Raw genomic sequence first — 115,343 nt, forward strand, 5'->3', positions numbered from 1 at the left:
GTAATAGTATCTTTGCTCGACAAGAGTTCTTTCGCCATTCTAACCGAGTTAACCACACGGGCAGACAGCTTGTTTTCCTGTACAATAAGTAGACGCTCTAATTGCTTTGCGTCTTTAGTAATAGACATAGTCTGGGCAATGTCTAAACCGTAATCATCAGAGAAAAAACGCGTTAATGCGGGTATGTTATCAACTGCACACATGTCAGAATAGTAGGTTGGCGGCACAGGCAAACCGTTTATTGTTTTTAGTCCCATGCCCATTTCTGGCGCTACAGCCTTTAATAACAGGCTTTTATCACAGTCCATTCCGCCAAGGCGTCTTCCTGTCACCGACAAAACATCCTCAGCTCTGTTTAGCTGGTTAGTTCTATCAGGTGAAAGATTAATACAACATACGTCAGTGGTGCCCCCACCTATATCCACAATTAATGCTGTAGTATCCCGCGATAAGGTTTGCTCTATTTTGTAAGCGGCAGCGATAGGCTCATCGAGAAAGCCGACTTGAGCGAAGCCTGCCAAAGACGCGGCTTCTGTCATAATTTGTATAGCTTGCCGATTGCCTGCCTCACCACGCGTACCATGAAACTTAACCGGCCTACCTATAATTGCTGAGGTTACGGTCGTATTAAGTTGCATTTCGGCACACTGTTTAAAATAGGCGAGTTGGTTAGCAATAATACCTTTAAAAGCTTTTTTCTGATCTTCGTCTAATGATGCGCCTAGAAAATTTTTAGGTGAATAGATAAGCCTGCCTTTATCTGGCATTTTAAGAAAACGTTTGAATCCTTCTTCCCCAAAAGCGAACTTTCCACTTTCAACTAACCGTAGCAGAGGTATCTCATCTAATGACATAGCATGCATAAGTTGCTGTATTGCTTTGCGTTGCAACGCCGGTTTATTATGATATTCGCCACGAAGGTCGTCTATACGACCGCTATACACCGACTGCTCTTTGGGATCTTTTGCCGAATAGTAGCCTTGTTTAGCGCGCTCAATTTGCTCATTAATAACGCGCTTCAATTGGGATACTTTTACTTCAACCATTTCGTCCGGGGGCGGAGGTAGCTCGTCCTCAAAATATATAAATACGGATGAGCGGATTTTACTACCATTCTTCACCAATGGATCTAGCTTTATATGCCTATGGGTAGCACCGTCAAAGTACACTACTTCGGAGTTAGATGTACCGTAATCAATCCCAATTGCCGTCATAATCAATGTTTAATCAGAAGTTTGACGGGGATTGTAAATGAAAATTAGCCGGGGGTCACATTACGCTTTAGATACATTTTTTAGATATACCTATAGCGCATTTTCACTCTACGACTAAGATAAGAAGCCGCTTACTCGCTTCTTTTTCCACCTTCCACTTCAATGCTTGTAACCCTAAACCTTCACAAATTCAAAATGCAGCTTTGCGTAGTGCAATAGTGATGCTTATTTTTGAACGAAACTGTGTTTCTATTCCGCTAGTCATTTTAAACCAATAGCCTTCGTTAATCCCCACTCGCGAAAGTATAGGTTCACAATTAGCAGGAATAACCCCCTCGGCTTTTTGTGTTAACCTTCGTCCCGTATAGTCAACTAGTTGCATGTAGTGCTCCAATGCGAAGGGAAGCCCTTTTTCCGCCTTTGAATTTGTCGACCCTATGAAAGGAAGAAGACTGCGTGGTTGCGCGTTCGCTTTCGCAGCTTTAACTCGTCGTTTAATGCTCGTATATGCCGATTTTTCAGGGGTCTTTGCCTTTCCTGCCCTTATAGGGTTCAAGTCCACATATGCCATACACGCTAGTAGCGATGCTTCATCGAGTAAGGCTTGTGATTTAAAGCGTCCTTCCCAAAAGCGCCCGGTACATTCATCCTCTTTGTTGGCTAATCTTGCAATATACTCATTTAGCAAGCGCATAAACCAACTTATATCGTACAACCTTTTCCTGTATACCGACACGCTTGACAATACGCTTTGCAACTGAATTTGAGAAAGCTTAGATCTCGATTTACTGTTCATGTATTGGCGGGTTAGTTCTGTACCTTTATGCAGCATATGCCAGCGCCGCAGTACATCATCCGTACTGAGCGAAAGCGCTTTTCGCTTATCTACATAAAGCACCAGGTGGGTATGATTGCTCATAACAGCATAAGCGCAAACGTCTATCGCAAATACGCTTGCAAGCTTCAGTAGACGGTTCTCTACCCAATGCCTACGGTGCTCATAGCTTTTACCGCTGTAGTGGTCTCTACCGCAAAGGAATGCACGCCTAACACAACGGGATACACAATGATAATAAGACGTTGCATCAAGACAAATAAGTGTTTTTCTGGGCTGTGGCATAGGACGGACACATAAAAAATGAATAACACTTACTATGGGTGAAAGGAAAAGCTAATGGTACTGCCCCTTAGGATAGAAATTGCAAAGTGAGTGTCTTGGCGAAACGTTCTGCTAAGCGGGTGTCCTAAGTGGGTGTCTAGTAAAGACTCGGTAAAGACTCGGGTACTATTGGGTTAGTGAATGGGTGTCTATAAAAAGTGGGTGGCTGAAAACAACCTATCGCCATGCTAAAGTGAAGGAAACTTCATATAACCCTAAGTATTTTATGACAGCTTCTACCCCTCTGGTTACTTCTTTTGATGTACGTTTTTGTGAAACTGATGCCTTGCAGCATGTCAGCAATACCGCGTTAGTCGCTTGGTTTGAAGCCGCTCGAGAGCCAATATTTAGAATGTTCACCCCAACTTTAGATTTACAAAACTGGCCGCTTATTTTAGCCAGTTATAAAGTAGATTTTCTCGCGCAAATTTTTTATGGCTATCCGGTAACGGTAAAAACGTTTATTAGTCGTCTTGGGAATAGCGCCTTTGATGTATACCAAGAGCTATGGCAGCAAGATAAACTTTGCTCTACAGGTGTTACAACGATGGTTCACTTCGACTATCAAACCCAACGCTCCGCGCCTATACCAAAAATGGTAAAAGAAGAGTTACAACGCCATTTTAAAGCCGTAACTGATAAGTAGGTGAAAAACGCGTGAGTGATTTAATAGAAGTTATAGATGATGTATTGCCGCCAGAGTTATGCTCTGAACTTATGGCGCGTTTTGATAGGAGCCCTAACCTTACTCAAGGTCGAACCGGGGGCGGGGTTGATTTAGATAAAAAACGCAGCACCGATGTATCGATTAGCCAAAACGCAGAGTTTGCTGACCTTTTCAAGCAGGTAATGCAACTCACTGGGCAGCAACTTGTTGCCTATATTGAAAAGTACTACTTTGCTCTAGTTGGCCCAATGGGTCTAACAGTGCGCCACCCTAAAACCGGAGACCCGGTAAAGTTAACTGGGGAAAACTTCGATGAAGTCGGCAAACCTAACTTAGCAAATTTAGTTAACTACCTATATCGGGTGGGCGATATTAATGCACAACGCTACACAGCTAGGAATGGGGGTTATCCTTATTGGCATTCAGAAGTATTTCCTCAAATGCCCCATAATGACGCTTTGCACCGTGTATTACTGTTTATGTACTATCTAAACGACGTGGAAGAAGGTGGAGAAACAGAGTTTTATTATCAAAACAGAGCGGTAAAACCTAAAGCCGGCCGAATGGTTATCGCTCCTGCATATTTTACGCATACGCATCGTGGCGCTATCCCTAAAAGTAATGACAAATATATCTTAACCTCATGGTTACTCTACAACCGTGCTGAGAAAATATACGCTAAGTAGAAGCGTTAAAACGCTTCTACAGCTTGGCCACTTAACCGATAGCCTACCGAGGCAATATCGCCACTCCAACCCTCTGTTGACAATACACCGGTAACCCAAATTGCATCGTAAATATTATCAATCGCAATGCCCTCTTCAAATTTCACATACACGATTTGATTTGAAGGCGGAGGGGGTACATGTATACATGCGCCAAAATATGGCACTAGTAAAAATTCTGTAGTTAATTCATCTGTCCCTTCTAACGGCACAACAAAGCCTGGTATCTTTACTCGCTTATTATTATAAGTGTCTACCACAGGTGCATCGGGCTGCAACTGACTCATTTCCCCATTATGCTGAACTGCAGGGGGCGCCATTTCGTTAAAGCCTTCAGGAACCAAGTCTTCCCAGTATACTTCCACGGGTTCTTCGGCAGATTTAGCTGCCATTGGCAACACCATCAAAATTAGGCTTATCAACGCCCATACGGTATTCATTTGTTTGCGCATAATTCTCTCTTACCAATAAAAAAGGGCTGGTAACTACCAGCCCTTTCTATCATTAATTTGAAGCTGCGTGAATTATTCTGCTTCGAAACGCTTAACGCTTGAGACAATTTCAGCTTTTGCCGCTTCTGCGTCAGCCCATCCGTCAATCTTAACCCATTTGCCTGGCTCAAGATCTTTATAATGCTCGAAGAAATGTTCAATTTGCTTCAATAGTAATGGAGGTACATCAGAGATTTCTTTCACATCGCGGTAAATTGTAGAAAGTTTGTCTACAGGTACAGCAAGAACTTTTGCATCTTTTCCTGATTCGTCAGTCATATTAAGTACGCCCACAGGACGACACTTGATAACCGAGCCCGCCAATAATGGGAAGGGTGTCATCACTAACACGTCAACTGGATCGCCGTCTTCAGATAGAGTGTCATTAACGTAACCGTAGTTAGTTGGGTAATGCATGCAAGTTGCCATGAAACGGTCGACATATAACGCGCCAGTTTCTTTGTCTACTTCGTATTTCACCGGGTCAGCGTGGGCTGGAATTTCGATGATTACATTTACTTCGTCTGGCAAATTTTTGCCGGCAGGAACAGCACCTAAGCTCATTCTATAGTCCTTACAATGATATGTTGGAAATTTTGCCCATAAGTATACGGCGACCGCAGCAAAATAAAAATGTTTTACGACGCTCGTCGTATCAATCTATTGTATTTTGCTGCTATTTTTATCTATTCACTCTTTTCGGCATAACTCAGGCAAGCTTCAACTTCGCCTTTTGAACCAATGATACAAGGTACACGTTGATGAATTTCTTCTGGCATCACCTCTAATATACGCCCTGTGCCTGTCTCGGCCTTACCCCCCGCTTGCTCCATTAGAAACGCCATAGGGTTCGCTTCATACAACAAACGTAGCTTACCTGGTTTTGACGGATCACGATTATCATACGGGTACATAAATATGCCCCCTCTACATAACAATCGATGAATATCTCCTACCATGGCAGCCACCCAACGCATATTATAGTTCTTTTTGCGAGGGCCTTCTTTACCTGCTAATAAATCAGCGATATACGCCTGCATGGCGGGCTCCCAATGACGCTGATTTGAGGCATTGATAGAATACTCAGTAGTGTCTTCTGGTACCTGAATATTCGGGTGAGTCAGTAAGAATCCACCATGGGTTTTGTCCAAGGTGTATATGTGTGTACCACGACCGGTGGATAACGCTAGCATGGTTGAAGGCCCGTAAAGAACATAACCTGCGGCCACAATTTGAGTACCTGGTTGCAAAAATGCTGAAGGATCATCAGGCTCCATCCATTGAGGGGCATGAGTAATGGAGAAAATAGTACCTATCAGGCTGTTTATTTCCGTATTGGATGAACCATCCAACGGGTCGAAACTGACAAGATATTTGCCCTCCGGGTTGCACGGCACCACGTCATCTTCCTCTTCAGAGGAAATTGCCTTCACGTAACCAGATTCTCTTAACGTGTCTTTTAAGATATGGTTTGAAATAACATCAAGTTTTTTTTGAGTTTCTCCCTGTACGTTTTCAGACAAGGTTGACCCCAAAACACCTGCCAGTGCTCCCTGACTTACGCGGAAAGAGATTTCTTTACAACCCGCGAGTAATGTACGTATGAGCAATATAAGCTCAAGCGGCGCCCCGTCTTGCTGCAATTGGGAGTTTAAACGTTTCATCTTTGTTAGCCTTTTTTGAGATATGTAGGGTATGACAACATAAGGCGCACAGTTTTCCTTACTGGCTGTTTCTTACCTTGCCAACAAGCATTAAAAAATAACACCTGTAAGTTGATTGTAACCGTGAATGCCGCGAAGGGAAACATTGAAGAATAATCCAACAAACAACCCATACCAGTTCCGCACAGCTTGAGCCCGTAAAGCAACTAACTCACTGAAATTTGGTTATTCAACCTAGCCCTGGTTCTGATAAAGTACACGCCTAATAGAACGTTTATATGAGAAGGCGCCATGCACGTACACATTCTTGGAATTTGCGGCAGTTTTATGGGCGGCATTGCTGCTATTGCTAAGTCACTGGGTCATAAAGTCACAGGGGCAGATGCCAATGTCTATCCGCCAATGAGCACGCAATTAGAAGCGCTGGGCATTGAATTAACTGAAGGCTGGGATGAGACGCAATTTGAGCCCGCCCCAGATATGGTTATTGTGGGTAATGCCATGTCTCGGGGAAACCCAGCGGTAGAATTTGTATTGAATCGCAATTTACCCTATACCAGCGGACCACAGTGGCTACTTGATAACTTACTAAAAGACCGATGGGTTATTGGTGCGAGCGGTACGCATGGAAAAACGACCACCAGCAGCATGATTGCCTGGATATTAGAATATGCCGGGCTGAACCCCGGGTACCTTATTGGTGGTGTACCGGAAAATTTTGGTGTCTCTGCCCGCGTCGGCGAAGGCCCATTTTTCGTTATTGAGGCCGACGAATATGATAGTGCTTTCTTTGATAAACGTTCCAAATTTGTTCATTACCGCCCGAAAACACTGGTAATTAATAACTTAGAGTTTGATCACGCTGATATTTTTGCTGATTTAGCGGCCATCCAAACGCAATTCCACCATCTCGTTCGTATGGTGCCACAGCGCGGCTTAATTTTAACGCCCGATAACCAGACAGCCATAGAAACTACGTTAGAAAAAGGCTGCTGGTCGCAGCGACAGTCTTTAGGTAAAGAATGGGACGCAGCGCTTATCAATGGGGACGGGAGTGAGTTCCACGTTATTCACAATAGTCACAACGCAGGTACCGTTCGCTGGACACTCATGGGGCAGCACAATGTAGATAACGCACTTATGGCCATTGCTGCTGCCCATCACGCGGGCGTGACACTCACCGATGCCATAGCAGCACTAAGTTCTTTTAAAAATGTAAAACGGCGAATGGAAATTAGAGGCGTTGTTAACGGTATAACGGTTTATGATGACTTCGCCCACCATCCAACAGCTATTGCTACTACCCTTGATGGCCTTCGTAAAAAAGTAGGGAGAAAACGTATTATTGCGGTGTTAGAGCCACGTTCAAATACGATGAAGATGGGTGTCCATAAAGATACTTTAGTAGCCTCGTGGCAACAAGCTGACGAAGTATTGGTTTATGAACCAGAGGGCTTAGAGTGGTCTTTAGCTTCCCGAGCTAAAGAAAGTGAGACACCCACACAATGTTTTAATAACGTCGACGCAATCGTTCAACAGCTATCTCACGTAGCAGCGTCGGGCGATCATATACTTATCATGAGTAATGGTGGCTTTGACGGTATTCATCAACGCGTACTCAATATGCTTAACGAGGTTGCACCATGAAACACGAAAAACAAGTTACACTTGCTATAACTGGCGCATCCGGTGCCCCTTATGCGTTAACCCTACTTAATTCTCTAGTGAAGGCAGATTATCAGGTATATGTATTAATCTCCTCAGCAGCAAAAGTTGTTTTTGCAACAGAAGAGAACCTTAAAATACCTAGCCGCCCTGAAGACGCAGCAGCATTTTTCACTGAAAAGTGCGCAGGCAAGCCTGGCCAAATTAGCGTTTTTGGCAAAGAAGAATGGTTTTCACCCGTGGCATCAGGCTCTGCAGCCCCGGCTAAAATGGTGGTTTGCCCCTGCTCTACTGGCACTTTATCCTCTATCGCGGTTGGCGCTAGTGATAACTTAATAGAACGCGCCGCCGACGTAGTACTAAAAGAGCGCGGGCAACTTATATTAGTACCGCGTGAAATGCCACTGTCATCTATTCATCTTGAAAACATGCTTAAACTGTCTCAAATGGGTGCCACAATTATGCCCGCGGCTCCCGGGTTTTATCACAACCCAACAACCATTGATGACCTCGTGGATTTTGTTGTTGCCCGCATTTTAGACCACTTAGGTATTGCGCAATCATTGGTGGCTCGATGGGGATATCAAACCGCCAAACATTTAGAGGAAGAAAAATGCCGACGTTGATGAACAAGATTATTACCTTTGCACTTGGTGCCATTATCGCCATAGCACCGAGTTTTCCAGCTTTTGGATGGGGACAAACTGGCCATAGAGTTACTGGTGCAATCGCGCAACAATTCTTAAGCCCCTTAGCGCAAGCGGCATTAATGGAGTTGCTTCCCAACAGTTCGTTAGCAGAGGCTTCTACGTATGCTGATGAAATGCGTACACAAGAGAGTGAATTTTGGCAAAAAACAGCTACACCTTGGCACTTTGTGACCATTCCAATGGGTAACCATTACAGTGAAGTAGGCGCTCCTTCAGAAGGTGATGCGATCACCGCGCTCAAAAAATTTACAGAAACACTTCAAAGCCCTTCAGCGAGTATCGAAGATAAGCGTCTCGCCTTACGTTTTGTGGTGCATATTATAGGCGACCTTCATCAACCTTTACATGCGGGCAATGGCACGGATCGTGGTGGCAACGGCCTTAAAGTACGCTTTTTTTGGCAGGATTCGAACCTACACCGTGTATGGGACTCACAAATGATCGATCAACGTAAGCTTTCTTACACAGAATGGACACAGTGGCTAACCCGCAGTATTACACCTAAAGATATTCGGGATTGGGCAAACACAGACCCCTTAGTGTGGGTTGAAGAAAGTACTCAAATACGTGACAAGATTTACCCAGAAAACGCCAACAATATGGCATACAAATATTTAGATACAAACCTTCCAATTGCCACTACTCGCCTTCAGATGGCGGGGATTCGAATGGCCATGTATTTAAACGAAGTGTTTGATCAGGAAAAGTAATTACTAACGGTTATCTATACCGTAAAAGCAATAAAAAAGAAGGCGTTATGCCTTCTTTTTTTGTTCTATAACTGGCTTCAAAAAGTTCTTAATCCAAATCCAGTGGCTCAGGGGAGAGAATAACGCCAGTACTATCTGCATATAAATGATCTTCAGGCAAGAATGTTACTCCGCCAAAGTTAACAGGTACATCGACATCGCCGATACTCTCACTTTCAGCATTTACCGGGATAGCCGCAACAGCCAAAACACCTATGTCCATATCAGCCAAAGAGTCTACTTCACGTACACTGCCGTAGCACACAATACCTTCCCAATCATTTTCTATCGCAATTTGGACAGATGAAGCATCTATAAGCGCACGCCGGGTAGAACCACCGCCGTCAATCAACAGCACTTTTCCAGAGCCGGGTTGAGCTAATACTCGGTCAATTAACCCTCGATCTTCAAAGCACTTCACGGTCGTTATTTCACCACCGAAAGAATATCGCCCACCATAACTTGCGAATATTGGGTCTACCACATCAACGCTATCTGCAAATAAATCGCATAATTCGGAAGTATTGTAATCCATTGCTCTGCCTTACTTTAAATGAGGGAAGGAAATAATCCACTATGGTTAGCATAGCATTTATTTGTGCGCTGAAAATGGCTGATTTAGATAGCACGAAAGAAACATTCCTCATGTCACCGCTAACTGCTGTATAAAGCACAAAACTCGAAGTTTTCCGCGTAATGTGTATAAAAATTGCTTCGTTCAACACAACAGTGAGCTTTTATAGTTGTATCGCCGCTCTCAGTTCACCGTCGATATTATCACTAGTGTTTATTCTCGTGCTAGTAAAACGGCAATGGGAGTCGGACGAATTAACACTAATTTGAACGTGCGCAATAATGAGTTGCTCTTACTGGACGTTTTAGGTTGAACATTCGTAGTAAAACCATGGGTGTCTGGTTTTTTCTTTTCGCTTAACGGTAATATAGTGGCTGTCCATGTTTATGGTTGTGGGTGTCTATAGCAGCTGTTCGCCAAATAATGTGGGTGTCTTCGAACATCCAAAGTAAGGTACACGATGGGGGCATGTCATAAAGGTTTCTTTTTTCTGTCACTGATTGGTCACAGTACCTTTCTAGCCTGTGCATTAAATCATCACAATGGGGACTAGGGCGGGTGAATTTAAAATCCTTGAACAAGTACGATACAACGCTTTTTTATCGTCTCTACCGTCTTACTGTAAAAAGAGACTGTCGTAGCATTATATGGCTGTCTAAAACCGGTGACGGCTACTTATATTTTGTCATTGGAATGTTGCTATGGGCTTTTGAACCAGAGCACGGTGAGCTCTTTTTGTACACGGCATTAATGGCTTACGCTTTGGAGCTTCCCGTTTATGTGTTGCTTAAAAAGATGTTCAAGCGCCCTCGCCCATGTGATTTTCTATTAAATTTAACCGCACATGTCACTCCCTCCGATAAGTTTTCATTGCCCTCGGGGCATACTGCTGCTGCATGGTTAATGGCAAGTATTATTGCTCACTATTATCCTTCCTTTGCTATCATCGCCTACAGTTGGGCGGCGCTTATAGGGCTCTCTCGAATTCTACTAGGTGTACACTATCCATCAGATGTTCTTGCAGGCGGCGCACTAGGCATAACGATAGCCTCATTGAGTTTAGCAATATTGGGATAATATGAGAATTTTATATGGTGTACAGGGCACGGGCAACGGGCATATTGCGCGTGCAAGAATTATGGCCGCCGCATTAGCGAATCGCCCTGATATTGATGTTGATTTTGTATTTACTGGCAGGCCCCCTGAAAAGTACTTCGATATGGAAGTGTTCGGTGATTATCGCACCCTCACTGGCTTAAGCTTTGTCACCCAAAATGGCCAAGTCGATCGTTGGACTACGTTGCGCAACGCGAACATAAAACAGCTTTTGCACGATATCAAAAAACTAGACACCCACAGTTATGATTTATTGATAAACGATTTCGAGCCCGTCACGGCGTGGGCTGCGAAGCAGCAACACACCCCTTCTATTTCAATTAGCCATCAAGCGGCCTTCGCCTACAAGGTACCGAAAACGGGTGATGGTATAGCAGACAAACTATTGATGAAGGGCTTTGCCCCCACCCAATACCAACTCGGGGTACACTGGTACCACTTTAATCAGCCTATAATTCCTCCCTTTATTGCAGATAAACCAGCTTTTGCTCCTAGTGCTGACAATATTCTGGTGTACTTACCTTTTGAAGATATAAGTGAAATTCACCAAATGCTAGAGCCCATTAGCGATCAAAACTTTCTATGCTTTCATCCTGCGATTCAACAGTCGGCAAAGCAGGGAAACATTCACTGGCACCCCACTTCAAAACATCATTTTCAGCGTGCTTTGCAGCAGTGTAAAGGGGTTATCGCAAACGGCGGTTTTGAACTTTCTAGTGAAGCATTGCAACTAGGGAAAAAACTACTGATTAAACCCTTACACGGGCAGTTCGAGCAACTTTCAAATGTTTTAACCCTCAATAAACTCAACCTATGTCACACGCTTTTTCAATTGGATACCGGCGTCACAGAAGAATGGCTCGATGCCCCTGATAATGAAGCGATAAGTTTTCCCGATGACCCTAGTGTATTGATAGATTGGTTAAAAAAAGGCAATTGGCAAGATACCAACGATTTGTGCAATACCTTGTGGAAGAATGTACATTACGGTGAGAAAACCCAAGAACACTTATTGTCTCTTGCATTTTAATACCGCAATGCGATGATAGCGGCATTTGTTCTAGCTTTCGCGGGATTCTTCGTGCTTAAAAAGTGTGTTGTACTATCAGTTATCGCCATAGCATTAACTGGCTGTGGTTACAAAGGAGCGCTCTATATTCCAGATGCGCCCAGTAAAAATACACCTCTTGATACGTCGGATGAGGCTGCGCTCAAAAACAAAACCCAAGCGCCCCCCGCCACATTAGGAGATGTTAACTAGTGGATTTTTTTGCTTATAAAGAAGGCCAATTGTTCGCCGAAGATGTTTCAGTAACCTCTCTGGCGCAACAACACGGTACGCCTCTGTACGTATACTCACGTGCCACCCTAGAAAGGCACTGGCACGCATTCAACGATGCAATAGGCGAACACCCCCACCTTATTTGCTACGCAGTTAAAGCCAATTCGAACTTAGGGGTACTGAGTGCCCTGGCGAAATTAGGCTCGGGTTTTGACATCGTATCTGGCGGTGAACTTGCTCGCGTTATCGAAGCTGGCGGCGATGCCAGCAAAGTCGTTTTCTCCGGGGTCGGTAAAAAATCTGATGAGATTCGGTATGCGTTACAACAAGGCATTATGTGCTTCAATGTTGAATCAGAACCAGAGCTACACCGAATTAATGCCGTAGCAGAAAGTCTAGGAACACAAGCACCTATTTCATTACGTATTAACCCCGACGTTGATGCGAAGACGCACCCCTACATTTCTACCGGTTTAAAAGCGAACAAATTTGGCATAGCCCGAGAACGCGCTATACAAACCTACGAATTGGCCGCCTCGCTTTCGCACTTAAAGGTAGTGGGCATGGATTGTCATATCGGGTCGCAATTAACTGAAATAGGCCCTTTTGTTGATGCGCTTGAGCGTTTGCTGCTACTTATTGATGAACTTGCTGAGCGCGGCATTGTAATAGAGCATCTGGACGTAGGTGGCGGCCTTGGCGTTACTTACGACGATGAAGAACCTCCTCACCCGAAAGCCTATGCCGCCGCGATGGCAGAAAAGATGGACGGGCGAAGTAACCTTAAACTCATTCTAGAACCAGGACGGGCTATTGCTGCGAATGCAGGAATCATGGTTACAGAGGTAGAATTCATTAAGCAAGGTGAAGAAAAAAGTTTTGCTATTGTTGATGCCGCAATGAATGATTTGCTACGTCCGGCTCTTTATTCTGCTTGGCAAAATATTATCCCTGTAATACAAGGCTCAGGTGCCACACCTCATACCTATGATGTAGTGGGCCCTGTCTGCGAAACAGGCGATTTTATAGGAAAAGATAGAGAGTTAGCTATTTGTGCAGGAGACTTTCTCGCGGTAAGAAGCGCGGGCGCATATGGATTTACTATGGCGTCAAACTACAATAGTCGCTGCCGTCCAGCGGAAATAATGGTAGATGGCGACGAAGCAATTGTTGTTCGAGAACGAGAAATTCAAAAAGATCTCTGGAAAGGTGAGCACAAACTTACGTAAACTAGGGAAAACTCAATATAAAGATGCGCAGTTAATGCAGGTTCAATTCTCAAAAATGCACGGTCTGGGGAATGACTTCATGGTGATCGACAACGTCACCCAGAACGTTTTTTTCTCAAAAGAAAAAATTCAGCAGTTGGCCAACCGCAATTTCGGTATTGGTTTCGACCAATTACTGATGGTGGAGCCGCCTTATGACCCAGAGCAGGACTTTCATTATCGCATCTTTAATGCTGATGGTTCAGAAGTAGAGCAATGCGGTAACGGTGCGCGTTGTTTTGCGCGCTTTGTAAAACAAAAAGGCTTAATCAACCGCAATAAAATTGTAGTGAGTACCAAAGCGGGAAAAATGGTGCTGTATCTTGAAAAGGATGGCCAAGTTACCGTCAATATGGGGAAGCCTGAATTTACCCCATCTGACATTCCTTTGAAGGCTAATAAACAAGAAAACACCTATATCTTAAGAGTGGATGACCAAACGCTTTTCGTCGGTTCGGTGTCTATGGGCAACCCCCATTGTGTTATTGAAGTTGACGATGTAGATACCGCCGCGGTGTTGGAAATAGGCCCTCAAGTAGAGCGTCACGAGCGTTTTCCTGAGGGAGTGAACGTAGGTTTTATGCAAATAATTAACGACTCGCATATTCGCCTTCGCGTATTTGAACGAGGATCTGGTGAAACCTTAGCATGTGGTAGCGGCGCTTGCGCAGCGGTTGCAATCGGTCAAATACAAGGTAAATTAAGCAAGGATGTTCGGGTAGATTTACCCGGTGGCAGTTTAAGGATCCGCTGGCCAGGCCCTGATAGCGTACTAAAAATGACAGGGCCTGCTGAGCATGTCTACGATGGACAAATAAACTTATGAGCGAAACTTCAGGGCAATCAAGCGCTTCTGCTGTAGTAGAAGTATTTTCTGGCGATAGTAACCTGTCGCCTGCGGATGTGTATGCGTATTTGGTTAAGCACCCTGAATTTTTTGCGCAGCACCCCGAACTCGCCGATAAAATCAAAGTACCCCATGAGCAAAAGGGAAGCGTATCTTTGGTTGAAATTCAAAGCGAACAACTACGAAAAAAGGTACGCCAACTAAATTTCAAACTTTCGCAACTGGTTAGTGTTGCTAAACAGAATGAGAAAATATATCGCGTTTATACCGATCTTAATGTGCAATTGCTCAGGTGCAAAAGCGTAGCGGAAGTACAATTTACCCTTGAAGATGTACTGCAAGAACGCTTGCAATTAGCTTCCGCGGTAATAAAAAGCTTTAAAGGTCCTCACGCTATCCCCGAGTTACAGCGCCGCCTATTTACCGAGAAACGCTTTAAAAATAGTTCTTTCTTCTTTGGCCGCTTGTCGCAACACGAACGACAGCTTTTATTTGCAGAAAATGATGCAGAGTCGGTAGCCCTTATTCTTCTTGGCGATAAGCAAGATCTTGGCATATTAGGGATCAGTAGTAGCGATGCCACACACTTTACGCCAGACATGGACACCTTATTGTTAATGCAGCTACAACAAGTACTCAATATTATTCTTCCAGAGATGATGGGGTACTAGTTGCTGTGGCAACAACGCCTGAATTAAGCGGTTCCTGCCAGTTTTGGTTAGATAAATACCTGCTACACTTACAAGTTGAGCGAGGCCTTTCTCAACATACACTTTCAAACTATCGTCGCCAATTAATTGATATTGCGCAGACATTAGGGCTAGATGAATGGTCTGGCATCACCCCCTCTGACGTAAAGCGCGTTATGGCAGCAGCCAAAATGGCAGGGCATAAGCCTCGTAGCATCGCGTTACGGTTGTCAGCTTTACGTACTTTCTGCCTATACCTAATTGAACAAAAACAGCTTTTCAGTAATCCTGTGGAAGGAATTTCGGCACCTAAACAAGGCAAGCCGCTCCCTAAGCAATTAAGTGTAGATGAGATGCAGCAATTGCTTAACGGTGAATCTGATGAAGGCATTGTGTGTAGAGATGCCGCTATGTTTGAATTACTGTATGGTTGCGGACTGCGCTTAAATGAGCTTACCAGTTTAAACTTAAGTGACTACCAAAGAGACGGCACCTTACGAGTAATGGGGAAAGGAAGCAAACAGCGCCAATTACCCATAGGACGACACGCACAGAAAGCCCTTAACGCATGGCTAAAAGTGAGGCCCGCCTATGCGGATCCCTATGAGACAGCCATCTTCGTAAGCAAACGAAAAACCCGTATTTCTAATCGGCAAGTGGCTAATCGATTGAACCAAATGGCTGAGCAACAAAGCCTCGACCGAAAAGTTAGCCCTCATAAGCTGCGCCATTCCTTCGCAACGCACGTATTAGAGTCTAGTGGTGATTTACGCGCTGTACAGGAGTTGCTTGGGCACGCCAACTTATCAACCACCCAGGTATATACCCACTTAGACTTTCAGCATCTCGCTAAGGTGTACGATGCAGCGCACCCGCGAGCACACAAAAAATAAAAAGGCCCCGATCACCCATGCAGTTTTTTCGCCCTCTATCTACTGTAAAAGCTATCACGTTCGATTTAGATGACACCCTTTACAATAATGAACCTATTATCCAGCAAGCTGAAGAAGCACTACGACTTCATATCGGCAAACATCACCCACGTGCCGCCACCCTAAACGCTAAACAGTGGAAGCGGCTGAAAGTTGACAGTATTGCCAATAACCCCCTACTCGCATCGGACATGGGTAAATTACGGCTTACCGTGCTTCGCATGGCATTATCTGAAGACTTTGGATTATCGGTTAGCGACAACGAACCACACGCTGAACTTGATGCTGCAGTAAAGCGATGTTTTGATTGCTTTTACGACGCTAGGAGCAATTTCACTCTTGCAGATGAGGTGCATAATACACTGGCGACGTTAGCGCAATGTATGCCCTTAGTCGCTATTACAAACGGCAACGTTAATGCAAAAAAAGTGGGGATAGACAAATATTTTAAACATATTTACCACGCAAGTGTTAAGCGACGCATGAAACCTGCACGGGATATGTTTGACGAAGCGTCTCATGCGCTTAACCTCCCCCCTCAACATATTTTGCACGTTGGCGACAATCTTCAAAAAGATGTTTACGCCGCCATTAACGCAGGTTTTCAGTCTGCGTGGTTTGCCTGTAATCGTCCGATGCAGTTGCATAAAGAGCCCGTCTCAGTGCTTCCCCATATCGTGTTAGACAACCTAGCTGAACTTTCCGTTTTTGCTCGCTAACGCTACGCATTACTTTTTTGTCTATTAGACAGCCACATACTCGCACTGCAAGGGAAACCTTTTAGACACCCATAACCTTTTAGACACCCATCATTATATTTGTAAATTATGGGTGTCTATGTCGAGTGAAATACACTGGACACCCACATTTGCATGTTTATTTCGTGGGTGTCTATACCAAAAAAGGTGGGTGTCCTAGTTAGCTCTATTTCGTGGGTGTCTATATCAAAAAGGTGGGTGTCCTAGTTAGCTGCCTAGTTAGCTCTTGTCCGCTTCTTTGGTTTAGCCGTTATCTTCCAATACGTTTTGGCGCATTGACTCGCATGGGTTTTTGCATACGGGGCGACCTACTACTTTGGCAGGTACGCCTACTACCGTCACGTGGGCAGGTACATCATCAAGTACCACGCTACCCGCGCCCACTTTAGAACCTTCACCAATTTCAATATTGCCTAAAATTTTTGCCCCTGCACCTACTAACACCCCTTGTCGGATTTTAGGATGACGGTCGCCCGACTCGTTGCCCGTACCACCAAGGGTTACGCTCTGTAATATAGAGACATTATCTTCGATAATTGCGGTTTCCCCCACAACAATACCCGTGGCATGGTCAAACATAACGCCTTTGCCGATGCGCGCTGCGGGATGGATGTCTACACCAAAACTTGCCGAGTTTCTACTTTGTAAAAATAGCGCTAGCTGATGACGGCCGTGTAACCACAGATAGTGCGCCATACGGTGTACTTGCACCGCGTGAAAGCCCTTAAAATGCAGTAAAGGAGTAAGATAGTCATTCACCGCAGCATCGCGTGCTTTAATAGCAAGAATATCTGCTATAGCCGCCTCGCTGATACCTGGCTCTAATAAGTAGGCTTCATCGAAAACCTCACGAATAGCCAGGGCAGGCATCACATCATCGGCCATCTTATTGGATAATACAAAGCTTAACGATGACTCAAAGTTATGATGTGCTAATACACTAGCGTGCACATAACTAGATAGCAAAGGCTCGCTATCTGCCACTTTTTGGGCTTCTTGTTTTAACGACGACCAAAAATCATTGGGCGTAGAAAATGCGGTCATGGGCTATTCCTATGAGAGGTGATGAGCAAGATGCAGCCGGTTGAAGTAACTACACGTTGAATAGTGCAAATATTACCTTAACTGCCGACGTATCAACAGCGAGGCAGCACCCGCTAAGCCTATTATTCACTCAATTCAACCAATATCTTGGTTATATCTTATTCTATACCTTGCTATATCAGCGCCCACGTTAGCAATACACATGAAATATTAGGAGTACACGGGCCCCCTCGCTTACACTGTAAAACTGGACTGTATAAATTAACAGTCAGCTGGCATAATACCGCGGTTATAAATTTGCAACGAATTAGGTAAATCACACTATGGATGTATCCAGACTGCTTGACGAACTCAACGACAAACAACGTGAAGCGGTAGCGGCACCTTTGTCCAATGCCTTGGTTTTAGCCGGGGCTGGAAGCGGTAAAACCCGTGTTCTAGTGCATCGTATTGCCTGGTTAATGGAAGTGGAGAACATAGCTCCCTTCTCTATTTTGGCGGTAACTTTTACCAATAAGGCTGCCCGTGAAATGCGAGGCCGTATTGAGTCATTAATGGGCCGCAATTTACATAGCATGTGGATTGGTACTTTTCACGGTTTAGCTCACCGCCTATTGCGGGCTCACCACGCAGAAGCTGGTTTACCTGAAAACTTTCAAATTCTCGACTCTGATGACCAGTATCGGCTTATCAAGCGCATTCTAAAAGCAATGAATTTGGACGAGAAGCATTGGCCGCCTCGCCAAGCTCAGTGGTATATCAATGGCAATAAAGATGAGGGCTTGCGTCCTCAGCATATTGAAACCCACGGCGACCATATTCAGCAGAAAATGCGGGAAATCTATGCTGCCTATCAGGATGCATGTGACCGCTCTGGCCTTGTAGATTTTGCGGAGCTACTATTACGCGCCCATGAGCTATGGGCCAAAAATCCCGACGTGTTAGCGCATTACCAACGTCGCTTCCGGGCAGTTTTAGTCGATGAGTTTCAGGACACCAACAACATACAATACGCTTGGCTACGCATGTTATGCAGCGGCGACAACAATAACATAATGATCGTTGGCGATGATGATCAGTCTATTTATGGTTGGCGGGGCGCTAACGTCGACAATATCCAGCATTTTCTGAAAGATTTTGATAGCCCTAACACCGTACGTTTGGAACAAAATTACCGCTCTACGGGCAATATATTAAAAGCGGCTAATACAGTTATCGATAATAATACCGGCCGTTTAGGCAAAGAGTTATGGACTGACGGTAGCCAAGGCGAACTTATTTCCGTCTATGCCGGCTTTAATGAACTTGATGAAGCACGTTTTATTGTATCGAAAATAAAAGACTGGTTGCATCAGGGTAACGCACTAAAAGATGCAGCTATTTTGTACCGAAATAACGCCCAATCTCGGGTACTTGAAGAGGCGTTGCTACACCAAGGTATCGCCTATCGCATTTATGGCGGCTTACGCTTCTTCGAACGCCAAGAAATCAAAGACGCGCTTGGTTATTTGCGGATGATAAACCATCCTAACGATGACGCTGCTTTTGAACGTGTAGTGAATACTCCTAGCAGAGGAATTGGTGAAAAAACGTTATCACAAGTACGCGAGGCAGCACGTGCTCACAACTGCTCTATGTGGCAGGCTACCCAATATTTAATTAACGAAAAAGCGCTGAAAGGGCGTGCACTAAATGCCATGCAAAGTTTTGTTCTACTTATTAGCGAATTAGAACAAGCCACCACAGAGATACCGTTAGAAGAACAAGCCGACCTCGCCATTCGCCAATCTGGCTTATATGCCATGTATAAGGCTGAACGCGGGGAAAAAGCCCAAGCGCGACTGGAAAACTTAGAGGAGTTAGTAACTGCCTGTAAGCAATTTATCGTACCTGATGAAGCGGAAGAAATGACGCCACTTTCTGCCTTTCTCGCTCACGCCTCTCTGGAAGCAGGTGAACAACAAGCCGATAAAGACCAAGATGCAGTGCAAATGATGACTATTCATACAGCCAAAGGGCTAGAGTTCCCGCTGGTCTTTATGGCTGGAGTAGAAGAAGGCATGTTCCCAAGTCAGATGACCAATGACGAGCCAGGTAGAATGGAGGAGGAACGTCGTCTATGCTATGTAGGTATGACGCGGGCAATGCAAAAACTCTATATTAGCTATGCAGAAAGCCGTCGACTTTATGGGCAAGATAAATACCATACGGCATCGCGTTTTATAAAAGAAATACCCGCCGACTGTGTGGAAGAAGTGCGATTAAAATCAACTATTTCGCGCCCAGTTCATAACCGCTTTAGTCAAGCTACGTCGCACGCGTCGTTTGAAGAGACCGGCTTTCAACTTGGCCAACGTGTTACTCACAGAAAATTTGGCGAAGGCATAGTTCTGAACTACGAAGGCAGTGGCGAACACGCACGGGTTCAGGTTAATTTTGATGAGTTCGGCACCAAGTGGCTTGTACTCGCTTACGCTAAATTGGAGCCGGCGTAACCATCTGGCAAGGTAGCCCGCTACCAAGTAGGCGTTTATGCAACAAAATGTATTGGTTATCGAAAATAACGAGGCCAACCTAGATATTGTCTCTAAGCTTGTTCACAAGGCAGGCTTAACGCCTGTGAGGGCTAGTTCGCTTACCGCTGCGCGGGTGCTATTTGCCCAAATGGTACCTGAGAGCTTCTTATGTGCTGTGGTGGCCTATGCGCTCCCCGACGCTACTCACGGTGAGGCCATCGACTTCACCGTGAATGCCTATATCCCTACTATTGTGACTACTGAAAATCTGGAAACTGCTACCCGAGATAAGGTTTTAGCGAAAAATGTGGTGGATTACATTCCAAAAGAAAACGCGCAGATTTATGACTACCTCAACCGCTTAATCGTCCGCTTGGAAAGAAACAAAACCATTGGAGTGGTGGTGGTTAGCAATAACCGTAGATATCGACGACATATGTCGTCACTATTAAATCGCCACAATTTTGTGGTGTATGATTGTTTATCCGCCCATGCGGCCATGGCCGTGCTAGCTCAGCATATTCATGTGCGCTTAGTTATTACAGATAACGCATTGCCTGATATGTCTGGCACCCAATTTGTATCCCATTTGCGCAAAGCCTTCACCAAAGAGCAATTAGCTATTATGGGGATAGCGGACGACCAAGGCATGTTGATGTCTGCCCACTTTATCAAAAGCGGTGCAAACGATTTCCTGCGTCTACCTATCTATCATGAAGAGTTTTTATGCAAGGTGATGCAGAATATTGAATATATCGAGAACGTAGATGCTATACGCCGCGCCGCGAATACCGATTATTTAACCGGCTTGCCTAATCGGCGACACTTTTTCTATACCGTCACTGTCGCCCATCAGCAATTACCTGAAACCCAGGCATTAGCTATTGTCGATTTAGATCATTTTAAGCAAATTAATGATACCTATGGCCATGAAGCCGGCGACATGGTGCTAAAAACGGTAGGCAATTTGTTAGAAAAAAGCTTCGAACACGATGTTCTTTCTCGTTTTGGTGGCGAAGAGTTTTGTGTGTACTTACCCAACCACACGCATCAACAGGCCAAACAAAAACTAGAAACGTTTCGCTTAGCACTTGCCGTTACCCCTATAGCGATAGGCGAGGCTATTATCTATGCTTCCTGTAGTATTGGCGTCAGTGTCATTGCTACCCAGAACATTGAAGTATTATTACGGGCAGCCGACCAGCAACTATACCTTGCCAAAACACGGGGAAGAAACCAACTTTGTTGTGACGCCACTGCTGTCTTAGCCTAACTGCAGGCTAAGACGATAAGGCCGTACGGGCGCGTTTTTGTTGTCTATATGCCACCAGCGAGTCGGCGCTAAATACCAACAGGGCTAACCACACAAAACCAAATGTAACCAAACGTGCTTCCTCTAAGGGCTCGTTGTAAAGGTATACCGCCAATATAAACATTAGCGTTGGCCCTATGTATTGAAAAAAACCAAGTGTGGAGTACATGATGCGTCGAGCCGCTGCGGTAAAGCACAACAGTGGCGCAGTGGTAATAACACCCGCAGCAAATATCAATAAATTGAGGGACAAAGGATTATTTGTTAATTGGCTATATTCAGAACCAAACAACACCCAATACCCCAGTGCTAGGGGCGACAGCATTAAAGTTTCAATGAACAACCCTGGTAGCGAGTCAACGGCCACCCGCTTTCTTAATAGCCCATACACACTGAAACTTGCAGCCAGCACCAGCGCTATCCACGGTACATGACCGTAGGAAAAAATTAAAACCGTAACGCCGACAAGCGCTAAAATAACGGCGAGTTTCTGATAGCGGCGAAGCCGTTCACCCAGAAAGAGACGGCCTAAAAACACATTAATTAACGGGTTGATGTAATACCCTAAACTGGCATCAAGAATATGGTTGTTATTAATAGCCCATATAAAAAGCAACCAGTTTGCCCCAAGCAAAAGCCCTGCAACGAACAAAATTTTCATAACCTTACGGTTGCGCAACGCGGCTGTCACTTTAGGCCATTGCTTTAGTCCGGCGATAAACACCACTAGCAGTAGCACCGACCAAATCACTCGATGCATTAAAATTTCCGCGGCTGGAATTATCGTTAACTGCTTGAAGTAAAGAGGGGCAACCCCCCACATGGAATAAGCGGCAATGGCGCATAAAACACCAACCTTGGCGTCTGCGCGTTGACGTTCAGAGTGCGACAACAAATTCTCCTATCTAACCGCAAAGGCTAGCAATCAAGGTGATGGCCTAGGCGTACATGCGCCCCAGGCCACTGTTTTAGAGTAAAAATAAAGTACCAAGACCTAAGAAGGCCACAAAACCCACTATATCGGTTACCGTGGTAAGTATTACCGAGCCTGACAAGGCGGGGTCTATTTTAAGTTTGTCCAAAATTACTGGAACAAATACCCCAGCCAGTGCTGCCGCCACAATATTAAATAGAATGGCTAAACATATCACTATCCCAAGCATTACATCGGTAAACCAAAAATAAGCCACAACGCCAATTACCAGCGCCCAAATTACGCCGTTTACACCGCCTACTTTCAATTCTTTTAACATTAATGCCCGCATATTGGCCGGGGTTACTTGCCCTAACGCTAACCCTCTTACAATTAGCGTTAGCGTTTGACTCCCTGCAATACCGCCCATACTCGCCACCACCGGCATCAGTACTGCCAGCGCCACTACCTGCTGTAAGGTGGCCTCGAACAAACCAATAAACCATGACGCTAAAAATGCGGTGAGTAAGTTAATGCCCAACCATAATGCGCGATTGCGAGCACTTTTTGCTACAGGCGAAAATAAATCTTCATCTTCATCCATACCGGCAGATGCCATCACTTGGCGTTCATAAAACTCGTTAATAAGCTCGCTAGCAGAGGTTATATCTAACCGTCCTATGAGTTTACCCGCTTCATCAGTTACCGGCAGAGCAGAGAACCCCGAACGCTGTACTTGCAATGATGCGCCAGATACATCTTCTGTACCTAACAAGGGGGTAACGGCCTCTTCAGTTAACTCAAACAAAGAGGCATGTTCATGCGCAACGAACAGGCGGGTAACTTTCACTAACCCTGAAAACTGACCTGACCGATTCACTAAATAGATACTGTCGCAATGCTGGGGCACTTCTCTGCGCAGTAAACGCAAACCTTCCCTAACTTTGGCATTTGCCGGTAAAACCAATAATTCGTGGTTAATCCAGTGCCCCACTTGCGAATCAGGAAACTGCGTTGCATCTCGAAAGTACTTTCGCTCTTGGCTATCAAGGGCTTGGTACGCTAAGTCCACCAACTTATTGGGTAACGAGTCGAGTAGTTCGAGTAAATCTTCAGCATCGATATCGGCGAAGATAGACGCCCATTCGTTGTGGGGTGTCGCATCGATAAGAATTTCACGAGGATCGCTACGCATCTCTACCAGAACGGCAAGTTTACGTTCTCGAGGCATACCCTCCCATACCACTAGGCGCCGCTCTACCGGCAAAGATTCTAATAACGATGCAATATAAACCGTATCTTGTTGGCTAAGGGCCATTAATATGGTGGCTGGATCATCGCCTGTGCTATCGTTAACAAACTCTTCAATTAAATCTGGCAAGGGTTCTGCCACCGTACACCTCCACTGAATGCTAAGCTACTATCCCAACATATAAGTTCCCGTTCCAAATGCAATATGATCGCCTAGCTCGTTGTGTAACTCCATTCGGCACACCGTTAACTTACTGCCTTTGCGAATAACTGCCGCTGTAGCAACAAAAAGAGTTCCTCTACCTGGCCTAAGGTAGTCTACGCGCATATCTACGGTTCCCATGGTAGCCAGTTTTTGTTGCAAATTAGCGAGCTCATCGCAAGGCGTAAGCCTTATGGTTTCGATAATGGCGGTTATACCACCGATTGTATCTAGCATAGTGGCAGTTACCCCACCATGAAGTATCTTTTGCAGCGGGTTACCCGTTAGCGATTGTTGCCATGGCACGTGTAACTCGATATCGTGTTGCTTACGAAGAAACTGTAAACCTAACAATTGGTTAAACGGCATTGTATCACGGAACAAACTGATCACATGCTCAATCAATTGCTCCCTTAACGGATTATTCTCAAGGGTATTTGTACTCATCATTCGTCCTTTTTGTTTTTATTTCATCTTCAAAGACGTTACGTGAGAAAACTGAGAAGTCATGTTTTAAATAATTATACCTATTAATATTTAATCTGAATTTTAGTCCAGTTTTTACGTTTCACCCGTGAAGAACGACACAAAACAGCGTAAAATCCCCGCCCATGACAACTGTAATAGCTCCAACTACGCAAGACACTGCCTTGCCGGCCGCCATATCACCTGAAACCGTACTGAAAAATGTATTTGGTTATGATGCGTTTCGTGATGGTCAAAAAGACGTAATTCACCATGTCTGCAATGGCAATGACGCACTTGTGCTACTTCCCACAGGTGGAGGTAAGTCGTTGTGCTACCAAATTCCCGCCCTAGTTAGGCAAGGAACAGCTATTGTGGTGTCGCCCCTTATTTCCTTGATGCAAGACCAAGTAGAACAAGTGAAAGCGCTGGGGGTAAAAGCAGCATATCTAAATTCAACCTTAGATCCGGCGTTGCAAGCGCAAATAGCCGACCAGCTTATCCAAGGTAAGCTCGATCTGTTATATGTTTCTCCTGAGCGCCTGCGCCAATATGGATTTCAACAAACCTTAAAATTAGCAACCGTGGCTTTGTTTGCCATTGATGAAGCCCACTGCGTTTCCCATTGGGGCCATGATTTTAGGCAAGACTACCGTGCTCTTGGTCAAATTAAAGCAAATTTTCCTGACATTCCCGTGGTAGGGCTAACTGCTACCGCTGATATTGCTACCCAAAGTGACATCTTAGCTCAACTGCAGCTCAACAATCCTTTAGTGTATAAGGGAAGTTTTGACAGACCCAATATTCGTTACCGTGTGTTATCTAAGTACAAGGCTTTCGAGCAAGTGGTGAGTTATGTAAAGCAACAAGAAGGCAGCGGCATTATTTACTGCAACAGCCGCGCAAAGGTGGATGACCTACATGCTAAATTGTTCCGCCAGGGGTTTCGGTGTGCCGCGTATCACGCAGGCTTAGACGCCGACGAGCGTGAGTTAGTACAGCGCCAATTTCTTACCGATAAAATTGATATTGTGGTAGCCACAGTGGCGTTTGGCATGGGCATTAATAAGTCGAACGTGCGCTATGTAGTACACCATGATGTACCGCGCAGCGTAGAAAGTTACTATCAGGAAACTGGCCGGGCTGGTCGAGATGGCCTCGACGCTGAAGCCTTATTGTTATTTGATGAAAAAGACGCAGCAAGAGTTAAACAATGGATAAGCCAAGGAGAGCAATCTGAGCGCAATGACATAGAGCTTCAAAAGTTTGCCGCGATGGAAGCTTTTTCAGAAGCACAAACCTGCCGTCGTCAGGTGTTACTAAATTATTTTTCTCAGTTTAGCGATAGCGCCTGTGGCAATTGCGACATCTGCTTAGATCCCCCCACCATGATTGATGGCACCGTATTAAGTCAGAAGGTACTTTCTTGTGTACTGCGACTGTCCCAACAAGCGGCTACACAATATGTAATTGACGTTTTACGGGGTAAACAACTGCGACGCTTGCAAGAAGCCGGGCACCATCAATTATCCACCTATGGCATAGGCAAGGATAAGTCAGACAGCTACTGGCACAATATTATCAACCAACTTATTCACAAAGGGCTCATTCGCGTAGATATTACCGCCAACGCAGCGCTGAGACTAACCGAAGCGGCCCGCCCTGTGCTAAAAGGTGAAGTTGCCATTCAATTGGCAGTGCCACGACTTGAATTTAAACCGGACAAAAAAGCTAAACAAGCGCCGACCAATTACGATCGTACGCTGTTCATGCGCCTTAAACACTTACGTAAAGTACTCGCAGAAGAAAACGAAGTGCCTCCCTACGTCGTATTCAGCGATGCGACCTTGGTAGATATGGCCGCTAAGCTGCCCACCAGCCGCGAAACGCTGCTCTCGGTAAGCGGTGTGGGACAAACCAAACTAGCTCGCTATGGCGAGGCCTTTATGCAACTTATCGACGACTACATAAACCGAGAAGCTTAACCTCGCAAGGGCAATATAAGGGCTAAGCGTAAGCGTACTCTCCGCCTTTTTCCAATGCCCGTTGATAAGCAGGGCGTGCGTGAACCCGCTTTACATACCCTTGAATAGCACTAAAATCTCGGGCGCGGCCACTGGCCACCAACGACTCTAATGGAAAAATCATCTGGATGTCAGCCCCCGTAGGCGCCTCGCCTGCAAACCAGGTATTGCGTGATAAGTAAGATTCTACATAACGTAAACTCTGCGCTAAATTTGGCCCATAATAGGCATTCAATATGCCGTCGATAAGTTTGTTAGTAATGGGTTTAATAAAAAACGGCTTCGAGCCCTTTTCTCGCGCTTTTTCCAACACCAAGTTGGCCACCAGCGGTGGCATTAGCGAGCCTTCTGCAAAATGCAGCCAGAACCAATATTGCTGACGGTCTTCACCGGCGGTGGGCATAACAAAATGCTCTTTAGCATGAGTATGAACTAAATACTCCACTATAGCGCCAGATTCAGCAATCGCCCCGTCAGGCGTAGATAACACAGGAGAACGTCCTAATGGGTGTACCCCACGCAGAGAATCTGGTGCTAAATTAGTCTTACTATCTCGTTGATAATGTTCTATTTCATAATCCACACCTAGCTCTTCTAGCAGCCATAAAATTCGCTGAGACCGTGAATTATTTAAATGATGTAGTGTTAACATACCTCTCCTTAGACGCTTTCCTGTTAGAATAATTGTGTTTAGCTCGATTACTATATACATATATTATAAGTAGGTAGATTACTACCTTTGGCACGCGAAGTAGCCCGTGAAACGGCAACACCCCTATTCTTATCGCATCAGCCATCTTCTACAACGGTATCACTATTATGCAGCAGTTAACCGCAACGTTACTTTTAACTCATTCTGTCGTTTCTGAAAACGCAATCCAGTTTGTCCTTCCCCTCCCTTCTACCCCTTTAAAAACACAACAGTGGGTAGACGCTTTTTGTCAGCAGTTTAATTTTACTCAAGCCGAAGCGGACTGGGGCGCTGACCGTTTTCAGGTCGCATTGGCCACCTCTACCCCCATCACAGATACTGGCGCTGAGCTTCATTGTTTACTGTGTGTAGAATGGTTGTGTGAAGCAATATGGCTTGAACCCATTGGTACAAATCAAGACCCCCACCGCCTTTTCGCGTATTTACATGCACAAAAGTGAGTAAGGCGTGAACATTTGTTTCTACAATGACGCAAAGTTCAGCTAGTATAGCCTTATGCAATTGATTTCATCAGGTCATTCAAAGGCGTCTATGCCATTAATAAAAAAGGGATTTATTCTCTTATCAGCCGCCCTGCTAGTGTTTCTATGGGTAGTACCCGTTGCTGTGTCTACCGCTGCAACTAACCAACTACGTATCGATGAAAGTTTTGATATCGCCACTATCAACGAGGTAAGCAACCAATTTATCACCCCTCTATCCGCCTCGTACTTTGATGTTTTGCAGCCTAACGGCGCCCTAAGTAACGATGATACGCTCACTGAGCAGAACAGCCGCTTTTGGCTTTCTACCGAGTTGGTAAACACGGGCTTTAGTACTGTGCCATTGGTGCTAAATATCGACCGCTTAAACCTTGATGACTTGCACATTTACTTACTGGATGACAACGAGCGAATAATTAAATCCTATCGGTATCAAGCAGGCAAAGGTGATTACTCACTACAAAAACTCCTCCCTAGTATTCGCCTTAGCTTTTCTTTAGCTGCGCAAGAACGCTCTAGACTGCTGATAGGCATTAGAGATGAAGGTTTACAAGAATTCCCCATTGCCTTGTGGCACAAACAAAAGATAGTGCAATACGATCAAAATATGCAGGTATTAATAGGGGTGGTAATAGGCATACTGGGTGTATTAGCTGGCTACTTTTTACTGTCATACTTGTTTCAGCGTACCCCCTCTCGTTTTTGGTTGGCCATGAATAACGGCGTGCTCATTGCGTTGTTCTTTATAGCTCAGGGAGGTTTAGCATGGTGGCCTTCACTTACCAACGCCAGTGAAGACGTGTTTACCCTGCTACTGGGTATTACATTCTTAATATTGGCTAAGGTGACCCACAATCTCTTTTCACGTATCCCACTTATCTTACGCATAGTCACCTTTGGCTTGCCTGTGGTTATGATGACGTGGGCATTATTGAGTAATGACTACCAGGCTTCACTTATTGTCATGGCGGGTGCTGCACTCATCGGTATTTATCACGTGCTTTTAGCGCTAATTTATAACGATAAGCGTACACCCGGGTTAAGCCGCATATTCACCATCGCATGGGTCTTCTTCTTTGTACTATACGCAATACTTCTGGATACCTTGCTTGGAAGCCTTTTGTATACCACCCCTGTGGTAACAATTATTTTAATCATATTGTGTGCCGGTTTACTTTGCTTAGGCTTCAGTGTTGAACTGAAAGAGCGTAGCTTTAATATTCAAAAACTGCTTGAGCGGGAAGCAACAATTACCAACTTGAATCGCTTTTATGACCTGTTCAGAAACTCGGCAGAGGGGTTATATACCTCTACGCTGGACGGCGAACTGAAAACCGTAAACCCCGCTATGTGCGCGTTGTTTGGTTATGAGGATGAATCTCACATGCTTAGCGCCATAGCGAATACCCGTGAATTTTATGCAAACAAAGAAGATCGCGATCTAATGGTGGGTGAGTTACTCGCCGATGGCATTATTATGGGGCGTGAATTTCAGGGGCTTAAAGCGGATGGTAGCGAGTTTTGGTTTTCCATATCCTGCCAAGTACGCAACGCACAAGATGGCAAATTTTTGTATGGCTCTATTATTGATGTCACAGAGAAAAAGCATTCCGATCTAAGCTTGCAATATATGGTAAGTCACGACGCGCTGACAGGGGTGTTTAATCGTCGGCATTTTGAAAGTATGCTTAAGAACAAATTGGCCAATGAGGATATACAAAGTATTACCCTACTCTATCTCGATTTAGATAGGTTTAAAGTGGTAAACGATACCTGTGGTCATAAGGCCGGGGATGCTTTGATAAAAGAAGTCGCCCTGCTACTTAGCGACGCGCTTCCTGATAACGCCATGATTGCCCGTTTAGGCGGGGACGAATTCGGCGTAGTCATCGACAATGAAGCCCCTGAAGGCACACACTCTATTGCCGAAACGCTGTTAGATGCGGTGCACGATTACCACTTTATGTGGGATAAACGTATTTTCAATTTAGGTGTGAGTATAGGGTTAGTAGAATGTGATAACCGCACTACGCCTTCAGAACAGTATTTGAGTATGGCTGATGCGGCTTGCTATTTCGCCAAAGAGCAAGGGCGAAATCAGATTCACCAGTACAATAAAGATGATAAGAGCATTCAGCGCTATCAAAAAGAACTCGACTGGGTAACGGAAATAAACCAAGCCCATACCGAGGAGCGCTTTTTATTATATTACCAACCCCTGCGCCCGCTTAGCTCACCTAATGACGGTTACTACTATGAAGTACTCCTACGCCTAAAAAACCCCGATGGGAATATTATTAAACCTACTGCGTTTTTACCTACAGCCGAACGCTTTGAAATGAATGTAAAAATTGATAAGTGGGTACTAACTAACACCTTTAAGTGGTTGCAGGAGAACCCTGAACATTTGGCAAACTTAAAGCGTTGCAGTATTAATTTAAATTGCCACTCACTTACCGATCGAGACTTTAAACTCTTTGTGTTAAACGCCTTCGACCGCTATGAAATTCCTTATCATAAAATATGTTTTGAAGTCATTGAGTCGGTGGCCATTATAAAAATGGAAGATACTGTTGGCTTTATGCAAACCTTTAATGAACTAGGCTGCTCCTTCGCCCTCGATGATTTTGGCAGTGGCTTTTCCTCTTACAGTTACCTAAAACACCTGCCAGTAGACATTGTAAAAATAGACGGCGCATTCATTAAAGATATGCTCACCGACCCCGTAGATGCGGCTATGGTCGCGTCTATTAAAGATGTAGCAAAAGCGATGGGTATGCAGACTGTGGCCGAATTTGTCGAATCAGACGCTACCATGGCGCAGTTAGGTAAAATAGGTATCGACTATGCCCAAGGCTTTGGGGTTGCGCATCCTACACCACTTAATGAATTCAAGCCGTTATAAGAGAATGTACATTATGTGCAAGGTAACGCTACCCATTTAAATTGATATAATGTAACATTCCCCGTCAATTTATTGGGGCAATTATCTAATCTCAGGTCTTGTAAAAGGCCATGTTCAGCCCCATTTCAACGCTTATGAACATGGGTGTAGAAGTAACATGAGCAGCAAACAGCCTAAATACGAATTTGTCAGTTCCGCAAAATTACCTACCCGAGTGGGTGACTTTCGGATTCATGGTTTTGTCGAAGCCAGCGGCCAAGAGCACGTTGCGCTATCTTATGGCGAGTGGAAAGAGAACGATGTTGTCCCTATTCGTATCCATTCTGAATGCCTTACCGGCGATGCGCTGTTTAGCACCCGATGCGATTGCGGCTTTCAGTTAGAAAAAGCCATGCAAAATATTGTAGACCATGGCTGTGGTGTACTTTTGTATCTACGCCAAGAAGGCCGTGGTATTGGCCTCCTTAACAAGATACGCGCTTATAACCTGCAAGATAGTGGTATGGATACTGTAGAAGCGAACGAACATCTTGGCTTTGATGCGGATTTACGTAGCTACGATATTTGTAAAGTTATGCTTGATACGCTTAATGTGCAACGGGTTGAATTGATGACTAATAACCCTAAAAAGCTGGCTGCGCTTACTGCACTAGGTATTGATGTGGTGGCTCGTAAGCCTATTGATCACGGTATAACCAAAGACAATAAAGGCTACATAAAAACCAAAACAGAGAAACTTGGCCACGTTTTCGACCCTCACGCATTTAAGTAATTATCCCCCTTTTTTGCCAGTAGTTTCCCTCCAAACTGAGTAAGCTTATTCAGTTTGGTTCAGCTTAGGTTAAGACCCAAAGGGCTATAAATAGTACATACTTTATGTCATTGCCTGTTCTGTTTAATTAAAAACGATCAGCGTAGTGTAGGGAGAATGTATGAAAAACATAGCCTTAACCATAGCCCTTACATTTGCTACCAGCGCAGCAATAGTGCCGCAAATGGTATTAGCATCCTCTACCGCAAATACTAGCGTGAGTAATGCCCAATACACGGATGCTGAGCTGGACAGTTTGCTTGCCCCCATTGCACTGTACCCAGACACATTATTAACCCACATACTTATTGCCTCTACCTACCCGCTAGATGTTATTGCGGCAGATCGCTGGCGTCAAAGTAACACCCATTTAAGTGCCAAGCAGGTTGAGCATGTTATTGCCCCTATCGATTGGGACCCAAGCGTTAAAGCGCTTGTTCCTTTTACCGATATTCTCAATACCATGGCGCAGGATATTGAGTGGATGGAGCAACTCGGCGATAACATGTTAGTGAATGAGGAACGGGTGTTAGCGCGAGTCCAAGATTTACGCGGGCATGCAATGAATGCCGGAAACCTAACCACCAACGAATACCTCAGTGTGGAGCGCGAAAAAGAAATTATTTACATTGCTCCGCGCCATAGAGAAACCGTGTATGTGCCTTACTATAACCCCACCATAGTGTATGGTACTTGGCACCATAGTATTGCACCACGACATTGGCATCATGGTGTAAGCTTCCATCAACGGGGAGGTTTCTACTGGTCACCCCAAGTGCATATTTCTGCTCTGTTTTATTTTGGTGGTATCCATTGGCACAATCGTTATGTGGTTACCCATCGTCAGCCTGTGAAAACTTACTATCGTGGCGCGCCTGCCAAACGGGTATATAGCAAAGGCTATCAGCGCTGGCAGCACAATGTACAGCACAGACGCGCACGCTACTCGCCCCGCATTGTGCACAGCACGCCCAAAAGCTTTCAACATAAGCGGGTTGTCCACACTAAGCCACGTGCGTCGGCTACGCGCCATGTGCACGTAAATGGCAAAAAGGCACCTAAACTAGCGCGCAAAGTAGCTTATCGCGGCGAACCTTCGGGGAAAAAACATGCCCGTGTAGAACGCGCCTTGAAAAGTCGTCCTGTGGCCCGTGAACATAGACCAAACACAAATGTGCGTCCATCAAAAGCCTCTGTAAACAAACGTGTAGTAGGTACGCACCCAGTAAAGCCTCAGCCTTTAAGAACAGCTAAAGCTCAAGATACAAAGCGTCAGTATACGCAAAAGCCGAGAACGCCGTCTCAGGGAGCCCATCGTAGCGCGAAAACACCGCGTGTTGAAACGCCTAAATCGCATTCGTTCGGTAATCGAAACGGGCGGTCTAAACCACAGCGCTACACAACAGGGGGCGAGCGGAGGGTGAAAACTCAGGTTAAATCACAACGTGTCCAACGCCATGGCAACCGCGGGCAGCTAAGCCATAAAGGATAAATCAATACCTATTAAGGTTAGCGCTGTTGTTGATGGAACGACAACATAGCGTCTACAAACCGAGGCGCGGATGCGGGGTCTAAATTGAAATACAGTGAGGGCTCAATAAGCTCTAATTCCATTATAGCCCAGTGGTTTTCTATGCGTATTAGGTCCACCCGGGCATAAAGCGCCTGCGTAGGCATCATAGATACGGCGTGTTGTGCGCTTTGCAGCATGTCTATTGTAGGGTCGATGGTGTATAGCTTGCCCCCGTGCTCTTCTTGTACCCTGAAATCACCCGTTTCAGGCACTTTTAAAATGCCATGGCTATATTTACCGCCAAAATAAAATAGCGAATACTCACCTTCTTCTATCACACTTGGAATAAAAGGCTGGATCATATGCTCGCGTTGCGCGAAACAACGGGATAGTTGGGGCAAATAGTCAAAAATGGCGTCTCGCTCAACCTTGAATGTATCATCTGCGTTTGCACTTAACACAGGCTTTATGATCAGGGTATCAGTTGCAAATTTATCATATTGCGCAGTAAATACCGCTTCATCAAACTTCGCCTGCCACTGGGTAGGTACAATGTTGATACCTTGGTTGGCAAGATCCCGTAGGTAGTACTTCTCTATGTTCCATTTAATCAGAGATAGAGGGTTCAGTAAGCACGTGTCGCTGGCCTCAATCTGCTCTAGAGTACGCATAAAGGCCTCGGGATATTGCTGATAGTCCCATGTGCTGCGCACGATGATATAGTCAAAATCATCCCAGGAGCAAGCGGGCGTGCGCCACGAAATTGTTTCTACCTGCCAGCCTTGTTGTTCAAAATGCGGGATCAGCAGTTCATCGTAAACAAAGAATTCTTCTAAATTATCGGTAGATAAAAACGCGACGTTTGGCACGGTACTGCTCCTTTCATGGCACTCTCTGGTAACTCACGCATTCTCTGCGTAGTATGGTAAATAGCTTTTTAAATCAGGTGTTCATTATATGCAAGCTGCGTCTCACTCTTCTGCACTTTTATGGAGTTATCAGCTAAATCACGACGGCCATCACCACGAAATTGATGCCGCGCATTTGTCTGATGCACTTAAGCAATCATCCGCGGGAGGTAATACACTATGGGTGCACGTTCAATCAGATGCCGAAGATGCAACACGCCTATTGCATAGCCTCAATTTAGATTCGCGGGTAATCGATAGCCTGTTAGCTTTGGAAACCCGCCCCCGAGCTATGTCACTTGCCGATGGCTCATTAATCTATTTGCGAGGCATTAATAAAAATCCTGGCGCCGATCCTGAGGATATGGTGTCGTTACGTATGTGGTTTAACAACTCACTTATTATTACCGCACGGCGAAAAAACCGCAGATTAACGGCAATCACGCATGTTAAGGAACAAATAGACGCAAAGCTTCCTATTAGCCACCCCGCCAATATGGTACTTAACATTATTAGCAGTGTAGCTAGCACTATTGTAGATACGGTTGATGATATGGACGATAAACTCGTTAACTTCGAAACTAACGAACAACTCACCAAGCAGGACAGGCAATCATTGGCCACTCTACGGCGCCAAGCTGCTGCCATGCGCCGCTATCTCGCACCGCAGCGCGATGCGCTTGAAGCTTTATTGAGGTTGCCTAATGTTCTTTCAACCCAGCAAAGTTTCGACTTACGGGAGCAAATAGACCGTATGGCCCGCTATGTTGAAGATATGGATTTGCTGCGCGAACGGGCTATTGTACTGCAAGATGAGTTGCGAAACCGTATTGCAGAACAACAAGGGATGCGCATGTATGTATTATCTTTAGTTACTGCAATCTTCCTCCCCCTATCCTTTCTTACCGGTGTATTTGGTATGAATGTTGGGGGGCTGCCCGGCACAGAATCCGTTTATGGGTTTACCTATGTGGTAAGTATCATGGCGGTGCTTGCACTTGTTATGTTGGTCGCCATGCTATGGAAACGCTGGCTTTAATTCAATCGGCTGTTTCACGCATCCTCGTGTTGTTAACTACTAACTTAGTGATTTTAAAATATTTTCGTGACTTTTATACGAAAGTTTGGTCGTTTTCCTGTCCTTTAACGTATATCATCCGTTGAACAGAAATTATGTTAAATTTATTTACATTTGATGAACTCCGCGGAGACGAGTATGCAGTATTCTTGGGTGGAGGAAGGACAGAAAATCTTCCGAATAGTTATTGTTATCCAATGGCTAGTTGCTTTGGTCATTGGGTTAGTAACAGGAGAGCTCCTTCCAGCGTTTCTTTTCGGTATTCCTATCATTGCTGTCCCATTATGGCTCAGTCTTCAGCAGCCTCATAGCGCCATTAGTCGCCATGCACTGGCCATAGGTACTCAATTATTTACCGCATTGCATATTCATCAAACGCTCGGGTTAATCGAAGTTCACTTTGAAATTTTTGTACTGCTGGCATTTTTGTCTTATTTTCGCGATTGGAAAGTGATTGCCTCTGGCGTTTTAATTGTGGCTATCCACCATATAGGCTTCTTTATAATGCAACTACAAGGCATGCCCGTATTCGTATTTGAAGAAGGCCATGTGTCTTTTAATATGCTACTTATGCACGCTGGGTTTGCGCTAACCGAAGGGGCAGTATTGATGTACATGGCCAAGCAAGCTCACCAAGAAGGCGTGGGCGCAGCAAAATTAAGCCTAACCATTAGCAATATGCAAAAACGCAGCGGTCAGCTTGATTTATCAGAGCCTATCGATACCAGTAACCCAGTCACCCGGCCATTCGCCGAGTTAATCGCGCAAGTTAGAGAGTTAGTAGCCTTGTCATCAACATTAACCCAAGATGTAGTGATGGGGTGTGCCAAAATGGAAACCGCCGCGCACAATATGATTGAAGTAAGTAAAAATACCGACCATGAACTGTCAAAAGTGTCAGCATCCACCGAAGAAATAGCACAAACCATGCAAATATCTGCTGAGCAAACCACCCTTGCCAACGATAAGGCTAACGCCGCACAAACATCTTCGCACACCACCCGCGAGTCTATTTCAAGCACCAGTAACGCCATTAATTCGCTGCGTACTACCCTTAATAACGCCGCTAAAATTAACGCGGCCTTAAATGAACAATGTAGCCACATTTCTGATGCGATGCGGGCCATCACCGGGGTTGCAGACCAAACCAACTTACTCGCCCTTAACGCAGCGATAGAATCAGCGCGGGCAGGCGAGCACGGGCGTGGGTTTGCCGTTGTTGCCGATGAAGTACGCTCTTTAGCTATTCGTTCAAAAGAAAGTGCTGATCAAATTACTGATATTACCGAACAACTTGTTAGCCAAACCTCTGAATCGGTCAATCAAATGCAAACCTGTATAACGCTGGTTGATGAAGCCGTATTGTCGTCCGATTCTGCCACGCAAGCCATGACAAGTATAATGCAGCATATTCAAAGTGCTAATGACAGCATGACTGAAGTGGCCTCTTCTGCTATTGAGCAAGAATCGGCGTCAGCAGCAATTGCTGAAAGCACCAATAGGTTGAACGAATTCACCACCCAAGAACTTATTACCGCCGAGTCGTTAGCGCAAGAAGTGCGTACCTTGTCACAGACGTCAGAAAAAATGCGAAATGCCATTTCCCGTTTTACGTTATGAGTGCAGGGGTAAAATGGGGTTTATTGATAGGCTGGGCGGCTATCTTATTGTTCACAATGTTAGCCTACAGCCAACGTCAGTTGTCGCCGTTCGACCCACAAGGCATATTATTACATGCCTCCACCGACCCAATGTTTGACGAGACTGTTGTGCAAGCGCTAAAACGCCAGGGGGTTACCGCTGCATCTATTGTGCATATAAATACCGAAGATGCCTGCTACTGCGATACATTAGCTCAACCCCACCAAACCCAACTGCTTGCCAAACTCAGCACAGTAGACTACCGCGCCGTTACGTTAAATTTAAACAAGGTGCCGTCACTTGAAAAGCTTATACCTTCTATTCCTGCGCTTATTGTCATCGATAAGGACTATCAGCTTCGTTACCTTGGCCCTTATGCAAACGGCTATGGCTGCGTTACCGGCGACACCTTAGTAGAGGCGATAAGCCAATATGCAACAAAGGGCATCTACCCGGGCGCGGTTATTAATACAGAGGCTAAGGGCTGTTTTTGTGATGCCTAGCTGGCATTAAATATGTAACCTTCCCCCGTATCTACTTACTATCGTCGTATTGTGTGAAAGGGCTACTCACCTGCCGCAATATTGTGCGAAAAATGTACATGGAGGAAGGTATGAGTAAAGAAGCCATACTGTATCGCATGGCCACCAACGAACATCTATGTCCGTTTGGCCTTAAATCAAAAGATTTATTAATGCGCGAAGGCTACAAAGTTGACGACAGAACATTAACTAGTCGTACAGAAACCGATGAATTTAAGGAAAAGCATCAGGTAGATACGACGCCTCAGGCTTTTATCGACGGAAAACGTATAGGCGGTTACGATGACTTGCGTGCGTTTTTCAATAAAAAACCCGAACAAGAAATTGGCTCTCGCTACACCCCGGTTATTGCCATATTCTCTCTAGCCGCCTTAGTTACCTTAGCAGTCTTATTAAGAGGAGTAATGCCCGCAGCGTTTGAACCCACCATAATGATGTTTATTGGTGTGGCTATGGTGCTATTGGCCCTGCAGAAGTTGCAAGACATAGTGGCGTTTTCAAAACAGTTTATTACCTATGATTTACTGGCAATGAGAAAGGCCCGTTATGGCTATGTGTACCCATTTGCCGAAGCGTACGCAGGACTGGCGATGATTGCGGCGTTACCAGCCATAATTTACGCACCCGTGGCGATTTTTATTGGCGCCATAGGGGCAGTGTCGGTAATTAAGGCAGTATATGTTGATAAGCGAGAATTAAAATGTGCCTGTGTAGGGGGAAATAGCGATGTACCTTTAGGGTTTATTTCACTTACTGAAAACATCGGCATGCTAGGCGCGGGTTTATACATGTTATTACGATAAAACCGCGCACGAATATGTGCTGCTTTTTCCTTAGGCGCAGCGCTATTGCTGGCCACCATTCGAATTTTCAGGTGGCGGGGTCGTGGGGCTGGCTAAGCCCTTTAGGTGTGCCACTACGCTGCGCCCTAACGCACTATTGTCATAGCCTCCTTCTAACAGACTTACAATACGGCCTTCACAGCACATATCCGCAACATTCCTAAGCTTCTTACTTAGCCAATAATAATCGTCTTCGGTTAAGCGCAAATGCGCCATAGGATCTTCTGCGTGGCCGTCAAAACCCGCTGACAAAAATATCAGTTGCGGCTTAAAATTTATTAGCGCATCGAACCAATGTGCCACCTTAGTTCTAAAAACATCGCCGGTAGCTCCCGCCTCAATAGGCACAGATAGGATATTGCTGGCTAATACTGGCGAACCGCTATGGGGATAAAAAGGATGCTGGAAACTTGAGCACATCATAATGCGCTGATCCCCCGCTATGATATGTTCTGTTCCATTACCATGGTGCACATCAAAATCAACAATAGCTACGCGTTGTAATTGGTAATTTTGTAACGCATAGCGCGCAGCAATAGCGATATTGTTAAAGATACAAAAGCCCATTGCACTGTCGTAGGTAGCATGGTGTCCGGGCGGACGCGTTAAACAAAAGCCCTGTCTGTCAGTTCCTTGCATTACCCAATCTACCGCATTACACCCCGCACCTGCCGACTCGAGGGCGGCGGTTAAACTCCCCTTTACTAACCCGGTATCATCAGCCAGCCATACCAAAGGGTTATCGTCACTTAGGGTGTTCGCTTGGTCAAATACCTGCTTTATATAATGCGGGGCATGGGCCAAACTTAAATATGCGTCAGCAATAGGCGTGGCATCGGCGTGCTCACACACCATCTCTACGCCGGAGGCAAGCAGTTGATCATCGATGGCGAATAGCCGGTTCGGTGACTCTGGATGTTCAGGCCCTAAATCATGTTTCATGCTATGTTTAGTGCGGTATATACGTATGGTCATGACAAACTTGCCACATCAAGAACTAATTCCACATCGCTTGGGTCACCGGTGAATCTACGCTTAAATTTGGCCTGTTCAAATATGGTAATCATGGGCTTATTTTCTCCCCGTACATAGGCCATCATCTTATCAATGCCCCTTGCCTTTGCTATTTCGATGAGTTGTTGTAACAACCGACTTGCCATGCCTTTGCCTTGCTGTGTTTCTCTGGTAACAAAGGCTACTTCACAGGTATTGCTATTTTGATCGTAATAAAACCGCCCTATGGCTTGTAAGGTAATGCGCGAGCCATCTTGCTTTACTATGCATAAAGCTACATCTGAAGACTGATCGACACTCACCAAATTACACGACTTTTCTCGCGACATCTGTTTGGGGTCGTAGTTGTACCTAAGCCTCAGGGTTTCTTTAGTATGTGAGTAGAAAAACTCCTGCAATCGGCGCTCATCAGCAGGATTAAGAGGGCGCATATAAAACGTTTCGCCCTGTATGTTTAACCGTTTAAGCTGAATGGCCCCCCATTCTGCAATGTCTGTAGGGTATTTTTCTTGATAGTGCGGCACCCAGTAATGTTTGCGTACTTCTTCGAGAAGTTGCGCTCTAAACTTAGGGTGGGCCACCCGAATAAGCTCAAGGGCGCGCTCGCGTATACTTTTGCCTTTTAACGAGGCTATCCCATATTCTGTAACCACGTATTGCACATTCCCTCGTGAGGTTACTACCCCAGCCCCTTCTGATATACGCGGGGTAATACGAGAGATGGTTTCGTCTTTGGCGGTAGACGGCAGGGCTATTATTGGCTTTCCCCCTTTACTTATAGAGGCTCCCGTAACGAAGTCTACCTGCCCACCAATACCGCTGTAAAAATCGTAACCGAGTGAGTCGGCCACAACCTGCCCGGTTAGGTCTACCTCAAGGGCGCTGTTAATCGCAATCATATTGTCGTTTTTAGCGATATTAGTGGGCTTATTTACATAGCTGCTAGGGTAAAATTCAATGTGCGGATTGTTATCAATAAGGTCGTACAACTTACGTGATCCAATAGCGAAACTGGTTACCACTTTTCCTGGGTGAAAAGTTTTCTTTTTGTTGGTTACCGCGCCTGAAGCCAACAAATCAATCACACTGTCTGTGAGCATTTCGCTGTGAATACCTAGGTCTTTGTGATTACGTAAATACTTTAAGGTAGCGCTGGGTATTTTACCTATCCCAAACTGAAGTGTTGCGCCGTCATCCACCAGCATGGAAACATACTGCCCAATCCGCTCAGCCACCGAGTCTATGGGCGGCGGGCTTACTTCCACTAATGGCTCTTTTGCTTCAATACAGGCGGTAATTTCACTAATGTGGATATAGGAATGCCCTGCTGTACGTGGAACATCTGGGTTAATTTGCGCCACCACTTGTTTACACTGGCGCACCGCTGACATAGAAATATCTACCGCTGCACCTAAAGAACAATAACCAAATTCGTCAGGCGGGCTAACATTCACCAATGCGGCATCAAGGGCTAAAGTACCATCGCTAAATAAGCTGGAAATTTCAGATAAGAAAACCGGGGTATAGTCGGCCCTCCCCTCATCTACAGCGCGGCGAATAGCATCCCCGCCTATAAAAAACGTATTTGCCTTAAACAGCCTTTTATATTCTTCTTTTGCCCAACGGGTATCACCTAACGCTAACATATGAACAAGTTCAATATCACTGAACCCTTCACTATGATCGATAAGGTGTTGCACCAACGCATAGGGCACCGATGCTGTTCCACCAACAAACACACGAGAACCCGATTTTATGAGCTTCTTCCAATCGGGTGCTGGGGGGAGTTGAATTGCCATCACGCTAACCTGCCGCCTGTGTAACCATAGTTCCATGATGCCATATTTTTAGCCCTATGCTTATGGCAAAACACAGGTTTGTCATAAGCGATTAGTCGTAGGAAGGGCAACCCCTTTTATCTACGCTGTGTGTATGTCCGCAAGCAAACATGAAACGCGCTAAATATCGAAGGCTTTTAGCCAATTACGAAAGAAGGGAGAAATATTAGGCATACTATTAGGCAAACTATGGGTATCGTGCACCAGCAGTAAATTAGCGTAAGACGACTTAGCGTATTTAATTGCATTGTCCACAGGCACTACATCATCCTGCCAGCCGTGAACAATATTTACCGCACCTTGGTAGCGGTAATCTTGTACTTCATAGTGGGGCATGAATAACGCAGGGGCCAGTAAGAAAACCCCTGCTACATTGGTGCGTTCGGCGGCCACCAAAGACACGTAACCGCCCATACTGGAACCGACTAAAATAACGGTTCCTGTTTGTTGTGAAACTATATCAACCAGTCGCTCGACCCTGTCTTCTTGAGAGGGAAGATCTTGATAATCAATGCTGTGCACAGTAAAACCAAGATTTTCCGTAACTTTAGCCATGGTAGTAATTTTACTTCCCCAAGGGCCACTCTCTTTTCCATGAGAAAAAATGACAGTAGTCATTCAAGACGCTCCTATTGTGTAGTTATTACTTCTGTTTATGAAAAAGCCTTTCTACCATAACGTAAAACATAGGCACAAAGAAGATAGCTAAGAAGGTTGCTGCTATCATTCCGCCCATTACCGCAATACCAATGGCGTTTTGACTGGCGGCACCCGCGCCGCTTGCTAAGGCGAGGGGTGTAACACCTAAAATAAACGCCATAGATGTCATTAATATTGGGCGGAAACGCTGAGCTGCAGCATTAGATACCGCAACCATTAAATCTTCCCCATTCTCGTATTGTTCTTTAGCGAATTCAACGATTAATATCGCATTCTTCGCCGCAAGACCTACGGTAGTAAGAAATGCTACCTGCAAATAAACATCATTTGGCAGAGCGAAGATAAACGCCGCAGTAACCGAACCGAGTATACCTAAGGGCACAACCAGCATAACCGCAAAGGGCACCGACCAGCTTTCATATAAAGCAGCAAGACACAAAAATACCACCAATATGGAAATAGCATACAGCATCGGTGCTTGAGAGCCCGATTGCTGTTCTTCAAAAGAAAGCCCCGACCACTCTATGGCATAGCCTGGCGGCAATTGTTCCACTAGCTTTTCCATTTCAGCCATTGCTTCACCGGAAGAGATACCTTCGGCTGCGCTACCTTGAATATTAACCGAGGAGACACCGTTAAAACGTTCTAGCTTAGGTGAGCCATACACCCACTCTGTGGTAGCAAAGGTATTGAATGCCACCATTTCGCCATCGGTGTTTCGCACATACCATTTTTCTAAATCCTCCGGTGTCATACGATGGGAAAGATCGCCCTGCATGTACACTCGTTTTATTCGGCCTTTATCGATAAAGTCGTTTACATAGCTTGAACCCCACGCTATTTGCAGCGCGCTGTTTATATCGCTTAGGCTTAACCCTAATGCGGAGGCCTTTTCACTATCGATATTAATTTTAAACTGAGGTACATCGCTAAGGCCGTTGGGGCGCACACCGGCTAATTTCGGGTTTTGTGCAGCCATGCCAAGCAACTGATTACGCGCATTCATCAGGGCTTCATGGCCATTGCCACCACGATCGACCAATTGCATATCAAAGCCAGTGGCGTTACCTAATTCCATAATAGGAGGAGGCACTATGGGAAAGGCAGAGGCATCTTCTATCTGGCTGAACGCACCAAAAGCACGGTTAACTACCGCAAACGCCGAACTGTCCTCATCACGCTCACTCCAGTCGTTTAAGTTTAGAAAAGCCATACCCGCGTTTTGTGCTTGACCTGCAAAACTAAACCCAACCACAGCAAACATACCATTCACCGCTTCTTGTTCTTGATCTAAGAAATAGTCTTCTACCTTTTTAATAGACTCAAGAGTACGCCCTGCGGTAGCACCTGGTGGTGTACTTACCAGCACCATCATTCGCCCCTGATCTTCATCTGGCAAGAAGGCCCCTGGTAACTGGCTGAAAATAAGCGCCATTCCGCCTACCAATAAGCCATATACCATAAAGTAACGCTTGGCCCGTTTAGCCATATGAGTAGTAGTGCGTTGATAACGATCGCGCCCCTTGTTAAAGGTACGGTTAAACCAACCAAAGAAACCTTTGTTTTTATCGTGATCAGGATCGTGCTGCTTTAACAACGTGGCGCACAAAGAAGGCGACAGTACAATTGCCACCAAGACGGAAAAGGCCATGGCCGATACGATAGTTACGGAGAACTGGCGGTATATAGCACCGGCAGAACCGCTGAAAAATGCCATTGGAATAAATACAGTGGATAGTACAGCGGCTATGCCCACCAAGGCACCGGTAATCTGGCTCATCGACTTTTTAGTAGCTTCTGCGGGCGGTAAGCCCTCTTCTTCCATAATGCGCTCAACGTTTTCTACCACTACGATAGCGTCATCCACCAATAAGCCTATGGCCAAAACCATCGCAAACATGGTTAATACGTTGATACTAAAGCCAAAGGCTAATAATACCGAGAAGGTGCCAAGTAATACTACAGGGACTGCAATAGTAGGAATGAGTGTCGCGCGCCAGTTTTGAAGAAACAGCAACATCACTAAGAAAACCAAGACAACAGCTTCTATCAGCGTATGCACCACAGACTCAATAGATAGCTCGATAAACGGTGAGGCATCAACGGGATACACTACTTTTACGCTATCTGGTAAGTTCGCGCGTAATTCTTCAACCCGCGCCTTCACCGCTTCAATCGTGTCCAGGGCATTCGCACCAGAGGCTAAGCTGATGGCCATACCCGATGCAGGGTTTCTGTCGTAACGCACGATAACATCGTAGCTTTGTGCACCTAATTCAACCCGAGCCACGTCGCGTACCCGTACCTGGGAACCATCGGTATTTACGCGTAAAACGATATTTTCAAAGTCGTTTACTGTTTGGAGGCGGCTTTGCGCTTGAATGGTGGCGTTTATCTGCTGGTTTTCAATGGCCGGGAGGCCACCTAATTGCCCTGCAGACACATCGGTGTTTTGTACCTTCACCGCCGCCTGAACATCAACTGGGGTGAGGTTATAACTGTATAGTTTGTCTGGGTCGAGCCAAATACGCATTGAGCGCTGTGCACCAAACACCCGTACATCGCCCACACCGTTAACCCGAGAGATAGGGTCGCGAAACTGCGAAACCAGTAAATCACTTAAATCGTACTGGGTCATAGAATCGTCTTCAGAGTAGAAACCTACCGCTAACGCAAAGGAACTGTTTGACTTAGATACGGTAACCCCTTGTTGTTGCACCTCAGTAGGCAACAAAGGTAATGCCCCTTGTACCTTATTTTGCGTTTGAACTTGCGCAATATCAGGGTCGGTACCCGGCTCAAACGTTAGGCTGATAGATAAACTACTGTTTGAGCTACTTGCTGAAAAGTAGCGTAAATTATCAATACCAGAAAGGCTTTGTTCAATAACCTGAGTAACCGAGTTTTCAACGGTTTCTGCTGACGCACCTGGATAAGAGGCACTAATGGTAACCGTAGGAGGGGCTACTTTAGGGTATTGTTCTATAGGTAACGAAGTGATGGCCAATACACCGGCCATCATGGTAATAATTGCAAGTACCCACGCAAAGACGGGTCTGTCGATAAAAAAGCGAGCCATAGTGTTTAATTCCTTGCTTGCTTAGCGTGAGCCACGTGATGAAGGTTGCCATTCGCTAGCATTCACTTTGCTACCTGGCTTCACTTTCTGATATCCAGTTACGATAATGCGATCGCCTTCGCTTACGCCTTGGGTAACCACATACTGATCTTCATAGGTAGTACTCACCGTTAATCGGCGAGCTTCTACTTCATCGTTGTTATTAACAACATACACACTTAGTGAACCATCAGACTGACGCATCGTTGCTCGCTGGGGTACTAATAGCGCGTTTTCTTTACCGGTGATCACATGCCCTTTTACAAATAAACCTGGCATTAACAAACCTTCAGGGTTTGGCATTTCGGCACGCAGGGTTACTGAGCCTGTACCTTCATCTACCGTTACTTCTGAAAACTTTACGCTCCCCGTGTGCGGGTATTTTTTACCCGTACTTTCGTTAAGAACGAGCTCTACTGGCATCGCGCCTTGTTCACGCATTTGCTGGCGTAACGTAAGAATGGCTTTGCCCGACTCCTGCATATCGATGAACACTGGGTCTAGCTGGGTAATAGTAGCGAGCTGTTGCGTTTGATTGGTCGTAACCAGGGTTCCCTCGGTGACGTAAGAACGACTAATTTGCCCACTGATAGGCGCATACACCTTGGTGTAATCTACATTAACTTTGGCTAGCGCTACCGACGCTTCGGCGACACTAATAGCCGCTTGCGCTTGCTCTTTTTGTGCTACTACATCATCAAGTTCTTGACGACTAATGGCGTTTTGCTTAATTAAGTCATCATAGCGACGCGCTTTCGCCTCTAGCGTTTTTAAATTTGCCTTAGCACTTTTTACATCGGCAATGGCGCTATTGAGCTGGGCGCGATAGCGTGCCTCGTCAATTTGGTAAAGTTGATCCCCCTTCTTTACCTGCGCTCCCTCTTCAAATAAACGCTCGGTAATTACGCCATCTACCTGAGGACGTACTTGAGATTGGCGCGAAGGCGTAACCCTGCCTGGAAGCACCATTTCATGGGTAACAGGTTGTTTTTTCAAGGTCAGTACAGAGACTGATGGGGCTGGTCTAGCTTGCTGGGCAGTTGCGCCTTGCTGTGGCTCCTGTGAACAGCCGATAACGCTAACAAGCGTGGCCATAGCAACAATAGTGTGTAGTACGCGACTCATATATTTTCTCAATCTCAATAGCCATTCATTGCAGGAAAACGCGTTCATTTACCTGCCGTTAAAAGTGAACCGTAAAATGTCAGGCTTGCTTTTGCTGTGCCTGAATTGTCAGCATTCCAACAGAACATTGTAGAACGCCATTGTTACTAAACGGGGAGTGATAGTATTAGTAGTAGCCGACTATTGTGCATAGTTGCGGCGCAGATTAATAGTTATGATAGTTAAACCTTACAATCTTATCGTTCAATTACCAGTTATGAGTACCAAATACCTTTGTTTTTAGATCGTTAACCTAGCAATAATTATTGCCCAGCCAACCACCGATACGCTTGAATAACTGCTTGCGCCCTCTCCACACTACCGCCTTTGTCTGGGTGCGCTTTGGCCAATGCTTTTCGGTAATACCGCTTGAGGGTTTCAGGCGCTAAATGTTGATGGCTGCCCCCCTCATTATCAGCTAACTCGACTATTCCTAAAACACGATAGGCGTGGTGGCGCTGTTTTTCACTTAATGGGGGTTGCTGGTTTACCGACATCCGCGACCAAAAATCGTCTAATAAAGCGTTTACGTCCGCCTTCTGGGTGGTTTCAAAGTTCTGCCAATCGAGGTAATAACGCGCCAATGGGTCGGGGCTTGTTATTTCACACGTAGCGCTGGGCGTATGCGCCCAAGAACGGGAAGATGAGGGTATACAAGGGCGCAGAATAATGTTCGTAGTATGAATGTCTAACTCGCCCACGGCTTGTTGGCGCCACTTACCTTGCAAGGTATATAGCGCATGAAACAAGACAAAATGCGTTTTGAACAATACTAATGGATCGCTTAGGGCATGACTGTCGAAGACTTCATAAGGGGGGTGTTTTAACACCTGAATTAGCGCAAATTCGCTTATGCCTTCACGAAAAGTAGGCTGCATAACACTTAAGCTATCAATTAGCAGCGACACACTATTTTCGTATTGTTTTTCCATAGATCTCTTCTTACGGCTTAGTGCTTATTCGTAGCGCGTTACGGCGTCGTATCACATGTTTCAATTTCTTCAAACCGCGGCCCACTGAGAGCCTACACTAACAAACGATATAATTTTTGTAGAACAAATGAACTAATTACTATCATTCGCTGTTAAAGTAACCTAATAAAAAAGTGACAATAATAACGAGGAGTTCTTTTGAAAGCACTTATTGCCCTTACCAGTATCGTCGGTTTCTTAATGGTGACGCTACCTGGCCCCTTATATAAATATACAGACGTAGGCCTTAGTACTGCATTTACATCACTTCGTTTCGGCGTGTATGTGGGTGGTGCAGCACTCATTCTTATTATTTTACAAATACTATTAAAACGTAAAAGCGTTAACTGGGGCAGCACTCTCGTTTGCGCGGTACTTGCAATTATCGCCATCGCTATGCCGGTAAGCATGATGAGTAAAGCTGGCGCAGTTCCCCCTATTCATGACATTACTACCCATGTTACTAACCCGCCAGAATTTGTTGCCATTGCGCCGCTACGTGAAAACGCGCCTAACCCTGTAACATACGAAGGCGGCGATATCACAAAACAGCAGCTAGAAGCTTACCCTGATATTAAAACGCAGACACTGCCGCAATCGGTAGACACGGTATACGCAGCTGCCGAAAAAGCCATCGACAGCCTTGGTTGGGAACGGGTTACTGATAAAGCCCTACCTAATACTCTTGAGGCCACTGATACTACCCTGTGGTTTGGCTTTAAAGACGATGTGGTCATTAGGTTAACAGCGCAAGGGGACAATACCCTGGTTGATGTACGCAGCAAATCGCGGGTAGGCAAAAGTGATTTGGGTAAAAATGCTGAACGCATTCGTCGCTTTTTAACTGAATTACGCAAACAGCTTGAGAATACGTAATTGGCTGCATAGTAGTAGGCTATAAAACACAGGCCCCGTTATGTATGGCGGGGCCTATATCTATTATATGCTGAAGCTTTTTATGATTAGTTATAAACTGGCTAACTGAATACTCACCAACCCTAACACAGCCGCATTGGCACGATTAAACCAACGCCAGAACAAAGGGCGTTGCATGTGTTTGGCAAACCGCGCCGTTAGTGTACTTACGCCCACAAACCACAACACCGACGAAGTGATGGCCCCTGCCACAAACCACCACTTATCTTGTTGCCACTGACTGGCTAAATTGCCCATAAGCAGTAAGGTGTCTAAATAGAAATGCGGGTTCAGCCATGTTACGGCTAATGCAATAAACAACGCCTTTTTAAACGACTGAGCCTTTTGCGCTGTGGCTAATACGATAGTGTCATCCGCCATAGACGCTTTTATCTTGTTTATGGCTATCCACAGCAGAAAAGCTACGCCGGCCCATTTAGTTATAGAGATTAAGGTGGGGTATTGCTGCATTAATAAACCAAATCCCATGGCACCCAAACTAATAGAAATGGCATCGCTAAGAATAAACAACAACACAAACAACCCCGCCCACTGACGTTTCAGCGATTGCTCAATTAAAAATGTATTCTGTGCGCCTACTGCAATAATAAGGGTGCCCCCCATTACTAGCCCACTGGTTGCTGCCGCGATCATGCTTGTTGCCCCTATCAATTATCTAAGCTTGTTAAGTAGTGAGATAATTTTATACACTCAAGATGACTTAATTAAATTAATGATATTTGTTTTACATTAATTTAATTAATACTTATAACACCGCTTTCACTAATAAAGACAAAGAGAGAGTAAAATGCTTGATTACGATGCTCTGCGCTGTTTAAGCGAAGTACTACGCTACGGAGGGTTTGAGCGTGGCGCACAAGCGCTTAGCCTTACCCAATCGGCGGTATCGCAAAAAATAAAACGTCTAGAGCATCGAGTGGGCGGACCGGTATTGGTGCGAACAAAGCCACTTAATCCAACACCGTTAGGACGGGAGTTATTAACCCACTTTCAAAAAGTAAGCGTACTTGAAGAGGCGCTGAATATTCAAAGTGGGCTACAGGCAAGTGCTTCACCCATTAGTGTGGCAGTTAATAATGATGTGCTGGCCACGTGGTTTTCTCAAGTATTAGCCGAGTTTAGCCAAACCCGTAGTAATCCCATTCATGTTTATAACGCCGATCAAACCCAAACCCGCGACAAACTGCAAAAAGGCCAGGTTATGGCCTGCATTAGTCAAACGGGTACACCTATAACCGGCGGGCAATCCGTCCGCTTAGGTGTAATGAACTATCAACTCTATGCCTCTCCAATATTCATCGAACGCTACTTAAAAGAAAAGCAAACCCCTCAAAGCATTATGAACAGCCCAGGCCTTCTGTACGACGAATACGATGTGACCTTATTGGGGGATTATCAAAGAGAATGCTTTAATTTACCGCCGTTTTTTGCCAATTGCCATTGGTACCCCTCTTCTCATGGCTTTGTAAAAATGGCTATAGATGGCGTAGCCTGGGCGCTTCTGCCCTCTCTACAGGTAATAAATGAAGTGAAAAACGGCGAACTAGTCTCACTCTTTCCAGACAAATGTTTAGGAGTACCTTTGTTTTGGCATTGGACCAGCTTAGACTCAGGCGCGCTTACAGATTTAACACTCGCCGTAAAACGAGTAGCGAAAGCACAATTACAATAGACCTATTTTGCAATACACACACGCATAATCCATCACATGACATACACCCTATGAAACGAGTAATACAAAAATACATGTAACCATCGAGCCATTTAATTTACTACCAAACGTCTAATTCAAGCGACCACTAGCGCTAGTGACTTTATTCAACATGCGTTAACCTTGCCGCCAAAATGAATCATCAAACGCGATTTTCGCTGTTTTGCTGGTATATAAGCACGAAAACGTAACGAATTTAAATCGCAGGTAGCGAGTGTAGCCGCGTATACATCTCCCCGTTTATCGTTACGTTGAAGACCCTCTTTTTATTCATGGATATGTATGTTTGCTCAAGCTTTACTCCCTTCTCGTATAGTGGTTTCCGCTTTCTTTTTTTGTCCACCCTTATTTGCCCTAGATGATGTACCTGAGGATGTAGAGCGCATCCGAATTAAAGGTGATGTACATGCGCAGGCAGGAGAATTTGTATCCGCATCGCAAGGGTGGGTATCTGGTGACACGTTAGTAGAGCGCCCTATGTTACGTACCGGCGAAATGCTGGAGTTTATTCCTGGTATGATGGTGACGCAGCACAGTGGTTCGGGTAAAGCTAACCAGTATTTTTTACGTGGCTTTAATCTCGATCACGGTACCGACTTTGCCGTAAGTGTTGATGGCATGCCAATTAACATGCGTAGCCATGGACATGGTCAAGGATACTCAGATTTGAACTTTGTGATCCCCGAACTAGTCGACAACTTAAGCTACTTTAAAGGGACCTACTACGCCAATATAGGTGATTTCTCTAGCGCCGGCGGTGCGTATTTTAATTTAAAAGATACACTCGACAATCAGCAGCTTTTTATTACCGCAGGGGAAGATAACTATCGTCGTGCAGTAAGTTTAAATAGCGCCCAAATTGGCCAAGCCACCGCCATTACAGCCATGGAGTATCAAACATATGATGGCCCATGGACCGACGTTAGCGAAGATGTCGAAAAGAAAAACGCAAATTTGCGGGTTGTAACACCGCTCTTTGATGGCGAACTAAGTGTTACCGCGATGGCGTACGATAATGCGTGGAATGGCGCTGATCAGGTCCCAGCTCGGGCGGTTGCTGATGGGCTTATTGACCGGTTAGGCGCTATTGACGACGAAGTGGGCGGCGCATCCTCACGCTATAGTGTATCTGCAAACTATCAAAGCGATACATTCAACGCCAAAATGTACGCTATTGATACCGACTTATCCCTGTTTTCAAATTTCACCTACTTTCTCGATAGTCCAGACAATGGTGATCAATTTGAACAAACCGATGACCGCACTATTTATGGAGGCGAGTTATACACTACGTTCGGGTTGGCAGTTAATGATGCGAGTACTATCACTGTTGGCGGCCAATGGCGATTTGATGACATTGATAATGTAGGACTATACCGTACCACGCATCTTATAAGAAACAACGTGATTCGAGAGGATACAATTCAAAGTCGTTCTTACGCTAGTTTTATCCAAGCCAATATTGCTATTAACGACGACCTAACCTTATCTTTAGGCGGGCGTTACGATTACCTCGATGTAAATGTAACAAGCAACTTAGCCCCAAACAGTGGAAGCAAAAATGATGGCTTATCTACCTTAAAAGCGGCAGTTAAATATACTCTTAACGATACAATTACCGCCTTCGCCAATATTGGTGAAGGGTTTCACTCCAACGATGCACGTGGCGCTACCATAACGCAAGACACAGTAACAGGAGAGGCTATTGAGCCTGCGCCTTTGCTGGTCAAATCTTTAGGCTACGAGACGGGCTTAAATTGGACCGACAACCAAACTTACAATGTTTCAGCAGCATTATGGCAGCTTGAGTTAGACAGCGAGCTGGTATATGTGGGTGATGCGGGTTTCACTGAAGCCAGTCGTCCTTCAAAACGATTCGGTGTTGAGCTAAGTGCGTATTATTGGATTAACCACCACTTCACTACTGACATTGAAGCTGCATGGACCAAAGCGCGCTTTAGTGATTCATTGTCAGGAGAAGGCGAACATATTGATGGCACCGTACCTGTTGTAGTAAGCGCAGGGGGCGTCTGGTATCAGCAAAGCAATCAGCAAGGCCTAAGTTACACCTTACGTGCTCGTTATCTTAGTTCTCGCACAGTAGATAGCTTCGATAAAATATCGCCGCCTTCATCCTTTTTGCTAAACACGCAGCTTGCCTACACAAAGGAAAGCTGGACACTAGGCTTAGAGGTGTTGAATTTACTTAATAGCGACGCTCACGACATCGACTATTATTATGCATCTCGGCTAACAGGGGAACCTGAAGAAGGTGTAGAAAACTTACATTATCATCCTGTTGAACCCCGAACAGTAAGGCTCTCTTTGGTATTCAGCTATTAAGCATAAAAGACACATCAGGCCGCAAATGTATCATTGCGGCCTGCTGCTTTATTAAAGCAGCAAAAAATTCCTACCTCAATCAGCTCTTTAGTTACCCCATCAATGGGCCTTCCTACGCCCTATAAATGATTATAATTTGCATCGATTGATTCCTTATGTCATCAATTGCCCTCTCGCGATTTTTGTAAACCCCCTGTAAACACCAAAAACAAAGGGTTACAAAAAATTAACACTGTGGCCTGCTTGTTGCATTAGTAGCATTTGTAACATTTACCTAGCAACGAAGAACATAGTGACTCAGGGCGAAGCGAAAGAATATGCAAATAGCTTACTTTAAATCAGCGAAAAAATTGATTACTGGCAATGGTGCTATCAAAACTCTCACAGACGAGCTAGTTCGTCTTGGTATAAAGAATCCGGCGGTAATTACAGATAAAGGGGTAACCCAATCGGGGGGGCTCACAATTGTTACCGATCATTTGACTCCTGGCAGTTTCGTTATTTGTGATGACATTCCCCCTGAACCTGAAGTGTCTGTCATCGAAAGCTGTGTTGACAAACTGCGCGGCAAAAACGTTGACGGCGTTATTGCCGTCGGGGGAGGAAGTGCCATTGATAGCGCTAAGGCAATCGCTGTATCTATGGGGCTTAAGGGAAGCATCTCATCCCTGTTTGGGGAAGATAAAGTGTTGGCACGGGACATTCCTCTTATCGCAATCCCCACCACCGCAGGAACCGGCTCTGAAGTGACCAATATCGCCATCCTTAGTGATCCAGAAGATCAACTTAAAAAAGGTATTGTAAGTGAATACCTGCTACCCGATGTTGCCATAGTAGCTGCAGAGATGACGGTTAGCTGCCCCGCGAATGTAACTGCTGCCAGCGGCGTGGATGCTTTGGTTCATGCATTGGAAGCCTATTTATCTGTGAATGCAAGCGCGATAACAGATGCACTTGCAATAAAGGCAATCTCGTTAATTTATCCCGCGCTACCTAAAGCTTATGCTGATGGCAGTGACTTAAAGGCCCGTGAAGCAATGGCCACAGGCAGTTTGCTTGCCGGGCTTGCCTTCGGAAACGCGGGCGTTGGCGCAGTGCATGCTCTCGCCTACCCCTTAGGAGGGCGTTTTCACCTTTCCCATGGAATGAGTAATGCCGTCATGTTACCCCATGTAATGAAAGTAAACGCTCAAGCGTGCCAGGCGCGTTTTGTGGATATTGCGAAAGCAATAGGGCTGGAAGTGCACAATAGGTCTGCCCAACAAATAACTGCGTCGGTATTAAACGCCATTGAGCAAATCTGCCGAGACGTTGAGATACCCGCCACGTTGCGTCATTTCGATATACCAGAGGAAGCTATTCCTACGCTAGCAATAGAAGCCAGTAAAGTGACGCGTTTGCTTCGAAATAACCCGCGAAAATTATCTGTCGAAGATATAGAAGGGATTTACCGCAGCGCCTTTTAACGCCAACGCCAACTACAACTAATAACGAGAATAACTATGAGTAGCACCCCTTCAAGTCGTACGGAGTCATCGCCTTATTACGCGCTCGGGCCCTTTAAGATTCGACTGCCTTTTAAGCATTACCGCATTGAATGGCCAGACTATTTTCAGGGGCTGCTAATGTGCGCGGTAGATTTAGCTGCCATTCCGCTAATGACTGAACTATTAGGCATGCCGTTTGAGGCCGCTATTGCCATTGTAATGCTAAACGGCTTGTTATACCTCGTTCATCACCTTCTCGGCGACCCGGTTATCCCTGGCTGGATCACGCCAGCCATTCCATTGCTTATTGCTTATGTCGAGGCATTTAACCCTGGTGTAGACCGTATTCACGCGCTGATAGCCTTTCAGATGACCTTGGGCCTATTAGTGATGATACTGGGGCGAACGGGTATGGCCACTAAGGTTGTTCACATGATTCCAAATGCCATCAAGTCGGGCATTATCATTGGCGCCGGTATAGCCGCTATTGCTGTGGTATTCAAAGAAGGCGGGCGTTTCGATACTTATCCCATTACTATTTCAATTGCTGTGGGTGTCGCGTTCTACCTTATATTTTCCCGTCACTTTACCCAACTTCGCGACCACAACAAAATTTGGGCTATCGTGGGTAAATTAGGTGTGTTCCCCATCATTGTTTTAGCCGTCATTGTCGCGCCTTTAGTGGGCGAAACCCAGCTTCCTAATATCGAGTGGGGCATTACCCAGCCCGATTTCATATTGATGTGGACGCAATACACAGTATTTGGCGTAGGTTTCCCTCCCCCAATGATGTTTTTAACGGTACTTCCTACCGTATTAGCGGCCTATATAGTGGTGTTCGGCGATGTGCTTCAAACTAAGGCCATTCTTGAAGAAGCTGATGAAATCCGACAAGACGAGGACATCGATTACGACGCCAATCGTTCACATTTAATTTTCGGTGGGCGCAACCTATTTATGAGCATTTTCGGACCAGATGTCACCATGTGTGGGCCGCTTTGGGCCGCCATGCAAGTGGTGGTTGTAGAGCGTTATAAACAAGGAACCATGGCGATGAAAAGTATTTTTGGTGGCTCTGGGTCGTTTCGCTGGGGAACCAATACCGGCTTGCTACTGCTTCCTATCGTTAGCTTGGTTCAACCCATACTTGGTGTTGCATTAGCACTTACTCTTCTTATACAAGGCTTCGTTAGTGTGAGAATTGGTGTAATGGAGTCTCGTTCTCAACGCGATTTAGGCATCGCCGGCGTTATCGCAGCTATTTTAACGATTAAGGGCGCCGCCTGGGCTTTTGCTATAGGCGTGGCACTTACCGCGCTTATTTATGGCAAAGACTTCTTTAAAGGCGAAGTCGACAATACGTTCAACAAACATTCTGGCCTGTGAGGTTAACACTATGACTGTCGATTTAGACACACTTCAGCCTGTACTTGATGCGCTTCAGGATGGGGTATTTATTACTAACGGTGAAGGTATGGCTATCACCATAAATCATGCCTATGAACGTATTACTGGGTTGCAACGACATAAAATAGTGGGGCGCCATGTAAGCGAACTGGTAAAGCACAATGTGATTTCAAAATCAGTGAGCTTAGAAGTGATAAGAGAGCGCCAGCCAGTGACGTTGGTTCAAACCATTATGGGAGATCGCAAAATACTGGTTAGTGGGAATCCTATGTTCGATTCGCATGGTCACATTAAACAAGTTGTGCTGAACGTACGAGACGTAACTGAACTGCTTAAAGCTAAACATGCTGAAGAACAGCTAGAACAAATCTTGAGTAAGTTTGAAGAATATAACAATGCACTGCCTAACAAAAGCACGCATCCGGGTTTGTTAGTGGGTGAAAAGACCAAGGATTGTTATGCATTGGCGCGCAGAGTAGCGCCTACAAAAGTAAAAATACTAATACAGGGTGAAACCGGTACCGGAAAAACCCAATTGGCGCAGTATATTCACCAGGAAAGCGACAGGTCTGCTAACCCCTTTATGGCACTAAATTGCGCAGCAATGCCTGAGGGCCTAATAGAGGCCGAGCTTTTTGGCTATGTGCCTGGGGCCTTCACCGGCGCATCAAACAAAGGTAAAGCTGGCCTATTAGAAGTAGCAAATGGTGGAACACTGTTTCTCGACGAGATTGGCGATCTTCCCCTATCGCTACAAGCAAAATTGTTGAAAGTAATTGAAGACAATAAATACTTACCTATAGGCGGGACCAAACTGAAGTCGACCAATGTACGCATTATCACTGCTACTCATCACGACCTTACCTCGGCCATTGCACAAGGAAAGTTTAGAGAAGATCTTTATTATAGAATCAGTGTTTTGCCGCTTAAGTTACTTCCTCTTCGACAGCGACAAGAAGAAATACTTCCCTTATTCGAACATTTCCTCACGCAATTTTGCGAGCAATATCATTGCGTTAGAACCCTTTCCAGTGAAGCCAGAGAACTCATTATGCAGCATTCCTGGCCTGGCAATATTCGTGAACTGAAAAACACAGCAGAACGGTTGGTCGTTTCCACTACCGAAAACGAAATTGAAGTAAAAGATTTGCCGGAAAACCTTCGTTATATCAATACACCTACTTCGGAGGTATTTGGAGGGTCGTTGAAAGACCAAGTTAAAGCGTTGGAGTCCAGACTTATCGAAAGCGCACTACACCAGTACGGCACTACCCGTGCAGCAGCGCAAGCACTAGGAATTAATCAGTCGACGCTTGTGAAAAAACGTCAAACATTACGCAACGAAAATAAGGTGTATTCGTGACTTTAAAATCTATTTCAATATTTAGGGACAAGTGCCTTCTCAATGGAAAGTGGCAAGCGGGCGAAATCACTATGGCGGTAGACAACCCGTCCACCGGCGAAATTATTGCACGGGTTCCCTCTATGGGAGCAGAAGAGACAAATAAGGCTATTGAGCATGCTGCCCAAGCTTTTACCTCTTGGCGTAAAACGTCACCAAGCGAAAGAGCATACATACTGCGTCAATGGTATCAGCTGATTCTAAATGCTAAGGCGTCGTTGGCACACATTATGTCATGCGAGCAAGGCAAGCCCCTAACAGAAGCGAGTGCTGAAATTGAATATGCGGCAAGCTATGTACTGTGGTTTGCAGAAGAAGCCATGCGTGTTCAAGGTGAAGTATTAAGTAGCGCCAATAATCAACAGCGCCTCATAGTGACTCGCGCACCGGTAGGTGTATGTGCCGCCATTACTCCGTGGAACTTTCCCGCCGCCATGATTACCCGCAAAGTGGCGCCAGCTTTAGCTAGTGGTTGCACAATGGTTGTAAAACCGGCCCAGCAAACACCGCTTACCGCACTGGCGCTAGGAGAGCTCGCAAATCAGGCTGGAATACCGCCGGGTGTCTTGCAAATAATTACCGGCGAGGCTACAGCAATTGGCGGTGCAATGACCGCTAATTCAATAGTTAAAAAACTCAGCTTTACCGGCTCAACAAAGATTGGCTCGTTACTTATGCGCCAATGCGCTAACGATGTAAAAAAACTTTCACTAGAGCTTGGTGGCAATGCGCCCTTTATTGTTTTTGATAAAGGCGATGTAGCACATGCGGTAGCAGAGTTAATGAAAGCAAAGTTTCGAAATGCAGGCCAAACTTGTATTTCGCCAAACCGAGTATATGTGCAAAAAACGGTAAAAGAACCCTTTACCCGAGCGCTCGTTGACGCCGTTTCAAAATTAAAACTGGGCGATGGACTAGACCCCAAAACCACTATTGGCCCTTTGATTGACGAGGCTGCGGTGCAAAAAGTAGAGGCGCATATTGCCAACGCTCAAACGTTAGGTGCTCGGGTGCTGTGCGGCGGAAAACGCCTGGAAAGCCAGCGCAATTGGTTTGAGCCTACTATTTTAGATGGCGTTGCTACCAATGCCCAGTGCATCGAAGAAGAAACGTTTGGCCCCCTCGTTCCGCTAGTGATATTCGATACCGAAGAAGAGGTAATTGCTCTGGCAAACAACACGCCCTTCGGCCTAGCCGCTTATCTATTTTCTGATGATATCCATCAAGTAGAGCGTGTAGTGAATGAAATAGAAAGCGGCATGATTGGTATTAACACCGGTGTAATCTCAGCCGCTAATGCGCCCTTTGGCGGTGTAAAGGCCAGTGGCCTTGGTCGCGAAGGGGCACACATTGGCATAGAAGAATACCTAGAAATGAAATATCAGTGTTATGGGCATAAAGCCTAAACACGGGTGTGAAGGACGTGCCTGTAAGGGTCGCCACTTTGGCCTTAACAGGAAATAAATAATAATAGGAGAACGTTATGTTAAACATGAAGAAAACCTGCCTAACTCTAGGCAGTATTGCGACAATTATGGGGTTAGCTTTGGCAGGAACCGCAACTGCCTATGCGGCAACTCAACAAAGTCCCATACAAACGCTGCAACAAGATATGCCTAAAAACTGGGGAAAGTGGGGACAGGACGATGAAATTGGCGCCCTGAATTACCTTGATAGCAAGCAGGTTATGCGCGGGTTAGCTGCGGTGCAAAAAGGTGAAAAATTCATGCTACAACTTCCCATGGTTCATGGTGTTGGCCCAGTATTCCCAGGTCGAGTGCCGGTAATGCATTTTATGTCACAAGATGAAGGACTTTATTCCTCCAACAAATCAGCGCCCTTAGACGGTGGTATGAAATACTCTGATGATGCGGTTTTCATGTACTTACAAGGCACAACCCACGTAGATGCGCTTGGCCATGCCTGGTATGGCAACGAGGTTTACAATGGTAAATCGTCAGATACTACGGTACATGGCCATAGCTATGTAAGTATCGACAAGTTAGGTGAACAGGGCATAGTAGGCCGCGGTATTCTATTAGATATTGGCCGTTTAAAAGGCGACACTAATCACCGCTTAGCGCCTAATGCATGTGTAACTCTTGATGATATTAAGTCTGCACAGAAAGCCCAAAACGTGAATGTCGAGAAACGAGATATATTGGTTATTCGCACGGGGTCGATGGGCCGCTTCTACGACGAAAAAGATGCCAAGAACTGGTCGGCACTTACCGAACCTGGCCTGTGTTATAGCAAAGAGCTTGTAAGATGGATTGCCGATATGGAAATTCCTGTGATTGCCGCAGATAACCTCGCAATAGAAAAGTCCTTTCAAACCATCAACGGTCAAGACTATGTAATTCCCCTACACGGCGCGTTAATCCGTGATCTTGGCGTGGTACTAACCGAACTTTATTGGCTGGATGATCTTGCCAAAGCTAGCGCGGATGATGGCCAATATACCTTTTTCTTTTCGGCAACCCCGATGAAAATGGAAGGTGGCACTGGCTCCCCCGTTAACCCTCTGGTAATCCGCTAACTCCTTTACCTCCACAGCTTTCCTTGTTCGTTATAGAGCCATCGTAAGATGGCTTGACGGGAAAGCTGCGCCCGAAATATGAATAATTCTAATAATTAGGACACCACATGAATACCCATATACATTATTTGAAAGCTATATCAATGGCCGCAGCTACATTGACATGCCTTAGCGCTCACAGTGCAGAAATAAGCCACGAAGGTTGGCAATATACATTCAATGGATTTGTGAATACCCACGTGGTTTATGCCCAGTGTGATGATAGTACTTCAGAGGTAGCCGGCAACGCATTACTGTGTCGAGGCGAAAATGCTTCATCGGTTTCTAACGGCTATAGCCCCGCCAGCTTTAGTTTTGGTGCCAAAACTGAAAAACAAGGGTGGCTATATTCAGCCGTACTCGCCATCGAACCAGGCAATACGGACAATACCGCATTTAACGGCAGCGGCGATAATAAAGCCTATCGGGCATTCTTCACCGTAGGCCACGAAAAGTACGGTACCTTAAAAGCAGGTCGAGACTATGGTGTTTACGGTATAGATATTGTGCTTGAAGATATGTCGCTTGCTGGTACTGGCGCACCTGCCAGTATTACATCGCCTTTGAATACCAGCTTGGGCGGAGCAGGATATGGTTATATCTTTACCGACAGGTTATCTCAAATCACCTACTCTGGTAAATTCTCCTCGGGTTTGAGCGGCGCCTTGGGTATTTACCAACCCCTTGACTTAATTTCTTTTGGGGGTAACGGCTACACGGGTGATACGGGTTCCACCCGCCCAGGTATTCATGGCAAATTACGTTTCGACCATACAAGGGGGTATATCTCGACCACCTTTATTAGCCAAGATGTAGACACTGCCGCAAACGATTATACTGCCAGCGCAATAGATATAACCGGCGCATTGGATATTGGTAAAACCCATCTCGTTGCCTCTGGGTTTAGCGCTAAAGGCATGGGGTACTATGGGCTACTTATTGATGCGGCTGATGAACAAGGCTTACCCCGTGATAGCAATGGATGGTTTCTCCAAGCTACACACCTATTTGGCGACACCAAGGTAGGCGTTAACTACGGCCAATCCAAGGTAGATTTAACCGCTACCGACAGTGGTATCCAATTGAAGTCTCAGTCTAAGGTAACCTTAGGCGTTTACCACCCTGTGTTAGCGCTATTTACCGTTGCACTTGAGGTATCTGATATTGATGCCGAAAATCATCAAGGTGACGACATTGGTAATCAAGCTATCAGTTTGGGGGTTATGACCAGTTTTTAAGCGCTAAAAGTAATCTTTTTTCTATCGACAGCGAAGGAAAAAGAATGGGTTTACAGGTTACCACTTACAAAAAATACAACGGCCTATGCTAGCAATACAGCAGGCCGTTTCTCCTGCTAACCCGGTTAGCAATATTTTCTGGGTCACACAAATAGCTTATAGGTAAGTTTATTTTTTTAACGTAAGGGCATGTTCAATAGCGTGGGCATATTGGGCCTTTTCAAAAACGATAGAGGGAAAGTCGTTATATTTCCAAGCTTCTCGGTATGGGTTTTCCCAATTCATCCAGCATATATAATTATCAACTTCTACAATTTCGCCGGTAACAAACCAACATTCTGGCTCGCCGCAGTCACACCCTAATGGAACAAAACCCCCCTTTTGTTTAGCTATCTTATTTCGCAAATTATTAAAGGTGAGCAACGAAGTGTACGCCCCGTTTATCTTAACCGTATAGCGCGATTCGAATTCAGCGAATATATCTTCTAATGGCACCTCATCGATAAGTATAGCGAGTGAACCTGGGTAGGGTGAGCGCAACTCAGGTACCAAACGTAGTGTGTTAACCACAATGTATTCCTTTTCATCATTGTCTATGTCGAGCACGAATGTGTGCGAAACATCTGACAACACACAAAAAATAGGCTAAAACTTAAACAACTAAAATAAAAACTTATCGCGTCAGCGAACGGACTCGTAATGTCTTCTCAACATACAGAAACCCCTACTTACGATACTTTTATTAGCCACGCATCGCAAGATAACGGTGAAGCGCTAAAAATATGTGCATTCTTAGAGCAGCAAGGCCTGCGATGCTGGGTTGCCCCACGGGACGTAGATTTCAGTAATCATTATCCTGATGAAATTGTTAAAGGGGTAAGAAATTCAAAGAGTCTCATCTTACTTCTTTCTGAACATACAGAAGATGCCCAGTTCGTGGCGATGGAAGTAGAGCGGGCGATTCATTACCGGCGCCGAATTTTTACTATTCGACTAGAAGAAGTGGGTGTTCCCCCAAGCTTAGAACTATTTTTAGGCTTGCCCCATTGGATAGACCAGTGGGCACCGGATTACCAACATCGCCTTGAATCTATCCCTGCCATACTCGCCGGTATTTCTTCTGAGTCATTTAAAATAAAGCCCCCTAGCTTTCAACAAAAAGCGGTTCACTTTGCGAAGAAGAACAGTGTGGGGTTAATTTCCGTTGCCATTCTTTTATTTTTCGCCGTATTGCTCGTTACCCCCTGGGTTGGGTCTAACCCCGATACGCCTGATATCGTTGAGTCTATAGATGAGTTCAGTGATGAAGTATTTTCCGCAACTGCGTCTCAATCTTCGGTAAGTAGGCCTATTAAAGTTACTCTTGATGGGTATTCAAGGGCGCTTTCAGGCGGCAGTATATTGAGCCCATCGCTAATAAATAAGCAGTATGAAATTACCTTTGATTTTGACAACGGTCAAAAAGAAACCATTATAGCGGGGCTTACAAATGCCTCGGTTAACGTAGATGAAACCCTGCCCATAGCAACCCGCGTTGCCATAACGATGCGAGATTTACACGAAGATAGTACCAGCGAGGAAATGACCTTTCCTTTGCCCGAGCTCGCCTTGCTGGTAAAAAAGAAAAAGAGCGAAACCGTGGCAACATTAAAAGGCTCGCTTAATAACCCTGGAAGTTTACGGTGCGAGCTTACGCTAGAACAAATGTACGCATTTCCAATATGCAGAATAGGCAATGCGATTAAAAGCGTGCCGTTTGCACAACTACAAACCGTTATAGATAAAGTGGTTTTTAGCGATAGTAGCGGGCAAATGACAAATATTGTTTCTTTAAATCCGCTGAAAACCCAAGGTGATATCGTGGCTAAGGTGCACGATCAAACCCTTTATATGTTTGTTCCTAAAACCGCTGAGCGTCTCGCCTTTCAATACTACTTTACTGATAAAACGGAAAGTCAGGTTATGGAACAAAGCAATAATGCCGATTCGAAAGCACGCAAACTAGCCAGCTCTTCTGCCGATGCACCCGCCCTTTATATAACCTCAATGCTCAACACTATGTACATGGGGTTAGCGCCTATTATAAATGGCGACATTGCTACGGTGCATTGGCGTATTTTCAATGGCATTGAAAACGCCATGACATCAAACAAGCAGTTTCTCTACGCAAAAGGTATTCCTGTAAATGAACTTAATAAAACCGAAGAAATAAGCGTAACCTATCGTAATAAAAGCGGTGAAGAGCAGACATACACTTATACGCTGGACCTTGCCAATGCCGCCCAACAACAAAACTTGGCGCAGCAAAAAAAGCAGCCAAAACGCCTTATTGAATGTAGTACCCACGGGTGTAGCTTTAGTTGGCTGTCTGCTTCACAGCAAGAGATTGATCTTATCGACGATATCTTTGTTGGCCTTGATGCCTCCGCAATGGTTTCAATTAGCCAAGACGATACGTCTGTACTTATTAGTGAGATGGAAAAGCGCAGACCCCCCTTGCTAAATGAAGAACGCGAAAAGAACGGCAACAAACCTCATAGTAACTTATCGTTCGGAACGCCGGTAAATGTAGGCGGGCCTACGTTACTGGAGCGTTTAGAGCGCCAATCCAGTATTAGTGTTAATAAACAATGGAAGGTGCGAGCCAATACCCGCACTTCCCCTATTTTGGGCTACTCGTGGCCTGTTAGCCCTTTATTCATTCAGCTTGCATGGATAGACGGCACCAAAACCAAACCCATGATGTATGAGGTATCACAAGCACAATGACGAACAAAGTAGCATTGCTTATTGGTGTTACCGGACACCGTGATGCGGTTTTACCTTGCGCTAATGCTAAAAAGGATACTGCAGAAAAAGCGCCCACCGAAGGCAAAGAGAGCACCCGTTTGCTGCTCGATGCATTAAAAGGCGCCTTACAAGGTTGGCGAAAGCTAGTAGGCAAGGAAACCCCGATATGGCTGCTTACGGGTATGGCAGCAGGCCCCGACTTGCTTGCGATACAAGCTGTCGAATCGCTAATGGAGAGCGAAGATGATTGGAACACCGACAATACTGACGTAATTCCAGTCATGCCTATGCCGCGTACCCACTTCATTAAAGATTTTGCCGACGGCGACGAGCACAGTAGGGTGAGCTTTGAATATTACTACAATAAGTACCAAGAGAATGTTATCGACGTAATACCGGCCATGTCGAAAGAAGACCTAGCCTTTGCTTATCAAGACACCCAATACGGAAGGCTTCGTAACCAACTTTACCTTAATCAAGGGGCATTTCTCAGCCGCTACTCTAATGTTTTAATTGCGCTTTGGGACGGCAAAGACAGTAATAGCGTGGGAGGAACAGCAGATGTAGTAAAGATGAAACTTGGCCTGTCTCGTCCTGACTATAACGCGGTACATCCTAGCCTACAAATGGTCAGTCGGTTTGATGGCCAAAACGGTGGCTTGGTGCAGCAAATACCGGTTAAGCGCAAAAGCTCGGGAAAAGGAGAAGATATTACCCGTACATTGCGGACGATTGATCAGGCGCCCTTTTCAAACATGGCTTCGCTTTATGTATGTCGTGATTGCGAGCAATCTCAGCATTCAGTGCTAACACATTCTCTAACCAAGGAAATGACAACCTTAATAGAGCAATTAAACGCCTTTAACTTAGCTACGCCGCCTGCGTCCACCGATCATTCGGAAGACCACAGCTTTGCCAGTGGCTTAGGTAAAATAAGCGGCGTATTCTTGCAAGCAGATAACGAAGCGCTACGTATTCAAAAAACCTACCGCCGCTTACTTATTCTATTTATGCTATTTGCCATTGTGGCTTTTACTGCTTACGAGTTAGTCGCCACCGTGCTAAACACCCTTACCGGCGTGGGCGTGCTCACGCTCTTACTGTCTTCAGTTGCAGCAACCTTTATGTTAATTAAATGGTCGCGCAAAGCGCAACACAAGCGGCTTTATCAATTAAATAGAATGGTGGCCGAGTCGTTACGGCTGCGTTGTTACCTTAACCTTGCTGGCGTCCCACCCTCTGTAAAGCCCATGATGCCGCGCCGCTATAGACCGCTATTTCCTATTGTCTCTCAAGCGGTAAAATTAGGCGAGTTGGTGCTATGGCAAAACAAAGTAACGCTGAATATAGCGCGGGCGAAGGACGAATGGATATCGGAGCAAATTAAATACCTAAACAATAAACTAGGTACCGACGCCGGCAATATACAAAAGGGCTTAGCCTGGTTACACGCCCACCCTAAGCTTGCACTAGCAACTTTTAATAAATGGTCGCTAGCCTTCTTTGTTGTGGCCTTTGCTATCGGTTTAGCTACCTTAGCGACACAAACATGGCTTTTGTGGCCGCATATTAGCGATATTAACGGGGGGCTGATTAACCCCGAGATGGCTAAGCATTGGTTATTAAACGGCTGCGAAGCCACCAATAACGCCTCTGCCACCCCTTCTAATTTTGCGTTAGTGTGGTGGTGCAATACAGATATGTACGTGATGTTTATTATTCAGTTGTTAGTTATGTTCGGCGGCGTAATTGCGCTGTGGGTAGAGCTGGCAAATTATCGCGCTTCAACCGCCGGGTTTGAAGGCATGAAATTTTTGTATGAAAAAGCGCAAGCACTATTAAATGAGCCAATATCAAAAGAAGAGCTTCAGTCATTACTTAACGAGCTAGCAAGAGAAGCCATGCAAGAGCATGTAGAGTGGAATTTATCAGAAGAAGAAAGCGATATTGCGAGGCGTTAAACCACCTGCCCCGCTGCCCAGCCACTGCTCCACGCCCACTGGAAATTAAAGCCGCCTAGCCATCCGGTAACGTCTACTACTTCGCCAATAAAATATAAGCCTTCCACATTTTTGGCCATCATGGTTTTTGACGACAATGCGTTGGTATCTACGCCGCCTAGGGTAACTTCTGCGGTTCTATACCCTTCGGTACCGTTAGGTTTTACCTGCCAACATTCCAGTGTATTCGCTATGCTGTCGCACTCACTATGAGACAGCTGCTTCACTGGCACATTGCGCCATTGGTTAAGTTCGATAAAGGTTTGAACCATACGCTTGGGAAACACTTTTGTTAAGCAGGTGGCAAGCAACGCATCTGGCGTTTCTTTTCGTGCCTGTGCCAGTAATTCCCTAGCATCCTGATTGGGCATAGTATTAATACTTAGCGTATCACCCGCTTCCCAATAACTGGAAATCTGCAACATAGCAGGGCCACTTAAGCCGCGGTGGGTAAACAACATCGCTTCTTTAAACGTAGTGTGGTTACATTCTGCATATACATCTACAGCTATGCCGCTTAATTCTGCTAACGATTGCTTTTCTTTTTCATGCAAAGTGAATGGCACCAATGCGGCCCGAGTAGGTAATACCTTTAAACCAAACTGCTCTGCCACTTTATAACCAAACGGTGAAGCGCCGAGCTTTGGCATACTTAATCCGCCCGTGGCGATAACTAACGACTCACATTCGTACTCGCCCATAGACGTCGATAATACGTAGCCTTCAGATCCCTTTTCGATATGAATGATTTCACAGCGTGTGGTAAGCGTTACGCCTGCTTTATCACATTCTTTTAAAAGCAAATTGACAATGTCCTTAGCGCTATCATCACAAAACAGTTGGCCAAGGGTTTTCTCGTGATAGGCAATGCCATGCTCGGCTACTAAGCCAATAAAGTCCCATTGGGTATAACGACTTAATGCCGATTTACAAAAATGCGGGTTTTCCGATAAGAAGTTTTCCGGCCCAGCATACATATTGGTGAAGTTACAGCGCCCGCCACCGGACATTAAAATTTTGCGGCCAACTTTTTTAGCATGATCGAGAACCTCTACGCTTCGGCCTCTCGCGCCCGCTTGGGCGGCGCAAAAAAGACCTGCTGCGCCGGCACCAATAACAATTACATCACGCTTTTTCACTAACCTTTCACCTTTGTTTGCCACCCGTATTTAAACCCTTAAACACTGGCGCATTGTATGTGCCGTTTATGGGGCGGAATTATACGTTAATAGCGCCGGTGCTCAACGCCGCCTTTGCTATTCGCGCAAATTTAACCTGGTATTGGCCGAAATTAGCTACTTTTTACTACTTTTTGCTAGTACTTATTTTACCAATATTGGCCTATAACTGTTGCTAGTAATAAATCGCGGCGTTTTGTAAGCAGTAATACACTAGCCAATAATAGTAATAATGTACGAGGACCTTACCCCATGGAAGACTTTTTAGCGTCGCTAGATATCGACCAATACTTGCCTGCTGCTTTAGCGTGGGCCACTAATATATTGCTAGCTCTAGGCATTCTTATAGTAGGCCTTTGGGTGGCCGGTAAGGTATATAAAGGCGTTGTGGCTATAGCGAGTCGTCATCCACAACTAGACGACACCCTGTTTAAATTTTTTGGCAGTGTAGCGCGCTATACCATATTGGCGTTTGTTGCTATCGCCATACTTAATCGCTTTGGTATTCAAACCGCGTCTATTATTGCGCTTTTAGGTGCGGCTGGGTTAGCGGTAGGTTTAGCCTTACAAGGGACGCTTTCAAATCTGGCCGCAGGCGTAATGCTGCTGATATTTCGCCCCTATAAGGTAAACGACTTTGTGGATGCTGCGGGCAAGTTTGGCCAAGTTACCGAAGTTGACCTTTTTACCACTATTCTAAAAACCTTTGATAACCAGCAAATCATTATTCCTAATAGCCAGATTTGGGGCGAACAAATTGTGAATCATTCACACTATGAAATTCGTGGTGTCGACATGACATTTGGTATTGCTTACAACGAAAATATTGATGCTGCCCGCGGGGTTATTGATAAAGTACTAGCCGAGCACCCGCACATTCTCAACGATCCGGCCCCTTTCGTTGAAGTATCTACCCTTAACGATAGCTCGGTGGATTTTATTGTCCGTCCTTTTTGCCATGGTGAGCACTACTTCGATATTTTATATTCGGTGCCCGAACAGATTAAAAAGGCGTTAGATGACGCGAATATTGAGATCCCGTTCCCGCATCGCAAGGTTATCGTTGTAAACGAAAGCGCCTAGTTTTCGCGGTACAGGCAAATAAAAACAGGCGGCCCTATGGCCGCCTGTTCTTGTTTGTACTTTCTACACTGTCATTTACCGTGTAACGCCTATCACAAGGCTAATCTTCCCGGGGGTACACCGCTAATGGATGTGTGGTAATAAGTTGCATATGCGCTCGCGCGCCTGGCTTCATCGCGTTTTCATGGCTTACCCGCACTTTAAGCTGGCTACCATTATCCAACGTTACCGCATACAGGCGGCTTTCGCCTTCATATCGAACCCAGTCTACGGTGCAATTAGGCTCAGGGTGCTTTGCATTCAAACTAAGATCATCCGGGCGAACCAATAAATCAACATCGCCGCAGGCATTGTTTAATGGGGTGCCTGGAACATTACCAATATCGGTCACCACGGTATGCTGAGGGTTTGCCGCGCTGCTATCGAAGGTTGCTCTAAGAAAGCTGGCTTCCCCCATAAAACGCGCTACAAAGCGGCTTGCTGGCGTTGAATAACAGGCTTCTGGGGTATCAAGCTGCTCAAGCTTACCTTTATTTAAAATACCCACACGATCGCCCACACTCAGGGCTTCTTCTTGGTCGTGGGTTACCCAAATAGCGGGTACACCGGCTTTTTTAAGCGCGTCGCGAATTTCCCATCTAAGGCTATCTTTTAACGCCGCATCTAAGTTTGAAAGAGGCTCATCTAGTAACACAAATGCAGGCTCATGAGCCAAGGTTCTAGCCAACGCAACACGTTGCTTTTGGCCTCCTGATAACCGTGCTGGCTTGGCATCACGAAAATTACCTAACCCTAATAATTCTAACCAGTGGTCAGCCAACGAGGTGTCTTTTAATCGAAAGCTCACATTTTGCTGTACGGTGAGATGAGGAAATAACGCAAAATCTTGGAATACCATACCCACGTTGCGCTTTTCAGGAGGAACATGCTTATTTGCCGTTGCGTACCAATTTCCTAAGGTGATCTTCCCTTCTGACAAAGGAATTAGCCCAGCTAAGGCTTGTAAAATTGTGGTTTTACCACAGCCTGTTGGCCCTACTAGCATAAGGATTTCATCGTGCCCTAGTTCAAGGTTTAACTTGTCGACAACGCGGGTAGCCCCATAATTCACTGACAAATTACTTACACTTAGCATTATGAACGATCATCCTCGGTAACGGTAAATTGGGCTTTGCGTTCACCCGATAGCATTAGAATTAAGCCAACACCCGATAGTAAAACTAAAAGCAAACCTGGCACAGCGGCACGGCCAAAGTAACCGGCTTCATACACTCGCCACATGTACGTGGCTAAGGTTTCAAACCCGGTAGGCCCTAGCATTAATGTGGCTGGCAGTTCACGCATAGCCTCAAGAAATACCAGCGCAGCACCTGCAATCATACCACGAAGTGTTAGCGGCAATGTAATTCGAATGAAGGCTTCCTGCGGGCTGGCACCAAGAACCCGAGCGGCTTTAACTAAGCCTGAATCAATGTTTTCAGCGGTACTGCGCACACTGCCTACGGCTAAGGGAATAAAACGAAGTACGTAGGCCATCACCAGTAAGCTTAAGGTTTGGTATAACACGGGAAGCTGTAACCCTACATACACCAAAGCGGTCCCCATCACTATGCCGGGCACGCCAAACCCAAAATAGGTTATACGTTCCATCAATCGCCCAGCTTTACCGGCAATAGCGGCATGGGCAACCGGAATGGCTAATAACACCGCCACAATGGCGGCCAAAAATGAGGCATGGGCCGAATTCCACGCATAGCTGAATTCAAAGCCCCCAGTGCCTTCGCGTATCAGCCATAAGGTAAAAACAGCAAGGGGTAATACAATCGCCATAAGTACCACAGGAAGTGTGGCCAATAACATAAGGTTCGACTGCCAGCGTGCTGGAAACAGGGTTAAATGGCGCCCTGGGCGCTCTGTGGCACCGCTAATACGGCTTTCAATAAATAGAATGAGCCCAACAATTACCATTAGTTGTAGGCTCAACATGGCTGCCTGACTTAACCCGAAGGCGTTATATTCAACAAAAATAACCCGGGTAAAGGTATCAAACCCCATAATGGCAGGTGTGCCAAAATCAGACAACGCATACAAAGCGGCCAATAACGCGCCCGCTGCAATACTGTTTACTACCCGCGGCAACACCACGCGCCAAAGGCTGGCAGCAAGAGAAACGCCTAGGGTACGCGCCGCGTTCACTAAGCTAGCATCAAGGCTTAGTAAGCTTGAACGTGTTGTCATCATAACAAAAGGGTAAGTGTATAAGCTCATTACCAATGCCGAGCCCCACAGGCCGCTGATAGGCGGCGTGGTTATACCAAGTACATTTTCAATTTCGCCACCCCGACCAAACGAGAAGTACATGGCAAATGCTCCAATATAACTCGGTAATGCCAGTGGAGCTGCTAATACAATTAGCCAGAAACGTTTAAAGGGAATATGTACATAGGCAGTAAATAGCGCCATAGGCACGCCAATAAGTACCGAACCTATAATGGTAAGCACCATTAACGCAACGGTATTACCTAATACACGCAGGTTATGGGTATCAAAGAGCTGTGCACTATCTTGCGCTAAAGAAAACAAAACGCCGACGGGCAGTAAAGCCATCAGCGCAATAAGAAGTGCCAGTGGATACGACTTTGGCCAATTTGTCACAGTACGCCAACATCCCTCATTAAATTAAGAGTCGGACGTAAGTCGGCCAATTTACGTAAGTCTAGCTTAGGCGGCGACAAGGTAGATAAGTCTGCAAGGCCTTGCGGCTGCGCTACATCGTTTACCAGGGGAATTTCATAGGCTTCGCGGGCTAAATAACTTTGCACTTCGTGGGTAAGCAAGTAACGAATAAAGTTAACCGGCAAATCGCCTTCGCTAAGCGCTACAATACCAGACGCATTTACTAAACATCCTGCATCGTTATTGGTGTAAGCGAGTGCGACATTTGCATCTGGCTTGCCAGATTTTAATCGCAGGGTGTAATAGTGATTAGCAAAACCAATATCCACTTCACCGCGCTCTACTCCCATAACCACACCCAGCTCTCCGGCATATTTTTTGGCATTTCGATTAATACCTTTTAACCAGCTTCGGGTAGCTTTTTCGCCTTCCAATATACGCATGGCGGTAACAAATGACTGAAATGAGGAATAGGCTGGTGCCCACCCTATTTTTAGGTCGCTGTCAGCCAAGGCCATCACGTTATCAGGGATTTGCGCTGGATTAACGCGCTCGGTATTGTACGGTAACGTACGTACCCGCCCAGTAACCGGTGACCAACGTTCATACTGAAAACCCGGCTTCAATTGAGCGGTTAGCTCTACAGGCAGCGGTTTAGCTGCCCCCGAATCTGTCACCATACCAATAGAGCCAGTATCAACAGCCCAAAATAGATCGGCCCGTTTCACTCCGGCTTTGGTTTCAGCCACAATGGTGTTTGCCAGCGCGGCAGAGCCACCACGCCTAATTTGTAGGTTTAACTTTGGGTTACGCTTTTTAATTGCATCGAGAACATTTTCATACAGACCGCCTTCACCGCGCCCCAGATAAAGGGTGAGATCGCCTTCTAATTTAGGCAACGATTCCACCGAAACACTGGCGGCTTGGGTAAGCGCATGAGCAAACCCAAACGGTAAACTACCTAGCGCGCCTGCGGCCGCTAAGCCCTGTAAAAATAATCTTCGTTGCATAAAGGTTCCTTAAAATACGTCTTTACGACCTTTTTCTGCTTCAACGAGCAGCGTACGCGCCTTATCAAGCTTTGCCTGCATGGCTTCTACTACGTTACGCACACTGTCTACTCCCGCATCTTTTTCGATGGCTTGAGGTAGGGTTACGTTAAAGTCTTTTTCAAGATCTTCAACCAACTGCGCGTCTTTGGCGATTAAATCACCCTCTACACCTTCAAAACGCTGTAGGTAAGTGTCATGAACAAGTGTGGTAGCCACTTCATGAAGCTGCTCTGCATATTTTGCGACAACCCGATCTAAACGGGTTTTAATATCGTCGATAACAGCAGGGCCTGTGGTGGGTTCAACTTCGGTAGTCTGTACCTTCGCCAGCATGCCTTTCTTTTGATACTGGGACGCAAGTTTAACTGCGCCAAGTGCTTGCCACAAGGCATGATTTAGTTTGCGTTGCTCATCACGCACATCACTTACTGGCTTGCCATTGTCTATAGCGGTTTTTACGCCATAAATGCCCTGCCAAATAGACGCATAAATAGGCACATACTGAGTTTCAATGGCCGAGTGGAAGTCTACTTCTTCCCAGTACTCAATCATTACATCGGTACTTAGGCTCTTATCTTTTGCTTCATAGGCGTTAACCACCGAACCGAACTTTTCTTCCAACCAATGCACTTCTTCTGTGTACTCGCTAATATGTGCCTGCAAATTATTTACATGGTCGCCAATAGCCCCATTTGCTAATGCATTGCCCGAGGCTAGTGCAAGGGTCATGGTTGAAGCTAGTACTAAAGCACTCATTCGTTTAAGCGTTGTGGTCATAAGACTTCCTAATGCGTTATTTGTTACGCAAATGATACTTATTATCATTAATCAAGTAAAGGCAACTCGGCGTAAGATTACGTGTATTTAAAGTACGCTGTACGTGACATTTTGTTCAGTTGAGCCCCCAAGCGGCGGTATGAATGTGCATAAAAAAAGGCCTAGTGCTATACACAAGGCCCTTCTATTAATCCCATTGCTATTCACGTTATTCGGTCAATTTACGCGCTAGAGGTAGTACAACGTTTGGTAGTTGTACATATTGCTTCTCGTAATTATTGACTGTTGTAAATATCGGGCAAGAGGCTTTAAAGACTGTCTAACATGCTTTGCGCATCGCTCACTTCAAACCTGCCTGGGTCTTCCACGTTCAGTTTTTCAACGTTGCCGTCGTCTACCAACATAGAGTAGCGTAACGAGCGAAGGCCACCGAAGTTGCTGGTGTTCATATCAAGGCCAATTTGCTTGGTAAAGTGTCCATTTCCATCAGCTAACATAATTATTTCGTCAGCGTTATTTACCTTACCCCAGGCGTCCATAACGAAAGCGTCATTTACCGAAAGGCAAATAATGCTGTCGATGCCTTTTGCTTTTATTTTATCTGCCAGCGCCACATAGCCTGGCAAATGGGCTTGTGAGCAGGTGGGCGTAAACGCTCCAGGGACTGCAAACAGGACCACACGCTTATCCGCAAATAGTTCATTCGTACCTGGGTTGGTCATTTCGCCGTTTACTAATAGGCCGAAGTCTACCTCGGGCAAGGTGCTACCAACTTGTATCATGCTGTTCTCCTAGCGTTTTTGACTTAAATACACATCAAATCTATGTTTTTTACTTTCTATTGCCATCGATGGTGCTTGGTCTGCTAACACAGGGGCGCTATTAGGTCGCTTTACCACTACTCTATGTGTGGCCAGTGCTAGTGCAGGTGCTAACAATGCATCTGCATCGGGGTCGTGCCCCAACAGTTGCTGAAATAGTCGCATTTCTTTTTTCACCAAGGCTGACTTTTTCTTATGCGGGAACATAGGATCTAAGTAAATAGCGTTCACATCCCCGTGCTTCCAGTATTGCATCACCTCAGCACTATTTCCATGTTGCAATGACATTCGTTGTGCAAGCGCTTCAAAGCGTAGGGCTAAACGGCGAATACCGTCTTCTAGCAATGCCGCCACCACTGGCGAACGCTCAACCATAGTTACGTGACAGCCTTGACTCACTAACACGAAGGCATCACGGCCTAGCCCCGGCGTTGCGTCAAGTACATGCCAATGCTCATGGCCTTTAAGCCCGATGGCTTTAACTATCGGTTCTTTTCTGCCGCCACCATGTTGCTTGCGATACAAACTGGCCGGTGAAGCAAAGTCTACCTCCACTGGCCGCGTTTTAGGCTCGCTGGCATCAGCTAACGCCAATACTTGCGCGTTTACACTAAGATAAAACCCCTCGCTTGGAACCTCGTGTAACGCTTTTAATACAAAACCCCATTTCTCGCATATTGTTTGCGCAAGTTGCATATCTTGCGCATAAGAAGGGTGCTCTGGTGAGCTCGTTACTAATAAAGGTGTTGAACTATGCATGCCCATATTGCTCCTTATGCCCAATCCAACGATTAATAATTGCTTGTGCGTGGGAGGGGTATTTTTCCCATAAGGTATAGGCAATTTCCTGTACTTGAGGTATTAGCGCCGCGTCTCGTACTAAATCGGCAATTTTTAGCTCTGCCATGCCGGTTTGGCGGGTACCCATAAACTCGCCCGGTCCGCGAATTTCTAAATCCCGCTGGGCAATATAAAATCCATCGTTGGACTCTCTTAAAACGCTTAAACGCTGGGTTGCGGTTTTAGATAAAGGGCTTTGATACATAAGTACACACTGGCTTTCCACCGCTCCCCGGCCCACACGGCCTCGCAGTTGATGAAGTTGCGCAAGCCCCAAACGCTCTGGGTTTTCTATAATCATAATACTGGCGTTTGGCACGTCTACCCCTACTTCAATTACCGTGGTAGCAACCAGTAAATCTAACTTACCCTCTTTAAAATCGGCCATCACTTGTGCTTTTTCTACCGGTTTTAATCGCCCATGCACTAAACCAACGTGTAAATCGGGCAGCGCGGTACGTAAGGTTACAGCGGCATCTTCCGCGGCCTGACACTCCAATACTTCAGATTCATCAATAAGGGTGCAAACCCAATAGGCTTGCCGGCCATTGTCTTTACACGCTTGACGTACACGCTCAATTACATCGGCGCGGCGGGTGTCTGGTAGCACCACGGTTTGTACTGGTGTTCTCCCAGGCGGTAACTCATCAATTACCGAGGTATCTAAATCGGCGTAGGCAGTCATCGCTAAGGTTCTGGGAATAGGAGTAGCGGTCATAATCAATTGATGGGGATAGCGGCCTTGTTGCTCGCCCTTATCACGCAGGGCTAAGCGCTGGTGTACACCAAACCTATGCTGCTCATCCACTATGACAAGCGCGAGCTGTTGATAATTAACACTTTCCTGAAAAATAGCATGGGTGCCCACGAGCATTTGAATATCGCCAGCTTCTAACCGCGCCATTACTTCGTTGCGCGCTTTTCCTTTTAGCTTGCCAGCCAACCAGCCTACTTCTATGCCAAGCGGCTCTAACCAGCCCCTAAAGTTGTTGGCATGTTGCTCTGCCAGTAATTCAGTGGGTGCCATTAGCGCTACCTGATAGCCTTCACCTATTGCCGATAACGCCGCTAGAGCAGCAACTAAGGTTTTTCCCGACCCTACATCACCTTGTACTAGGCGCATCATTGGCCGTGGGCGCTGCATATCTTGTTGAATATCGGCCACTACCCGCTGCTGCGCACCCGTTGGCGAAAACGGCAACTGCGCGAGCATCTTATCTATTAGCCCTTGATTAACCTTAATGGCGATGCCGGGTTGTGCATCGGAGAGTTTGCGTACTTTAAGTACGCTTAAATGGTGAGCCAACAACTCTTCTAAAATAAGACGATACTGCGCTGGGTGCAGCCCTTCTTCCATCTCGTGTACATCAACATCAGGCGGTGGACGATGCACTAAATGAAGTGCTTGGTTTAAGCTTATTTGCTCATCGTACATATGTTCGGGTAGCAAGTCGGCAAGCGCACCTTTATCTAAAAGAGCAAGAGCTTGGTCGGTAAGGTTACGTAACGTAAGCTGTTTTACCCCTTCGGTAGTAGGATACACTGGGGTGAGCGACTCTTCAGCAGGGGGAGCGTCTTCATCTACCAATTTGAACTCAGGATGCATCATTTCAATGCCCCACTTACCGCTGCGTACTTCGCCAAAACACCGTACGGTATTACCCGGCGACATCATGGTGCGCTGCACGGCGCCAAAGTGAAAAAAGCGTAAGGTAATTGTGCCTGTGCCATCGCTTAATTTTACCACCAGCATACGTTTTTTTCCGTATTGTATGTCGGCGCTTTTTACTTCGCCCTGCACACTAACATGGGTAAAAGGGCGACACTCAGCCACCGCATAAACACGGGTTCTGTCTTCATAGCGTAAAGGCAGATGAAACAGAATATCCTGCAGGGTAAACAAGCCAATTTTATTTAGCTTTTCTGCCACTTTTGCGCCCACTCCCTTAAGAGCGGTAATTGGCGTGGTAGCCAGTGTTTGCATTTGGCCCGGCATCCTTAAATCAAAGGTCTGATTTTGTTGAAGTAGTTGTTATTAACCATGGCAGTGTAATGGATTGTGGCAGGCTTGGCGAGTACGGTTTACGGCCAGTATGCAAGGCCATAAACCGTAAGTGTATCTTTGCTATACAATAGCGCGCGTTAGTCACTATCTACCGATAACGCAGCGGCTTCTAAGGGGGTAATTTGCATGGCTTGCCACCAGCTATCATCGGCAATAATTTCGCCATTTTCAGCTAACGGTGGATACGCAATGCCTTTGCGTTGGCATAGTTTAAACAGCCTTGGATAGCCATTTTCAAAAGAAAGAGCTTGGCATTCCTGTTCAGGTAAGTGCTGCTTGTCGTACATACCCGCAATAGTGCGCTGACGTTGGGCTTCGTAAAGCACCAGTGCTGCGGCTACTGACACATTGAGTGACTGCACCATGCCCATCATGGGAATAACAATATCCTGATCGGCCAACGCTTTGGCTTTATCAGTCGCACCGTACTTTTCTTGCCCAAACAAAATGGCAGTGGGCTTGGTGTAGTCTACGTCACGAAAGTCGATGGCGCTTGGCGACAAGTGGGTTACTAGCACTTGCATGCCCTGCCCCTTTAGCGTGGCCATAGCATCATCAATGGTGTCGTGATTAGTTTGCCGTACCCAATTTTGGCTGCCCATGGCAGTTCCGCGGCGAAACTGGTATTTTTCCTCCCAAACCGTATGCACCCGATGAATACCTACGGCATCACAAGTACGTACTACGGCGGAAACATTATGGGGTTTGTGGACGTTCTCTAGGCAAACCGTAAGGTCGGTTTGCCGTCTTGCCAACACATTACGAATACGTTGGTAGCGCTCCGGCGACATGAATAACTTACTCCGGAAGTTCCATTACACCATCAATTTCAATTTGCGCACCCTTAGGTAGCGCAGACACTTGTACTGCTGCGCGTGCAGGGTACGGCTGGGTAAAGTAACGGCTCATTATTTCATTTACCGTGGCAAAGTGGCTTAAATCGATAAGGAAGATATTCACTTTAACCAAGTCGTTGGTTTTTCCGCCTGCGGCTTCGCACACAGCTTTAAGGTTTTCAAAAACCTGCACCGCTTGCTCAGAAAAGTCTTCAGATACCATTTCCATGGTATCGGGCACCAATGGAATTTGGCCTGATAAATACACGGTTGTACCGGCTTTTACTGCTTGACTATAAGTACCAATGGCAGCAGGTGCCTGTGTGGTCTGAATGATAGACTTAGACATAATGTATCCTAAAATAAATGAGTTTAGTGTCGAGACTGACTGTGACGAGACACTTTTTGAACTTCTGGCATAGTACGTATTTTCTTCATCACTCGCGCTAAATGCACGCGATTGTGCGTGGTCAACTCTAGGTCGATAAAGTAAATATTACTTTCCTTCTCTTCGGTTTGTAGCCCAATGATATTGGAGTCACATCCCGCGATGGTATTAGTTAGGGTGGCAAGCGTGCCTTGGTGATTGATGAGCTCAATACGCAGCGACGCTTTAAATTCACCTTGTGGCTCTTCATCCCAACGCATGGGCAATACACGTTGCGGCTCTTCTCTGGAGAGCTTGCGAATATTGTTACAACCTGTTTGGTGAATGGTCATGCCTCGGCCTGGGCTAAGCACTGCTACTATTTCATCGTCAGGAATAGGATGACAACAACGGGCGTAATGAACCAATAAACCTTCGGTTCCCCGAATAGCTACATTACCTTTCTTATCGGGTAAGTCGGTGGATTCACCCAACAAACGGCGCGCTACGATAGCGCTTAATTCGTTGCCTAAACCTATATCAATAAGCAAAGAATCAAAGTCTTTGTGCTTCGTTTCGGCCACTACCCGCGCTATATCTTCGCTTGGAATATCATCCAGTTTAACCGCACCTAATGCGTGGCGTAGTAAACGGTTACCCATGTTCACAGCTTCTTGCGAATGCTGTTTTCGCAAGTATTGACGAATGCGGGTACGGGCGCGGGCACTTACTACAAAGTTAAGCCAGTTGGCGTTAGGCTTAGCTCTTGGCGACGTGATAATTTCAACGGTTTGACCGTTTTGTAGCGGCTTACTTAAGCTATAGTTGCGACGCTCAACACGTACCCCTACACAAGTATTCCCAACATCAGAATGCACCGCGTAGGCAAAATCTACCGCGGTAGCGCCCATAGGCAACTCAATAATACGCCCATCGGGGGTAAACACATAGATTTCATCTGGAAACAAATCAGTTTTCACCGATTCAATAAATTCAAATGAAGAACTGGCCGACTGTTGTAGCTCAAGCAACGACTGCATCCACTTGCGCGCTCGCAATTGAGCGGTAGTACCACTGTCTCCTGGCTCTTTATAAAGCCAGTGTGCTGCCACGCCTTTGTCCGCCATCTGATCCATTTCTTGGGTACGAATTTGAATTTCTACCGGAATACCATGGGGGCCAATTAATGACGTATGCAACGATTGATAGCCATTGGTTCGAGGAATAGCGATGTAATCTTTAAAGCGGTTTTCAATGGGCTTATACAAGCCATGCATCGCGCCAAGCGATCGGTAGCAGTTATCTACGCTATCAACCACAATACGAAACGCATAAATGTCCATAACTTCGTTGAACATTAGCTCTTTGTTTTTCATTTTGCGGTAAATGGAATATAAGTGCTTTTCGCGCCCTAGCACATTAGAGGATATTTGATATGCCCCTAAACGGGTTTCCAATTCGTCGCGTATGTTTTCGATAATCTCTTTACGATTACCGCGAGCCTGACGTACCGCCGATTTCAGCGCCCGGTGACGCATGGGGTACATAGCCTGAAAGCCTAAGTCTTCAAGCTCATTTTTAATATCGTGAATACCCAAACGGTGGGCAATAGGCGAATAGATTTCAAGGGTTTCTAAGGCAATACGGCGGCGCTTATCGGGGCGCAACGAGCCGAGGGTACGCATATTGTGGGTGCGATCAGCTAATTTGATCAAAATAACCCGAATATCCTGTACCATCGCCATCATCATTTTGCGAAAGTTTTCGGCTTGCGCTTCTTGCTTGCTACTAAACGCAATTTTTTCCAGCTTACTAACACCCTCAACTAACTCGGCAACGGTATTACCAAAAGCATCAGCGAGGTCTTCTTGGCTGTAATGGGTATCTTCAATAACATCATGTAACAACGCTGCCATAAGCGTTTCATGGTCAAGGTGCATATCAGCCAGAATACCGGCAACAGCCACAGGATGTGTAATGTATGGGTCGCCACTTGAACGCATTTGCCCATCGTGGGCTTCTTGCGCCAATACAAAGGCGTCTTGCACTAGCTGAACGCGATCAGCTGGCAAATACTCTGCTACCTTCTGTTTTAAGCCTTCAAACAAATACACGACTTAATGCAACCCCTGAAAATCAATACACTGTTAAGAATACGTAGAATACACCCACAAGCCAATACTCAAAAAGCAAAACGCCAGCGCTTTTTTCAAAGCACTGGCGCCTAGTATCAGCTAATTAGCCCAATATGGGAATTACTGATCAGAAAGAATGTTTGCAACAGACGCGAATTCAGCGTGCTCAGCTTGTTCTTGATCGCGAATTTGATCTTGTTCTAACGTGCTTGCTGTTACTAGGCCTTCTTCGATTTCACGAAGGGCAGTTACCGTTGGCTTGTCGTTTTGCACGTCAACCATGGGATCTTTACCTTCGGTGGCAATTTGACGCGCACGACGGGCAGCTACCAAAACCAAATCAAAGCGGTTACCAATTTTATCTACGGCATCTTCTACGGTTACGCGAGCCATGTATTTCTCCGAAAATTAGGTTGAACAAGTAATTCAAAAAACGGCCGCGTAGTATACACATTTGTGGGCCGCGATCCTAGCGCTTTTGTGCGTTTTTAGCGCAACAATTGTTTACGCTATTATTAGCAGGTGCGATCAAGGTTATTGATAGCATTCTATTGTACAGATTATGCCATACCAAGCAATTCATCTAATAGCTTTGGATAACGCATTTGCTGCTTTCCCGTACGCAAACGCTGCGCTTTTACTACCGCTTCTAGATCGTGCAGCGCAGTAGTGAAATGATCGTTAACGATCACATAGTCGAATTCATTAAAATGCGACATTTCATCTACCGCTTGTTTCATTCTACCGGCAATAACGGCTTCGCTGTCTTGACCACGATGATTCAACCGTTGCTCTAACACATCAATAGAAGGCGGCAGAATAAAAATACCGCATGTATCAGGCATAAGTTTTTTAACCTGGCGAGCGCCTTGCCAATCAATATCTAAGAAAACATCAATGCCCCGGTGCAAGGTGTTCTCAATAGTCACCCGTGACGTCCCGTAATAATTACCAAATACTTCTGCCCATTCGAAGAATACCCCTTGTTCAATGAGCGACTCAAATTGCTTACGACTCACAAAGTGATAATGTTCGCCATCTACCTCGCCCGGACGTGGATCTCGTGTGGTATGTGACACCGAGACCTGCATAGGATGACCGGTGTCACCGCTATACTTTTCCATTAGCGCTTTGATTAAACTTGATTTTCCTGCACCCGATGGCGCAGCTAATATGAATAGATTACCGAGTAGTGAAGACATGGCTATATTAAATTAAAGTCAAAAGATGGTGATTTCAGACAGCAATGATAGCATATTGGTACATGAAGCCGTAGTGGCAAAAAGTAGGTATTCTAGGTGTAAGGATTAGCGCGGCCCCTTGGTTAATTTAGTTAGGTAAAGTTAGGCGTTGCTGGTTAATACTGCCCTTGATAGCAGAAAAGATAATACCCATCGATATTTTCGCAAAGCAGGGAGCCTTTGCCGATAGCAACATAACCTAATATAGGAAGATATTCATGACTCAGCAACTTCTGCCATACGTAGAAAGCAACCCTTCATCTACGCCAGATGCCTGTGTTATCTGGTTACACGGGTTAGGCGACTCGGGGCATGGTTTTGCGCCCATTGTGCCTGAACTTAAGCTACCTGATAGTATGGCGGTGAAATTTATTTTCCCTCATGCCCCAGAGCGTCCTGTAACCATTAACGGCGGTATGCGTATGCGCTCTTGGTACGATATTAAAAGCCTCGACTTTAACAGTCGCGCCGACTTAGACGGCGTACAAACCTCGGCCTATCAGGTAGAAAGCCTTATTAATGCCCAGATAGACAGCGGTATTCCAGCCGAACGTATCGTATTAGCAGGTTTCTCACAAGGCGGCGTGGTAGCGCTGCACTTGCTTCCCCGGTTTGCGAAAAAGCTGGCGGGGGTGATGGCACTTTCAACCTATATGTGTGAGCCTACTCTGCTTAATAGTGAAGCCACTGATACAAACAAAGACACGCCTATTTTTATGGCCCATGGTGACCAAGACGAAGTGGTACCTATTTTTATGGGCAATGCGGCTTATCAAACCATGCACAGCAATGGTTTTAATGCCACATGGCAAACCTACCCTATGCAACACAATGTTTGCGTGCAAGAGTTAAACGACATCTCAGCGTGGTTACAAAAGGTGCTCGGCTAGTACCATTTAGATATACTGTGTTTTCACAACGTTTAAACTTAAGAATGAATACGCCACGGTAACCGCACGCTTCATTCTTATTATCGCTAGGACCATCATGATACAAGCAGATATTTCCAGAACCATTCGAATAGCTACCCGTAAAAGTGCCTTAGCGCTATGGCAGGCTGAATACGTAAAAGCCAAACTGCTTGAGCACCACCCTACGCTTGCCGTAGAGCTTGTGCCTATGAGTACCCAAGGAGATAGAATTCTTGATACTCCCTTAGCAAAAATTGGTGGTAAAGGGCTATTTATCAAAGAATTGGAAGTGGCCATGCTGGAGGGTCGCGCCGATATCGCGGTGCATTCAATGAAAGATGTGCCGGTAGCCTTCCCTGAAGGTTTTGGCCTTCACGCCATATGCGTACGTGAAAACCCTTTCGATGCGTTTGTATCTAATAACTATGACAGTCTTGACGCGTTACCCGAAGGTGCGGTGGTAGGTACTTCGAGTTTGCGTCGTCAGTGTCAAATTAAAAAGCATCGTCCAGATTTGGTCATTACCGACCTACGGGGTAATGTAAATACACGTTTAGCCAAATTAGATGCGGGTAATTACGATGCGATTATTCTTGCCTCTGCAGGCCTTATTCGTTTAGGTATGGAAGAGCGAATTCGCATGCCACTGCCGCCTGAAGTATCACTACCTGCGGTAGGACAAGGTGCCGTGGGTATTGAATGTCGTAACGATGACAGCGAACTTATTGCCCTGTTACAGGCACTAAACCATGACGATACTAAGACGCGAGTAACCGCAGAGCGTGCCATGAATGAACGTCTTGAAGGAGGGTGTCAGGTGCCCATTGGCAGTTTTGCTACCCTTGATGGCGACGCCCTTACCCTAACCGGCATGGTAGGGAAAACCGATGGTTCTACCTTGCTGTTCGCCTCAGCTACAGGGCCTGCTGACACCGCTGCCAGCATAGGCGTAGAGGTGGCAGAGTCGCTGCTTGCCCAAGGCGCAGGGGAAATTTTACAAGCATTGCATCAAGACGCTGAATAACGACGAGCGCGAAGATGTTTCTACTTACTCGCCCGTTACCTAAACTCAATACCAGCACGCAGGCGTTTTTAGACGCCGGTATTAATGTAACGGGTGTGGCTACCTCTGATATTCACTATCATGAACATGCCTGTGAGCAAGTGATTGAACGACTTCTTTCGCGGCCTGTAGACGCTATTATCGTTACCAGTGTTTACGCTGTGCCTGCTTGTATAAAAAGCTTAAAAACCACGAACAAAGCCCCCACAGTTTTTGCGGTAGGAACGACTACCGCTGCCTTGCTAAACGAAGCCTTTCCTTCGCTAAGGGTTCTTACGCCTTCGCAACATACGTCCGAAGGTATACTAGCCATGCACCAAGTTAATGAGGCAAACTGTAAAGAAGTCGTTATTATTAAAGGGGAAGGTGGTAGAAACACGTTGCAGTATACTTTAGAGAAAAACGGTAAAACCGTTACCCCTTTTTGTGTGTATAAACGCAAACAGCTTGCCACCCCAGTCTATACAAAAAACTGGAAATTAGAAGATGTTAGCGGCATTATCGCTACAAGTGAGAATATGGCTATGCAGTTAATAGCAAGCCATTCGACACATATATTAACGTTACCATGGGTAACGGTGAGTGAACGCATAGCACGCACGCTAAAAAACTATAATGTAGCAAATGTCGCTGTGTGTGAACGCGCCACCGATCAAGCGCTTATCGCATGGGTAAAGGACAACTGGGAGTATTAAATGGCCGACCATAATGACAAGGATCCCTTAGAGGGTGAAGTAATTAGCGTGGAACCGGAGTCACAATCGACCTCGGCAGAGGAACCCTCGCACTCTCAGACTAAACCCAAAGAGGCCAAAAAGTCGAAAGGTAAAGGAACTGGCCTACTGTGGTTTGTGGTAATTGTTCTATTTTTACTGATTATTGGCGTAATAGGTGCGGGTTACTGGTATTACACGCAACAGCAATCCAATAGTGAAGCCTTCGTCTCGCAGCAACAGCAAACCACCAGCACCATCGAATCGTTAAGTAATGAACGCAGCGAACTAAACGCCGAGCTTAGCCGTCTTGCCAGCACAAATAAGCAACTTGAAAGCACCATTAAGCAGCTAGATACCGCTTATGAAGAGCTACAACAGAAAAATACAGCCCTTGCCCAGCAATCACAAGCCACGGTAGAGCAGTTAAATAACATGAAGGGGCGTCGCCCAGCCGACTGGCTTATTGCTGAAGCCGACTATTTAGTGCGTATGGCGGGGCGTAAATTGTGGTTAGAACAAGACGTTCGTACTGCAATTTTACTATTAGTAAACGCCGATAAGCGTTTACAGTCATTGGCCGACCCGTCGGTGGTTCCGGTACGCGCATCGTTGGCAGAAGATATTCAAACCCTTCAACAACTAAACCCTGTTTCCCCCACCTCTGTTGCGCTGGCAATAACGGGTATGTTGGCACAAATAGATAAATTACCTCTTAACACCTTTGAAAAGCCGATAGATACCGATGTAAAGAGTACTGAATTATCAGAGTCGCCCGATGATTGGAAAGAGAACCTTAGCAAGGTATGGAATTCTATTGTTGACGGATTTTTATCCGTAAAAACCATTGAAGGGCCGATTGAACCGGTAATGTCATTAGAAGCGCAATTTTTAGCCAAAGAACAACTACGTTTACAGCTTATGCACGCGCAGTCGGCAGCTCTACAAGGTGAAAAAGGGTTTTACGAGCAAACGCTTAAGTATGCAATTGAGCTTTTAGGCAATAATTTTGATAGTGAATCTGCGCCGGTGAAGGGCTTTACCCAAGCACTGGAAAACTTACTTGAAACCGATATCTCACGCCCTATTCCAAGCGAGCTTACGTCGCAAAAGCCACTAGAAAGGTTGCTTGATACGCGGGTTAAACAAGCATTCGGACAGGGAGCAAGCGCATTATGAAATGGTTAGTCATTGCCCTTGCGGTACTGGCCGCGTCTATTATTGCGCTAGTGGTGGGCCCCATGATTATGGGCGACACGGGTTATGTACTAATTTCTTTGGGCAGTACAGCCATTGAAATGAGCATAATTAGTTTTGCCATTATTGTTATTTGCGCCCTGGTAGCTTGGTACATTATCTCCCATTTTGTGCTCTGGGCTATTAGCCTGCTAACCGGCTCTCACCGCTGGTTTGGTGCATTAGGCGAACGCCGACGTAAACGGGCCTTTTACCAAGGTTTACAGGCGTTAGCAGCCGGCGATTTAGATACAGCGAAAAAACAATTAAGCCACACAACCAAAGGCGACTTTGATGGGGTGAATTACTTAGCTAGCGCGCAAATTGCCACGCACAAAGGCGATGTGCAAAAAGCCCATTATTTTCTTTTGCAGGCCGCTGATTATGACAACGCAAAGGTAGCAGCTACAATAATGATGGCGCGCAACGAGGCGGCCCAAGGTAATAACGAAGCGGCGCTTGAAACCCTAAACGGTTTGTCTGAAGAGGACGCCCGTCACCCTCAGGTTATCAAATTAAAAGCAGCGCTATTGGCAGAACTAGGTCAATGGAACAGCTTAGAACAAAACCTAAGCAGCTGGCGTAAATCTCTATCGAAGAAAAACTACACCCTTTGGTCTCAGCGCATTGCTAAAGGTAAGTTTGCAGAAATTGCCAGTAAACAAGGCGCAGCCGAACTTAAAAATTATTGGGAAAACTTGCCCCGTAAAATGCGCCACGACGATGCGTACCGAGGTGCCTATGTTCAGCAATTGCTAGAACAAGGCATGCATACCGATGCGCAAGGGGCATTAGTAGAGTGGCAAAAACGGGGGCCTAACCCTGTACTCTTCCCCTTGTTTAAACAGCTTAATTTGGCCAATGCCGCAGCGAGTATTCAACTACTGGAAAGCTGGATTAAACAAGATAACGAGAACCCAGAACTGTATTCAACCTTAGGCCATGTAGCTCACCATAGTGGTGACGATGTATTGGCGGAAAAGGCGTTACTTAAAGCCACTAAACTAAGCGCGAATAAAGAAGATTTAATGTTACTTGCTACCATTAGCGAACGTAAACACGACACCACTGCCGCGCTGCAGTACTTTAAAGAAGGTCAGCAAGCTACCCACTAACTCGCTCTAAATCGCGATTTACAGGCCTTGTAATCTTCATAAAGAAAGCGCTATAGTAATTAACAGTTACTTGTCGGAGTGCTTCACTGGATACCCAGTAAGCTGAGACCACGAAAGTGGGATCCGTTGAACCTGATCAGGCTAATACCTGCGAAGGGAACAAGAAAATATGTTGTGCTCTTTACCCAAATTTACACCTATTGGTATATTTCTATAGCGTGTATCTTTTGAGTAAGTCCTTCGTTGCACCTCATATTCTTCATCACTCCTGACAAGCATTTTAATAAACGCCAACATATAAAGGCCAAAATGCTATGTCGACACGACGCCAACAACGCGAGCAAGCGCAACAATTTATCAATCAACTTTCTGGAGAAGCGTTCCCTAACGCCACTCGTCACTACGAAATCGGTAGCCGCGATGACATAAAGGTAGCCATGCGCCTTATTCATCAACACGATAGTTTAGTAGGAGGAAGTGAAGAAAACCCGCTGTTTGAACCTAACCCGCCAATCCCTGTTTATGATACGTCAGGCCCCTATGGCGACCCTGAGCAAACTATTGATGTTCATAAAGGTCTTGCACCTTTACGCAATGCGTGGATAAACCAGCGCAACGATACCCAAGAACTGCCTGGGGTAACTTCTACCTTTGCCCAAGCACGTGAAAACGATATTTTCACTGAAGACTTTCGTTTTGTTCGCGCCGCAAAACCTAAAAAAGCAAAAGCAGGAAAAACGGTAACCCAGCTACATTATGCCCGCCAGGGTATTGTTACCCCTGAAATGGAATATATAGCCATTCGCGAAAATATGGGCCGCCAGTTGGTACAAGATGAGGTACTTACGCAACAGCATAATGGCCAACATTTTGGGGCTAACCTTCCTTCCACCATTACCCCAGAATTTGTGCGCCAAGAAGTGGCGGCTGGCCGCGCTATTATCCCCTGCAACATTAACCACCCTGAGCTTGAACCTATGATTATTGGGCGGAATTTTCTGGTGAAAATAAACGCCAATATTGGTAATTCAGCGGTTACCTCATCGATTGAGGAAGAAGTAGAAAAGCTTGTATGGTCCACGCGTTGGGGCGCAGACACTATTATGGATCTGTCTACCGGCCGTAATATTCACGAAACCCGAGAGTGGTTGCTGCGCAATAGCCCAGTGCCGTTAGGCACGGTGCCTATTTACCAAGCGTTGGAGAAGGTAAACGGCGTGGCCGAAGCGCTAACGTGGGAGATATTTAAAGACACCCTCATTGAGCAAGCAGAACAAGGGGTCGATTACTTCACCATACACGCGGGCGTTTTGCTGGAATATGTCCCACTGACAGCTAATCGTGTTACCGGTATTGTGTCGCGGGGTGGGTCTATTATGGCCAAATGGTGCTTAAGTCACCACCAGCAAAGCTTCCTGTATCAGCACTTTGGTGAAATTTGCGAAATTTGTGCGCAGTACGATGTATCTTTATCGTTAGGTGATGGCCTTCGACCGGGCAGCGTAGCAGATGCTAACGACGAAGCGCAATTTGCCGAACTGCGTACACTTGGCGAGCTTACCAAAATTGCTTGGAAATACGATGTTCAGGTAATGATTGAAGGCCCAGGCCATGTGCCAATGCATATGATAAAGGCCAATATGGAAGAGCAGCTCACTCACTGTCATGAAGCGCCTTTTTATACCTTAGGCCCATTAACCACCGATATAGCACCTGGATATGATCATTTTACTTCGGGAATTGGCGCAGCCATGATTGGCTGGTACGGCTGTGCCATGCTTTGCTATGTCACACCTAAAGAACATTTGGGCTTACCCAATAAAGAAGACGTCAAGCAAGGCTTAATTACCTATAAAATTGCCGCCCATGCCGCTGATTTAGCAAAAGGTCACCCGGGCGCGCAAATACGCGACAATGCTATGTCTAAAGCGCGCTTTGAATTTAGATGGGAAGACCAATTTAACCTTGCATTAGACCCCCATACGGCCAGAGCCTATCATGATGAAACGCTGCCGCAGGCGTCTGGCAAAGTAGCCCACTTCTGCTCTATGTGCGGGCCTAAGTTTTGTTCCATGAAAATATCTCAGGAAGTACGAGACGTAGCAAGGCAAACACAATTGCAGCAACAGGCTGAAGGCATGCAAGATATGGCAAAGGCCTTTAATCAAACCGGCGCAGAGCTTTATCACAGCGCAGACCGTAAAGTAGAGCTGCCATGACACAACAGAGAGTTTGGTGTATTGGTGGGCTAGACACCAGCGGAGGCGCGGGCATTACCCGCGACCTTATTACCCTTGCCGATCTTGGTGTACACGGCTGCGCAATAAGCACTCAGGTGGCGGCGCAAACAAGTTCCGCCTTATTGTGCACGCAGCCTACATCGGCAAGTAACCTTAATGAACAATGGCAAGCCCTAGCCAGTGAAGATATGCCCGGGGCTATCAAGATTGGCGCCATAGCCAATGATGAACAAGCCTTGGTGCTCTGCGCCCGCCTGCAGACCCTGCCTAAACCCAAGCCTTTTGTAGTGTGGGACCCAGTATTAACAACCTCAAGCGGTGGTACGCTTAGTGTTTTAAGCAGTAATAGTATTCGCGCACTACTGGCACATGTGGACCTTATTACCCCTAATACTGATGAGCTAGGCGTGCTTACTGGCCTAACAGTTGACAGTGAGGAGGTTTTTTCGCTTGCGCTGGAGGCGCTGCTTTCACTTGGTGCTAAGGCTATCTTTGCCAAAGGTGGACACGCAAAATGGCAGCATGAAGCGACTGACACCTATATTAGTGCAGATACCCGTATTACCTTTAGCCAACCGCGCGATTTGGCGGGGGCATTACGCGGCACCGGCTGCATGCTTGCCAGCGCACTATGTGCGTTTTGGGTTAAAGACTATGCTATTGCCGATGCGCTAACCCTTGCGAATGCGTATTTAAAACAAGTAAGGGCGGCAGCGTTTGCAACCGCCCTAGCTGCATCTAATAAAAAGCAACATTCAGCCCAGTCGCGGCACTGTGGTTCACGCAAAATTGCGATGGCTCCAGCAGTAGGCTTTCCTAGCGTCCCTTCTGATTTTCCTTCGGTATGCTTTGGCGAGAACGACCCAGTATCTCTTCGCAAGGCCGTATCGCCTTGCGATGTCCTGCCTCGTTGCGATGTCCTGTCTCGTTGCGCCCCCGCCCCCTTCCCTGCTTTATATGCGCCCGGGCACCCCCGTAGCGACCTTGGCATCTACCCTGTGGTAGAGGATGCTGCATGGTTAACTAAGCTACTTCCTACCGGGGTTAACATAATACAGTTGCGAGTAAAAACCGGCACAAAAGAGGCTATCTCCGCACAGATTCAAAAGGCTGTAGCATTAACCAAACACAGCGATTGCAAGTTATTTATAAACGACCACTGGCAATTGGCTATTGAACATGGTGCTTATGGTGTTCACCTAGGCCAAGAAGATTTAGCGACAGCGAACCTAACCGCCATTCGTAAAGCGGGCCTTAGGCTGGGTGTCTCAACCCATGGATATGCTGAAATTCAGCGTATTAAAAGGCTAAGGCCCTCATATATTGCCTTAGGTCATATATTCCCAACCACCACTAAAACTATGCCATCTAAACCCCAAGGGGTTGAACGCCTCGGAGAATATGTTGCGCTGTGTGAGGGTATCCCCACCGTGGCTATTGGCGGTATTAATTTATCTAACGTTAAAGCCGTGGCACAAACGGGGGTAAGCAGCATTGCGGTGGTAACAGCTATCACTCAAGCGGCCAACCCCTTTAGTGCCTACTACGACCTTGCAAAGGAGGCCGGTTTTGCTAACTAAACAGGAAATTACCCGTTATAGCAGGCAATTATTAGTTGACGCTATTGATGAAGAGGGGCAGCACAACCTTACCCATGCCCATGCTGTTATTATTGGCCTTGGCGGCCTAGGTAGTCTGGCGGCTAGGTTATTGGCAGGCGCCGGCGTAGGCACCCTTACCTTAGTCGATGGCGATGTAGTGGAAATGAGTAACCTCGCCCGTCAGGTTCCCTATAACGAAATGCATTTAGGCGAGCTTAAAACCCGCGCTTTAAGCCGAGAACTTAACAAGGTTAACCCTGAGGTAACCCTTCATATAAAAAGCTTGTTTGCTGATAAAAACAACTTGCCTAGCATACTTGCCAATGCCAATTGCGTGCTTGATTGCACCGATGAGGTAAAACAAAGAAAACAGGTAAACGCGGCATGCGCGAGTAAACAGTTACCGCTTTTTATTGCAGCGGCGAGCGGGTGCACATGGCAAGCCATAAATTTATCGTTTCAGCGCCCCATAAAGGGGTGTTACGCCTGTTTAGTATCGCAAATAAAAATTCGGGATGACTGCACCACTAAGGGGGTGCTTGGCCCGGTGGTAGCCATGGCAGCCTGCCATCAAGCGACGCAAGCGTTATTGTTTTTAGCAAACAAACAACACGCCGACATTCAATGGGGGCAGTACCTGGTTTACAACGCAGTTAAACCCGCCTTGCAATCATTTTCCTTAGCGCCTTTCCCACACTGTGAGGTATGCCAATGACCTGTATTCACATAAATGTAAACAATGAAGCGTTATCATGCATTTCACCTATATCAATTAGCGAACTGGTGGCGCTAAATCACCTTGATGAAGAAGGCACCGCGATTGCTCTTAACAGCACTATTGTGAGCAAACCCTTGTGGTCGACGACGTATTTAAGCAATGGCGATCATCTTGATATTTTTACCCTAGTGGCAGGAGGCTAATATGCTGACAATTGCAAATCATCCCTTTTCATCCCGCTTATTAACGGGCTCAGGTAAATTCAGCAACGCCACCGTTATGCGCGATGCTGTGAGTGCTTCAGGTAGCGCGCTAGTGACGCTTGCAATGAAGCGCGTGGCAGCAAATCATAGCAACGATGCTACGTTGCGAGCGCTGCGAGGGTTAGATATAACACTATTACCCAACACATCAGGGGCCAAAACTGCTGAAGAAGCCGTGTTTGCTGCCGAACTGGCTTATGAAGCCATTGGCAGCCAATGGATAAAGTTGGAAATTCACCCCGAACAACGCTACTTACTGCCCGACCCTATTGAAACGCTCAAAGCGGCCGAAGCGTTAGTCAAAAAAGGCTACTACGTATTGCCTTATTGTGGTGCCGACCCTGTCTTATGTAAGCGGCTAGAAGAAGTAGGGTGTGCAGCCGTAATGCCGTTAGGTTCTCCTATTGGCAGTAACCAAGGCCTGCAAACTAAACCTTTCATTGAAATTATTGTGGAACAGTCGCACGTACCTGTCATTGTGGATGCGGGCATAGGTAAGCCTAGCGACGCTATGGCGGCCATGGAAATGGGCGTAGACGGTGTGTTGGTCAATACTGCCATTGCTACTGCAAAAGACCCTGTAACCATGGCGGGGGCATTTGCCCGCGCTGTCGAAACTGGTCGCATCGCTTATGAGGCTGGGTTAGGCACAACAAGTACCCGTGCCGCTGCAACCAGCCCGCTAACCGCCTTTTTGGAGCCCTCTTAATGCAGGTTGCTAAAGCGTTATTACAACAAGATTTATCGGATATTGCGCTAAGCGTGAACAGCAAAACGGCCAAAGACGTAGAACGCGCCCTTGCCAAAACGAGTCGCGACTTACACGATTTTATGGCGCTGATCTCTCCCGCCGCCGCGCCCTATTTAGAAGAGATGGCAGCGTTGTCACAACAGCTTACCCGCCATCGTTTCGGCAATACAATGAATTTATTTGTGCCTTTGTATTTATCCAACTTGTGCGCTAACGAATGCAGCTATTGTGGCTTTACCATGAGCAATAAAATAAAACGTACTACGCTTACAATCTCTGAAATTCAGCAAGAGATTGACGCTATTAGTGGCATGGGGTTTAGCCAAGTTTTATTGGTAACTGGTGAACACGAATCTAAAGTGGGCCTTGACTATTTTATGGCCACCTTAAAAGCTATTCGCGAACACGTAAGTTACTTAATGATGGAAGTTCAGCCGTTAAAGCAAACCGAATACGTTGCCCTTAAACAATTAGGGTTAGATGCGGTTTTAGTCTACCAAGAAACCTATTCCCCACAGCATTACGCTAAATACCATACCCGTGGCAAAAAGCAGGATTTTTTATGGCGACTAGGCACAAGTGATAGAGTGGGTGCTGCAGGTATCGATAAAATTGGTATTGGCGCGCTGCTTGGGTTGGGTAACTGGCGAGTAGACAGTGTAATGACCGCATTGCACGGCCAACTTATTCAGCAGCATTATTGGCGTAGCCGTGTGGCAATATCTTTTCCTCGCTTACGACGCTGTGAAGGTAACGACAACAACGCTTCAGCGCTTGCGTTGCCAAATGAGTCTCAATTACTTCAATTAATCTGTGCCCATCGCCTGTTTAACCCCCAGGCCGAGGTGTCGTTATCTACCCGGGAGTCGGCCCGTTTTCGCGATGGCGCGCTCTCATTAGGTGTCACTTCAATGTCGGCAGCCTCGCAAACACAACCTGGTGGTTACAGTCAGCCATCGTCGGCTCTTAACCAGTTTGATATTGACGATAATCGCCCGGTAAAAGACGTGATAAACGCCATAGAACAACAAGGGTTAGAGCCAGTATGGAAAGACTGGTTAAGGTTCCCTCACGTCGGTTAAATACCTCCATCTAAGGCAACAAACAGCATACTTCTCCACATTAGTTTTTCTAAGCGAAAATTAGAGAAAATTTGTTTTGCTTTCAGCGAAAAGCAACCGTACAATCCGGCCAAATTTTAGCCAACATAGAAATTACTTCTTTGGCTAGGGTTTGCTCCCAATTACTCTATTTTCTCATTTTTCGTTTAGTCGCTGTAAAGGAAAAACCTTGGATACCATTGAATTTATTCAAATTCGAAAGTTTATTGTTAAGCTTGGCAAAATGCTGCACAAGTACGGTACTCCTGCGTTTCGGTTAGAGGCCTACTTAACGGAAGTAGCGACTTATTTAGGGGTAAACGCATCCTTTATTTCTACCCCCACCTCCTTAACTATCGTTATCTGGAGCGATCGCCACGAAGATGAGTACAACCATGCTGCTCGCTTGCTACCCGGTGAGCTAGATATGAACGCGCTGTCGCTAACCGATGAACTGGCGAGTTCGTTATTGGCTGGCAACTTGTCGCTTAGCGAAGCCAATGCGCGTCTTGATGAAATTGACGCCATGGGAAGCCTATACGGCAAGATACCCACTGGAGCAGGCTTTGCCATGGCCACAGGCGCATTTGCCATGCTCATGGGGGCAAGCTGGTCAGAAATTGGTTGGTCGAGCGCACTTGGGTTATTAGCCTATGTATGGACACTGTGGTCTGAGCGTTCTAAACGCGTGCAGTTAATGTTAGAACCCATGACAGCGTTTATCGCTGGGCTCTTGGCCTGTGCCATTGGCAGCTATGTAGACCCAGGCATTAATATTCCCTTAGTTGTACTCTCCTCGGTAATTGTGTTCGTGCCCGGATTAGCATTAACCATGGGGTTAGCCGAGTTATCATCACGCAATATGGTATCGGGCACGGCGCGCACCATGGACGCTATCATGCAGTTGTTTAAGCTCTATTTTGGCGCCTTTTTGGGGGTGTCTGCAGGGTTTAGTTTATTTGGCGAAAACGTGTATACGCCGGCAGCATCGTTACCCTACTGGGCAACCTGGCTGTCAGTGTTACTATTATGTATTGCCCTAGTGGCTATTTTTCGCACCCGCGCTAAGCATATTCCGTGGGCGCTGGCCGCCGCCTTTATCGCCTATAGTGCTACTGCATGGAGCTCAGATTATATGAGCCCCGGCCTAGGGGCGTTCGTGGGAGCATTTGCGCTGGGGATATTCGCCAATGCTTTTACCCGTATAGTGCATCAGCCCGCAACCATAGTGGCTATGCACGGGCTTATCGTATTGGTACCCGGGTCTAAAACCTACATTGGGCTAAACTCGTTTATGACGGGGCAAGACTTTGTTCAAGCCGACCATTTAGGGCAAGAGGTATTTCTCATCTTCATGTCACTAGTGGCAGGATTAATTTTTGCCAACGTGGTTATGCCCACCAAAAAAGCGCTGTAAATAGCGCTATTTAAGAAGCTTAATTAATGCGCGGCCAAGGCGCGCATTAAGTGCTCCGGCGGCAATAGCTTCGGCAGAATTTTCCATAAATTTTGCCGATAGGCTGCCCCCAATTTGATTAGCAACTTCATCGGTGGCTAAGTCGAAAACCCCTTGGGCCGCAATATTTTGCGCAAGTACTTTTAATAACTTCCAGTTACCTGCCGTGCTGGGCCGTAAACCATATACCCTTGCCATGCGGCGAATAGTACGAAAACTTATCCATACAACGGCAAACGTTTGAATAAGATTATTGGGGCTAATAAAGGCTAAACTTCCTGCCGTTATCGACTCTTTATTAAGCACTTTATGGGCTTTTTCTTGTACCGGTGAAAGCACGGTATCTTCATATAGCCCCAGCCGTTCACTGGCGCTCATATCGTTTTGCAATGCACTTTGGTAACGTTTAAAGCATTGGGCAGCATAAGACCCTTTTGAGAAACGACTGCCATGGGTGGCTAAAACGTTTGTCACCGTATCCACACGTAAATCGCTGCGTTTGCGGGCATCGTGCTTATCCTGTAAAAGTTCACGAATAGTGCATGCATCATCCATGGCTGTATTCACTTGTTTATAACCACGCCACTCTCGAAAACTTAAGTAGCTGAAACTTGCTACAAAGCCAGCCAGCACAGTGCCTACTAACGCCGTACCTATGGGGTGCTCAGTCATATTGGCCGTGAGTGTGGTATAAGCTTCAAATACAAAGAAACCAAGCACCGAAAGTACACCTAACCCTAAGGTAGCCACGCCCAGTGACATGCCTCCCTTTTCCGCATCAACTTGCCAGGCGTCAGACTCTACCTGAGCAGGTAGTTTGGTCGTTGGTGGCTCCACATCTAAGGTTTGGGTGTTTATCTTGGTACGATATGCAGGCCCTTCTGTTGCTGTTTCTGGGCTATCGGGTGCCTGCGTGTTATGCGCTTGGGCTGTAGGGTTGGGGTTGTTCATATTCATTCTCCTTTACCCAATAAAAACTGTAGTAGTCTGTCAACGCCTTTACCGGCCAGAATACGGGCTTTGTAATCGCGAGGAACTTGCGCCTGAGGTACAGGGAAGTGCGCGCCCTCCTCCATCTCTTTAAGCGTTCTAGGTACACTCTCGAAGGTAGACTCAACGTAACGCCCTTGGCTATCGGTATAGCGAATAGCACTATCATTACTGCCGTCATCGGTAACTTGCATAGCAGACACCAAAAAATGCTCAAATTGAATGGGCTTATTATCAAACCTAGCCCGGGCACCTTCGGTAATCTGGGTTAATAGGCTGAGTAAATTATCACGCTGATTTACCGGAATAAGATCGGCTTTAGTGGCTACAAACGCCACTTTGCCTATTTGTTCTTTTTTAAGCACAGTACGGGAAAACCAACTGCTTTGCCCGTAAACAAAGGTATCGGCCAAATGGCTTAAGGTTTCTTTTAGCTGGTATAAGTGTTGTCGGCTGTGGTTTAGCCCCTCGAATAAATCTACCAAAATAATCTGCTTATCGGTTTCTTTAAAAATAGATTGTTTAAGTGGCGCTAACCATTGTTGTTGAAAGGTAACAAAGTGCGTATCAAACGCTTTGTACCAGGGATGAGACACGTCACTGGTAATGCTTGATGGTAAGGGCGTAAAGCCAAAGGCTTGCCAGTCGAAATCGCTAGAGTCGAGCAAAAAACTGCCTGGCTGTAACAGGGATATTCCCTGCTTTTTCGCGTCAATTAAGTATTGTCTGTACGCGTGTACTAACTGCTGAATACGCGCGGGACTAGGCGGTTGCTCAAAATCAAAGCTATTCACCACCTGCTTCCAGCCTTCGGCAAAGTACTGCTGCGGGCCACTGCTTAGTTGTGCCCATGCGGAATCTGACCACTGGGCATAGGTTTTACTTAGCATTGGAATATCGGTGATCCACTCGCCGGGGTAATCAATAAACTCAAAAACCACATCGGTATGCGGCATAACATGACGCTTTAATGATGCGGTTTGCTTTAGTCGAACAATTAACTTAAACCCATAGGCTTCTTCGGTGGCGGCGGGCCACTGGCCGCGCTCAAGAGCGGCTAAATTATCTAGCTGCGGAAATGCTTTATACCCTTCAATAGGGGCCACACGAATATCGAGAACTTGAGAGGGCGGTAAATAACGCAGCAAAGGTAAACACGCATAACCTTCTTCACTTCTACTTTTTAGCATAGTAACTAAGCTGGTAAAAAGCATCGACTTACCGCTACGGCTTAACCCAGTAATGGTAAACCTATGGGTTTCTTTGCTAAATACATCCGCTAACTTGTCGCTAGTTAGCGACGCAGCAGCTAGGGTCTTATCTAATAAAGCGGCGATATTCTTTTGCATAGTGTTGCGTTTACGTCCTTTTCTCTAGCTATAGGTGCGGGGTTAACACACCAGGCCTACCTTATAGATACCGCGCTACATGCGCGGCAATCGAAGGCGTACTGGCCCCACGGCACAAAACAAAAAAGGCAAGGTTCACCTAGTTCGACACACATAGCGTTAGAGGTAATTAACAAGCATAAGGTTAAATGTGGTTGTATCCCACGTAAAAGCAAGGGCAGTGCCATGGTTTCGCAGGCTATACAGTTATTTTGTGCCGCTAAAAACTAGTGCTCTTGGGTTAAGCCGAACAGTTTTTTCTTAATACGGTTTTTACTGGAGTGCCAGTGGTTCTTAGGCTTGCGCGGTGCGTTGTGAATAACATGGTCAAAATCAATAGCATCTTTGGCGGTGGGCGGAACATGGGCACAAAAGAATGTTTCAATTTGTGACTGCGCCAGCTTTTTTAGGCTTTCTCGGTATTGATTGGGGTGACACAAGGGATAAGGAGGAACGAGCTTTCCCTTCACTTGCACCAAAACATCGGCGATATACGCCTGCTTTGACGGTACATGTACAACCGAAAGGTCGTGATCGGTATGCCCCGGCGTGTACAGCACTTGCCAATCGTTAAAGATAGGCAAGCGTTGATTGTCGCAAACCAATATATCCGCCGACAATATTGGGTTATACCATAGCGGTACCCGTGGCTTACCTATTCGCTTTGCCACCCACCGGGTGAGTAATACATCTATTGAGTGAGCGGTGCGTCCCGCCAGCCCTTTATACCAATTCGATGCTTTAGGGTGTGCCGCTACTTTCGCGCCAGTACGCGCACGTAGACGCATGGCTCCACCGGCATGATCGGGATGCATGTGGGTAACCACAATAAGTTTTAAGTCGCTAATGGCGCGGCCTAAGGTATGACTGATATAGTGACACACATTGTCAACATCGGCGCGGCTGCAGCCATCTAGTAGCAGCAACCCTTGACTATCTTCTACCAAATAGATGTTTTGAATATACCCCGACAGCTTGTGTACTTTCATAAATCACTCAATTGTTAGCGATTTGTTATATTAGCAAAGCCTATCTGGTTAGACCAGAGTCAGAAAACAGCTGCTGTATAAGTGATTTCAACCACATAAGCCCAGGTTCACCCTCCTGCTGACTATGCCAATACAGGTGAGTTTCCAGTATCGGTAAGCTAAAGGGCAGAGCCGTTGACACCAAGGTGTCATCGGCAATAGCGTGGGCCACCGAACCCGGGAGGGTGAGTATCGCACCGGTGGACGCTACCACATCAGCGGCAGCACGATAGCTTTGACAACGCCATACCGAAGGCCTATCCACGCCTAACTGCTGAAGGGCAATCTCTTCCACCGAAGCCCCTTTAGCCCGATTAGAAACAGTAATATGTCGGGCGGCCAGATAAGCCTCTTTGTCTAAGCGGTTCACCAACGGGCTGTCTTGCTTCATCAATACGCAATAATTGTCTTTGCGTAATAAGCAGTGAGAAACGGGATGCGCCACTGCGCGACCAATATCTACCACTAAATGAAGATGACGATTACTTAGCGCGGTTTCCATGGTGTCTCGCTGTAACCGAGTACTTACTAACTCAAGGTTTGGCGCGGCCTGCTCTAGGGTAGATAACAAGGTGGGTAACACGGCCAACTCTAACGACTCTTGCATGGCGATGACAAAGCGTTGATGACTAAGCGCAGGATTAAAGTGGCTAAACTGACCTAGTGCTTTTCTAATTTCGGCTAACGCGTTAAGTATTGAGGGCGCTAAGCGTTCGCAAGCGGCAGTGGGTAACATGCTTTGGCGTTCGCGCACAAACAAAGGATCGCCGAGCACATCTCGAAACCGGCGCATAGCGTGGCTAACTGCAGAGGGTGTAATATGTAAGGCCTCAGCTACCCGCGTCATATTGCGATGTAACCACAACGCCTCAAACACCTTTAGTAAGTTTAAATCTAACTTTTCAAATTGCCGATTATCGGGCATACGGGTTGTCCTCTTAAGCTACGGGGTAGCCATGTCAGCACTATGAACAGTATTCACACAATACTTGGATTATATTTCATTTCATTCATTTGTCATTGTTAACTATGCTTTAGCAATAACCTTTTGCACAAATTAAAAGCGAGATCTCGCTTCTACCCTACGTCACCGATGAGGCTATTTATGGACTTTTCACATAACGACAAAACAAACGCATTGCTGGCAAAGCTAGACGCTTTTATTGCCGAACACATCGCGCCAATAGAAAAAGACGTGTACCGTTTTCACCATCAAGAAAATAACCACGGCGATTGGAAGAAATGGAAGTTGCACCCGGGCACTGAAGCTTTAAAAGTAAAAGCACGGGAAGCAGGACTGGCGAATTTATTTTTGCCCGACGCTGAGTTAGGTGAGGGCCTTACTACGCTGGAGTATGCCCCCATGGCAGAGCGTATGGGAAAATACCTATTTGCGCCCGAAATATTCAATTGTAATGCGCCTGATACTGGCAATATGGAAGTTTTATATCACTTTGGCAATCAAGCGCAGAAAGATCAGTGGTTAACCCCGTTACTGGCCGGGGAAATTCGCTCGGTGTTTGGAATGACAGAGCCAGACGTCGCCTCATCAGATGCCACCAATATGGCAGCCACGATTATCGAAGATGGCGATGAGGTAGTAATAAACGGTAAGAAGTGGTGGTCTACAGGCCTTGGCCACCCTAACGCCGCCTTTACTATTTTCATGGGGTTGTCTAACCCAGACAACGACAAACATAGCCGCCATAGTATGGTAATAGTGCCCTTGGACACACCGGGCGTAACCGTTAAACGTATGCTCGATGCCTATGGCGACTACGATGCCCCTTATGGCCATGGAGAAATGCATTTTGATAATGTACGGGTAAGCAAAGACAACATTATTATGGGGTTAGGCAAAGGCTTTGCCATTGCTCAAGGGCGCTTAGGCCCTGGTCGTATTCACCACTGTATGCGCGCTATTGGTATGGCGGAAAAGTCGCTTGAGCTGGCCCTTAAACGAGGCCACGAACGGGTGGCGTTTGGTAAGCCAATTATACGCTTAGGGGGCAACCTAGAGCGGGTAGCAGAGGCACGTATGGCCATTGAGCAAGCGCGTTTACTTACCCTGCATGCCGCGTGGAAAATTGATAACCTCGGCGTAAAACACGCCATGACAGAAATTTCTGCTATTAAAGTGGTAGTGCCAAATATGCTGCAAAGCGTAGTTGATATGGCATTACAACTTCACGGCGGCGCGGGCATGTGTAGTGACTTCCCTCTGGCAAGCTTTGCCGCAGGCGCACGGGCATTACGTTTAGCCGATGGCCCCGATGAAGTACATAAAGGCATGGTTTCGCGGTTAGAACTCAAAAAATACCAATAGCAGGGATATGCACGGCTGCGCTTATCCGTGTACATGGCCGTGTGTATAGCTATAACTTAACCGGGTAACGCAGCAGGGAATTGCTACCAATTTCCACAACCCAATGAATTCACAAAAATTTAACACACCGTAATTTTAAACAGCGACAACCTCTTTTTAGGTAAGGGGTTGTCCCTTGATAAACTGACCAATTAAACTTACTTGCCAGCCTATGCTGGCGCCTTTCTTTTCAGCCTGCCTGCCGCACCTAACCCACTGTCTCACCTATCTAACCCAATTGTTTTAAAGGCTTACTCAGCCAGTCGCAGCCACCTAAACACACCATTTGTTTACCTCTTTCACTTTGCGCACTCTCGTAGCCTACTCGCGTCTCTTACACTCCTAAATGGCACTAACCTTTACCCGTGCTTACCCATCTTGCAGAACAAAAGCAAACCAAAATACTAGCCAATAATTACATATTGGTTGACAAATTGGCGAGTTAATATATTGTTTAGCAATGATGATTGGTTGTAAAAAAGTTGTGGCACTCGAAAAAGAAACCTTACCATTCGACACCATAGGCTCTACACAATCGGTTACACACCTTTACCACTGGCCATGCCTCATAAAGAGGGGTGGAAAGACGCATACTCATAAAAGTATGCACAACATACTTAGGAGTTATTCATGTCAAAACCTGTAATCGGATTTATCGGCCTTGGTTTAATGGGCGGTAATATGGTGGAGAACCTGCAAAACAAAGGGTACCCACTTATTGTTATGGATTTAAATAAAGACGCGGTTGCGGCCTGTACGGCACGTGGCGCATCTGCGGCTAACTCGGCGAAAGAACTGGCTAGCGAAGCAGATATCGTAATGCTATGTCTAACCACCTCTGCCATTGTAGAAAAAGTGGTATATGGCGATGAAGGCATACTAGCAGGCATTAAAGAAGGTTCTGTGCTAATTGATTTTGGTACCTCTATCCCTGCTTCAACCCGTAAAATTGGCGCAGACTTAGCGGCAAAGGGTGTAGGCATGATTGATGCGCCACTTGGCCGCACACCGGCACATGCTAAAGACGGCTTGCTCAATATTATGGCCGCGGGCGATGAAGAAATCTTCAACAAAGTGAAGCCGGTACTTGACGATCAGGGCGAGAATGTTTTCCACCTTGGCGCATTAGGTGCAGGCCACACCACTAAGCTTATTAATAACTTCATGGGTATGACCACTGTTTGTGCTATGTCGCAAGCTTTCGCGGTAGCCGACAAAGCGGGTGTAGATCGTCAACAGTTGTTCGATATTATGTCTACCGGCCCCTCTAGCTCGCCATTCATGCAGTTTTGTAAGAACTATGCCGTTGATGGTGTAAGCGACCTCGGTTTCTCTATCGCTAACGCAAACAAAGATTTAGGTTATTTCCTTCAAATGGTAAGCGATTTAGGCACCGAGTCTAAAATTGCTGAAGGCTCATCTGCCAACCTACAAGCCGCATTTGATGCAGGTATGGGGAATGGCAATGTACCTGAGATTTTTGACTACTTTAAAAAGTTAGCTAAATAACTACAAACCCCAGATGTGATGCGCCTATGGTTAGTTAACCTGATGTTATTCAGTTTGCATAACGTGGGCGCTTTAATCTTGCTGACCAAAAGAGTGTTTATGCGTTTATCTACTATGTTTTTTGCTGCTACTAGCCTGGTACTGTTAGCCATTACAACGTCAAGTGTATTGGCCAAGGAATATCAGGTAGACACGCCAAGTGCTTACCAGAAAATCGCGACAAATTTATCTGCTGGCGATACCGTTGTATTAAAGAACGGTCGCTGGGAAGACTTTGAAATTTTATTCAAAGGAATTGGCACAAAGAGCGCCCCCATCACATTAACTGCCGAAACCAAAGGTAAGGTAATTTTAACCGGGCAATCTAACCTTAGATTAGCGGGTGAATACCTTGTGGTAAAAGGGTTAGTATTTAAACACGGCTATACACCAAGCAGTTCGGTTATCGAATTTAGACAAGATAGCGATAATCTGGCCAACCATTCCCGTGTTAGCGAAGTGGTTATTGACAACTTCAATAATCCGGATAAGCGTGAATCTGATTACTGGGTGGCCTTATATGGCAAGCACAACCGCCTTGACCACAGCCACATAGTGGGTAAACGCAATAAAGGCGTAACGGTTGCCGTTAGACTTAACGACGAACGCAGCCAACAAAACCACCACAAAATTGATCATAACTATTTTGGATACCGCCCTACGTTTGGTTCAAACGGCGGCGAAACCTTACGTATTGGCACAAGCCACTATTCATTAAGCGACTCTTTCACCTTGGTAGAAAACAATATTTTCGACCAAACCAATGGTGAAGTAGAAATTATTTCAGTGAAATCTGGCAGCAACACATTACGCGGCAATGTCTTTCTTTCTGCCCGCGGCACGTTAACGTTGCGCCATGGTAACAACAACTTGGTTGAACAAAATATTTTCCTCGGTAACGGCGTAGAGCACACGGGCGGCATTCGCGTTATTAATAAAGGGCAAATTATTCGTAATAACTACCTTGAAGGGCTCACCGGTTATCGTTTCGGTAGTGGCTTTACGGTAATGAATGGCGTACCCAATTCGCCTATCAACCGTTACCATCAGGTAGAAAACGCCCAAATTAGCCACAACTCACTGATTAATGTTGACCACATTCAATTAGCGGCCGGTAGCGATAGCGAACGTAGCGCCGTACCTATTAATAGTAAATTCACCCATAACTTGGTAATAAATGAAAGCCAACAACAGCCCTTTACACTATTTGATGACGTAAGCGGTATTACCTTTGCCAACAACATAAGCAATACCAAGGTTGTTGACGACGTAGCTTCAGGGTTTGCACGTAAAAGCGTTGCTCTAGAACGTGCTGATAATGGCTTATTGTACCCCACAGGCGATATGGCAGAAGCCGGCGCGCCGCGTGATCTTAAGGTAATTTCAAAAGACCAAGTTGGTGTTAGCTGGTACCCGAAAACACCTGCGGTAACCGAATTTAATTCTGGCGAAACCCACGTGGTAAGCGCAAAGCGAGGTGCACTCTTTGATGCTGTTGAACAAGCAAGCGACGGAGATATTCTGGAGCTTTCCCCCGGCGAATATGACATACCTAAGCTAATAAAAATAAACAAAACGCTCACTATACGCGCCAAGCAACAAGGCACAGCGAAGCTGAGCTTCCAGCGTTCAGCGCTATTTGAAATTCACGATGGTGGCAGCTTAACCCTTACAGGCCTTGTTATTACCGGTAGTAATAGCCCAGATTCAGCCGGTAACAGCGTAGTAAGAACGCAAAAATGGGGCATGTTAGAAAATTACCGCTTTATTATGACTAACTCTACGCTGGTTGACTTAGACATTAACCATTCGTTTCATTTCTTCGCCACCGGCTTTGGCGCCTTTGCTGATGAAATAACACTTGTAGATAATCAGTTTAAAAACGTAAGCGGCGACATTCTTCGCTTAAATAAAGAAATTGAAGACTTAGGTATTTATAACGCTGAGTACGTAACCTTACGTAACAACCAATTTGAAAATGTAAAAGGCGCCGTAGTAAAACTATACCGTGGTGGTACAGACGAAAGTACCTTCGGCCCCCATTTCATTATGACCGATAACACCCTTACCAACATTGGCCTAGGCAAGCGAAACAAAGAGCAAGCCAGTATTTATCTACATGGTGTTCAGGTAACAACAATAAAAAACAACACAATATCTGCGTCGGCACCTATTGTGGTTGAGCATACTGTTGGCGAACCCAAAACCGTGATAGTGAACAATACCTTCACCGACACTAAGGCCCCCAGCGTAGAGGAACTTCACTTTAAAGGGCCACATACTGCCCAAGTTGAAGATAACGTTGTAAAACAAAGTTCAGCGAAGTAGAGGTGATAACGGATATGACACTATTTAAGCGAAGTAAATTACTATGGTTTAGCCTGTTAGGTTTTGCGCTATTAGCCACGCTGCTGCAGGCCAACGCTTATGCAGCACACCCAAACCTGGTTATTACTACCAGCGATGTTGATAAAATGCGTGAGGCGGTAACGCAGCCAGGCCGCTTTACCGATGAATATAAAAAGGTACGTGCCAGAGTTGATGAGCAAATCAGTCAGCCCATTGTGGTGCCTGTGCCTAAAGATGGCGGTGGCGGTTACACCCACGAGCGCCATAAGAAAAACTATCAAATTATGTACGATGCCGGGCTAATTTATCAAATTAGCCAAGAGCGCAAATATGCCGACTTCGTACGCGATATGTTACTTGAATACGCTAACTTATACCCTACCCTTGATGTGCACCCTAAGCGTAAAGTTAAAGCACAAAACCCCGGCAAGCTGTTTTGGCAAAGCCTAAATGAAGCGATGTGGTTGGTATACACCATTCAGGCATACGACCTTATTTACCCTGCGTTATCTACCTCGTCTGCTGAAAAAATTGAACAAGACTTGCTAACCCCGGTGGCCGAGTTTTTATCCGTTGGACAGCCCTCTACCTTTAATAAGGTACACAATCACGGTACATGGGCTACCGCAGGCGTGGGTATGACAGGCTATGTACTTGATAAGCCTGAGTGGGTTGAAATTGCACTATACGACCTTGAAAAATCGGGCAAAGGTGGCTTTTTGAAGCAGCTAGAAATGCTGTTTTCTCCGCAAGGCTACTACAACGAAGGCCCGTACTATCAGCGCTTTGCTATGCTGCCATTTGTAACCTTTGGTAAGGCAATTGAAAATAACGAGCCTGATCGTGATATTTTTGGCTACCGCGATGGCGTATTGCAAAAAGCTATCGATACCACCATTCAACTTAGCTACAACGGGTTGTTCTTCCCCATTAACGATGCAATTAAGAGCAAAGGCACAGACACCATAGAACTGGTTCACGCTGTGACTATTGCGTATGGCCGCACTGGCGATACGGGCTATTTAGATATTGCCCGCGAGCAAGACCAAATTATTCTTTCAGGTGACGGCTTAAAAGTGGCAAACGCGTTAGATAAAGGGTTAGCCACTGCGTACGATTTTCGTTCTGTAGCCTTTGGCGATGGCCACGATGGTAAGCAAGGCGCCTTGGTTATTATGCGTAGTGATATTAACGGCGAACAAGCTTTGCTATTTAAGCCCGCTGCGCAAGGCTTAGGCCATGGTCACTTCGACAAGCTTACTTGGCAATTTTACGACCTAGGCAACGAGATCGTTTCAGATTATGGCGCTGCGCGCTTCTTAAATGTTGAAGCGAAATACGGTGGCCGGTATTTACCTGAAAACGAAAGCTACGCGAAGCAAACCATCGCTCACAATACCGTGGTGGTAGATGAAGCCAGTCATTTTAACGGCAATGTTGAGCGCGCAAACCAACATGCACCTACCCTCGCCTTTTTTGAAACCAATCAATATGGGTCGGTAGCCAGTGCACACATAGACACCGCGTATGACGGGGTAGATATGTCGCGTCTGCTTGCGTTAGTAACATTGCCTGAACTACAACAAACTATTGCCATTGATATTTTCGATGTAGTCTCAGACGCTGAACATCAGTACGACCTTCCTTTGTACTACCAAGGGCAGTTTATTGACAGCAACTTCCCATTAGATGCGCATACCAATACGCTTTCAGCCCTTGGCGATAACAACGGGTATCAGCACTTATGGCTACAAGCGCAAAGCCAGCCAAGCGAAGGGCTTGCTAAAGTAACTTGGCTAAACGACAACGGTCGCTTTTATACCCAAACCAGCGTGGTTAACGGCGATGAGCAGTTCTTATTTACCCAATTAGGTGCCAACGACCCTAATTTCAATTTGCGCAACGAAAAAGCGGTGATCCGCCGCGTTGCCGGGCAAAAACGTCATCAATTTGTGTCGGTGTTAGAACCCCATGGCGAGTATAACCCCAGTAAAGAGTACACCTTAGGTGCTATTAGCCGCATTAGTGACGTTAGCCTTAGTGAGCAAGAAGCACTTATCTTAGTCACCCTGGACTTTGGTGAGGTTAAGTACCTTGTAGCAGTGAATACCGCTACGTCGGCAGACAGCGATACCGAACAATCTTTTAACTATCAAAACTTGTCTTATTCACTGAAAGGGCGTCTCGCCACTTATGTGATAGAGAATAATCAGGAGTAAATACTATGAAAAAGCAGAGCGAACATTTTCTATTTGGTAACGAAACTAAAGTTGAAGATTTAGGTGGCGGTTTAAAGCGTCAAATGCTCGGCTTCAACGAAGAGCTAATGGCAGTAAAAGTGTTCTTTGATAAGGGCGCAGAAGGCTATACCCATAAGCACCGTCATTCGCAGGTAACTTACGTAGAATCGGGCGAGTTTCACTTTACCATCGACGGTGAAATGAAAGTGCTTAAAGCCGGTGACAGCTGCCTTATTCCTCCTTATGCAGAGCATGGTGCAATTTGCCCTACTGGCGGCGTTTTAATAGACACCTTCAGCCCTGCACGTGAAGACTTTATAGAAGAATAATAAGGTGCAAATTGCCGCTGCTGCCCACAATGGCAGCGGCTGGTAATTACGTACCCGCGTTCGTCATAGGGCGCTTGAGTCTGAACCTCCCCTCGCTTCTTGCTGAGCTGAGGTGTACGGGTAACAGGCCCTAATATTGAACCATTGAAAAACCAGAGTAAGTCATGATGAAAAATATTTATTTCCTTGGCGAATGCATGATGGAACTAAAATCGACTGACGAATCGACCATGAATCAGTCGTTTGCCGGCGATGTTTACAATTCTGCCGTTTACCTAAAACGCTGTTTTCCTGAAACTGCGGTGTCGTTTGTAACCGCGGTGGGTGGCGATCAAATTAGCCAGCGCTTAATTAACCGTTGTGAAGGTGAAAACCTCTCCACCGATGCTATTTTCCGTCACCCCAATAAAACCTTGGGTTTATACCTTATTGAAACAGATGAAACCGGTGAACGCAGCTTTACTTATTGGCGTAGCGACTCTGCGGCCCGTGAGATTGTCGACTTTTTAGATGACAGCGTAATTGCACGTTTTAGTGCCAACGATATGCTGTTTATTTCAGGTATTTCTTTGGCGGTAATACAGCCAAGCCATCGTGACAAGTTTTGGCAGATAATGGAAAAGTTAAAAGCCTTAGGGGTAACTCTGGTGTTTGACCCTAATTATCGTGCACGCCTTTGGCAGGGTGCCGATGAAGCAAAGGAGCAAATTGAAAAGGCGCTAACCCTTTGCGATATCGCTTTACCTGGGGTAGAAGATTTCACCGAACTATACAATCTTCACAATGCCGAAGACGTTATTGCATTTTGTGCGCCTTTCAATGTTCCTGAAATCATTGTTAAAAATGGCGCTGCCTCTGTGGTTAGCCACTGCGATAACGAAACCGTTGATCACACCATTATACCTGTAACCCATGTGGTAGATACCACATCGGCAGGCGATGCCTTTAATGGCGTGTATTTAGGCGCGCGACTTAATCAACAGTCGGTAGCAGACGCCATAGGGTTAGCTGCACAAGCAGCAGGTGTTGTTATTCAACAGCCCGGCGCTATTGCCCCCGCCGATGTATTTCAACAGGCCCTTAGTGACATTGGCTTTAATGTGAATTAACCACGAGTACAGAAACTATGAAATTGTTTTCAGACCTAATGTCGGGTCAGACATTGTTACCTATTATACAAGCAGACACCCCAGAACAAGGTGTAGGCATTGCAAAAGCCATGGCAGAAGCCGGACTTTCGTTGGTGGAAGTTGTGTTAAGAACCGAGGCTTCGTTAGACGCATTATCGGCAATAAAACAAGAAGTTCCTTCGTTAAAAGTAGGTGCTGGTACGGTAATTAACACCGACATTCTGCAACAAGCGCTTGATGCTGGGTCTGACTTTATTGTTACCCCTGCCGTGTCGCCAACTTTGTTGCAGGCGCTAAGCGAAGTAGCCGTACCCGTGTTACCGGGCGTGTCTAATACGGGCGATATATTAATGGCCTACGAATTTGGCTTTAACGAACAAAAACTATTCCCAGCCTCACTGTCGGGCGGCGCACCTTTCTTAAAAGCCGTTTCTTCGGTATTTAGAACGGTAAACTTTTGCCCCACCGGGGGAGTGAACCAAGACAACAAAGACAGTTATTTAAGTTTAAATAATGTGTTCGCTGTGGGCGGAACTTGGGTGGCCAAACCACAATGGGTAGAGAACAAAGAGTGGGATGCAATTACCCAGGCGTGTCGCGAAGCCACTGCATAATAGCCCACAGGTTAAAACAACATTTTTGGTGCAAGGCTAAGGATGTGTAACAATTACCTGTTAACGTTATGTTTACCTAATATCATTTATTTGCGCTTAATTGGTTAACCAGTTAAGCGCATTTATTTTTATCTCTCAAACCACATTAGTAGGTTGAACGCCGCCTTTGCAGCGGTTTAAACTCCCACCTTACCACTAAGCATATCTTATTGAAAGATATAGCATTATTCTAAAAATAACGCCAAGCACATTAACGTAAGACCAAATCACGCCGTTTTCACACAGCTCTTATAACCAATTTGGTCATAACAATTAGTCTAATAAATTTAAATAAATATTACCAAAAGGTTGACCTTTGCGCTATATATTGTAAGTATTGCGTTAATCATTTGTAAGTTCTTCCAGTAGTGTTCTTACAAATTGTCGCAACCCTAGTATTAACAATATGAGATGCGGCGCTGATTTATTCACACATTTGAATTGGCGCGAAAACCACACACAGGACAACACTATGGAACACAAACTATCTAAACTTACCTTAGCGATGCTATCGGCTTCCGCCATTAGCATGAGCTCTGTTGGTTATGCACAAGAAACCAATACCGATACGCAAGCCGACGATATTGTAGAAATTATTGAAGTAAAAGGTATCCGTAGCTCCCTTACCAATGCCCTTGCTGAGAAGCGTTATTCAAATAACTTGGTAGAGGTGATTGAAGCAGAAGATATTGGTAAATTGCCTGACCAAAACCTGGCCGAAGTATTAGAAAACGTCACCGGTATTCAAATTACTCGTACTGCAGGTGTTGGTACTGGCGTACAAATTCGTGGTACTGACGCAAACAGAACTGAAATTAACGGTGTGTCTACGGTAGGTTCTGGCGCAGGTCGTACGGGCATCAACTTTGAAGATGTGTCGGCGGCTATTATTGCCGGTGTTGAAGTTACTAAGTCGCCTATGGCTAAAACCATTGAAGGGTCGGTGGGTGGTACCATTAACCTACGTACCATTCGTCCACTAGAGCTTGACGATACCCTTGCAGTATTTCGCTTACAGGGTGAAAACAGCAGCTTGACCACTGACAGCACCTTTACGCCTCGTGTGTCGGCAACCTTAGGGGATAACTGGGAATTAGATACAGGCACACTCGGTGTTGTAGTAAGTGCAAGTTACGCCGAACAAGACGTATCTGCATTTCGCCCAAGAGCAGACCGCGATAATATTATTACCTCGGATAGCGGCGCAGCTAGCGCACAATCTTTCGATTTCTTACCTATTCAGTTCTTCGTACAAGATTACGACAACTACGAATATGAAACAGTTAACTTAGCCGGTACCATCGAGTGGGCACCTAACGAAAATACTAAGTTCTTCTTTGACGCTGTCATTAACGACCAAGAACGTTTACAAGAAAGTTCGCGGGTACAAGCTTCTGGTGTAAGTAGCTTAAACAACATTTCAGTGCCAACAGAGTTTGAAACCGTAGATTTTGGTTCATTAGGCGGCACCGACCTAGGGTCTATTCAAGCCGCGTTAGCTGGCGTAATTCCGGTAAACCTTGACGATGATGATGACGATCCTAACCTTCGTTTTTCAAGTGATACCAACTCGCGTATTACCCGCAGCGAAGTGTTCCGCCTAGGTGGTGAATGGCAAGGCGACGTAATTTTTGTAAGCGCAGAACTCGCCTCATCGTCGTCAGATACCACTACGCCAAGTTTCAATACAACACTTAACTTTATTAACCCTAATGCGCCTTTAGATGCTGGCGGCGGCAACGACAATAGTGTTCCTTTTGAATACGACTTATCGGGCGGTTCGCTAGCGTTCGGTATTGCCTCAGATGCGCCTTATGGCCCTTCTGCCGAACAACTGCTAGATCCTAACAACGTAGTTCTACGCGATGTAAACATTGGCAGAAACGTGTCGGAGAACAGCGAAGATGCGTTTAGAGTAGATGTAAGCTACGCCCTAGACTCGTTCATTACCTCGGTAGATGTAGGTTACCGTTTTAGTAAAACCTCCAGCCTACGAGATCAAATTAGCTCGAACGTTGGTTTACGCGACATGGCAGATAGCCCACGCGGTAGCTTATTTTCCGACTTACTTGTAGCGGGCCCAACTAACTTTAATGAAGCTGATGGCCGAGAGCTATACGTTCGTGATTTCCTACTGATTGACCCTGAATTGGTGGCATCTGATCCAGACCGCGTACTTACTACGCTACAAGAAGCCATTGATACCATAGGTGGTTCACAACAAATTAGTGAGCCTACTTCAAGCTCAGCAGGCTTCTTCGACATTGAAGAGAAAACCCACGCGCTTTATGCACAAGGTAACTTTGCCACAGACATGTTCCGCGGTAACTTTGGTGTGCGCTATCTTAAAACCGATATTGAATCGTTAGGTAACTCGACCACCGTTGATGCCGATGGTAACGACGTGGTGTCTTCTGTTGTCACCACAGGTGATTACGACTTCTGGTTACCGCGCATTAATATTATTGCCGATGTAACCGACGATGTTGTTGTTCGTGCTGGCTGGGGTAAAGATATTCGTCGCCCTGACTTTGACGACCTTTCTACCTCGGTAACCTATTCAACAAGCCCCAACCCACCGGTTGCAATAGGTAACCCTAACCTATTGCCAGAAGAAGTAACCTCATTCGATTTATCTGTTGAATGGTACTTCGCGCCATCGAGTGTATTAAGTGTAGGTATCTTCCACAAAACCCGTGGCGACTTGATTGTTCAGCAAGAAGTAAGCCCCTACGAAGACCCAGTAACAGGTTACCGTGATACCACAGCACCTTGTGAAGACGGCGGTATCTTTAACCCTATTGCTGACGTTAACGTATTTGGCCCTGATGGCGGTGTAGGTGTATGTGTGCCCACCTCTACCAACATTAACGATACCGACGAAACAACCCAAAAAGGTATAGAGATTGCGGTGCAATATGACCTTGCTAACTTTGAAGAAGAGTTGGGCTGGGCATCGGGCTTCGGTGTACTTGCAAACTACACAATTCAAGAGTTCTCAGGTGGTGACGCTGTAGATAGCGCAACTAGCCGTGCGGACCAAGTGTTTGCCGCTACGACAGGCCAAGAAGGCATTGATGTTACAGCTATTCAAGGCTTAATTAACCTGTCTGAGAACGCCTATAACTTTACGCTTTACTATGAAAAGTACGGTATCTCGGCGCGCGCTCGCTACACGTGGCGTGAAGCGTACCGTTCAACTGACTTCGGTAGTACCTCTAGCTTCCCTTGGGGCTTCCCAGTGGTGCAAGACGACAGAGGCCAGTTAAACGCCAGTGTTAGTTACGATGTTAATGACCAATTAAATGTTGGCCTAGAAGCTGTGAACATCACGGAATCTGACGTGAAACAGTACTGTGTTAACGAAGGCGCGCTATTGTGTTACCAAGGTCTGACCGACCGTCGTATCACGCTTGGGGTGACGTACCGTTACTAAAAATTTGTGTGTGTTAGGAACATCTGTTCCGCTTGCTAGCGAGCCCGAGCGGCTCGCTTTTTTTGTTTGAGCATTGTTATAATCTGCTTATCGTGATATTGCAATATTACCAATTCTATGTATATTGGTAAGAATGTATGAAGTATCGTACCAAACGAAGCAAGGATATTCGTTTTTGGGCTGATGGGGTTCAATCAACTGACCACGAATATGCGAACACCTCACAACGCACCCGCAGATACGTAACAAAATTTCCTCAAAGGGTTTAGAAATGAAAAGCCGTCGTATGTTTTGGCAGATTGCCGAAAAAATTGAGTCATTGATTAAGTCTGGTTTGTATCCGCCCGGCAGCCGTCTTCCCCCAGAACGTGAACTTGCCGAAACCTTCGACGTTAGCCGCCCTACTATTCGTGAGGCTATTATTGCGTTAGAAGTAATGCAGTTAGTTGAGGTAAAAACCAGTTCGGGTGTTTATGTTTTAGAAAAGGCTAACGAAGAAGCTGAAAAAATAGCCGACAAAATTAGCGCCTTTGAGTTAACCCAAGCACGTGCCTTAGTAGAAGGCGAAGCTGCTGCGTTAGCCGCGGTATCTATTACCGATAGTGAGCTTAAAGCCCTGCAGAAAACCCTAGATGCGATGGAATCGGGAATTGATGCTGATAATGCCGACCGCGATTTCCATGTGATCATTTCTACCGCCACCCGCAACAAAGCTATTTTGTTAGCAGTGGAACAATTTTGGGAATTACGTGACTCTCAGCCCAAAATTAAAAAATCTTACAACAGCGTGTGTAGCCAGTCAGACCAAGACAGGCTTGAAGAACACAGAGCTATTTTCAACGCATTAAAAGAAAAAGATTCGCAAGCGGCCCGCTCGGCCATGCATGCGCACTTTAACCGCTTAATTAATGCGTTATTTGCAGTAAGTGAAGCTGAAGCGCTAGAAGAAGTGCGCAAGAAAACCAGCCAAACGCGCGACCTTTATTCATTAAGCCACATTGTGAGCCGCAGCTAGGCCCATAGCATTGCCCGAAGGGTAGTAAACAACAATTTAAGGCCGGCCTATCAATAGGCCGGTTTTTTTGTTTTATACAAGCTCTTATAAAATGTCGGCCTGCCCCCACTCATCGAAGTTTGGTAACTGCCGTTCATAATATTCAGCTACCTTTTGCTTAACGCTGTGGCCAATAGTAGGGGCTAACCTATCCAGTCGGCGCTTAATTCTGGCGGTAACATCTACCTTGTTACATTCAGCTGGGTTAAGTAAGTTATCTAGTTCGGCCAAACCATTACTTGTTTCACTAGCGCGAGTATCAACGAAGTGTTCATTTCTACCTTTAGCGCTTTCATCAACACATACCTTTGACGCAGCATCAATTCGCGCGAGCACCAAGCACACTGCTACAACATAAAGTGATACATTTGCTTGCAGCGCTAAATCTTCGAGCTCTTTAACACGACTTGTTGCAAACTCTAGTTTTCTTAAATATTGCGCCGTCCATTGCGTTTTACGCCACCAACGTCGATTCATATCGTTAAGTAGAACCTCGACCAATTGTTCTACCGATGTATAGTGTACCGGCCCTAAGCAAAAATACTCAAAGTCGTCATGGCGATCTTGGGCGTAGCTTACATTCATATGCGCACCTGCCGCAGAATGGCTTATTGCAGACGGTGGCGCTAAACGAAAGCAAACATCGGGCGGAACCATTTGCGGAATAACCCTTGGTGTGGCTGGCGAATCAATACATTCTTCGCTTACATCAAGCATTACAAAACTCGTGTATAGGCTAAGCATACCTAAGTGCGTTGCCAATTCGGTGGCCGCTTCTCTCTCTAGTTCATGAATATGCTGCGCGGCCGCTATGTGCACTAGCGCTTGTGCCCATTCACCGTTAACGGTTTCACTTCGCCATTCGTGCTGATGCCCGGCAACAGTAAGTGAGCACTCCCCTTGGGCAAACACCGGCTGTGGCAAATTTGTATACCACACTGTATCGCCAGAAGACCACGCCATAGGCGCTACTTCGGCACTGTCAGTGAGCTTGGTAAAGCATAATTCAACAGGCAGGGCTGTTGAATGAATGGCCTTAACCGTATTTTTCACCACCTCTTTCAACTCGCCATTGGGGTTTACAATATGTAGCGTACCGCGCGTGGCATGAGATAAGCGTACTAACGCCTGTGTATTTACACTGTAGCCTACGCCAATAATGTGAAGGTGCGCATTGTGCTTTTCGCATGCTAATTGAACCGCAGCCACCTCCTCTTCGTCTAAATGCATAAGCCCGTCGGTGATAAGCATTATATGTTTGGCTTTTTCACTCGGCTTTTCATAAGTAATAGCGTGCAGTAAGGCGCTAATAAGCTCGGTTCCGCCCATATCGGCGCATACTTGGTTAAGTGCCGCAAGTGCTGCTTTTTTATGCTGTGTATTTAAGGTAGCTCTACCTGCAAATAGGGTTTCATGCTCAAATCCAAACGACGTAATATTGAACGCTACCGATGAACTAAGGTTTTGTACTACATCAATTAATACCTGTTTACATAAATCTATTGCCGCCCCTTCCATCGACCCCGAGCGGTCGAGTACCACATGCAAAAAAGGGCTTCCTGAGGGGGCGTATAGTGCATCGCTAGAAGCCACATTCGGCACGCCTAGCGTATAGCTATAACCTCGGTAGCTAGCATTAAAAAGCTGATCGCACGCATCTTGCTGCCAAGTAACAAAAATATCTCTGTCGAGCAGCCCATTTAGTTTAATAACTGAGGCATCACCTAACAGCGCATGAGAGCTTGCCTGCACTTGCGCCTTATGGGGTAAGTTAACCGTAGCAGAAAAAGGGTACTCGGCAAAAAAGTGATACTCTGGCTCCATATCGTTTCCTGTTTGCCCATAACGAGGCGCCAGCGTAGTAGGCAAGCGATAGGTGAACGTATCCCCTGCATTCGTTATTGTGAGCAAGCTGGCAATGGTCATTTCTATGGTGAGCGACTCTCCCCCATCCAAATTCCCTACATTCAGCCCATAAACCCCATCATTCATAGACTCAAGCATTACCGAGCGTTTCCCCGACTCCACAGCCTCTTCATATACATTACTGGCTTCATTGCGACGTAACACTTGCCCACTAAAGGTACGCCCTTCCATCATCACATCGCATTTCATTAAGCTACTGCTTCGCGGTAGCGCAAAGTGATAAAGCGCTTCTACAGGGTTAGTACCATTATTTACCACTTGCAGTGAATAACGGGTAAGCGCCATAGGCCCTTTAAATGAAACACCAATGGTGGCAGATAAATGCATAACAGATTTATTCATTGGTTGCTCCTTGGGGGCCCTGTTGTTCTTGTGGGTTTAATTGCTGCTGCAGCTGACTAACAATAGAATTAGCCAAATCACGCAGCTGATGCTGCGTTAAGTTGCACCGCGCACTATCAACATCAAGGCTAACCCCATCGGCAATATGAATACGGGATACAAAGCTAATGTCGCCAGCGGCCTTGCCTTGAGGGCTATGTTTAGAAGAAGGTTGAGATGAAGGTTTAGAAGAAGGCTCAGAAGAAGCATCAGCATGCGGTAGATGCTCGCCTAACACCCCTTGTGTTTGTAAAAGCGAGGCAATACGTGAAAGGTTTAGGCCCGCCTCTTTGTACTTGCGTACTAGCAGTAACTGCTCTACATGACGCTCGGTATAACGAGGGGTTTTGCGCGCACCAAACGGGGCTTCAACTAACCCTTGCTGAATGTAATAGCGGATCGTTCGCCGCGCGAACCCCGTTAAGTCTTCCAACTGTTCAATTGTATACTCAGCCATCACTCTTTCACCTTAAAATAAACGCCACATTTAAATGACACTTAAACTGTTATATAAGCTGTCATTTAAATTGTCAAGGTATAGGCTAGGCGAAGGGGCAATGTATTTAATACAATTGCTCATAAGATCACTCACCTGCTATCGCATTCCCTTAGAGATAAAGGCGGCGTTTTTGTCACGTACTATGACAAAAGGCTAGTAAGTTATGGGTTCAAAAATTTGCCAGAAAAGCTTTATGGGCATGCGTATATGTACACCCTAAAAGTAGGTTGTGACACTTTTTTAGCATCTAAGTATGGTATGCATTATTTTTTCATCGTTTAAGATTATTATCCTTTTTATATTAACGAATTCATTACTCTTAACTTAATAAAATCAGGTTATTGATTTATAGAAATTTTATGCGTCAAATCACCAAGGCAATTTATTTATTAGTTGAAAAGTATCACAGGCTATATGGGTTAGAACTTTACCTCTTTTCTCATAGCGGATTCGGACCGGGGTACTGGGGTTTTCAAGTAGCGGGCAACCGTACTTGGAGCGCACGTTCAAGCATTGTAAATGATGATGGAATAGGTAAAAAAGTACGGAACAGCTATTCCCTCGTAAGCTACCTTCACGACGTATCGCTTCCTAGTTGGTCACTGAGTATGGACAAACAAAAAGCTAAGGGTCAACCAAGGCTACACTCATCGAAGCAGCTTCGTACTCATACCGTAGTAAACTGGCTTGAAAAAGAAATGGGCTTGATAAACTACTTCAATCAACACCACGACGCGATAGAGAGGTGGCGCGGTACCTATACGGTTGAAGCAGCGGAAAAGTATATACTCACCATAAATCTAGCTGGGCTTGCAGCTACCGAGAGAAATTCACTTTTGGTAACGCCTGGACAATGCTATGACTCCTACTACGACAATTCTGAGTTTGATCAAATAAAAGAAGATATCTATACGAAGCTACGTGCAGAAGATAGAAAGATTGATATTTTTGGTACTAAAGGAAAGTGGTTTTGTAGAAACGGACTAGCCTTAATTGACAATACCGTTGTTAATTTCTGGCAGGAGTATGTAAAAGGAAAGAGCGCGAAGGAAATTTTAGCAACCTAACCCAAGGTTTACACTCGTCGGCCATGCTATATTTCAACGCGAAAGCAAAACAAATTAGCAAACTACGCTTGTGGCCTTTGTGTGAAAACCCAGAGTTACCCGTTTTGATATCAATATGGCATCTTTATCAAAAAAGAGGTAACTCTTATGTAGCTTAGTAACAGTACTATCGCTATACAGATTTTGCTTAACCTTGCCCTAGCACGCGCCTGACTACTTATTAAAAGTAGGTTCGGCTCCCGACATCGCTATATCTACCGCACTTTTGCCCATGGTTTGATCACCTACGTATTGTGGATCAAACGCCGGACGAGAGAAGATACGACGTACCAAAGGCTCGAAATGCGATAGCGGTTTTGTGGGGTAGTCTGGGTCGAAAGAAGACTGATCCCAC

The 115,343-nt window shown here is 45.9% G+C and carries 98 protein-coding genes and 1 riboswitch (2 of these 99 cut by a window edge); of the genes, 58 read left to right on the forward strand and 40 right to left on the reverse strand.

The window, feature by feature from the left end; all coding sequences use genetic code 11:
- Together GTH32_RS04100 and GTH32_RS04105 are read right to left on the reverse strand one after the other, a co-directional pair.
- A protein-coding gene (locus GTH32_RS04100) for an Hsp70 family protein (RefSeq protein WP_163083975.1) crosses the window boundary here: on the reverse strand, nt 1-1,214 show its 5' portion. Its footprint begins 286 nt before the window's first position; only the first 1,214 of its 1,500 coding nucleotides appear in the window; it begins with the start codon at nt 1,212-1,214; its stop codon lies beyond the left edge, outside the window.
- Between the two features lie 190 nt (nt 1,215-1,404).
- Complete coding sequence (locus tag GTH32_RS04105) at nt 1,405-2,334, reverse strand: transposase (protein ID WP_163083976.1); 930 nt, start codon at nt 2,332-2,334, stop codon at nt 1,405-1,407.
- Between the two features lie 265 nt (nt 2,335-2,599).
- Between GTH32_RS04105 and GTH32_RS04110 the strand changes: the two genes are divergently transcribed.
- Together GTH32_RS04110 and GTH32_RS04115 are read left to right on the forward strand one after the other, a co-directional pair.
- Nucleotides 2,600-3,019, forward strand: a complete 420-nt coding sequence (locus tag GTH32_RS04110) for an acyl-CoA thioesterase (protein WP_163083977.1) — start codon at nt 2,600-2,602, stop codon at nt 3,017-3,019.
- An 11-nt stretch (nt 3,020-3,030) separates the two neighbouring features.
- Nucleotides 3,031-3,726, forward strand: coding sequence for a 2OG-Fe(II) oxygenase (locus GTH32_RS04115; RefSeq protein ID WP_163083978.1), 696 nt, complete (start codon nt 3,031-3,033; stop codon nt 3,724-3,726).
- A 5-nt stretch (nt 3,727-3,731) separates the two neighbouring features.
- On the opposite strand, the gene GTH32_RS04120 is transcribed toward GTH32_RS04115, so the two are convergent.
- The 3 genes from GTH32_RS04120 to GTH32_RS04130 form a co-directional block, all read right to left on the reverse strand.
- Nucleotides 3,732-4,169, reverse strand: a complete 438-nt coding sequence (locus GTH32_RS04120) for a DUF3299 domain-containing protein (protein ID WP_425482358.1) — start codon at nt 4,167-4,169, stop codon at nt 3,732-3,734.
- A 120-nt stretch (nt 4,170-4,289) separates the two neighbouring features.
- On the reverse strand, nt 4,290-4,820 hold the full coding sequence (gene ppa / locus GTH32_RS04125; protein ID WP_163083980.1) for an inorganic diphosphatase: 531 nt from the start codon (nt 4,818-4,820) through the stop codon (nt 4,290-4,292).
- Nucleotides 4,821-4,942: 122 nt separating this feature from the next.
- Nucleotides 4,943-5,920 (reverse strand): class 1 fructose-bisphosphatase, encoded by a 978-nt coding sequence (locus GTH32_RS04130; protein WP_163083981.1) that lies wholly within the window; start codon nt 5,918-5,920, stop codon nt 4,943-4,945.
- A 291-nt stretch (nt 5,921-6,211) separates the two neighbouring features.
- Between GTH32_RS04130 and mpl the strand changes: the two genes are divergently transcribed.
- From mpl to GTH32_RS04145, 3 genes are read left to right on the forward strand one after another with little or no spacing between them, the layout of a single operon-like run.
- Nucleotides 6,212-7,567: a UDP-N-acetylmuramate:L-alanyl-gamma-D-glutamyl-meso-diaminopimelate ligase gene (mpl, locus tag GTH32_RS04135; RefSeq protein ID WP_163083982.1), complete on the forward strand. Its 1,356-nt coding sequence runs from the start codon at nt 6,212-6,214 to the stop codon at nt 7,565-7,567.
- Complete coding sequence (locus tag GTH32_RS04140; protein WP_163083983.1) at nt 7,564-8,211, forward strand: flavin prenyltransferase UbiX; 648 nt, start codon at nt 7,564-7,566, stop codon at nt 8,209-8,211. The genes mpl and GTH32_RS04140 overlap by 4 nt, the downstream gene beginning before the upstream one ends.
- A complete protein-coding gene (locus tag GTH32_RS04145; RefSeq protein WP_163084139.1) occupies nt 8,211-9,005 on the forward strand; it encodes a S1/P1 nuclease in 795 nt (264 codons plus the stop codon). The genes GTH32_RS04140 and GTH32_RS04145 overlap by 1 nt, the downstream gene beginning before the upstream one ends.
- Before the next feature lie 88 nt (nt 9,006-9,093).
- Here GTH32_RS04145 and rraA read toward each other — a convergent pair whose 3' ends face one another.
- The gene (gene rraA, locus GTH32_RS04150; RefSeq protein WP_163083984.1) at nt 9,094-9,579 is read right to left on the reverse strand and encodes a ribonuclease E activity regulator RraA; all 486 of its coding nucleotides are present in this window, start codon (nt 9,577-9,579) and stop codon (nt 9,094-9,096) included.
- 597 nt (nt 9,580-10,176) lie between these two features.
- Here rraA and GTH32_RS04155 point away from each other — a divergent pair.
- The 8 genes from GTH32_RS04155 to GTH32_RS04190 are packed head-to-tail and all read left to right on the forward strand — an operon-like array spanning nt 10,177 to nt 16,471.
- On the forward strand, nt 10,177-10,695 hold the full coding sequence (locus tag GTH32_RS04155) for a phosphatase PAP2 family protein (protein WP_163083985.1): 519 nt from the start codon (nt 10,177-10,179) through the stop codon (nt 10,693-10,695).
- A 1-nt stretch (nt 10,696) separates the two neighbouring features.
- Nucleotides 10,697-11,764 carry an MJ1255/VC2487 family glycosyltransferase gene (locus tag GTH32_RS04160; protein WP_163083986.1) on the forward strand — a complete coding sequence of 356 codons (1,068 nt, stop codon included), beginning with the start codon at nt 10,697-10,699 and terminating at the stop codon, nt 11,762-11,764.
- A gap of 51 nt (nt 11,765-11,815) precedes the next feature.
- Entirely contained in the window at nt 11,816-11,995 is a 180-nt protein-coding gene (gene lptM, locus GTH32_RS04165) for an LPS translocon maturation chaperone LptM (protein WP_343033385.1), read from the forward strand.
- Nucleotides 11,995-13,245, forward strand: coding sequence for a diaminopimelate decarboxylase (gene lysA / locus GTH32_RS04170; protein ID WP_163083988.1), 1,251 nt, complete (start codon nt 11,995-11,997; stop codon nt 13,243-13,245). The genes lptM and lysA overlap by 1 nt, the downstream gene beginning before the upstream one ends.
- A 34-nt stretch (nt 13,246-13,279) precedes the next feature.
- The gene (dapF, locus tag GTH32_RS04175; protein ID WP_163084140.1) at nt 13,280-14,110 is read left to right on the forward strand and encodes a diaminopimelate epimerase; all 831 of its coding nucleotides are present in this window, start codon (nt 13,280-13,282) and stop codon (nt 14,108-14,110) included.
- The gene (locus tag GTH32_RS04180) at nt 14,107-14,802 is read left to right on the forward strand and encodes a DUF484 family protein (RefSeq protein WP_163083989.1); all 696 of its coding nucleotides are present in this window, start codon (nt 14,107-14,109) and stop codon (nt 14,800-14,802) included. Before dapF ends, GTH32_RS04180 begins: the two co-directional genes overlap by 4 nt.
- Nucleotides 14,803-14,807: 5 nt before the next feature.
- Entirely contained in the window at nt 14,808-15,713 is a 906-nt protein-coding gene (gene xerC / locus GTH32_RS04185) for a tyrosine recombinase XerC (protein ID WP_163083990.1), read from the forward strand.
- A gap of 17 nt (nt 15,714-15,730) precedes the next feature.
- Nucleotides 15,731-16,471 carry an HAD-IA family hydrolase gene (locus tag GTH32_RS04190; protein WP_163083991.1) on the forward strand — a complete coding sequence of 247 codons (741 nt, stop codon included), beginning with the start codon at nt 15,731-15,733 and terminating at the stop codon, nt 16,469-16,471.
- A gap of 282 nt (nt 16,472-16,753) precedes the next feature.
- Here the strand turns inward: GTH32_RS04190 and cysE are convergent, their stop codons facing one another.
- Nucleotides 16,754-17,554 carry a serine O-acetyltransferase gene (gene cysE / locus GTH32_RS04195; protein WP_163083992.1) on the reverse strand — a complete coding sequence of 267 codons (801 nt, stop codon included), beginning with the start codon at nt 17,552-17,554 and terminating at the stop codon, nt 16,754-16,756.
- A gap of 323 nt (nt 17,555-17,877) precedes the next feature.
- Between cysE and uvrD the strand changes: the two genes are divergently transcribed.
- The gene (uvrD, locus tag GTH32_RS04200; protein ID WP_163083993.1) at nt 17,878-20,049 is read left to right on the forward strand and encodes a DNA helicase II; all 2,172 of its coding nucleotides are present in this window, start codon (nt 17,878-17,880) and stop codon (nt 20,047-20,049) included.
- Nucleotides 20,050-20,086: 37 nt separating this feature from the next.
- Entirely contained in the window at nt 20,087-21,343 is a 1,257-nt protein-coding gene (locus GTH32_RS04205; protein ID WP_163083994.1) for a diguanylate cyclase, read from the forward strand.
- 7 nt (nt 21,344-21,350) lie between these two features.
- On the opposite strand, the gene rarD is transcribed toward GTH32_RS04205, so the two are convergent.
- From rarD to GTH32_RS04220, 3 genes are all read right to left on the reverse strand, one after another.
- Entirely contained in the window at nt 21,351-22,274 is a 924-nt protein-coding gene (rarD, locus tag GTH32_RS04210; protein WP_281360014.1) for an EamA family transporter RarD, read from the reverse strand.
- A gap of 76 nt (nt 22,275-22,350) precedes the next feature.
- Nucleotides 22,351-23,688, reverse strand: coding sequence for a magnesium transporter (locus GTH32_RS04215; RefSeq protein ID WP_163083995.1), 1,338 nt, complete (start codon nt 23,686-23,688; stop codon nt 22,351-22,353).
- Between the two features lie 27 nt (nt 23,689-23,715).
- A complete protein-coding gene (locus GTH32_RS04220) occupies nt 23,716-24,195 on the reverse strand; it encodes a thioesterase family protein (protein WP_163084142.1) in 480 nt (159 codons plus the stop codon).
- Between the two features lie 164 nt (nt 24,196-24,359).
- Between GTH32_RS04220 and recQ the strand changes: the two genes are divergently transcribed.
- The gene (recQ, locus tag GTH32_RS04225; protein ID WP_163083996.1) at nt 24,360-26,198 is read left to right on the forward strand and encodes a DNA helicase RecQ; all 1,839 of its coding nucleotides are present in this window, start codon (nt 24,360-24,362) and stop codon (nt 26,196-26,198) included.
- 22 nt (nt 26,199-26,220) lie between these two features.
- On the opposite strand, the gene GTH32_RS04230 is transcribed toward recQ, so the two are convergent.
- Entirely contained in the window at nt 26,221-26,889 is a 669-nt protein-coding gene (locus GTH32_RS04230) for a glutathione S-transferase family protein (RefSeq protein ID WP_163083997.1), read from the reverse strand.
- A 167-nt stretch (nt 26,890-27,056) separates the two neighbouring features.
- Here GTH32_RS04230 and GTH32_RS04235 point away from each other — a divergent pair, with 167 nt between their 5' ends.
- From GTH32_RS04235 to GTH32_RS04250, 4 genes are all read left to right on the forward strand, one after another.
- Nucleotides 27,057-27,389, forward strand: a complete 333-nt coding sequence (locus tag GTH32_RS04235; RefSeq protein ID WP_163083998.1) for a hypothetical protein — start codon at nt 27,057-27,059, stop codon at nt 27,387-27,389.
- Between the two features lie 55 nt (nt 27,390-27,444).
- On the forward strand, nt 27,445-30,336 hold the full coding sequence (locus tag GTH32_RS04240; RefSeq protein WP_246223134.1) for an EAL domain-containing protein: 2,892 nt from the start codon (nt 27,445-27,447) through the stop codon (nt 30,334-30,336).
- A gap of 157 nt (nt 30,337-30,493) precedes the next feature.
- Complete coding sequence (ribA, locus tag GTH32_RS04245; protein ID WP_163083999.1) at nt 30,494-31,108, forward strand: GTP cyclohydrolase II; 615 nt, start codon at nt 30,494-30,496, stop codon at nt 31,106-31,108.
- A 160-nt stretch (nt 31,109-31,268) separates the two neighbouring features.
- A complete protein-coding gene (locus GTH32_RS04250) occupies nt 31,269-32,639 on the forward strand; it encodes a DUF3300 domain-containing protein (protein WP_163084000.1) in 1,371 nt (456 codons plus the stop codon).
- 17 nt (nt 32,640-32,656) lie between these two features.
- On the opposite strand, the gene GTH32_RS04255 is transcribed toward GTH32_RS04250, so the two are convergent.
- Nucleotides 32,657-33,529 carry an ATP-grasp domain-containing protein gene (locus GTH32_RS04255; protein ID WP_163084001.1) on the reverse strand — a complete coding sequence of 291 codons (873 nt, stop codon included), beginning with the start codon at nt 33,527-33,529 and terminating at the stop codon, nt 32,657-32,659.
- 88 nt (nt 33,530-33,617) lie between these two features.
- On the opposite strand from GTH32_RS04255, the gene GTH32_RS04260 reads away from it, so the two are divergent.
- The 4 genes from GTH32_RS04260 to GTH32_RS04275 all read left to right on the forward strand — a co-directional run bounded on the left by GTH32_RS04260 (nt 33,618) and on the right by GTH32_RS04275 (nt 37,632).
- Nucleotides 33,618-34,607, forward strand: a complete 990-nt coding sequence (locus GTH32_RS04260; protein ID WP_163084002.1) for a zinc transporter ZntB — start codon at nt 33,618-33,620, stop codon at nt 34,605-34,607.
- 177 nt (nt 34,608-34,784) lie between these two features.
- Nucleotides 34,785-36,266: a methyl-accepting chemotaxis protein gene (locus tag GTH32_RS04265; RefSeq protein ID WP_163084003.1), complete on the forward strand. Its 1,482-nt coding sequence runs from the start codon at nt 34,785-34,787 to the stop codon at nt 36,264-36,266.
- Nucleotides 36,263-36,790 (forward strand): DUF6436 domain-containing protein, encoded by a 528-nt coding sequence (locus GTH32_RS04270; RefSeq protein WP_163084004.1) that lies wholly within the window; start codon nt 36,263-36,265, stop codon nt 36,788-36,790. The genes GTH32_RS04265 and GTH32_RS04270 overlap by 4 nt, the downstream gene beginning before the upstream one ends.
- A 110-nt stretch (nt 36,791-36,900) precedes the next feature.
- Nucleotides 36,901-37,632 (forward strand): MauE/DoxX family redox-associated membrane protein, encoded by a 732-nt coding sequence (locus tag GTH32_RS04275; protein ID WP_163084005.1) that lies wholly within the window; start codon nt 36,901-36,903, stop codon nt 37,630-37,632.
- A gap of 42 nt (nt 37,633-37,674) precedes the next feature.
- Here the strand turns inward: GTH32_RS04275 and GTH32_RS04280 are convergent, their stop codons facing one another.
- The 6 genes from GTH32_RS04280 to GTH32_RS04305 form a co-directional block, all read right to left on the reverse strand.
- Nucleotides 37,675-38,646, reverse strand: a complete 972-nt coding sequence (locus GTH32_RS04280; protein ID WP_163084006.1) for a histone deacetylase family protein — start codon at nt 38,644-38,646, stop codon at nt 37,675-37,677.
- Nucleotides 38,643-40,484 carry a bifunctional acetyl-CoA hydrolase/transferase family protein/GNAT family N-acetyltransferase gene (locus GTH32_RS04285; protein WP_163084007.1) on the reverse strand — a complete coding sequence of 614 codons (1,842 nt, stop codon included), beginning with the start codon at nt 40,482-40,484 and terminating at the stop codon, nt 38,643-38,645. Before GTH32_RS04285 ends, GTH32_RS04280 begins: the two co-directional genes overlap by 4 nt.
- 159 nt (nt 40,485-40,643) lie before the next feature.
- Nucleotides 40,644-41,141 (reverse strand): YqiA/YcfP family alpha/beta fold hydrolase, encoded by a 498-nt coding sequence (locus tag GTH32_RS04290; protein ID WP_163084008.1) that lies wholly within the window; start codon nt 41,139-41,141, stop codon nt 40,644-40,646.
- Between the two features lie 25 nt (nt 41,142-41,166).
- Nucleotides 41,167-44,262 carry an efflux RND transporter permease subunit gene (locus GTH32_RS04295; RefSeq protein WP_163084009.1) on the reverse strand — a complete coding sequence of 1,032 codons (3,096 nt, stop codon included), beginning with the start codon at nt 44,260-44,262 and terminating at the stop codon, nt 41,167-41,169.
- Between the two features lie 21 nt (nt 44,263-44,283).
- Entirely contained in the window at nt 44,284-45,426 is a 1,143-nt protein-coding gene (locus tag GTH32_RS04300; protein WP_163084010.1) for an efflux RND transporter periplasmic adaptor subunit, read from the reverse strand.
- Between the two features lie 302 nt (nt 45,427-45,728).
- Nucleotides 45,729-46,397 carry a DNA-J related domain-containing protein gene (locus GTH32_RS04305; RefSeq protein WP_163084011.1) on the reverse strand — a complete coding sequence of 223 codons (669 nt, stop codon included), beginning with the start codon at nt 46,395-46,397 and terminating at the stop codon, nt 45,729-45,731.
- A gap of 198 nt (nt 46,398-46,595) precedes the next feature.
- On the opposite strand from GTH32_RS04305, the gene GTH32_RS04310 reads away from it, so the two are divergent.
- On the forward strand, nt 46,596-47,312 hold the full coding sequence (locus GTH32_RS04310; protein WP_163084012.1) for a DUF1499 domain-containing protein: 717 nt from the start codon (nt 46,596-46,598) through the stop codon (nt 47,310-47,312).
- A 90-nt stretch (nt 47,313-47,402) separates the two neighbouring features.
- On the opposite strand, the gene GTH32_RS04315 is transcribed toward GTH32_RS04310, so the two are convergent.
- On the reverse strand, nt 47,403-48,005 hold the full coding sequence (locus GTH32_RS04315; protein WP_163084013.1) for a LysE/ArgO family amino acid transporter: 603 nt from the start codon (nt 48,003-48,005) through the stop codon (nt 47,403-47,405).
- Between the two features lie 154 nt (nt 48,006-48,159).
- Here GTH32_RS04315 and GTH32_RS04320 point away from each other — a divergent pair, with 154 nt between their 5' ends.
- From GTH32_RS04320 to GTH32_RS04355, 8 genes are all read left to right on the forward strand, one after another.
- Nucleotides 48,160-49,044: an ArgP/LysG family DNA-binding transcriptional regulator gene (locus tag GTH32_RS04320; protein ID WP_163084014.1), complete on the forward strand. Its 885-nt coding sequence runs from the start codon at nt 48,160-48,162 to the stop codon at nt 49,042-49,044.
- A gap of 321 nt (nt 49,045-49,365) precedes the next feature.
- Nucleotides 49,366-51,426: a TonB-dependent receptor gene (locus GTH32_RS04325; protein WP_163084015.1), complete on the forward strand. Its 2,061-nt coding sequence runs from the start codon at nt 49,366-49,368 to the stop codon at nt 51,424-51,426.
- A gap of 317 nt (nt 51,427-51,743) precedes the next feature.
- Nucleotides 51,744-52,892: an iron-containing alcohol dehydrogenase gene (locus GTH32_RS04330; protein WP_163084016.1), complete on the forward strand. Its 1,149-nt coding sequence runs from the start codon at nt 51,744-51,746 to the stop codon at nt 52,890-52,892.
- Between the two features lie 36 nt (nt 52,893-52,928).
- Nucleotides 52,929-54,299, forward strand: coding sequence for a hypothetical protein (locus tag GTH32_RS04335; RefSeq protein WP_163084017.1), 1,371 nt, complete (start codon nt 52,929-52,931; stop codon nt 54,297-54,299).
- 10 nt (nt 54,300-54,309) lie between these two features.
- Nucleotides 54,310-55,683 (forward strand): sigma-54 interaction domain-containing protein, encoded by a 1,374-nt coding sequence (locus tag GTH32_RS04340; protein ID WP_163084018.1) that lies wholly within the window; start codon nt 54,310-54,312, stop codon nt 55,681-55,683.
- Nucleotides 55,680-57,128: an NAD-dependent succinate-semialdehyde dehydrogenase gene (locus GTH32_RS04345; RefSeq protein ID WP_343033386.1), complete on the forward strand. Its 1,449-nt coding sequence runs from the start codon at nt 55,680-55,682 to the stop codon at nt 57,126-57,128. The genes GTH32_RS04340 and GTH32_RS04345 overlap by 4 nt, the downstream gene beginning before the upstream one ends.
- Before the next feature lie 77 nt (nt 57,129-57,205).
- The gene (locus tag GTH32_RS04350) at nt 57,206-58,261 is read left to right on the forward strand and encodes a cyclase family protein (protein ID WP_246223135.1); all 1,056 of its coding nucleotides are present in this window, start codon (nt 57,206-57,208) and stop codon (nt 58,259-58,261) included.
- Nucleotides 58,262-58,368: 107 nt separating this feature from the next.
- Nucleotides 58,369-59,538 (forward strand): porin family protein, encoded by a 1,170-nt coding sequence (locus GTH32_RS04355; protein WP_163084019.1) that lies wholly within the window; start codon nt 58,369-58,371, stop codon nt 59,536-59,538.
- Between the two features lie 168 nt (nt 59,539-59,706).
- On the opposite strand, the gene GTH32_RS04360 is transcribed toward GTH32_RS04355, so the two are convergent.
- Nucleotides 59,707-60,108 (reverse strand): hypothetical protein, encoded by a 402-nt coding sequence (locus tag GTH32_RS04360; RefSeq protein ID WP_163084020.1) that lies wholly within the window; start codon nt 60,106-60,108, stop codon nt 59,707-59,709.
- 129 nt (nt 60,109-60,237) lie between these two features.
- On the opposite strand from GTH32_RS04360, the gene GTH32_RS04365 reads away from it, so the two are divergent.
- Nucleotides 60,238-62,307: a toll/interleukin-1 receptor domain-containing protein gene (locus GTH32_RS04365; RefSeq protein ID WP_163084021.1), complete on the forward strand. Its 2,070-nt coding sequence runs from the start codon at nt 60,238-60,240 to the stop codon at nt 62,305-62,307.
- Nucleotides 62,304-64,289, forward strand: a complete 1,986-nt coding sequence (locus GTH32_RS04370) for a DUF4231 domain-containing protein (RefSeq protein WP_163084022.1) — start codon at nt 62,304-62,306, stop codon at nt 64,287-64,289. Before GTH32_RS04365 ends, GTH32_RS04370 begins: the two co-directional genes overlap by 4 nt.
- Here the strand turns inward: GTH32_RS04370 and GTH32_RS04375 are convergent.
- Nucleotides 64,286-65,467 carry an aminoacetone oxidase family FAD-binding enzyme gene (locus tag GTH32_RS04375; RefSeq protein WP_163084023.1) on the reverse strand — a complete coding sequence of 394 codons (1,182 nt, stop codon included), beginning with the start codon at nt 65,465-65,467 and terminating at the stop codon, nt 64,286-64,288. The genes GTH32_RS04370 and GTH32_RS04375 overlap by 4 nt on opposite strands.
- Nucleotides 65,468-65,758: 291 nt before the next feature.
- Between GTH32_RS04375 and GTH32_RS04380 the strand changes: the two genes are divergently transcribed.
- Nucleotides 65,759-66,589, forward strand: coding sequence for a mechanosensitive ion channel family protein (locus GTH32_RS04380; RefSeq protein WP_163084024.1), 831 nt, complete (start codon nt 65,759-65,761; stop codon nt 66,587-66,589).
- 100 nt (nt 66,590-66,689) lie between these two features.
- Here the strand turns inward: GTH32_RS04380 and GTH32_RS04385 are convergent, their stop codons facing one another.
- The 12 genes from GTH32_RS04385 to gmk form a co-directional block, all read right to left on the reverse strand.
- The gene (locus GTH32_RS04385) at nt 66,690-67,724 is read right to left on the reverse strand and encodes an ABC transporter ATP-binding protein (protein ID WP_163084025.1); all 1,035 of its coding nucleotides are present in this window, start codon (nt 67,722-67,724) and stop codon (nt 66,690-66,692) included.
- The gene (locus GTH32_RS04390) at nt 67,724-69,244 is read right to left on the reverse strand and encodes an ABC transporter permease subunit (RefSeq protein ID WP_163084026.1); all 1,521 of its coding nucleotides are present in this window, start codon (nt 69,242-69,244) and stop codon (nt 67,724-67,726) included. Before GTH32_RS04390 ends, GTH32_RS04385 begins: the two co-directional genes overlap by 1 nt.
- Complete coding sequence (locus GTH32_RS04395; protein ID WP_163084027.1) at nt 69,241-70,275, reverse strand: substrate-binding domain-containing protein; 1,035 nt, start codon at nt 70,273-70,275, stop codon at nt 69,241-69,243. Before GTH32_RS04395 ends, GTH32_RS04390 begins: the two co-directional genes overlap by 4 nt.
- Nucleotides 70,276-70,284: 9 nt before the next feature.
- Nucleotides 70,285-71,094, reverse strand: coding sequence for a hypothetical protein (locus GTH32_RS04400; RefSeq protein WP_163084028.1), 810 nt, complete (start codon nt 71,092-71,094; stop codon nt 70,285-70,287).
- 308 nt (nt 71,095-71,402) lie between these two features.
- Nucleotides 71,403-71,876, reverse strand: a complete 474-nt coding sequence (locus GTH32_RS04405; RefSeq protein ID WP_163084029.1) for a peroxiredoxin — start codon at nt 71,874-71,876, stop codon at nt 71,403-71,405.
- Nucleotides 71,877-71,885: 9 nt separating this feature from the next.
- Nucleotides 71,886-72,611, reverse strand: a complete 726-nt coding sequence (locus GTH32_RS04410) for a class I SAM-dependent methyltransferase (protein ID WP_246223143.1) — start codon at nt 72,609-72,611, stop codon at nt 71,886-71,888.
- A 55-nt stretch (nt 72,612-72,666) separates the two neighbouring features.
- Entirely contained in the window at nt 72,667-74,739 is a 2,073-nt protein-coding gene (gene recG / locus GTH32_RS04415) for an ATP-dependent DNA helicase RecG (RefSeq protein WP_163084031.1), read from the reverse strand.
- A gap of 158 nt (nt 74,740-74,897) precedes the next feature.
- Nucleotides 74,898-75,611, reverse strand: a complete 714-nt coding sequence (gene trmH, locus GTH32_RS04420) for a tRNA (guanosine(18)-2'-O)-methyltransferase TrmH (protein WP_163084032.1) — start codon at nt 75,609-75,611, stop codon at nt 74,898-74,900.
- Nucleotides 75,612-75,618: 7 nt separating this feature from the next.
- A complete protein-coding gene (locus tag GTH32_RS04425; RefSeq protein ID WP_163084033.1) occupies nt 75,619-76,005 on the reverse strand; it encodes a RidA family protein in 387 nt (128 codons plus the stop codon).
- A gap of 23 nt (nt 76,006-76,028) precedes the next feature.
- Nucleotides 76,029-78,137, reverse strand: a complete 2,109-nt coding sequence (gene spoT / locus GTH32_RS04430; RefSeq protein WP_163084034.1) for a bifunctional GTP diphosphokinase/guanosine-3',5'-bis pyrophosphate 3'-pyrophosphohydrolase — start codon at nt 78,135-78,137, stop codon at nt 76,029-76,031.
- A gap of 141 nt (nt 78,138-78,278) precedes the next feature.
- Complete coding sequence (gene rpoZ, locus GTH32_RS04435) at nt 78,279-78,551, reverse strand: DNA-directed RNA polymerase subunit omega (RefSeq protein ID WP_044055502.1); 273 nt, start codon at nt 78,549-78,551, stop codon at nt 78,279-78,281.
- 167 nt (nt 78,552-78,718) lie between these two features.
- Nucleotides 78,719-79,360: a guanylate kinase gene (gene gmk / locus GTH32_RS04440; protein WP_163084035.1), complete on the reverse strand. Its 642-nt coding sequence runs from the start codon at nt 79,358-79,360 to the stop codon at nt 78,719-78,721.
- 257 nt (nt 79,361-79,617) lie between these two features.
- On the opposite strand from gmk, the gene GTH32_RS04445 reads away from it, so the two are divergent.
- From GTH32_RS04445 to GTH32_RS04500, 12 genes are all read left to right on the forward strand, one after another.
- Entirely contained in the window at nt 79,618-80,289 is a 672-nt protein-coding gene (locus GTH32_RS04445; protein WP_163084036.1) for an alpha/beta hydrolase, read from the forward strand.
- A 97-nt stretch (nt 80,290-80,386) separates the two neighbouring features.
- Nucleotides 80,387-81,334: a hydroxymethylbilane synthase gene (hemC, locus tag GTH32_RS04450; RefSeq protein WP_163084037.1), complete on the forward strand. Its 948-nt coding sequence runs from the start codon at nt 80,387-80,389 to the stop codon at nt 81,332-81,334.
- A gap of 14 nt (nt 81,335-81,348) precedes the next feature.
- A complete protein-coding gene (locus GTH32_RS04455; protein WP_163084038.1) occupies nt 81,349-82,068 on the forward strand; it encodes a uroporphyrinogen-III synthase in 720 nt (239 codons plus the stop codon).
- Nucleotides 82,069-83,265, forward strand: coding sequence for a uroporphyrinogen-III C-methyltransferase (locus GTH32_RS04460; RefSeq protein ID WP_163084039.1), 1,197 nt, complete (start codon nt 82,069-82,071; stop codon nt 83,263-83,265). It abuts the gene before it with no gap.
- Nucleotides 83,262-84,437: a heme biosynthesis HemY N-terminal domain-containing protein gene (locus GTH32_RS04465; protein ID WP_163084040.1), complete on the forward strand. Its 1,176-nt coding sequence runs from the start codon at nt 83,262-83,264 to the stop codon at nt 84,435-84,437. The genes GTH32_RS04460 and GTH32_RS04465 overlap by 4 nt, the downstream gene beginning before the upstream one ends.
- 64 nt (nt 84,438-84,501) lie before the next feature.
- A riboswitch (TPP riboswitch) is annotated at nt 84,502-84,613 on the forward strand.
- A 138-nt stretch (nt 84,614-84,751) separates the two neighbouring features.
- Nucleotides 84,752-86,656: a phosphomethylpyrimidine synthase ThiC gene (thiC, locus tag GTH32_RS04470; protein WP_163084041.1), complete on the forward strand. Its 1,905-nt coding sequence runs from the start codon at nt 84,752-84,754 to the stop codon at nt 86,654-86,656.
- Nucleotides 86,653-88,257 (forward strand): thiamine phosphate synthase, encoded by a 1,605-nt coding sequence (gene thiE, locus GTH32_RS04475; RefSeq protein WP_163084042.1) that lies wholly within the window; start codon nt 86,653-86,655, stop codon nt 88,255-88,257. Before thiC ends, thiE begins: the two co-directional genes overlap by 4 nt.
- Nucleotides 88,247-88,993: a HesA/MoeB/ThiF family protein gene (locus GTH32_RS04480; protein ID WP_246223136.1), complete on the forward strand. Its 747-nt coding sequence runs from the start codon at nt 88,247-88,249 to the stop codon at nt 88,991-88,993. The genes thiE and GTH32_RS04480 overlap by 11 nt, the downstream gene beginning before the upstream one ends.
- The gene (gene thiS / locus GTH32_RS04485) at nt 88,990-89,199 is read left to right on the forward strand and encodes a sulfur carrier protein ThiS (protein WP_163084044.1); all 210 of its coding nucleotides are present in this window, start codon (nt 88,990-88,992) and stop codon (nt 89,197-89,199) included. The genes GTH32_RS04480 and thiS overlap by 4 nt, the downstream gene beginning before the upstream one ends.
- 1 nt (nt 89,200) lies before the next feature.
- Nucleotides 89,201-89,968 carry a thiazole synthase gene (locus GTH32_RS04490; RefSeq protein ID WP_163084045.1) on the forward strand — a complete coding sequence of 256 codons (768 nt, stop codon included), beginning with the start codon at nt 89,201-89,203 and terminating at the stop codon, nt 89,966-89,968.
- Nucleotides 89,968-91,092: a 2-iminoacetate synthase ThiH gene (gene thiH / locus GTH32_RS04495; protein WP_163084046.1), complete on the forward strand. Its 1,125-nt coding sequence runs from the start codon at nt 89,968-89,970 to the stop codon at nt 91,090-91,092. The genes GTH32_RS04490 and thiH overlap by 1 nt, the downstream gene beginning before the upstream one ends.
- A 208-nt stretch (nt 91,093-91,300) precedes the next feature.
- The gene (locus GTH32_RS04500) at nt 91,301-92,527 is read left to right on the forward strand and encodes a threonine/serine exporter family protein (protein ID WP_163084047.1); all 1,227 of its coding nucleotides are present in this window, start codon (nt 91,301-91,303) and stop codon (nt 92,525-92,527) included.
- A gap of 6 nt (nt 92,528-92,533) precedes the next feature.
- On the opposite strand, the gene GTH32_RS04505 is transcribed toward GTH32_RS04500, so the two are convergent.
- The 4 genes from GTH32_RS04505 to GTH32_RS04520 all read right to left on the reverse strand — a co-directional run bounded on the left by GTH32_RS04505 (nt 92,534) and on the right by GTH32_RS04520 (nt 96,897).
- On the reverse strand, nt 92,534-93,517 hold the full coding sequence (locus GTH32_RS04505; protein ID WP_246223137.1) for a YcjF family protein: 984 nt from the start codon (nt 93,515-93,517) through the stop codon (nt 92,534-92,536).
- Nucleotides 93,518-93,519: 2 nt separating this feature from the next.
- Nucleotides 93,520-94,905: a YcjX family protein gene (locus GTH32_RS04510; protein WP_163084049.1), complete on the reverse strand. Its 1,386-nt coding sequence runs from the start codon at nt 94,903-94,905 to the stop codon at nt 93,520-93,522.
- 266 nt (nt 94,906-95,171) lie between these two features.
- Complete coding sequence (locus tag GTH32_RS04515) at nt 95,172-95,933, reverse strand: MBL fold metallo-hydrolase (protein WP_163084050.1); 762 nt, start codon at nt 95,931-95,933, stop codon at nt 95,172-95,174.
- Between the two features lie 40 nt (nt 95,934-95,973).
- Nucleotides 95,974-96,897 carry a LysR family transcriptional regulator gene (locus GTH32_RS04520; RefSeq protein WP_163084051.1) on the reverse strand — a complete coding sequence of 308 codons (924 nt, stop codon included), beginning with the start codon at nt 96,895-96,897 and terminating at the stop codon, nt 95,974-95,976.
- 180 nt (nt 96,898-97,077) lie between these two features.
- On the opposite strand from GTH32_RS04520, the gene GTH32_RS04525 reads away from it, so the two are divergent.
- From GTH32_RS04525 to GTH32_RS04565, 9 genes are all read left to right on the forward strand, one after another.
- Nucleotides 97,078-98,298, forward strand: a complete 1,221-nt coding sequence (locus tag GTH32_RS04525) for an acyl-CoA dehydrogenase family protein (protein ID WP_163084052.1) — start codon at nt 97,078-97,080, stop codon at nt 98,296-98,298.
- Between the two features lie 669 nt (nt 98,299-98,967).
- Nucleotides 98,968-99,846: an NAD(P)-dependent oxidoreductase gene (locus GTH32_RS04530; protein WP_163084053.1), complete on the forward strand. Its 879-nt coding sequence runs from the start codon at nt 98,968-98,970 to the stop codon at nt 99,844-99,846.
- A gap of 99 nt (nt 99,847-99,945) precedes the next feature.
- Nucleotides 99,946-102,213: a polysaccharide lyase 6 family protein gene (locus GTH32_RS04535; protein WP_163084054.1), complete on the forward strand. Its 2,268-nt coding sequence runs from the start codon at nt 99,946-99,948 to the stop codon at nt 102,211-102,213.
- A gap of 14 nt (nt 102,214-102,227) precedes the next feature.
- Complete coding sequence (locus GTH32_RS04540) at nt 102,228-104,453, forward strand: heparinase II/III domain-containing protein (RefSeq protein WP_163084055.1); 2,226 nt, start codon at nt 102,228-102,230, stop codon at nt 104,451-104,453.
- A 5-nt stretch (nt 104,454-104,458) separates the two neighbouring features.
- Nucleotides 104,459-104,803 carry a cupin domain-containing protein gene (locus GTH32_RS04545; RefSeq protein WP_163084056.1) on the forward strand — a complete coding sequence of 115 codons (345 nt, stop codon included), beginning with the start codon at nt 104,459-104,461 and terminating at the stop codon, nt 104,801-104,803.
- Between the two features lie 167 nt (nt 104,804-104,970).
- Entirely contained in the window at nt 104,971-105,912 is a 942-nt protein-coding gene (locus GTH32_RS04550) for a sugar kinase (protein WP_163084146.1), read from the forward strand.
- 17 nt (nt 105,913-105,929) lie between these two features.
- Nucleotides 105,930-106,547: a bifunctional 4-hydroxy-2-oxoglutarate aldolase/2-dehydro-3-deoxy-phosphogluconate aldolase gene (eda, locus tag GTH32_RS04555; protein WP_163084057.1), complete on the forward strand. Its 618-nt coding sequence runs from the start codon at nt 105,930-105,932 to the stop codon at nt 106,545-106,547.
- A gap of 511 nt (nt 106,548-107,058) precedes the next feature.
- Nucleotides 107,059-110,022 (forward strand): TonB-dependent receptor, encoded by a 2,964-nt coding sequence (locus tag GTH32_RS04560; protein WP_163084058.1) that lies wholly within the window; start codon nt 107,059-107,061, stop codon nt 110,020-110,022.
- Between the two features lie 271 nt (nt 110,023-110,293).
- On the forward strand, nt 110,294-111,037 hold the full coding sequence (locus GTH32_RS04565) for a FadR/GntR family transcriptional regulator (protein WP_163084059.1): 744 nt from the start codon (nt 110,294-110,296) through the stop codon (nt 111,035-111,037).
- A gap of 84 nt (nt 111,038-111,121) precedes the next feature.
- Here the strand turns inward: GTH32_RS04565 and GTH32_RS04570 are convergent, their stop codons facing one another.
- Both GTH32_RS04570 and GTH32_RS04575 read right to left on the reverse strand, forming a co-directional pair.
- A complete protein-coding gene (locus GTH32_RS04570) occupies nt 111,122-113,344 on the reverse strand; it encodes a VIT domain-containing protein (RefSeq protein WP_163084060.1) in 2,223 nt (740 codons plus the stop codon).
- Nucleotides 113,337-113,840, reverse strand: coding sequence for a MerR family transcriptional regulator (locus GTH32_RS04575; RefSeq protein ID WP_163084061.1), 504 nt, complete (start codon nt 113,838-113,840; stop codon nt 113,337-113,339). The genes GTH32_RS04570 and GTH32_RS04575 overlap by 8 nt, the downstream gene beginning before the upstream one ends.
- 401 nt (nt 113,841-114,241) lie before the next feature.
- On the opposite strand from GTH32_RS04575, the gene GTH32_RS04580 reads away from it, so the two are divergent.
- Entirely contained in the window at nt 114,242-114,949 is a 708-nt protein-coding gene (locus GTH32_RS04580; protein ID WP_163084062.1) for a hypothetical protein, read from the forward strand.
- Nucleotides 114,950-115,162: 213 nt separating this feature from the next.
- Here the strand turns inward: GTH32_RS04580 and GTH32_RS04585 are convergent, their stop codons facing one another.
- On the reverse strand, nt 115,163-115,343 hold the final stretch of the coding sequence (locus tag GTH32_RS04585) for an HD domain-containing protein (protein WP_163084063.1). 452 nt of this gene lie beyond the right edge of the window; the window shows 181 of its 633 coding nt (coding positions 453-633); the start codon falls outside the window, past its right edge; it ends in the stop codon at nt 115,163-115,165.

This window comes from Alteromonas profundi (assembly GCF_010500865.1).
GTDB lineage: Bacteria > Pseudomonadota > Gammaproteobacteria > Enterobacterales > Alteromonadaceae > Alteromonas > Alteromonas profundi.

Coding starts and splice junctions, on each gene's coding strand:
- hemC (WP_163084037.1), top strand. CDS start 80,387: ATGATACAAGCAGATATTTCCAGAACCATTCGAATAGCTACCCGTAAA.
- eda (WP_163084057.1), top strand. CDS start 105,930: ATGAAATTGTTTTCAGACCTAATGTCGGGTCAGACATTGTTACCTATT.
- GTH32_RS04280 (WP_163084006.1), bottom strand. CDS start 38,646: ATGACCATACGTATATACCGCACTAAACATAGCATGAAACATGATTTA.
- GTH32_RS04410 (WP_246223143.1), bottom strand. CDS start 72,611: ATGCAACTTGCGCAAACAATATGCGAGAAATGGGGTTTTGTATTAAAA.
- GTH32_RS04580 (WP_163084062.1), top strand. CDS start 114,242: ATGCGTCAAATCACCAAGGCAATTTATTTATTAGTTGAAAAGTATCAC.
- mpl (WP_163083982.1), top strand. CDS start 6,212: ATGCACGTACACATTCTTGGAATTTGCGGCAGTTTTATGGGCGGCATT.
- thiC (WP_163084041.1), top strand. CDS start 84,752: ATGTCGACACGACGCCAACAACGCGAGCAAGCGCAACAATTTATCAAT.
- GTH32_RS04520 (WP_163084051.1), bottom strand. CDS start 96,897: ATGCCCGATAATCGGCAATTTGAAAAGTTAGATTTAAACTTACTAAAG.
- GTH32_RS04190 (WP_163083991.1), top strand. CDS start 15,731: ATGCAGTTTTTTCGCCCTCTATCTACTGTAAAAGCTATCACGTTCGAT.
- GTH32_RS04160 (WP_163083986.1), top strand. CDS start 10,697: ATGAGAATTTTATATGGTGTACAGGGCACGGGCAACGGGCATATTGCG.
- rraA (WP_163083984.1), bottom strand. CDS start 9,579: ATGGATTACAATACTTCCGAATTATGCGATTTATTTGCAGATAGCGTT.
- GTH32_RS04140 (WP_163083983.1), top strand. CDS start 7,564: ATGAAACACGAAAAACAAGTTACACTTGCTATAACTGGCGCATCCGGT.
- GTH32_RS04230 (WP_163083997.1), bottom strand. CDS start 26,889: ATGTTAACACTACATCATTTAAATAATTCACGGTCTCAGCGAATTTTA.
- GTH32_RS04340 (WP_163084018.1), top strand. CDS start 54,310: ATGACTGTCGATTTAGACACACTTCAGCCTGTACTTGATGCGCTTCAG.
- GTH32_RS04510 (WP_163084049.1), bottom strand. CDS start 94,905: ATGCAAAAGAATATCGCCGCTTTATTAGATAAGACCCTAGCTGCTGCG.
- GTH32_RS04250 (WP_163084000.1), top strand. CDS start 31,269: ATGAAAAACATAGCCTTAACCATAGCCCTTACATTTGCTACCAGCGCA.
- GTH32_RS04130 (WP_163083981.1), bottom strand. CDS start 5,920: ATGAAACGTTTAAACTCCCAATTGCAGCAAGACGGGGCGCCGCTTGAG.
- GTH32_RS04570 (WP_163084060.1), bottom strand. CDS start 113,344: ATGAATAAATCTGTTATGCATTTATCTGCCACCATTGGTGTTTCATTT.
- GTH32_RS04385 (WP_163084025.1), bottom strand. CDS start 67,724: ATGCTAAGTGTAAGTAATTTGTCAGTGAATTATGGGGCTACCCGCGTT.
- GTH32_RS04290 (WP_163084008.1), bottom strand. CDS start 41,141: ATGACTACTGTCATTTTTTCTCATGGAAAAGAGAGTGGCCCTTGGGGA.
- GTH32_RS04240 (WP_246223134.1), top strand. CDS start 27,445: ATGCAATTGATTTCATCAGGTCATTCAAAGGCGTCTATGCCATTAATA.
- GTH32_RS04305 (WP_163084011.1), bottom strand. CDS start 46,397: ATGGAAAAACAATACGAAAATAGTGTGTCGCTGCTAATTGATAGCTTA.
- thiH (WP_163084046.1), top strand. CDS start 89,968: ATGCAGGTTGCTAAAGCGTTATTACAACAAGATTTATCGGATATTGCG.
- GTH32_RS04400 (WP_163084028.1), bottom strand. CDS start 71,094: ATGACCACAACGCTTAAACGAATGAGTGCTTTAGTACTAGCTTCAACC.
- thiE (WP_163084042.1), top strand. CDS start 86,653: ATGACACAACAGAGAGTTTGGTGTATTGGTGGGCTAGACACCAGCGGA.
- GTH32_RS04275 (WP_163084005.1), top strand. CDS start 36,901: ATGAGTAAAGAAGCCATACTGTATCGCATGGCCACCAACGAACATCTA.
- GTH32_RS04535 (WP_163084054.1), top strand. CDS start 99,946: ATGCGTTTATCTACTATGTTTTTTGCTGCTACTAGCCTGGTACTGTTA.
- GTH32_RS04285 (WP_163084007.1), bottom strand. CDS start 40,484: ATGGCAATTCAACTCCCCCCAGCACCCGATTGGAAGAAGCTCATAAAA.
- recQ (WP_163083996.1), top strand. CDS start 24,360: ATGACAACTGTAATAGCTCCAACTACGCAAGACACTGCCTTGCCGGCC.
- cysE (WP_163083992.1), bottom strand. CDS start 17,554: ATGACCGCATTTTCTACGCCCAATGATTTTTGGTCGTCGTTAAAACAA.
- GTH32_RS04405 (WP_163084029.1), bottom strand. CDS start 71,876: ATGATACAAGTTGGTAGCACCTTGCCCGAGGTAGACTTCGGCCTATTA.
- GTH32_RS04560 (WP_163084058.1), top strand. CDS start 107,059: ATGGAACACAAACTATCTAAACTTACCTTAGCGATGCTATCGGCTTCC.
- GTH32_RS04320 (WP_163084014.1), top strand. CDS start 48,160: ATGCTTGATTACGATGCTCTGCGCTGTTTAAGCGAAGTACTACGCTAC.
- GTH32_RS04505 (WP_246223137.1), bottom strand. CDS start 93,517: ATGAACAACCCCAACCCTACAGCCCAAGCGCATAACACGCAGGCACCC.
- recG (WP_163084031.1), bottom strand. CDS start 74,739: ATGCAAACACTGGCTACCACGCCAATTACCGCTCTTAAGGGAGTGGGC.
- GTH32_RS04365 (WP_163084021.1), top strand. CDS start 60,238: ATGTCTTCTCAACATACAGAAACCCCTACTTACGATACTTTTATTAGC.
- ribA (WP_163083999.1), top strand. CDS start 30,494: ATGAGCAGCAAACAGCCTAAATACGAATTTGTCAGTTCCGCAAAATTA.
- trmH (WP_163084032.1), bottom strand. CDS start 75,611: ATGTCGCCGGAGCGCTACCAACGTATTCGTAATGTGTTGGCAAGACGG.
- GTH32_RS04445 (WP_163084036.1), top strand. CDS start 79,618: ATGACTCAGCAACTTCTGCCATACGTAGAAAGCAACCCTTCATCTACG.
- GTH32_RS04335 (WP_163084017.1), top strand. CDS start 52,929: ATGAGTAGCACCCCTTCAAGTCGTACGGAGTCATCGCCTTATTACGCG.
- GTH32_RS04120 (WP_425482358.1), bottom strand. CDS start 4,169: ATGGTGTTGCCAATGGCAGCTAAATCTGCCGAAGAACCCGTGGAAGTA.
- GTH32_RS04265 (WP_163084003.1), top strand. CDS start 34,785: ATGCAGTATTCTTGGGTGGAGGAAGGACAGAAAATCTTCCGAATAGTT.
- gmk (WP_163084035.1), bottom strand. CDS start 79,360: ATGTCTTCACTACTCGGTAATCTATTCATATTAGCTGCGCCATCGGGT.
- dapF (WP_163084140.1), top strand. CDS start 13,280: ATGCAGGTTCAATTCTCAAAAATGCACGGTCTGGGGAATGACTTCATG.
- GTH32_RS04530 (WP_163084053.1), top strand. CDS start 98,968: ATGTCAAAACCTGTAATCGGATTTATCGGCCTTGGTTTAATGGGCGGT.
- GTH32_RS04295 (WP_163084009.1), bottom strand. CDS start 44,262: ATGGCTCGCTTTTTTATCGACAGACCCGTCTTTGCGTGGGTACTTGCA.
- GTH32_RS04575 (WP_163084061.1), bottom strand. CDS start 113,840: ATGGCTGAGTATACAATTGAACAGTTGGAAGACTTAACGGGGTTCGCG.
- GTH32_RS04350 (WP_246223135.1), top strand. CDS start 57,206: ATGTTAAACATGAAGAAAACCTGCCTAACTCTAGGCAGTATTGCGACA.
- rpoZ (WP_044055502.1), bottom strand. CDS start 78,551: ATGGCTCGCGTAACCGTAGAAGATGCCGTAGATAAAATTGGTAACCGC.
- GTH32_RS04300 (WP_163084010.1), bottom strand. CDS start 45,426: ATGAGTCGCGTACTACACACTATTGTTGCTATGGCCACGCTTGTTAGC.
- GTH32_RS04515 (WP_163084050.1), bottom strand. CDS start 95,933: ATGAAAGTACACAAGCTGTCGGGGTATATTCAAAACATCTATTTGGTA.
- GTH32_RS04380 (WP_163084024.1), top strand. CDS start 65,759: ATGGAAGACTTTTTAGCGTCGCTAGATATCGACCAATACTTGCCTGCT.
- GTH32_RS04355 (WP_163084019.1), top strand. CDS start 58,369: ATGAATACCCATATACATTATTTGAAAGCTATATCAATGGCCGCAGCT.
- GTH32_RS04180 (WP_163083989.1), top strand. CDS start 14,107: ATGAGCGAAACTTCAGGGCAATCAAGCGCTTCTGCTGTAGTAGAAGTA.
- uvrD (WP_163083993.1), top strand. CDS start 17,878: ATGGATGTATCCAGACTGCTTGACGAACTCAACGACAAACAACGTGAA.
- ppa (WP_163083980.1), bottom strand. CDS start 4,820: ATGAGCTTAGGTGCTGTTCCTGCCGGCAAAAATTTGCCAGACGAAGTA.
- GTH32_RS04565 (WP_163084059.1), top strand. CDS start 110,294: ATGAAAAGCCGTCGTATGTTTTGGCAGATTGCCGAAAAAATTGAGTCA.
- GTH32_RS04370 (WP_163084022.1), top strand. CDS start 62,304: ATGACGAACAAAGTAGCATTGCTTATTGGTGTTACCGGACACCGTGAT.
- GTH32_RS04330 (WP_163084016.1), top strand. CDS start 51,744: ATGCAAATAGCTTACTTTAAATCAGCGAAAAAATTGATTACTGGCAAT.
- GTH32_RS04490 (WP_163084045.1), top strand. CDS start 89,201: ATGCTGACAATTGCAAATCATCCCTTTTCATCCCGCTTATTAACGGGC.
- GTH32_RS04270 (WP_163084004.1), top strand. CDS start 36,263: ATGAGTGCAGGGGTAAAATGGGGTTTATTGATAGGCTGGGCGGCTATC.
- GTH32_RS04315 (WP_163084013.1), bottom strand. CDS start 48,005: ATGATCGCGGCAGCAACCAGTGGGCTAGTAATGGGGGGCACCCTTATT.
- GTH32_RS04465 (WP_163084040.1), top strand. CDS start 83,262: ATGAAATGGTTAGTCATTGCCCTTGCGGTACTGGCCGCGTCTATTATT.
- GTH32_RS04545 (WP_163084056.1), top strand. CDS start 104,459: ATGAAAAAGCAGAGCGAACATTTTCTATTTGGTAACGAAACTAAAGTT.
- GTH32_RS04525 (WP_163084052.1), top strand. CDS start 97,078: ATGGACTTTTCACATAACGACAAAACAAACGCATTGCTGGCAAAGCTA.
- GTH32_RS04205 (WP_163083994.1), top strand. CDS start 20,087: ATGCAACAAAATGTATTGGTTATCGAAAATAACGAGGCCAACCTAGAT.
- GTH32_RS04110 (WP_163083977.1), top strand. CDS start 2,600: ATGACAGCTTCTACCCCTCTGGTTACTTCTTTTGATGTACGTTTTTGT.
- GTH32_RS04550 (WP_163084146.1), top strand. CDS start 104,971: ATGAAAAATATTTATTTCCTTGGCGAATGCATGATGGAACTAAAATCG.
- GTH32_RS04425 (WP_163084033.1), bottom strand. CDS start 76,005: ATGTCTAAGTCTATCATTCAGACCACACAGGCACCTGCTGCCATTGGT.
- GTH32_RS04540 (WP_163084055.1), top strand. CDS start 102,228: ATGACACTATTTAAGCGAAGTAAATTACTATGGTTTAGCCTGTTAGGT.
- GTH32_RS04325 (WP_163084015.1), top strand. CDS start 49,366: ATGTTTGCTCAAGCTTTACTCCCTTCTCGTATAGTGGTTTCCGCTTTC.
- GTH32_RS04105 (WP_163083976.1), bottom strand. CDS start 2,334: ATGCCACAGCCCAGAAAAACACTTATTTGTCTTGATGCAACGTCTTAT.
- thiS (WP_163084044.1), top strand. CDS start 88,990: ATGACCTGTATTCACATAAATGTAAACAATGAAGCGTTATCATGCATT.
- GTH32_RS04220 (WP_163084142.1), bottom strand. CDS start 24,195: ATGAGTACAAATACCCTTGAGAATAATCCGTTAAGGGAGCAATTGATT.
- GTH32_RS04235 (WP_163083998.1), top strand. CDS start 27,057: ATGCAGCAGTTAACCGCAACGTTACTTTTAACTCATTCTGTCGTTTCT.
- GTH32_RS04455 (WP_163084038.1), top strand. CDS start 81,349: ATGTTTCTACTTACTCGCCCGTTACCTAAACTCAATACCAGCACGCAG.
- GTH32_RS04460 (WP_163084039.1), top strand. CDS start 82,069: ATGGCCGACCATAATGACAAGGATCCCTTAGAGGGTGAAGTAATTAGC.
- GTH32_RS04260 (WP_163084002.1), top strand. CDS start 33,618: ATGCAAGCTGCGTCTCACTCTTCTGCACTTTTATGGAGTTATCAGCTA.
- GTH32_RS04395 (WP_163084027.1), bottom strand. CDS start 70,275: ATGCAACGAAGATTATTTTTACAGGGCTTAGCGGCCGCAGGCGCGCTA.
- GTH32_RS04145 (WP_163084139.1), top strand. CDS start 8,211: ATGAACAAGATTATTACCTTTGCACTTGGTGCCATTATCGCCATAGCA.